The organism is Yoonia sp. (assembly GCF_014859355.1).
In the GTDB taxonomy this organism is placed as follows: Bacteria; Pseudomonadota; Alphaproteobacteria; order Rhodobacterales; family Rhodobacteraceae; genus Yoonia.
Genome location: NZ_JACUUJ010000003.1, coordinates 1 through 113,168, shown reverse-complemented (window position 1 = coordinate 113,168; position 113,168 = coordinate 1). Strand labels below are relative to the sequence as shown.

The window sequence follows — 113,168 nt, the reverse complement described above, 5'->3', positions numbered from 1 at the left end:
TTGACCGCGCGTGATGTGATGATCGCTGGCACCGCCTCTGGCCCCGAAATAGACGCGGAAACACCCGTGCAGGACATCATGCAGATGATAGAAACCAACGCGTTACAAGTGACCGAAAACGGCCAACCCATTGGCCAGATCACGCAAAGTTCGATCCTTGCGCGCCTCTCTCCGGCCTCTTCCGCGTAAGAATACCCCCCGGGGCTGCAACACAGGCGCAATCAGACCTTTGTTTCAGGCACGGCAGGGGTCACTGTGCGCCGCGCGACGGCCTCGCGCCATGTGATGAAACTGACCGCAGCCATAATGATAACGCCGCCAAGCACGACGAAAGCGTCCACAGCTTCGTTGAAAAATATCGCACCCAGCAAGACGGCCCAGACCAGCTGCAGAAACGTCACCGGTTGTGTGACCGTCAGCGGGGCTGCGGCAAAGGCCATTGTCATCGTATAGTGTCCGGCAGTGGCAAAAAAAGCGACAAGAAACAGCCAGCCCAACTGCACAAGGGTCGGCGTGACCCAAACCGCATAGGCAAAGGGCGCAAGCCCGATCGTCACTGTAATCGACAGCATACCCACAACCACAGCCGGTGACACCTCGCCCGAAAGCTGCTTGGCGATCAGGTAACCGGCTGCAAACAACGCAGCCGTGCCCAGCATGGCAAGATGCCCCGGTTCGATCACCTTGACACCGGGGCGCAGAATGATGGCCGCCCCCACCAGTGCCGCCAGCACCGCAATCAAACGACGCGGTGGCAGTTTTTCGCCCAGAAACAACGCCGCCCCGATCGAGACATAGACAGGTGACAGGTAATTCATCGCAGTCACCTCGGCCAAGGGGATGCGCGCCATGGCAAAGAACCACAGGATCACCGCCAGCGTGTGCACCACACCGCGCATCCCGAACAGCCGCAACTGGCGCGGCGTCAGCCGGGCAACAAGGATCGGGCGCAGCATCGGCACCAAGAAGACAAGCCCAAGCACATACCGCAGAAATGCCGCTTGGGCCGCTGGCACATTCTGGCCCAGATGCTTCACGATTGCTGTGACGGCCACAAACATCAGGCCCGTCACGACCATCCAGAAAACCCCGGCAACCGGGCGAGAGGCGGCAATAGTTTGCATCGCACATCGGTGGCACCATCCATTCAGCAAGGCAAGCGGCAGCACGCCGGAAATTTAGCTAAATTTCCGGCGCCGCGGGAAAATCTTCTAGAAGATTGTCGTCAGACCCCCTAACAGGGTGACATGAAAATTCTTTTTCTTGGTGATGTCATGGGCCGCGCTGGCCGAACCGCGATAGCGGAAGGGCTCGCGCAACTGCGCAAAGACTGGCGGCTGGATTTCGTCGTGGTCAACGGCGAAAACGCCACATCCGGCATGGGCTTGTCAGCGGATCACGCCAAACTGTTGCTGGAGGCGGGCGCCGATGTGGTCACGCTGGGTGACCATGCCTTTGATCAAAAGGACATGCTGGCATTCATAGAAAAGGAACCACGCATCATCCGGCCCATCAACTTTTCCAAGGCGGCCCCCGGTGCCGGCGCGCGGGTTTTCACCGCCCCCGGCGGGCGCAAGGTGCTGGTCGCGCAGGTGCTGGGGCAGGTGTTTATGAAACGGCCCTTTGATGATCCGTTTTCGGCACTGGATGCGACGCTGCGGCAATATCCGATGGGCGGGCAAGTGCAGGCCAGTCTGATCGATATCCACTGCGAGGCGACCTCCGAAAAAATGGCAACCGGCCATTTTTGTGACGGTCGCGCCAGCATCGTGGTGGGCACCCACACCCATGTGCCGACCGCCGATGCCATGATCCTGCCCGGCGGCACCGCCTATCTGTCTGACGCTGGTATGTGCGGCGATTATAATTCCGTCATCGGGATGGAAAAAACCGAACCGCTACGCCGCTTTATCACCGGCATGCCCAAGGCACGGTTTACCCCCGCGACGCAGCCCGCAACCCTGTCCGGCCTTTACGTGGAAACTGACGACAAGACAGGGCGGGCAACACGGGTTGAAATGGTGCGTCAGGGCGGGCGGCTTGCACAGGCCGGACCTGCCTGAGGCGGGTTGTGCTTGCCCCGGACAGGGCCTTCCGTAAGACTGTGAACTATGGATAGCCTGCCCCAGCTCAGCCAGACGCAATCTGCATTTCTGACGCTCGCCGTCATTATCGCGATGTTCGTGATGTTCATGCGCGAAACTTACCCGACAGAAGTCGTGGCCCTGATCGGGGTGTCGATCCTGCTGATCAGCGGTGTGCTGCCCTATCAGGATGCGGTCAGATCCCTGTCCAACCCCGCACCATGGACAATTGCGGCGATGTTCATCATTGTCGGCGCCCTGGTGCGCACCGGGGCATTGCATGCCATGACCCAACTGGCCGAACGGCAGGCCAAGGTCAGCCCGACGCGCGCGATTGGCGGTGGTCTGATTTTCGTGGCATTGGGCAGCGCAGTTATGAACAACACGCCGCTGGTCGTCGTGATGATCCCGGTCTTTGTGCAGCTTGCGCGCACATTGGGAACATCTGCCAGCAAGCTGCTGATTCCGCTTAGCTATGCGGCCATTGTCGGTGGCACGCTGACGCTGATTGGCACTTCGACCAACCTGCTGGTTGACGGGGTCGCGCGGGCGTCGGGGCTGGAACCCTTTGGCATTCTCGAAATCATGCCGTTGGGTCTGGTCGTGATGATCTGGACCTTTCTGTATCTTTACGTCATGGGGCCGCGCCTGCTGCCCGACCGCCCCAGCATCGCGACCATGCTGTCGGACCGGTCAAAAATGCGGTTTTTCACCGAGGCGGTAATCCCCCCCGACAGCAACCTGATCGGGCGCGACGTGACGGGGATCCAGTTGTTCAAGCGTGACGGTGTGCGGCTGATTGATGTCGTGCGCGGCGACAAATCACTGCGGCGCAATTTGGAAGGCGTCGAATTACAGATGGGTGACAGGGTCGTGCTACGCACCGAAATGTCCGAACTGTTGTCATTGCAGGCCACCAAGGATCTGCGCCGCGTCGATCAGGTTTCGACGGTGGAAACCACAACTGTCGAAGTGCTGATCACCCCCAATTGCAAGATGATTGGCCGGCGGCTGGGGGCACTGCGGCTGCGGCGGCACTATGCGGTTTATACGCTGGCCGTGCATCGGCGCGATATCAATATCGCCCAACAGATGGATGACATCGTTGTGCGCGTCGGTGACACATTGCTGTTGGAAGGCGCGCCCGAAGATATCCAGCGCCTGGCCGAAGATATGAACCTTGGCGATGTATCAAAACCGTCGCAGCGGGCCTACCGGCGCGGGCATGCCCCCATCGCCATCGTGACGCTTTTGGGTGTGGTCGTGTTGGCCGCGCTTGGGGTCGCACCCATCCTGCTGCTGGCCATGTTAGGTGTCACTGTCGTCTTGATGACAGGCTGCATTGATGCAGAAGAGGCATTTTCATTCATTGATGGCCGCCTTTTGGCGCTGATCTTTGCCATGCTTGGCGTCGGCTCGGCGCTGGAATCCTCTGGCGCGGTATCAGCGATCGCAAATGCTGTTTCGCCTTTCATGCTTGTGCTGCCGCCGTTCTTTGTGGTGCTGGCCGTCTATGGCCTGTCCAGCCTGCTGACCGAACTGGTATCAAACAACGCGGTTGCTGTCGTGATGACGCCCATCGTAATCGGGCTGGCCAGCGCATTGGGGGTGGATGCCCGCCCGCTGGTCGTGGCGGTCATGTTAGCAGCCAGTGCCAGTTTTGCCACACCCATCGGGTATCAGACAAACACGCTGGTTTACGGGCCGGGGGGGTATCGGTTTGCCGATTTCCTGAAATTCGGAATACCGCTGAACATCACCCTGGCCCCGATCGTTGCTTTTGTCATCCCTTATATCTGGCCGCTTTAGGGCGTGGGTTGCAGGCGCCCCTGCCCTTGCCGTATAGAGGCGCAGATTTCCACCACATCCGACGAGGTTTCCGATGGCCGGCCACTCAAAATGGGCAAATATCCAGCACCGCAAAGGGCGTCAGGATAAACTGCGATCCAAGCTGTTTTCCAAGCTGGCCAAGGAAATTACCGTAGCCGCCAAGATGGGCGACCCGGACCCCGACAAGAACCCGCGCCTGCGTCTTGCCGTTAAGGAAGCGAAATCAAGTTCCGTGCCCAAGGATGTGATCGACCGCGCGATCAAGAAATCCCAAGGTGGGGATGCGGAAAACTATGATGAAATCCGTTATGAAGGCTATGGCCCCGGCGGGGTTGCGGTGATTGTGGAAACGATGACCGACAACCGCAACCGCACCGCATCGACAGTGCGGTCAACCTTTTCCAAGAACGGTGGCAACCTGGGTGAAACCGGGTCTGTCGGTTTCATGTTCGACCGCAAGGGGCAGGTAGTTTACCCTGCATCCGTTGGTGACGCTGACACGGTGATGATGGCCGCAATCGAAGCTGGTGCTGAAGACGTGCAAAGCGACGATGAAAATCACGTGATCATCTGCGCCGACACCGATCTGAACGAAGTCGCTACCGCATTAGAGGCGACTTTGGGCGAATCGGAATCGACCAAGCTGATTTGGCAGCCCAACATCACGACAGAGCTTGATCTGGACGGGCTGACCAAGCTGATGAAGCTGCTTGATACGCTGGAAGAGGACGACGACGTGCAGCGCGTTACCGCCAATTTCGAGGCCTCGGACGAGGTGATGGAAGCCTTTTCCAACAGCTGACGCACGCTGCTGAGCGGCAAGACAAATTTCGCGAAATTTGTGGCACCCTGCGGGGATATTTGAACGACAAAGAAGCGTCAGGGCGTGATCACGCCCTGTTCCGTCACGATCAGATCAAGCGGTTGATCGGTTGGCTCCAGCGGCAAATCGCTGTCTTGCTGCGCGGCATAGGCAAAGCCGATGGCCAAGGTGGGCCGTCGGCTGCGCAGCAGTTCCAGCGTGCGATCATAAAACCCCCCGCCATAACCCAATCGCCCGCCGCGCCGGTCAAAGGCCACCAGCGGCACGATGACGATTTCGGGCTGCATCCAATCACCGCTTGCAGGGATCTGTGCGCCGAATGGCCCCGGCACCATGGTGCACCCCGGCTCCCACAGGCGAAACTGCAACGGCAGGCCCTTGCCCATGATCACCGGCACGCCGACAGGGCCATGTGCGGCGGCTTCCGCCATCGCTGCAGTCGGGTCAATTTCCGTGCGCATCGCCATATAGCCCGACAAAGGCACACCACGATACCCCGCCAGCACGGCACTCAGATACGCGGCGGTGCCCTGCCCGGTGGCATGTACCTGCGCGCGCCGTGCGAAAGCCGCAGTGCGGGCGGCAGATTTGTCGATCATATCAGCCATACCGCCGCTAACCCAAGGAAGGCAAAAAAGCCCACGACATCGGTCACCGTCGTCACAAAGGTGCCAGAGGCAAGCGCCGGATCAATGCCGATCTTGTCCAGCACAATCGGCACAACAGTGCCCGCCAGCCCCGCCACGACAAGGTTGAACACCATCGCCACGCCGATCACCGCCCCCAACATGGGCGAGCCGAACCAGGCCAATCCCACAAGCCCCATCACCAGCGCAAAGATCATCCCGTTGATCAAGCCAACCAGAATTTCGCGGCGGATCACGCGCCAGACGTTCGATGATGTGATATCGCGGGTTGCAATCGCGCGCACTGCCACTGTCAGGGATTGCGTGCCCGCATTGCCGCCCATCGACGCAACGATCGGCATCAAAACGGCAAGCGCAACCAATCCGGCAATCGTTTCCTCGAACAGTGAAATAACAAGCGATGCCAGAATTGCCGTCAGCAGGTTCACCCCAAGCCATGGCAACCGCCAGCGCGTGGTTTGCAGAACGGAATCCGACAGGCTGCCTTCGCCCACACCAGCAAGGCGCAGGATGTCTTCTTCTGCTTCTTCTTCCAGAAACGCCATGGCGTCGTCTATGGTGATCACGCCCACGATCCGGTCGTCATCGTCCACGACGGGGGCCGTGATCATGTGATAGTGGTTGATCGCATGCGCCACCTCTTCCACGTCCTGTTCCACGTGAAAGGTGCGAAAACTGTCTTCTGCCAGATCAATCAGCGGTGTGCTGCGCGGATTGCTGAGGATGCGGCCCAAAGTCACATAACCCACCGCCTTGAGCCGGGGATCGACAAGGATCACATGGTAGAACTGATCGGGCAACACCACGTCAGAGCGCATGTAATCAATGGCATCGCCGACGGTCCAATGTTCGGGCGCACGCACCAGTTCGGATTGCATGTGCCGCCCGGCCGATTCCTCTGGATAGGACAGCGCCTGTTCGATAACGACCCTGTCGCCGGCTTCCAGCGCGTCCAGAACGGCCTCTTGCTGCGCGTCGTCGAGGTATTCGACAAGATCGACCACATCATCGCTGTCCAGATCGCGCACGGCCTCGGCCAGTTCCGAGGGTGCAAGCTGCTTGATGACCTCTTCGCGGATTTGCTCGTTCAATTCCGACAGGATATCGCCGTCCATCCCGCCTTTCCACACGGTCAGCAAGGCGCGGCGGTCGCGGCTGTCGATCTGTTCCAGCAAATGCGCGATGTCGGCGGGGTGCAGCGGTTCCAGCAAGGCGTCAATCGTCGCTGGCGCATCGTCGGCCACGGCATCCATAACCTCGGCGATCAGGCGATCGGTGATGCCAAAGACTTCCTCTTCGTCGTTCTCGGTCGGATCGGCCATCGTGCACCCCTCTTTGCTTGTGGGAACATAAACAACTGGCCCAAGGTGACAACGCGATTCCTTGATTTACGGCGCGTTGGCGGGATCATAAGGTCGCGATATGACAAAACATCTTTTACTTGGCCAAACGATTGGCTTTACGGGCAATCCACTGCTGGGCGACTGGCCGGATGCTGTCCGGTATGAACAGCGCGGCGCCCTTTGCATCATCGACGGGCGTATTGCTGCGGTTGGTGCGGCCGATGCGTTGCGGGCCGCACACCAAGACGCCAACGTCACGGATTATGGCAACGGTCTGATCAGCGCGGGATTTGTCGATGCCCATATGCATTACCCCCAGACCGGTATCGTCGCCAGTTGGGGCAAGCAGTTGATTGACTGGCTGAACACCTATACCTTCCCCGAGGAATCCCGCTTTGGCGATCCGGCCTATGCCGCCGATGTGGCCGCGCGCACGCTGGATCTGGCGCTGGATCACGGCACCACGACACTGACCAGTTTCTGCACCATCCACCCTGCCAGTGTAGATGCGTTTTTCACCGCAGCCGCCGCGCGCAACATGGCCGTTGTTGCAGGCAAGACCTGCATGGACCGCAACGCCCCCGACACCCTGCGCGACACCGCGCAAACCGCCTATGACGACAGCAAGGCGCTGTTGGAAAAATGGCACGGCGTCGGGCGTGCGCAATACGCGATCACACCGCGGTTTTCGCCCACATCCACCCCCGACCAACTGGCCGCCCTTGGTGCGCTTTGGGCGGAACACCCCGATTGCCTGATGCAAACGCATCTGAGCGAACAACTGTCAGAAATCGCATGGGTGCGCGATCTGTTTCCCGCGGCCCGCGACTATCTGGACACCTATGAAACCTTTGGCCTGCTGGGTGCGCGCGGCCTTTATGGCCATGCGATCCACCTGGAACCCCGCGAGGTGGACAGGCTGGCCGAAATCGACGCCGCCGTGGTGCATTGCCCGACATCGAACACCTTTATCGGGTCGGGGCTGTTTGATCTGATGAGGCTGGCGCAGGCCAGTCTGCGCATCGGGCTGGCAACGGATACCGGCGGCGGATCATCGTTTTCGATGCTGCGCACGATGGCGGCGGCTTATGAAATCGGGCAGTTGCGCGGCATCGCATTGCATCCCGCACAACTGCTGTGGCTGGCGACCGAAGGATCGGCGCGGGCGTTGCATATGGGCGGGCAGATCGGCCATCTGGGGGTGGGGGCGATGGCGGATATCGTTGTGCTTGATCTGGCGTCAACGCCTGCCATTGCCCAGCGCAGCGCGCGGGCAGAGGACATCTGGGATGCGCTCTTTCCCACGATCATGATGGGCGACGACCGCGCGGTGCGCGATGTCTGGGTGGCGGGCAAGCGCCGCTAGCAACTGCGCGCCAGCACTAGCACCCAAGTGTCGCCAGACCGGCCCAAGCCATAATGGGCATAGGCGCTACCCAGCAGGTTGCGCCGGTGCCCGGCCGATTCGCGCCATGCGGCGAAAACGGCGGCTTCGGTCTTTTGGCCAAAGGCGATGTTTTCCGCCGCGGCGCAAGCCCGATAACCGCTGGCGGCGATGCGGTCGCTCATCCGCCCGCCATCCGGCGACTGGTGGGCGAAATAATCGCGCTGCACCATGTCATTGGCATGGGCCAGGGCTGCGCGTTGCAGGCGGCGGTCGGGGGTAACAGCGCCCTGCCCCTGACTGTTGCGGAATGTGTTCAGATCGGCGGCGAAACTAGCGCTGACAGGTTCATCCATCGAGCTGACCGCACCACAGGCCGCCATTGCAACCAAATACAATACCGCCATCATCCTGCGCATTTTCACACCTTTCCAAACAACTTTACGGACCTATTCCGCCAACCTTGCCGCCAGCGCATTCTGTCGCGCAATCGTTGCATCCAGATTAAGGGTCGTCATCTGGCCATCGGCCACCACCTGCCGCCCTTCGACAAACAAATCACGCACCTTGGCAGGCCCCGCCAGCACCAGTGCCGCCGCATCCCAAGACCCAGCGTTTTCCACCGCGCGCGCATCCCAGATCGCGATATCGGCGCGTTTGCCCACGGCAATCTGCCCGCAATCATCGCGGCCCAGCACCTGCGCCCCGCCACGCGTGGCAATTTCCAGTGCCTCGCGCGCCGACATGGCATCTGCCCCGTTCTGCACGCGTTGCAACAGCATAGCCTGCCGTGCCTCACCCATCAGATTGCCGATGTCATTACTGGCCGATCCGTCCACACCAAGGCCCACGCGCACGCCCGCATCACGCATCGCACGCACCGGCGCGATGCCTGATCCCAAACGACAGTTCGAACAGGGGCAATGGGCCACGCCGGTGCGACTGCGCGCGAACAGGCTGATTTCCTGCGCGTCCAGTTTGACGCAATGTGCATGCCAGACATCATCGCCGGTCCAGCCCAGATCTTCGGCATATTGCCCCGGACGACAGCCGAATTTTTCCAGGCTATAGGCGATATCTTCGTCGTTTTCCGCCAGATGGGTGTGCAGCATCACGCCCTTTTCGCGGGCCAGCAGGGCGGCATCGCGCATCAGGTCGCGGGTCACGGAAAATGGGCTGCACGGGGCGACACCGACGCGGACCATCGCGCCTGGGTTCGGGTCGTGAAAGGCATCAATGACGCGGATGCAGTCGTTCAGAATTGCCGCCTCATCCTCGACCAGCAGATCGGGGGGCAGGCCGCCTGCACTTTCGCCAATGCTCATCGCGCCACGGGTGGGGTGAAACCGCAGGCCGACCTCTGCCGCGGCGGCAATCGTGTCATCCAGCCGCGACCCGTTTGGAAAAAGATACAGGTGATCCGAAGTCAACGAACAGCCCGACAGCGCCAGTTCCGCCAGCCCGATCTGGGCCGAAACGAACATTTCCTCGGGGCCAAAGCGCGCCCAAATCGGATAGAGCGTTTGCAGCCAGCCAAACAACAACGCATCTTGCCCGCCAGGAACCGCACGCGTCAGGGTTTGGTAAAGATGGTGATGCGTGTTCACCAGACCGGGGGTGACAACAGCGCCGGTGGCATCGACAATGGCACAGCCGTCGGTCGGCAAATCGTGCCCGATGGCCGTAATCACCCCGCCGCTGATCCTTATGTCGGCCCCCGCCAGTTCGCTGCGGACGTCATCCATCGTCAGGATGGTCATGGCATTGCGAATCAGCGTGTCAGTCACGCAAGGCAGCCTGCAATACAGCCAGTGCGGCGGCATGCACGACAGGGTTTGCAGCCGCAATCACGCGCCCCCCATCATGGGCCGGGCCACCTGCCCAGTCGGTGACGATCCCGCCTGCCGCCTTGATCACGGCGATGGGGGCGTGAATGTCGTAGGGGTTCAACCCCGCCTCGATCACCAGATCGACCTGACCGGCGGCCAACAGCGCATAGGCATAGCAATCCATGCCATAACGCGTCAGCCGCGCCTGTGCCGATACCGCCCGAAATGCACGCATTTCATCTGGCGTGCCGACCTCTGGAAACGTCGTCATCAGGGTCGCCCTCTCGAGAGAACTGCCCTGCCGGCAGCGCAGCGCCTGCGGGCCGTGCGGGCCGCTCAGCGCCGCCTGCCCGAACCCACCAACAAAACGTTCGCCGATGTAGGGCTGGTCAATCAGCCCGAACAGCGGGCCGCTTTCATCGGAAACAGCCACCAAAACGCCCCATGTTGGTGTCCCGCTCATGTAACCGCGGGTGCCGTCGATCGGGTCCAGCACCCACGTCAGGCCGGTTGTGCCGCTGGTGGGACCGAATTCTTCGCCAAGGACAGCATCACAGGGGCGTTCACGGGCCAAAATAGCGCGCATAGCCTGTTCAGCGGCACGATCCGCCGCGGTGACCGGGTCAAAGGCCTCTGCCCCCTTGTCATCAGCGACCAGATCACTTGTGCGAAACAGCCGCAGCGTTTCGGACCGCGCGGTATCGGCCAACAAATGCGCCACCCTGACAAGATCGGCTTGTGTTGTCGTGTCCAGTTGCATCGCCCACTCCATCCGCATGGCCTATGGCGCTGCGGTAGCCTGCACGCGATGCCGTGGTCAAGGGGCCTTTCAGGCCGCCTCGCTTAATACACGGGCCAGATCAAACAGGCGACGGCGCTGATTTTCCGGAATCGCATAATAGGACCGCAGCAATTCCAATGCTTCCTTGTCCGTCAGGATATCCCCCGGTAAATCTGATTTGCCGGCATCAGCCGCAGGTTGTGCATCCAGCCCTTCAAAGAAAAAGGATACCGGAACGTGCAGGACGTTGGCAATGTCCCAAAGCCGTGAAGCGCTGACACGGTTCATTCCCGTTTCATATTTCTGTATTTGCTGAAACTTGATCCCGACCTGTTCAGCCAATTGCTGTTGCGTGGTGCCGTTCATCCAACGGCGATGGCGGATGCGTTTGCCGACATGAATGTCAACCGGATGTTTCATCTTTTCGATTCCTTCATTTCAAAGCCACCAGCACATCTGTTGCCAGACCCCGTTGCGAAGCCATACCGGCACCCCTGCCAACCAACAAATCGCGCAATGTCACGTGCATGACATCAATATCACAAAACACGCAACGGTTGCAGTGACCTGACCTGCCCTTAAAGACAGGTTCGCAAGGTCATCCCCCAAACAAAGCAAACTGGGGCTGTCAGATCCCGTTCAAACGGATGAAGTTACGGGGAAATCAATTACGGCATCAGGGATTCGATCATATGCGCGCCTTCCAAGTCAGATCATTCGACACCGACCCAACGATTGTGACGGTCAACCAGCCCGCACCCGAGGCTGGTGAAGTTTTGCTACAAATCGCGGCCTGCGGATTGAATTTCGCAGATCTTTTGATGGCCAAAGGCCAATATCAGGATACCCCCACCCCACCCTTTACCTTGGGGATGGAAGTCTGCGGCACCGTCATCGGCCATGGCCCCGGCGTGACCGCGCCTGCAATTGGCACGCGCGTTGCGGTGTTTGGCGGACAGGGCGGTATGGCTGAAATGGGTTGTTTTCCTGCCGCCCTGTGCCGCCCTGTGCCCGATGATATGACGTCGGAAACAGCCGCCGGTTTCATGGTGGCCTATGGCACGTCGCATCTGGCGCTGGACCGGCGGGCCCGCTTGCGACCGGGGGAAACATTGCTGGTGTTGGGGGCTGCAGGCGGTGTCGGGCTGACGGCGGTTGAAATCGGCAAGGCGATGGGGGCAACTGTGATCGCTGTGGCGCGCGGTGCGGATAAACTCGCCGTGGCCAAGGCCGCCGGTGCCGATCATCTGATCGACAGCACAAGCGCCGATATCAAGGCAGCCGTCAAGGCACTGGGTGGGGCCGATGTCGTTTACGACCCTGTGGGCGGCGATGCGTTCAAGTCGGCGCTGGGTGCGTGCAACCGTGAAGCCCGCATCTTGGTTATCGGGTTTGCCAGTGGCGATGTGCCGCAAATTCCGGCCAACATCATTCTGGTCAAGAATATCACCATCATCGGGTTTTACTGGGGCGGATATCTGGCGTTTCACCCCAAGGCGCTGACCGACAGTCTTACCACCTTGATGGACTGGCACAGCAAAGGACGGCTGAAGCCACATATCAGCGATATTTTCCCACTAAACGACGCGGCGCAGGCGCTGGAACTGATGCGCAGCCGTAAATCAACCGGCAAGGTCGTCGTCACGCCATAGCGGGCATGTTCATCGTATAAAACCCGTCCCTGATCAGCTTGGCCAGATCCGCCAATACCGGCCCATCCTTCAGGTCGGCGTGATACATGTTGATGTTCATCTTGCGAAAGGCGGGCAGATTGCCGCCATGGTCAATCTGTTCGAAATGGCGCGGTTCGGTGCCTTCCAGCATGGCATGCACAGCCAGATCGGCACTGACCGTTGCCTCGATCGTGCGGCTGGAATTGCTTTGCACCACCATTTCCCACGCGATACCCGCATCATCCAGCCGTCGTTGGACATATTGCCGAAAAAAACAGCGCTGTTCAAAGGCTAATCGCAGGGGGCGTTGTTTCCACGCCTGCCCGCCTGGCGCACCAACCCAGACAAGCGGAATTTGCGTCAGGGTTTCGCCGCCGCTGCCAACACTGTCTTCGGTGGTCAGCATCAGATCAACTTCGCCGCGGTTGAATTCATCCATCAGGTTACGGGTGAAAGAGGACAAAAGATGCACCCTCATTCGGGGATACCGCGCGGCAAACTGGCGCAGCACGGTCGGAATCACAGGGTAAACAATGTCATGCGGCACGCCCAATTTCAGTTCGCCTTCAAATTCGGTGGCGGTCAATCTGGCATGGATTTCATCGTTCAGCGCCAGTATCCGCCGAGCATAGCCGAGCAATTGCTCACCCTGCGGAGTCAGCGCAACGGTCCGCCCTGACCGGTCGAGCAAACCAGCATCCAACGAATCTTCCAGCCGTTTCAACTGCATCGACACAGCCGATTGCGTCAGGTTCAGCAGCCCTGCGGCCCGTGTTACCCCACCCGTATCCGCCACCGCCACAAAAGACCGCAGCGACGTCATGTCCAGATTTCGAGCCATATCACAATTCCTGATGCATTATTCAACAAGCATTCATTTCAGGAATGGTTCACGCCACGCTAAATATCAAGCGGCAGAATAATATCTGCTGAATTTATCACGAAAGAAGATATCATGACACAGGTCGTCCACCAGAACAGCATTTGCGCCCCGACACCCCGGCAAGGCAGCGGCATTCCCGCAAGACTTGGGGCAATGATCGCTGTCACCCGTCAACGCCGCGCCTTGCGCCATCTTGACGACCATTTGCTGGCAGATATTGGCATAAATCACCGCGAGGCAGCCGCAGAAGCCAAGCGCGCAGCATGGGATGTTCCTGTCTATTGGCGCAAATAAGCGCACCTTTGGTCAGAAAATAAACTTTCCTGCCAAAAACGATCAGAATTGACCCCTTCAAGGACCGGTTAGCCTTGAAAATGCAGGGGTATGTGCCAATATCAAACCCAAGTTAACTGCAGTGCTGCATCACTGTGTTCTTTCTGGAGGTATAGATGGCTCAATTCGAGACAATGAAGACAACTGCTGGCGTCCGTGCGTCAACGATCGACACGGGGCTCCGCGCCCACATGAACAAAGTCTATGGCACCATGTCGATTGGCATGTTGATCACAGGTCTTGCCGCTTGGGCGATTTCCGGTCTTGCGGTCACGGATCAGCCGACACAATACGCCATGGGCAACGGCGAATACCTGACCCAGCTTGGCTATCTGATCTATGCCACACCGCTGAAATGGGTGATGTTCCTGTTGCCGCTCGCCATGGTGTTTGGCTTTGGCGCCGCAGCGAACAGATTGTCGGCCTCGGGTCTGGGGACGTATTTCTTTGCATACGCGGCCGCGATGGGCGTCTCGCTCAGCTCGATCTTCCTGATTTATACAGGTTTCTCGATCGTTCAGATTTTCCTGATCACAGCGATCGCCTTTGCCAGCCTGTCGATGTGGGGTTACACGACGAAGAAAGACATTTCTGCTTGGGGATCGTTCCTGATCATGGGCGTTGTCGGTCTGATCGTTGCGATGATCGTCAATATCTTCATGCAATCCGAAGCGATCATGTTCGCAATCTCGGCCATTGGCGTGCTGATCTTCGCTGGTCTGACCGCCTATGACACACAAAAGATCAAGACCGATTACATCCAGCATGCGGCCACAGGTGACAGCGAATGGTTGGGCAAGGCAGCCGTGATGGGTGCGCTGACGCTTTACCTCGACTTTATCAACATGTTCATCTTCATGCTGCAACTGTTCGGCAACCGCGAATAACAGGCAAATCATCTGATGCATGGGGCCGGTGGAAACACCGGCCTTTTTTCGTTTCCGCAATGACTGGCTGAAAACAAAAAAGCCGCGCAAATTGCGCGGCCTGATTGCTGTTCGGAACGGCGATCAATTACTTGATCTTGCCTTCCTTGTATTCGACATGCTTGCGCACAACAGGGTCATATTTCTTGACCGCCATCTTTTCGGTCATCGTGCGCGCATTTTTCTTCGTCACGTAGAAATGCCCGGTCCCCGCAGTGGAGTTCAGGCGGATCTTGATGGTGGTAGGCTTCGCCATATCTCATCTCTCCTGGTTGCGGGCCGCATCGGGCGCTACGCATAAAACTGATTGAGCCTGCCTTTTACCCTTGCCAAGGCCCGAGTCAACCGCAAACCCACGTCACAAGCCCCTTAATCTGCGCGGATGGCCTATAAGCCGGATTCTGTCCCCCGCCGATACCGGCGGTTGGATGACCATTCATCTGGGGGGCCTGTTACCAGACCCCCTCTAGCTGCCAACCCGGACCGCTCGGGTTCAAGCCTCCCTGCGGGTGATATCCGTTGCCGGATCAACGCCGCACGCGGTCCCTATTTGGCATTGCTCCCGGTGGGGCTTGCCGTGCCGCCCTGGTTGCCCAGCGCGCGGTGGGCTCTTACCCCACCGTTTCACCTTTTCCTGACATGTCAGGTAGTCTGTTCTCTGTGGCGCTTTCCCTGGGGTTATCCCCGCCGGGCGTTACCCGGCACCGTGCTTTGTGGAGTCCGGACTTTCCTCGACATTGCTGCCGCAGCCATCCAGCCATCCGCGCACTGGTCAGTTAGGTGCAGGCGGCGTTCACGTCAACGGGGAAACGGCGGGCAAGGTTGTGGATCAGCCCGGCATCGGTCGTATCCAGCGGCCCGCTGGCCCAAGGGCGAAACCGCAGGCGAAAGACTTGCAACAGCACATCAGGGTTGTCGGTTGCTGTATAACCAAAGGCACGCATCAATGGCACAAATCCGGCAGTGTCGGCAGATCCGCATGGGTCAGGCCATACAGCCAGCCCTGCGTGCGCCAGCCTGCGCCAATCGAATCGCGCACCCGGATCGATCTTGCGGCCCGGTGCCATATCCGAATGGCCAATCACCCGTTCGGGCCGGATCCCCCAGCGCGCCCTGATCCCGCGCAGCAGATCGGTCAGCGCATCCATCTGCGCGGCGGCAAAGGGGCTGAACCCGTCATTGCACAGCTCGATTCCGATAGACCGGCTATTCACATCCGAGACCCGCCCCCAGCGCCCTGCGCCTGCGTGCCATGCGCGCAGCGCTTCTGGCACCAATGCCATCACTGCGCCATCGGCTGCGATCAGGTAATGGGCTGAAACCTCGTTTTCGGGATTGCACAATGTATCAAGCGCAGCCTTGGCCGACGGCATCGCGGTGTAATGGATTACGACAATGTCAGGGCGCGCGCCATCCCTGCGCGGCCCGCAGTTGGGCGACGGATGCGATCTCAGCGTCAGTTTCCAGCAGCCCTTTTGAAGGGCGCCGGATCCCAGCCGCAAGCAAAGCCGTCCCCGTCCGGATCCAGCCCAAGGCGGTCACGCTCAGGCCCGCCACGCGCCAGAAAATCGCGCTGTGCTTCATCCGCATTGGCGTAGGCCGCACAGTTACGGATAAAGCGCGCCTGCGTGGTCAACAGTGAACGGCTATACCATGCCTGCCCTTTCACGTTGGGCGCATTGATCGCGTATTCAACGATATTCGGCCCCGTGCTGCCAGGCCGTTCCGGCACAGCAGACGGTGCGATCTGTTCGCGCGCGGCGGCCTGGGCTGCGCGCCTTTGTGCATCGCTTTCGATGGTTTCGCGTTCCGCAACCGCATCAAAGCTCTGTTCGTCCGAAATCCGGGGATTATTTGTGATGATGGGCGGGGCATTTGTCGGTGACGCATCCACCCCACCGACACGCCCGGGATCTGCGGCGGTGTTCACGGCACTGGGCGTCGTCCCCGCCGCTTGCCCGATGCCAGCTGCGGCCAGCGCACTTGATGGAATGCCTTGGGGCGCTTGCGGGGACGGCATAACTGTGACCTGCGCAGGCGGCACAATACCGCTGCTGCGGCCAGACGACAGGGCTGCCTCGCGCTCTGCGCGTTCAAGTTCATACATGGCATAAGTGTCGAACCCGACGCCACGGTTGGGTTCACTTCCCGTGGCACAGGCTGCCAAACCGGTTATGGCCAACGCTATCATCAAACTCTTGGACATCTGGACCTATCTGCCACCTGCGTTACATTTTTTGGGGAAACTACCACCACTTTTGCGGTTTGGCTACAAAACCCGCCGCCTGCTCCAATGCATAGGCGGTGTTCAGCAATCCGGCCTCGTCCCAGGGCCGCCCGATCAGTTGCAGCCCCAATGGCAGCCCCAGTGCATCGATTCCGGTAGGCACAGCGATGCCGGGCAGACCGGCAAGGTTCACGGTCACGGTGAACACATCGTTCAGATACATCTTGATCGGATCCGCATCCGCCATTTCGCCAAGGCCAAAGGCCGCTGACGGTGTCGTAGGCGTCAGGATCGCCTCGACACCGGCGTCAAACACTTGGTCGAAATCCCGCTTGATCAGCGTGCGGACCTTGCGGGCACGGTTGTAGTAGGCGTCGTAAAAGCCTGCCGACAGCACATAGGTGCCGACCATCACGCGACGCTGCACCTCTGCGCCGAACCCCTCGGCGCGGGTTTTTTCATACATTTCTGTAATCCCGTCGCCCTGCGCCAGTTTGGCACGGTGGCCAAAACGCACACCGTCATAGCGGGCCAGGTTCGATGATGCCTCGGCGGGGGCAATCACATAATAAGCAGGCAGCGCGTATTTTGTGTGCGGCAGGCTGATGTCGCGGATCACCGCGCCTGCGTCTTTCAGCATCGCGGTGCCATCGGCCCACAGCTTTTCGATTTCCTCGGGCATCCCGTCCATGCGGTATTCGCGGGGAATCCCGATAACCTTACCCTTGATGTCGCCTGTCAGCGCGGCCTCGAAATCGGGCACGGGCAGATCGGCGCTGGTGCTGTCCTTTGGGTCGTGGCCACACATGGCCTGCAACATGATCGCCGCATCGCGCACGTCCTTGGTCATCGGCCCCGCCTGATCTAGCGAAGACGCGAACGCCACGATGCCCCAGCGTGACACGCGCCCATAGGTGGGTTTCAGCCCCGTGATGCCGGTAAAGGCCGCAGGCTGGCGGATCGACCCGCCGGTATCGGTGCCTGTCGCTGCAAGGCACAGGTCAGCCGCCACAGCCGCCGCCGACCCGCCCGATGATCCGCCCGGTGTCAGTTGCGTATCGCCTGCTTTCCACGGGTTGACCGCGTTGCCGTAGACAGATGTTTCATTGGACGACCCCATGGCGAATTCGTCCATGTTCAGCTTGCCCAGCATGACGGCACCCGCATCAAACAACTGTGTTGTGACGGTCGATTCGTATGCGGGTTTGAACCCTTGCAGGATGCGCGACGCCGCCTGTGACGGCACGCCCTTGGTGCAGAACAGATCCTTGATACCAATCGGAATACCGCACATGTCCGGCGCATCGCCCGCCTTGATCCGCGCATCAGCGGCGGCGGCCTGCGTGGCCGCGATATCAGGCGTGTGATGCACGAATGCGCCCAGTGCATTGGCGCCTTCGATCGCGGTCAGGCAGGCTTGCGTGATTTCGGCGCTGCTGGTGTCGCCCTTGCGCATTGCATCGCGGGCTTGGGCAATGGTGAGTTTGGTCAGATCGGTCATTATTCAACTACCTTCGGGACGGCAAAAAACCCTTCGCGGGCATCTGGCGCATTGGCAAGGATCGCCTTTTGCTGGTTCCCGTCGGTCACCACATCGTCGCGCCGTTTCAGACGTTGCGGGGTAACGGATGTCATCGGTTCCACCCCGTCCACGTCCACTTCGTTCAACTGTTCGATGAACCCAAGAATCGCGCTGAATTCACTGGCCAGTGCGGGCAGCGCATCTTCTTCAACCTTGATACGGGCCAGCTTGGCCACGCGGCGGGCGGTTTCGGTGTCTATCGACATTGGCAATACTCCGGTAAAGCGTTGCCCTTGCGTTTAGCGTCAGGCCGTGCGGCCCGCAAGCATATGGCGGCGGTAAACTTCGATCATCCAGCCCAGCATCACGCCATTCAGCAGGTGCCACATGAAATGCGTGCCAATGGGCAGCGCAGCGCACAGGCGCGCATCCAGCGACCGGAAGGTGATGGATACCGTCAGAATCGCAGCCCCGACCCAGAAACCGCGCGCCAATTCTGCGTGATGGCGCAGGAAAACAGCGTAAATCATCAGCAGAATAGGCACCGTCCAGTAAAAATTTGAAATCCGCACGAACGGAATCTGGTGCAGGACAGGCACAAGAAGGGCGGCATAGGGGATAAACAACAGTGTTGCCAAAACCGCCCAATTGGTCCGCAGCGGCACCGCGTCGCGGTTGATTGCAAAAAGATAGGTCAGGATAAACAGCCCGATCGGCACAACATCCGCCAGGGCTGCCCAAGCCGTGGCATGGGTGTGAAACAGGTAGCTGCCCACGCCAATCACAAACAGGATCACACAAAGCACCCGCGCCATGGGCAGGCCCGCGCTGCGCGGCCACATGATTGCCGCCGCGATGATGAACGAAAGGTTGGTGACCGCATTGACCGGTTCCGCCCAATAGGATGCGTCACCCCTTTCGCAATAGGCATTTATCTGTGCAAACCAATCCATCTTGCGCCTCATCCGTCAGCGGTTAGTCTGGGGCAGTAATCACGGAGGGCAAGATGAAAATCACATGGCTGGGACATTCGGGGTTTCGGATCGAAATTGCAGAACAGGTCTTGCTGGTCGATCCATGGCTGGCGGGCAATCCGGTTCTGCCCGATAATCAGCATGATACGGCCATCGCCGGGGCCACGCATATCCTGCTGACCCACGGCCATGGCGACCATGCCAGCAGCGCATTGAATATTGCCAAGACGGCAGGCATTCCCATTCTCTGCATTCATGAACTCGCCACGATGTGGGGCGGCAAGGACGGGGTTGAAACGCTTGGGTTCAACAAGGGCGGCACGCTGCACTTGGGCGATGTCGCTGTCACAATTGTGAACGCCTGCCATTCCTCCAGCGTGGATTTCAGCGGCGACCAGCCGCGCGCGTCAGGGTCAGAGGCAGGTTTCATGATCGCAGGCGAAGGGCATGTAATTTATGTCAGCGGCGACACAGACATCATGGCCGACATGGACTGGATGGGCGATTACCACAAACCCGACATCGGGATCCTGTCCTGTGGGGGGCGCTATACGATGGACATGGATCGCGCGGCTTATGCCACGAAGCGCTATTTCAACTTCAAGACGGTCATACCTTGCCATTACAAGACCTTTCCATTGCTTGCGCAATCCGCACAGCCGCTGGTGGATGCCTTGCCCGGGGTCGATGTGAAAACGCCCGAAGTGATGGAAACCGTGACGTTTTAAGCGACGCGGCCAGAGAAATTTCGCGAAATTTCTCAGCGCCGTTGCGCAAAGAAATCGCGCAACAACGCTTCGGCTGCGGGGGCGGCGATGCTGTCGTAAACCTCTGGCACGTGGTGGCATTGCGGGTGGCTGAACACCCGTGCGCCATGCGCCACGCCGCCTGATTTCGGGTCGGCCGCGCCGTAATACAGTCGCGCAATGCGCGCGTTGCTGATCGCGGCGGCGCACATCGGGCAGGGTTCCAGCGTCACGTAAAGATCACACCCCGTCAGACGTTCCTGCCCCAACGCCGCACAGGCCGCACGGATCGCCAGCATTTCAGCATGGGCAGTGGGGTCGTGCTGTTCGCGGGTGCGGTTGCCTGCTTGCGCAATCACGCCGTCTGATCCGACCACAACCGCGCCCACCGGCACCTCGCCCCGGGCTGCCGCTGCGCGGGCTTCGTCCAATGCGATATCCATGTAGCTGCGAAAAACCATTGTGTTGTGATGCCCCGACAACCATGCCACTGGCAAGGGCAGATCAAAGCGGGTATGGGGCGGATATGACCGATACATCCCCCACCGGCGACCGCATCGCCAAAGTCCTGTCCCGAGCCGGCATCGCCAGCCGCCGCGACGCTGAACGCATGATCACCGAAGGCCGCGTCAGCGTGAACGGCAAAACGATCCAAAGCCCAGCACTGAACGTCACCGCAGCCGACAAAATCGTCGTCGATGGCAAGCTGGTGGGCGAACCCGACCCGCCGCGCATCTGGCTGTATCACAAACCCGCAGGACTGGTGACGACGGAACGGGATGAAAAAGACCGCGAAACCGTGTTCGATGCCCTGCCCGACGACATGCCGCGCGTGATGTCGGTGGGGCGGCTTGACCTGAATTCCGAAGGTCTGCTGCTTCTGACCAATGACGGCGGCGTCAAGCGGCGGCTGGAATTGCCCAGCACAGGCTGGCTGCGCCGCTATCGCGTGCGCATCAACGGATCAGTCAGCGAGGCCAGACTGGACCAGCTGCGCGCCGGGATCGAAGTAGACGGCGTCCGCTATCAGCCCATGATCGTTACCTTTGACCGCCAGCAGGGTGCGAACGCGTGGCTGACGGTATCGTTGCGCGAAGGCAAGAACCGCGAAATCCGCCGCGCGATGGAGGCAATCGGCGTCACCGTAAACCGACTGATCCGCGTCAGTTATGGCCCGTTCCAGCTGGGCAATCTAGCCCCCGGCGCCGTCGAGGAACTGAAACAGCGCGTGGTGCGTGACCAGTTGGGCCTGTCGGACAAACCCACACCCACACGGGTGCGCAAGCCGGTCAAGCGGCCCGCCCCAAAAGGAGGCAATCGGACAGGTTAGCCCCGCGCCCGCAGCCGGGCTGCACAAACACTCGCAATTGCGTTGCGGATTCCCTATCTCTGACGCAAAGCCTGTCTGGAGCGCCCGAAAATGATGCGTTTTATCCTGTTAATTCTGCTTGTGGCCGCAGTTCTGATTGCATTCACCGCTGTGCTGGGGACAATGCAGGCGCTGGCGACAAAAGCGACCGGCAGACACGAGGATAAGATGCCTGTCACGTTTCGGAAAATTGCCTACATTTTGCTGGTCATTCTGATGATAGGTGTCAGTGCTGGCTGGCTGGGGGCTGGCTGATGGGGCAGCGCTTTGGTGGGAAATACAGCCCGGATGGTGGCGCGGCCAATGACGCCGCCCACCGGGCAGAGTCGCTGGATCGCCGGGCAATTCATGCTGCCGGGACGCGTGGTCGCTTGCTATACCTTCCGGGGATCGTTCTGGTTCTGGCATCGCTGAACGATGGGCCAACCGTCGTTGTGACTGCCTTGATTGGCGGCGGGCTTCTGACATTGGCGGCATGGCTGTTACAGGAAGGTCTGCGCGCCGAAGCCGCCTATAACGCGCGCCGCATTGCGCGGCGCCCCGCGGTTCCGCGCAAGATGCTGGCATCGGCGCTGACGGGTATCGGGGTGACGATTGCCGCATTGACCGGCGATAGCGGGCTGGCTGGCTCTGTGCTTTATGGTTTGGCGGCATTGGGCCTGCATGTGGCGGCTTTTGGCATTGATCCGCTGACCGACAAGCGAATGGAAGGCGTCGATACCTTCCAACAAGACAGGGTTGCGCGTGTCGTTGACGCAGCAGAGGCGCATCTGGACGCGATGCGCAAGCAAATCGCAAGCCTTGACGACCGCAAGCTGGATATCCGCGTCGCCGGGTTTCAAACCGTTGCCCGCCGGATGATCAGCACCGTCGAGCAAGACCCCCGCGACCTGACCGGCGCGCGCAAATATCTGGGCGTTTATCTAATGGGCGCGCGCGATGCGACGATCAAGTTTGTCGATCTGTATCGCCGCACCAAAGACCCCGAGGCCCGCACGAAATACGAAGCACTTCTGGACGACCTTGAGCAGAATTTTGCCGCCCGCACCGAAAAGATGCTGCTGGATGACCGATCTGATATGGATATTGAAATCAATGTATTGCGCGACCGCTTGCAGCGCGAAGGCGTTAGCCTGAAACCAAAGGGGAATTAACATGTCCGACACCATCCGCCAAAAAGCCGAGGCCGCCCTGGCCGAAGTTGAAAAAGTGACCGCGGTCGTGCTTCCTGAACCTGCCGGTGAGCTGGTGACATTGAACGCCGCAGATACATCCACCAGCAACGCCATCGCACAACGCATGGCTGAAATTGACGTGACCGATACGACTTCCATCGTGTCATTCGGATCATCCGCGCAGGCCGAATTGCAGCAGATCAGCCAATCCATGCTGGCAGGCGTGCGCAACAAGGATGTCGGCCCAGCCGGCGACAGTCTGCGCAAAATCGTCACCACGATCCGTGGCTTTTCGGTGTCGGAACTGGATGTACGCCGCGAACGGACATTCTGGGAAAAACTGCTGGGGCGCGCCGCCCCCATGGCGAAATTCGCCGCCCGCTTCGAAGAGGTGCAAGGCCAGATCGACCACATCACCGATGATCTGCTTCAGCATGAACATGTGCTGCTGAAAGATATCGTGAGCCTTGACATGCTCTATGACAAGACGCTGCAATTCTACGATGAACTGGCGCTTTACATCGCCGCAGGCGAGGCAAAGATCACCGAGATGGACACGACGACGATCCCCGCCAAAGAGGCCGCCGTGGAAAAAGCCGCTGAAGGCAACGCCGTGATGCAGGCACAGGAATTGCGCGATATGCGCAGCGTGCGCGACGATCTGGAACGCCGGGTGCATGACCTGAAACTGACCCGCCAGGTAACAATGCAATCGCTGCCCTCGATCCGGCTGGTGCAGGAAAACGACAAATCATTGGTGACGAAAATCAATTCGACCTTGGTGAACACCGTGCCGCTTTGGGAAACGCAACTGGCGCAAGCCGTGACCATCCAGCGCAGCGCCGAAGCGGCCGAGGCCGTGCGCAGCGCCAATGACCTGACCAACGACCTGCTGACCGCAAACGCCCAGAACCTGCGCGACGCCAACAAGGTCATCCGCACTGAAATGGAACGCGGCGTCTTTGACATCAACGCCGTGAAAGAGGCGAACGCAAACCTGATCGCCACCATCAACGAAAGCCTTGAGATCGCCGACGAAGGCAAGCGCAAGCGCGCCGAGGCCGAGGTGGAACTGCAAAAGATGGAAAGCGAACTGAAAAAGACGCTGGCCGCCGCCAAGGCGCGCGGCACCAGCAATGGCACCATGATTGGCAGCGCCGCTGGTGGCGAATAACGCACCAAAGGGGGCGGCATGATGCGGAATTTCTGGGTTTGTGCGGCAATCATTGCGCTGGCAGGCTGCACCGTTGCGACACAATCGACGCCACCAGCCACTGACCCGCAGGTCGCCGCACAGCAATCGACCGTTGACCTGCCCGCAACGGTGCCCCCCCCTAGCGCCAAAAGCCGCGAATTGGCGCTGTATTACCAGCGCGTCCAGAATGATCTGCTGACCCAAGGGTTGCTGCGTGGTGACGGCGGTGGACCGGATACGCCTTTTACTGATACGATGCTGGCACGCAATTTCGTGCGTATCGCTCTGTTTAACGAATACCGCGACGACAGCGACTTTCTGACACCGCGCGCCACCGTGTCAACATTGCGCCGCTGGGATCAACCTATTCGCATGACAGTGAAATTTGGTGATACCGTGCCGCTGGCCCAACGCGACAGGGATGCCGCGAGCGTCGGCAGTTACGCCGCCCGGCTTTCAAGGCTCAGCGGTGTTCCCATCAGCATCACTGACGACGATCCAAATTTCCACGTGTATTTTCTGGGCGAGGACGACCGCGCAGGCTTTTCGGACAAGCTGCGAAAGATCATACCAGGGATATCTGGTGCGACGCTGCGAACGGTCGCCAACCTGCCGCGTGAACAGTTTTGCTTTGTGATCGGCACCTTTGAACCCGGTCAATCCACCTATCGTCATGCTGTTGCCCTGATCAGGGCGGAACACCCAAACCTGATGCGGTCAGCCTGCATCCACGAAGAACTGGCCCAAGGCATGGGGCTGGCCAACGACAGCCCCAGCGCGCGGCCATCCATATTTAACGACAACGAAGAATTCGCGCTGCTGACCCGGCACGACGAATTCCTGATCCGCATCTTGTATGACCCGCGCTTGCAACCGGGGATGTCACCCGCCACCGCCGCCCCGATCGCACGCCAGATCGCACGCGAACTTATGGCGCAGGGGGCCAGCTGATGGCCCGCTGCCCCCTGATATACTGAACGGAGACCTTGATATGGGCATTTTTGATTTTCTCAGCGGTCAATTCATTGACGTCATTCACTGGACCGACAACACCCGCGACACCATGGTCTGGCGGTTCGAACGCGAAGGCCACGAGATTAAATACGGCGCGAAACTGACCGTACGCGAAGGGCAAGCGGCCGTTTTCGTGCATGAAGGCCAGTTGGCTGATGTGTTCACGCCGGGGCTGTATCTGCTTGAAACCAACAACATGCCGATCCTGACCAGCCTGCAGCACTGGGACCACGGTTTCAAAAGCCCTTTCAAATCCGAGATCTATTTCGTCAATACCACCCGGTTTTCCAATCTCAAATGGGGCACGAAAAACCCCATTATGCTGCGCGACCCTGAATTTGGCCCAACCCGGCTGCGCGCCTTTGGCACCTATACTGTCAGGGTCGCGGACCCCGCGCTGTTTTTGCGTGAAATCGTCGGCACCGATGGCGAATTCACCATGAATGAAATCAGCTATCAGATCCGGAATATCATCGTGCAGGAATTTTCCCGCGTTGTGGCCGCTTCGGGCATTCCCGCGCTGGACATGGCTGCAAACACCGCCGATCTGGGCAAGCTGGTGGCAACGGCCATCGACCCCACATTGCATGAATACGGGCTGGCGATTCCCGAACTTTATATTGAAAATATCAGCCTGCCCCCCGCAGTCGAGGCAGCGCTGGACAAACGCACATCCATGGGGCTGGCGGGCGATCTGGGCAAGTTCACCCAGTATTCCGCCGCCGAGGCGATGACAGCCGCAGCTGCCAACCCCGCCGGTGGCGGGATGGCCGCAGGGCTGGGTGCGGGTATGGGCATGGCGATGGCAAACCAAATGGCCAATCAAGGCCCATGGGGGCCAATGCCAGCTGCCGCAGCACCGCCCCCACCGCCGCCCCCACCTGTGGAACATGTCTGGCACATCGCCCAGGGCGGTCAGGTGTCGGGGCCGTTTTCCAAGGCGGCCATGGGGCGCAAAGTCACAGAGGGCACATTGACCCGCAGCAGCATGGTCTGGACCCAAGGGCAGGACGGCTGGATGCAGGCCGAAGACGTAACCGAACTGGCGCATCTGTTCACCGTGATGCCGCCCCCGCCCCCCGGCGCATGATGGGGCGCATCACACGGCGCAGCGTGACGATTTTGTTGCACTGGTCAACACTGATGCTGGTGCTGGCGATGATCAAGGGCGGCACAGACGCCCCTGCGCTGCGCTGGGTGTTTGTTGTTTCGGGTGCGCTGTGGGTCGGGCTGGCCATTACACGGGGTGTTCTTGCTAAACCGGGGCCAAAATTGCAGGGCAGCTTGCGCACCACTTTTGCCGCGCAACATCGGGGCATGTATGCGCTTGTCAGTGTCGCTGTAGGGCTGAATCTGACAGCATTGCTCGCGCTGACCCCGCTGGACTGGGCGTGGAACGCCTTGTTGGTGCTGCTGGTGGCGTCAACCTTTCACGGGTTGTTTCATTTCTGGCGCCATACCGCGCTGAACGATGGCGCGCTGCGCGTGATGAGCCCACGCTATATGCAAAAATTTCTGTGATGCCAGATCTTATCTGGATCATGGTGCTTGCCAGACTGCATTGCTATGGGTGACGCATGAACGCCGACGAAATATCAGCGCCCGAATCAACGATTGCCGAACATCACTTTCCCTGTGATGCCTGCGGGTCGGACCTGCGCTATGATCCGGGCACACAGCGGCTGATCTGCGATCATTGCGGCAACATCCAGACCATCGAAACCACCCAGCGCACCCATGGCGGCATCAAGGAACTGGATTTTCGCAGCGCCGTGGAAAACCGGTTGGCCGCAGCCGAGATCGAAGAAACCCGCACCGTTTCCTGCCCCAGTTGCGGCGCGACATTTGAATTTGATCCCGACACACACGCCGCAGAATGCCCGTTTTGCGCCACACCTGTCGTCACCGACACAGGCACACACCGCCATATCAAACCGCGCGGCCTGCTGCCCTTTGTGCTGGATGAAAACACCGCGCGGCATGCCATGACCGACTGGCTGGGCCGGTTGTGGTTTGCACCCGACGGTTTGCAGGATTACGCCCGCAAAGGGCGGCGGATGGCGGGGATCTATGTGCCCTACTGGACCTTCGACGCCGATACGCAAAGCCAGTATACCGGCCAGCGCGGCACGCATTACTACACCACGCAAACAGTCATCCGCGATGGCAAACGCCAACAGGTCCGCGTGCGCAAAACCCGCTGGCGGCCCGCATCAGGGCGGGTGGCGCGGTTTTTTGACGATGTGCTGGTGCTGGCGTCGCGGTCGCTGCCCAAACGCTATACCGACGGGCTGGAACCATGGGATTTATCCGCACTGGAACCTTACAACCCCGAATATCTGGCCGGTTTCCGCGCCGAAGGGTATCAGGTCGAACTGATCGAAGGCTTTCAAGAGGCCCGCGCCTATATGGACCGCATGATCCTGCGCGATTGCAAATATGATATCGGCGGCGATGAACAGCGCGTGCATGATGTGCAGACCACAATCAGCGATGTGACCTTCAAACATATCCTGCTGCCGGTCTGGCTGGCCGCTTATAAATACCGCGGGCAGACCTATCGTTTTGTGGTCAACGGGCGCACGGGCCGGGTGCAAGGCGAACGGCCATGGTCGGCATGGAAGATCGCATTTGCCGTCTTGATCGGGGCGATAATTGCGATTATCGCAGGTTTCGTTATCGCTAACAGTCAATAATTTTGGGGGAAAACCATGATCCTGTGCTGCGGAGAGGCCCTGATCGACATGCTGCCACGGCAGGCCACGACGGGTGAAGCTGCCTTTGCCCCCCATGCGGGCGGGTCGGTTTTCAACACGGCCATCGCCTTGGGGCGGCTGGGCGCGCCGGTGCAGTTCTTTTCCGGCCTGTCGTCGGATCTGTTCGGGGATATCCTGCTGCGCGAATTGGCCGCCTCGGGCGTTGACAGCACACCCGCCGCAGTCAGTGCCCGCCCCACGACGCTGGCCTTTGTGACCCTGACGGATGGCCATGCGTCCTATGCGTTTTACGACGAAAACACCGCCGGCCGGATGCTGAACGCGGATGATCTGCCACAACCGCAGGCCGATGCGCTGTTTTTCGGCGGGATCAGCCTGATGGTGGAACCCTGTGCCACCGCCTATGAAACACTGATGCTGCGCACGGCACCGCACCATGTCACAATGATCGACCCCAATATCCGACCTTCGTTCATCGCGGATGAAGCCGCCTATCGCGCCCGCCTTGCCCGCCTTTTCGCAGCGGCCGATATCATCAAGGCATCGGACGAGGATCTGGCGTGGATCACCGGCGGCGCAGATGCGCAGGCGCTGTTTGCAACAACATCGGCGCAGGTCATCCTGCTGACCCGTGGGGCCGACGGCGTGACGGTCCTGACACGTGACGGCACAGTCGATGTGCCCGCCCAAAAGGCTAATGTCGTCGATACGGTCGGCGCGGGCGACACATTCAGCGCGGGGTTTTTGGCGCATATGCACAAAACCGGCCACCTGACAAAAAACCGGATCAGTGACGCCAGCCTTGACGATCTGGCCGATGCGACGGCGTTCGGGGCAAAGGTGGCCGCGATCACTGTCAGCCGTGCGGGCGCAAACCCGCCTTGGGCCTCTGAAATATGAGGGCACTGATCCAACGCGTGACAGATGCATCTGTCACCGTAGACGGCGTTGTGATCGGCGAAATCGGCCCCGGCCTGTTGATCCTTGTCTGCGCGATGGCGGGCGACGATGCAACCAGATCCGCAGCCCTTGCCGCCAAGATCAGCAAGCTGCGCATTTTCAAGGATGACGCGGGCAAGATGAACCTGTCGCTGGCCGACACCGGCGGTGCCGCGCTGATCATCAGCCAGTTCACCCTGGCGGCTGATACATCGCGCGGCAACCGTCCGGGGTTTTCACAGGCCGCGAAACCCGATCAGGCGCGCGCGCTTTATGATCAATTCGTGCGCGACATGGGGGCACTCGGCATCGCAACCGCCACCGGATCTTTTGCCGCTGACATGGCCGTGCGCCTGACCAATGACGGGCCGGTCACGATCTGGCTGGATGTTTAGCCGCTTTTGTCCGGTTTTCAGATCAGGTTTTCTGCGGCCAACCAATCGGGGATCGCAGCAATTGTATCCAGAACCACATCTGCATGAGGGGCCAGTTCCGGTCGCCGCGCAGGGCCTGTCAGCACACCGATCGTCAGCATCCCCGCCGCACGACCCGCTACCAGATCATGCAAACTGTCACCCACCATGGCGCATTCGCCCGGTGCGATTCCTGTTTGCGCAACAAACCCAAGCAACTGTCCCGACTCCGGTTTCGCCCCATGCCCGCTGTCATAGCCCGCGATAAAATCGAAATCATCGATCACACCCGCCCGACGTAGATGTGCACGCGCCGGACCTTCGGCGTCATTGGTGGCAATCCCCAAACGCAGACCTAGGGCGCGCAAACCCTTAAAATAAGGGATCAACGGCACTGCCTCGACTTGCGCAAGCTGGGCGGCACCCGCGTTCATCCGTGCGATCAGGTCCGGCTTTGACATCTGCGGAATCACCGACAACAGGTGGTCGGCCACGGTATCGACGGTTCCCGCGATCACGACGCTTTCGGGCAAAAAACGTTCTGTCAGCGGATCGAACCCCAAAACCTCTGCCAAGGCGGCAAACAGGGCCGCATCATCACCCGCTTCGGCCTGCAACATCGCCTGCGCCCACGCGCCCCATGTCGCGTTGAAATCAAACAGCGTGCCGTCCTTGTCAAAGATAATGCCCTTGATCATGCCTGCCCTACCCATGTCTGCATTGACACCGGACCGCAGGGCGCGGACGGTGTCAACATCATGTTGAAGCTCCGTTCATATCGTTCAAGGCCCATGCATCTGGGGCCCTTCCCGCTTGAGGTGTTCACGCGCCAGGCCCACGCCGATGTCACCGGCCTGCCGCCCATGCAAGGGCTGTCCTTCCGCCGCCCCGATGACCCCCGCAGCATCGTCAACGCGATGCAGGAATATCAGGCCATGCTGGACGCCACCCGCGACGGGCTGGTCAAACGGGACATCGCCGAAATCCCCGCTGACCTGACCGAACGCGCCAACCACCTGAAAGCATTCGGGTATTATTGCGACGCCAGTATGGTCGGCACCTGTGTGATCCCCAACGCGGCGTGGCTGGATGCGCCGATCACCAACCCCGATGTGGGCCGTTTAGCCGACAAGCTGCGCAATTTGCAGCCCAAGACGCTGGCCGCAGGAATCGACGTAATCATGGCGGGCCTGCGCGAAAACATGGCCCGCCCCTCCTGCGATTGCCGCCATCACACCCATGCGCTGGTGTTTCTTTATGATCACCCGCGCGCGCCGCGCGACGATGAACCGGGGGGCGACTGGATACAGGACGCACTTGATCATCGCGCCTGCCTGCGGGGGGCGGAAACCGCCGTGACGCTGGCCAGCTATATCCGCACGCTGGGCTATGAGGCCCGCGCGCATTCCATGGCCGCCAGTGATGTGCATCTGGGTGCGCTGGCTTTGCAGGCAGGGCTGGTGACACTGGAAAACGGGGTGCTGCTGAACCCGTTTACAGGCGACCGTTTCGGTTTGGCCGCGATCACCACAACGCTGGAACTGACGCCAGATCAGCCGCTTGCACCGCACCAGAAACCGCCTGCCAGCTATCGCAGCGGGCTTGGCGCCCATGCCAAATCCGACCGCACCCGCGACCCCTTCGCAACCCGCGATTTCGCGGCCGGCCCGCACCCGTTTGAAACCCTCAAACGCGTGGATGAACCCACAACCTATATCGACCGTCCCAACGTGGCACGCGTACCGAAAAGGGCCAATATGTTTGCGCGCGGCCTGTTCGGGGATATGGGCAAGCAGGTGCAAGAGGCCACGAAAAACGGCAACTATGTGCGCAAATCCGCCGCCGCCTTTGCGTTTCGCCCTTCGCTGGGGGCCTTTGTGCTGTTGCAGGACGGGAGCGCCGCAACGCAAGAAAAAACTGATAAACCTGAAAATAACGCACAAAATATCAAAGCAGCACTTTATTTCCTTGGTGTCGATGCGGTGGGCCTGTCCACCTGCCCCGACTGGGCCTATTATAGCCACGACGCCGCGGGCGATCCGATCGCGCCCTACCACGCCAACGCGATTTCGATGATCATCGACCAAGGCCACGAAACAATGGAAGGCGCATCCGGCGACGACTGGATCGCCTGCGCCCAATCCATGCGCGCCTATCTGCGGTTTTCCCTGCTGGGCGGGGTCATCGCACAACACATCCGCAACCTTGGCTACACCGCCCGCGTCCATTCCGTGATGGATGACGAGGTGCTGCACCCGCCCTTGTTGCTGCTGTCCGGTCTGGGCGAGGTCAGCAGGATTGGCGAGGTGATCCTGAACCCGTTCCTTGGTCCGCGCCTGAAATCGGGCGTGGTGACAACCAACATGCCGATGACCCACGACAAACCGATTGATTTCGGCCTGCAAAAGTTTTGCGAAGCCTGCAATAAATGCGCCCGCGAATGCCCCAGCGGGGCGATTACCGCGGGGCCAAAGCTGATGTTCAACGGCTATGAGATCTGGAAATCAGACAGCCAGAAATGCACGACATATCGCGTCAGCCAGAAAAACGGTGCGATGTGTGGCCGCTGCATGAAAACCTGCCCGTGGAACCTCGAAGGGTTGTTCGCCGAAGCCCCGTTTCGCAAGCTGGCGATGACCGTGCCAGCGGCGGCCAAGGCACTGGCGAAACTGGATGACGTGCTTGGCAACGGCGCAATAAACCCTGTCAAGAAATGGTGGTGGGATCTGGAGATGGAGGACGACGGCGCCTATCGCCCTTCCCGGCATCCGGTAAACCAGCGCGACCTGCAAAAGGGGCTTGATCTGCGGTTCGAGGATCAGACGCTTGCCGTTTACCCTGCCCCGCTGGCGCCGCCGCCCTATCCTTGGCCCTTTCCGATGGACCGCGAGGCAGGGATCGCCGCCTATGGGGCGATGATCCCGGCAGCAGAACACCGCGCACGGCGGGCGGCGGGCCTGCCGCCGGAACATGTTTACAACCCCGTCAAGGGCGATGCGCCGGTGATGCAGGTGGTTATCCGCAAAGTTACACGAATGACCGACGCGATAACGCAATACGAATTTGCCATGCCCGATGGCAGCGACCTGCCCCCGGCGACGGCGGGCGCGCATATTGATGTGGTCGTGGCGCCCGAATTCTTTCGACAATATTCCCTGTCAGGCGATCCCGCCGACCGCAGCCGTTACCAGATCGCCGTGCTGCGCGAAGATAGCGGGCGCGGCGGATCGAACCTGATGCACAGGATATTCGCGCCGGGGCGGCGGGTGTTCATTTCCAAACCCCTTAACCACTTTCCACTGGTCGAGGATGCGCCGCGCACCCTGTTGATGGGCGGCGGCATTGGCATCACCCCTATGATCGCCATGGCCCACAGGCTGCACGCGATTGGCGCGGATTTCGCGCTGCACTACAGTTGCCACACAAGGGCTGAAGCGGGTTTTCTGGACGATCTGCAAACAGTTCCATGGGCCGGCAAAGTGCATCTGCATATCAGCGGCGAAGGCACCCGCGCAGACCTTTCGCAGGTCACAACCTATTCAAAAGGAGCGCATATTTATACCTGCGGGCCAGATCCCTATATGGCCGCTGTAATGGACGCCGCCACCGCCAACGGTTTTCCCGAAAACGCACGGCATCTGGAATATTTCGCCGTGCCGGAACAGCCCGATTATGAAAACCACCCCTTTACGCTGGCACTGAAAGACGGGCGCAAGATGCCCGTAGCGGCCGACCAAAGTGCCGCTTATGCGCTGATTGCGGCAGGGGTGCATGTGGATGTAAAATGCGCCGACGGGCTGTGTGGCGTGTGCAAATGCGGCGTGATCAGCGGCACCGTCGAACACAGAGATTTCGTGCTGTCCAAGGCCCAGCAAAGCCATGAAATGATCCTGTGCCAAAGCCGCGCCGCGGACCCTGGCGGGATCATCGCCATCGATCTTTAGGTCCAGTGCACGGCCTCGGCGCCCGGCAGGGCATAGCGGGCGCGCAAGGGCTGTTCATAGGCCAGACCTGCGCTGTCGCAAAACGCGATGACCCAAGCGTCATCCATGGTGATGAATTCCAGCACCGATGCCAGAAACGCGGGGTCACTGGCACCCGCGCGTAAATCATCCACAGACCCGCCCGTGGCCCCCAGAAAGACAGGGCATAAATCGTCGTTTCCAGCCAGCCAGCCCAGCGCCTGCAACGCGATCACTTGCGCCTGATCACCATTCATCGTGCATTCCTTCGTTTAACAGAAACCGATTTTTAACCATTCTGGGCGACAGTGGTTTCCAGAATGGGTGGTTCACCCGCTGAAGGAAATCCCAATGTCCGGCCGCATACTTATCATTGATACAGTCGCAACGAATCGCATCGTGTTAAAGGTGAAAATGCTTGCCGCGCAATTCGAGGTGGATGCTTGTGCCAACCAGACAGAGGCTGCAACGGTCATGGCAATGCACCGGCCTGATCTGATTCTCATAAACCTATCTGAACAGGTGGAAGACCGGCACGCATTTTGTCGCCAGATCAAAGCGAACCCAGACACGGCGCAAATCGCCATTATTGCTGTTGGCGTCATCGACACATCACGCGCACGACTGGCAGCGCTGGATGCAGGTGCCGATGATGTCATGCCCCGCCCCATGAATGAGACGCTTTTGATGGCGCGAATCCGCAGCCTCTTGCGCGTCCACAGCGCCAATCAGGAATTGCTTTTGCGTGACGGCACCAGCCGGGCGCTTGGCTTTAAAGAGGCCGCCAAACCGTTTGAAACTATGCCACATGTGGCGCTGTTATCTGTATCAGGCGTTATTGGCACAAACTTGGCACAGAGGCTGGGGCATGGCTTGCAGGCGAAAATGCGACAGTTTGCACCCTGCTGCGTCATGAAGCAGGCAACAGATACACCAGTGCCCGACCTGTTTGTTATTGATGCCAGCACTGTCACCAGCGGGCAGGATGGCCTGTTCGGGCTGGTATCCGACCTGCGCTCGCGCGCCGAATCGCGGCAATCAACCCAGTTGGTGATCGTGCCGCCAGACCGCCCAAATCTGGCCGCCATGTTTCTGGATCTGGGGGCCGATGACGTTGTCACACTGCAAGTCTCTGATGCCGAAATCACGCTGAGGGCCCGGGCATTACTGTGGCGCAAATCTCTGCATGACCGGCTGCGCGATGTGGTGCGGAACGGGCTGCACGCTGCAATCACCGATCCGTTGACTGGGCTATATAACCGTCGTTACGTCGAACCGCATTTGCTCCGCTTGGCGGAACAGTCACGCCAGTCCGGCGCGGACTTTGCGATCATGATGCTGGATATCGACCACTTCAAACAGATCAACGATAGCCATGGCCACGCATCCGGCGACAGGGTGCTGGTGCAACTTGCAGACAGATTGCGCGACAACCTGCGCGATATTGACCTTCTCGCCCGGATCGGAGGCGAGGAATTTTTGGTTGCGATGCCGCGCACGACGGTAGGGCAAGCGCACAGGGCGGCCAATCGTCTGCGGCGTTTGGTCAATTGCAGGCCATTTGATTTGGGGGGGCCACGGCCATCGCTGCACGTCACCGTGTCTGTCGGCGTGGCCATCAGCAGCCCCTGCCAACCCGAACCGAAGCATCTGACGATGATCTGCAATCAGGCTGATGCCGCACTTTATGCCGCGAAATCAGCAGGCCGTAACCAAGTGGCGATTGGCCGATCCGCGGCGTGATGCCGGGCATGTCCATGGCGCAAGATGCGCGGCACATGCCCGGCCAGCCCCATACGCTGTGTGCCGCTCTGTCTTGTCAGCAACCCGGCGGAATTTTTGCCACCCGGTGACGGTCTGTTGTGCTGATTTACTGCGCCCGTATATCTTGCCGCGTCAGCCGTCTTCGGCGGTATTCATTCAAGATTGGGTTTCTCTTTGCCGTGTTGACGTTTTCCCGCCCTTGCGACACGCGGACGCAATTGCGCGGGACCCCCTTTCAAAATTGGCTGAAATACCCCATGTGATTGCGGTAAGCGGAGTTTTCCTATGTCACATTCCTATACGATGATCGACGACCGGCCCACAAAACAGGCAATTTGGCGCGGTTTGCGTCGGCATTGTCCAAATTGCGGTGAAGGCCAAATGTTTGAGGGCTACCTGAAAGTGGCCAAGACCTGCCCTGTCTGTCAGGAAGAATTATATCATCACCGCGCCGATGACGGCCCTGCCTATCTGACCATTCTGGTGGTTGCACATGTCGTCGGCTTTGCCGTTCACATCATGTGGGTCCAATGGCGCCCCGACCCGTTGATCATGGCCACGATCCTGACAATACTGGCGGTTGGTCTGTCTCTCTTCCTGCTGCCACGTCTGAAAGGGATGGTTGTTGGTATCCAATGGTCACGGCGCATGCATGGCTTTGGCGGGGAAGCCCTGCCAGAGACATGAGCATCGACAAGACCCAGTTGCGCGATGCCGCCACGCTGATCTTGTTGCGCGATGCGCAAAATGATCCGGCGGTTCTGATGGGGCAGCGCGGGGCATGCGCTGCTTTTATGCCTGGGAAATTTGTTTTTCCCGGTGGCGCGGTAGACCAGAATGACACGTCCGTTCCCTTAACCCCGCTGAACGATCTTTGCCAAGCGCGGCTGACCGAAGAATCGCGATTACCTCCTCATGCGCTTGCCGCAGCCGCCATCCGCGAGCTTTGGGAAGAAACAGGGCAGATGCTGGGGCAACCGGGCGACTGGCCCGGCGCGCCGCAGGGCTGGCGCGGGTTTGCCCGCACAGGGTATCGGCCAAACGGCGCGGCGCTGACCTTTTTCTTTCGGGCTGTCACACCGGTTGGCCGCCCACGCCGATTTGACGCGCGGTTTTTTCTGGCCGATGCCGCAGATCTTGTCACCGACCCAGATGATTTTACCCGCGCAGAAGATGAGTTGGCCCACCTGCAATGGGTGCCACTGGCCAATGCCCGCGATTTTGACTTGCCCTTCATCACCCAAGTCGTGCTGGCTGAACTGGCCCAGCACATCAATCGCAGTGGCCCGCCCCCCAGCGTGCCGTTCTTTCGCAACGATGACGAAGCGCAACTGGTTGCGCGCTTGGGCGGGCAAAGCCCGATCTGACCCTAGCCCCGGGCGCCAACAGCTTTGCCTGCACCTTGGGGCCTGGGCAGAGCCGCATGCGCCGCAGCGACCCGCGCCAAGGTTTCGGCCAAAGCCAGCGTGGGGTCACAGGCGCGCCGGGTGTCCAGGCTGACGTGAATCAGCATATGTTCGCCCGTGGCCAACAACCTGTCACCCGCATACATCCGGTGGAACAGGTGCATTTTCTTGCCCGCCCCCGCCAAAATCTGCGTGTCGATGCGAATGACAGTGCCGGCATGGGCCTCGTCCAGATGACGGATATGGGTTTCAGCGGTGAAAAAACTGCGGCCCGCCGCGATATAGTCCGCGTCGCAACCGATCAAGAGCATCATCCGGTCGGTTGCTTCGCCAAAGGCGTCCAAATAACGCGCCTCGGTCATGTGGCCGTTGTAGTCGGTCCAGTCCAGCGGCACAGCGCGCGCCAACGTCGGGATCGGTTGGCGCAGATCATCGGGCAGCGCCACCGCCCCTTCGACACGCCGGTCATGCGCGTTCAACAGCGCGCCCGCCCCCCAGTCGCGCGCTTTCAGGCCGCGCAGGATCGTGACCAGATTATCATCGCGGATGCGTTCCAGTTCACGGATCGACAGCGCGCCTGACTGCGCATCGGATTGGTCCGCGATGCGGTCAATCAGTGTGCCGGTCAGCTCTGGCACATCGGTCAGCTTGGTCCAAGGCCATTTCAGACAGGGGCCGAATTGTTCAATGAAATGGCGCATCCCCGCCTCGCCCCCGGCGATCCGGTAGGTTTCAAACAGGCCCATCTGCGCCCAGCGCAGGCCAAAGCCATAGCGGATCGCATCATCGATTTCTGCTGTCGTGGCGATCCCGTCGTTAACCAGCCACAGCGCCTCGCGCCAAACGGCCTCTAGCAATCTGTCGGCGATATGGGCGTCGATTTCGGCGTGAATGCGCAGCGGGTGCATCCCGATGCCGGTCAGCACAGCCGCAGCTTTGTCTACGAAATCGGGGGCGTTGGCCGCACCTGGCACCAGTTCGACAAGCGGTAACAGATAAACAGGGTTGAACGGATGCGCGACGATGATCTGTGCAGGACGCGTGGCGCAGCCCTGCAATTGCGACGGCCTGAACCCGCTGGTGGATGACGCGATAACAGCATCCGGGGCGCAGAATTCCTGCACTATCTGAAAAACCTTACGCTTCAGCGCCAACCGTTCCGGCACGCTTTCCTGTATCCAGACAGCCCCGAATACGGCCTCCGAGATCGTATCGCAAAAACGCAACACGCCTTCGGGCGGCAGGGCCACGTCAGACAGGCCCGGCAAGGACCGGCGCGCATTGTCGATCACCGCGTGAACCTTGCGCGCGGCATCCGGGTCGGGGTCAAAGACCTGCACGTCCCAACCCATCAGCAAAAACCGCGCGGCCCAGCCCCCGCCGATGACACCACCGCCGATAACGGCAATTGTCTGCGCCATATCCGTCAACGCGGGTGGTCGAATTCATCCGCCGGCACAGGTTCGCGGCGCACGGTGGGATCGCAAGCAACCATAGAAGTGCTGGCATCACGCATGATGAACCCACCGCGCGCGCGGCACTGTTCAAAGCTCATGGTATTACCGATCACCAAATATTCCCGGAACCCGCTACTGGCTGAACTGCTGACCGGCGCAGTTTCACAAGCGGCAAGACCCAGGGCGCTTGCCAAAATCACATATTTCACTGTGGCACCTCTATTAATTGGTTGATGTCATAACCGTTGAAAACCAATACATCACGCGCCGCGTTCAGCCGGTCAGCACGAATATCAGGGGTGCGGTTCAAAATCCACCCCGCCCGCCCGTTGGGTACCCCAACGACGGCGGTCCGGTAATCTGGATCTGTCCACAGCACCCAGTAATCCGCCGCCCCGAACGGCACCGAGGGAAACCGCACCTTAAGCCGCCCCGGCCCCACGATTTCCGCCGTACCTGCAATGCGCGACCGTTCCGACCCGTCCGCATTGCGGCAGATATTCAGCACCGACAAAAGCCCGTCATCGCGCCGCCCGTATTCCGCCGTCACCCCAACACAGCCCTGTTCGAAAAAGACCGGAAAGCGCGCGACCTCATACCACAAGCCAAGATAGCGTTCGGGTTCGAACACCGCCTTTGACGCAATCGGGGCGCTGGTGTCACGATAGGCCGGCACAACGGCGTCAACCACCGCGCAACCGGACAGCAGCAGGGCAAGAAGAAGCGCCCTCATGCCGCCACCGGCGCGCGTTTGGTCAGGCCAAGGGTCTTGCGCACCTGATCAGGGCCAATCACCCGCGCGCCCATATTTTCGATGATCGTCACCGCGCGTTCGACCAGTTTTGCATTGGTGGCCAGCACGCCGCGGTCCAGCATCAGGTTATCCTCTAGTCCCACACGCACATTGCCACCCGCCAGCACCGATGCCGCGACATAGGGCATCTGCGACCGCCCCAGCCCAAAGGCCGAAAAGGTCCAACTGTCGGGCACGTTGTTCACCATCGCCATGAATGTGTTCAGGTCATCCGGCGCGCCCCACGGCACCCCCATGCAAAGCTGCACCATCGCATCGGGCGCCAGCACCCCATCGGCAACCAGTTGCTTGGCATACCACAGATGGCCGGTATCGAAGACCTCGATTTCGGGTTTCACACCCATCTGTGTGATCATGCCGCCCATCGCCGTCAGCATGCCGGGGGTGTTTGTCATGACATAATCGGCCTCGGCGAAATTCATCGTGCCACAATCGAGCGTGCATATCTCGGGCAGGCAGGCGGCGACATGGGCCAGACGCGCAGTTGCGCCGATCATGTCAGTGCCCGCGACAGGCGGCAGCGGCGCTTCCGCTCCGCCAAAGACGATATCCCCGCCCATGCCCGCAGTCAGGTTCAGCACCACGTCAACCTCTGCCGCGCGGATGCGGTCGGTGACTTCGCGGTAAAGCGCCAGATCACGCGACGCTGCGCCTGTTTCGGGGTCGCGGACATGGCAATGGACAATGGCCGCACCTGCGCGCGCGGCGTCAATCGCGCTTGCGGCGATTTGCGCAGGCGATCGCGGCACATGCGGGCTGCGATCCTGCGTTGCCCCCGATCCGGTAACAGCACAGGTGATAAAAACGTCACGGTTCATCGTCAGCGGCATGGTTGGTTTCCTAAGGTCACGCGAAAGGTTTCGCCAAGACACAGCATTTCGCAAGTTTCCCGATAACTCAACACCGCCGGGTTTCGCCCTTCGTCAATATGGCATCGGGTTAGCTTTGTGTGCCGCGTCGATGGCGGCCAGCAGGTCATCATCCAGCACCACGTCGCGCCCTGACAGGATTTGCGCCAGTTGATCCTTGGTTGTCGCCCCGAAAATGGCCGACACAGGGAATGGCCGTGTGCGTTGCCATGCCATCGCCATATGCACCGGGTCCAGCCCGTGTTTCGCGGCCAGATCAAGGTAAACCTGTGTCACCGGGAAAACCCTGTCGTTCAACCGCCCACCAAGATCGCCGTTGATCGACAACCGACTGCCCGCAGGAACCGCGCCGTTCTGGTATTTGCCCGTCAGCAACCCACAGGCAAGTGGCGAAAAGGATAAAAGCGTCACATCCTCGTTCACGGCCATTTCGGCCATGTCGGTGTCATACATCCGGCACAGCAGCGAATATTCGTTCTGCACCGACACCATGCGCGGCAGGCCCGCCGCCGTGGCCTGATCGATCCATTTGGTCATGCCCCACGCGCTTTCGTTCGACATGCCGATGGCGCGGATCTTGCCCGCCTTGACGCAATCATCCAGCGCGCCCAGCACATCCAGCATGTGATCCAGCGTGTCCTGACGGTTTTGTCCCGAAGGGTCATAGGTCCAGTTTTTGCGGAACATGTAAGACCCACGCAGGGGCCAGTGCATCTGGTAAAGGTCGATCACATCGGTTTGCAATCGCCGCAACGACTGATCCACCGCTTCGCGGATCACCGCGCCATCATAGCCGCGCCCTTCACGCACCCAGCCGGGGTTATCACCGGACACTTTGGTCGCGATCACCACCGCATCGCGCCGTCCCGTGCGCGCCAGCCAATTGCCAACGATCTGTTCCGAAAGCCCCACGGTTTCGGCGCGGATCGGGTTGACGGGATACATTTCCGCAGTGTCGATGAAATTGATTCCCGCATCCAGCGCCATGTCGATCTGGCTGTGCGCATCGCTTTCGGGGGTCTGGTTCCCAAAGGTCATCGTGCCAAGGCACCATTCGGAAACCATGATATCGCTACGGCCAAGGGGAAGGTGTTGCATCTGTCTGCCTTGTGAATTTTTGCGTCGCGCAGACCCTAACGCCGCAACGCATGGTGGCAAGCCCGGATCGAAGCAGGATTTGCGACAGTGGTTGTCGCTTATCTGCGCGCATCCGCCCACATGCCGCCGCAGTGTCGCGCCCATGCGGATGATGATTTCCTTTGCGGCGCTGTTTTTGTCGGTGGCCCTGTTACAGCTTTCCTCGGGCGGGGTTGGCCCGCTGGATGCGTTGACGGGGCTGAACGCGGGGTTTTCCACCGGGCAGGTCGGGTTTCTGGGCTCTGCGCATTTCTTTGGTTTTTTCATCGGCTGCTGGTGGGCGCCGCGCCTGATGGGCACGGTCGGGCACAGCCGGGCCTATGCGACATTCACCGCGATGGGGGCCATCGGGCTGGCAGCGCATGTCATCATCACCGACCCGCTGTTCTGGGCGCTGTTTCGGGTTGCATCGGGCATCTGTGTCGCGGGCTGTTATACAGTGATCGAAGCATGGTTGCAGGCCAAGGTCACGAATGAAACCCGCGGGCGGGCCATGGGCAGTTACCGGATCGCCGATATGGGTGCGTCATTCGTGGCGCAGTTCATGATCGGCGCGCTGGCGAATATGGAAACCTATATCGCCTATAATATCCTGACGATCCTGTGCTGTGCCTCGCTTCTTCCGCTGACCGTGACACGGGTGGCCCAGCCCGTCACACCCGCCGCAACGCGGCTGCGTCCGGCGCTGGCCTGGGCCTGTTCGCCTATGGCCGTGGCGGCCGTGCTGGTGGCGGCCTTGTCCAGCGCGTCGTTCCGTATGGTCGGCCCGGTCTATGGTCAGCAGGTCGGGTTGGCGGCGGATCAGATCGGGTATTTTCTGGCGGCCTTTGTCGCGGGCGGTGCCTTGGCACAATATCCGGTCGGGTGGTTGGCGGATAAATATGACCGGCGTTGGGTGATGATCTGGCTGTCAGTTGCCGCCGTTCTTGCCTGCGGTTTTACTGTCGCGACAGCTGCGAATGGCACGATCAGCGTGATGCTGGCGGCTGGCGTTTTCGGGCTGACGACCTTTCCGATCTATTCGGTCGCCACCGCACATGCGCATGATTTTGCGACATCCGAACAGCGGGTCGAATTATCTGCCGCGCTGATGTTTTTCTACGCTGTCGGGGCGATTGCTGCACCTTACATGGCGTCCCTGCTGATCGCAGGTTTTGGCCCTGCCGCGCTGTTCTGGCTGGTGGCGGCAGGGCATATCGTGCTGGTCGTTTTCGGGCTTTACCGGATGCGCGCCCGCCGGGTGCCCCGGCAACGCACACCCTATGTTTATGCGCCGCGCACCAGTTTCTTTATCGGGCGCTTGTTGCGGCGCGCGCGCAATGGCGATCAGTAGAACCTGTAAACCGCACCGACCCGGGTCGTTGTCGTATCTGCGACACCGTCATCCATGAAATCGCGGATGAATTCGCCCCGCAGCAAGATGCGGTCGGAAATGGCCCGCTGCACGCCCAGTGAAAGGCTTTGTCCATCCACATCACCAAGCGGCGTGTCATACTGCACAACACCGGCCCCCGCGATCGCCGCGTAATCGCCGAAATCATAAGACGCCATCGCACGCAGGCGGGTTGTGTCATAATCCGTATCGCCCGCCAGTGGCAGCCCGAAATCAAGCTCTGCCCCGTATTTGAATACAGGCCCGCCAAACATGACCCCGCCCAGCAGGGACGCTGCTGTCTGGCTGTCGCCTGAATGCGGTTTTGCATAGTCCAGCGTCAACCCGCCGTAAAATTCCTGTGCCGCGGCGGATGTGCCGATGGCAAGCGCGCCTGCCAGTATCAAAAGCTTTTTCATTTTCTGCTCTCCTTTGGTTTTTTGTTTGGGCCATATTACCACGCAAGAGCCCGTTGAACAGCACTGTGATGCAACATCTGGTATCTGGTGGCATCACTTGCTAGTCAGGCGCAAACCTCAAGGGGAAACTTTGCACATGGCCCGTCACCTGATTACCTCCGCCATTCCCTATATCAACGGGATCAAACACCTTGGCAATCTGGTGGGCAGCCAGCTGCCCGCCGATCTTTATGCCCGCTATCTGCGCCAGCGCGGGCACGAGGTGCTGTTTTTATGCGCCACAGATGAACACGGCACGCCCGCAGAGCTGGCGGCGGCCAAGGCAGGTAAACCCGTGGCCGAATATTGCGCGGAAATGCATGATGTGCAGGCGCGGATCGCCGATGGTTTCCGACTGTCGTTCGACCATTTCGGCCGGTCCTCCAGCCCGCAGAACCATAAGCTGACGCAAGCCTTTGCGGGCCGTCTGGCCGATCAGGGGCTGATCCGCGAAGTGACCGAAGAGCAGGTCTATTCCGTGGCCGATGGCCGGTTTCTGCCGGACCGCTATATCGAAGGCACCTGCCCGAACTGCGGCTTTGAATCCGCGCGCGGCGACCAGTGCGACAATTGCACAAAACAGCTGGACCCCACCGACCTTATCAACCCGCATTCCACGATTTCCGGATCAACCGAACTAGAGGTGCGCGAGACCAAGCACCTGTATCTGCGCCAATCGTTTCTGAAAGACAAGCTGGCCGCGTGGATCGACAGCAAGACAGACTGGCCGATCCTGACCACATCCATCGCCAAAAAATGGCTGAACGATGGTGACGGCTTGCAGGATCGTGGTATCACCCGTGATCTGGATTGGGGCATTCCTGTCAAAAAGGGCGATCAGGACTGGCCCGGCATGGAAGGCAAGGTGTTCTATGTCTGGTTCGACGCGCCCATCGAATACATTGCCTGCGCGCAGGAATGGCAGGATGCGGGCAAAGGCACCGATTGGGAACGCTGGTGGCGCACCGACAAAGGCGCCGATGACGTGCGCTATACCCAGTTTATGGGCAAGGATAACGTGCCGTTCCACACGCTGTCATTCCCGGCTACCATCATGGGCACCCAGGAACCGTGGAAGCTGGTCGATTACATCAAATCCTTCAACTACCTCAACTATGACGGCGGTCAGTTCAGCACCTCGCGCGGGCGCGGGGTGTTCATGGATCAGGCGCTGGAAATTCTGCCACCCGATTACTGGCGCTGGTGGTTGCTCAGCCATGCGCCCGAAACATCCGACGCGGAATTCACGTGGGAGACGTTCCAACAGGATGTGAACAAGGACCTGGCTGATGTGCTGGGCAATTTTGTCAGCCGGATCACAAAATTCTGCCGGTCGAAATTTGGCGAAACGGTGCCCGCTGGCGGCAGCTATGGCCCTGCCGAGGAACAGTTGATCAGTGATCTGACGACGCGCCTCAGCGCCTATGAACACCACCTGGACGCGATTGAGGTGCGCAAGGCGGCGGCGGAATTGCGCGCAATCTGGGTGCTGGGCAATGAATATCTTCAGGCTAATGCGCCTTGGACCACCTTCAAGACCGATTCCGAAACAGCCGCCATGCAGGTGCGCTTGGCGCTGAACCTGATCCGTATCTACGCGGTGATGTCGGCGCCCTTTATTCCCGATGCATCTGTAACGATGATTGCCGCGATGCAGACGGACGACGACAGTTGGCCCGGTGATGTCGCTGCGGCACTGACGGCCCTGCCTGCGGGGCATGCGTTTACGGTGCCCGAAAACCTGTTCCGCAAGATCACGGACGAAGAACGCACTGACTGGGCCGAACGCTTTGCCGGGGTGCGCGATTAGGGTCAGCTTTCATACCGGGTTGACCCACGCCTGTTTGCATCAATCGGCAGCTTGCGATGAAGGGGTTCATGCGCGCGCTGTGCGCAAGCCTGACGCGTGCAGATGTGGCAGTTGATCCCGATCTCGGCGATCTCGGCGTTCTCGGCCATGTGAAACCGCCGCGCATAGCCAACCCGTTGCAACTGTGCGCGTTCGCACCCCAACGCAACCACCAGTCGGCGGTCATGGTGGTATCGGCTGATGACGGGGCGGTCTGTGGTGCGGCTGATCGTGAAAAACTGTCCCGAATCGGGTAATTCCACCAATTGCGGCACGATCACACCTGGCGTTGCAAATGCCGTGTGTATGTTCCAGACCGGACAGGAACCGCCCTGTTCGGCCAATGTAAAGGGCGTTGCGTTGAACCGTTTGGTCACATTGCCCGCCCGGTCGATGCGCAGAAAAAAGAACGGCACCCCCTGCGCGCCCTTGCGCTGCAATGTGGTCAACCGTTGGCATACCATTTCGAAACTGGTGGTAAATGTCGCCGCCAGACGATCAAGGTCATAGTGTGTTTTCTCGGCCAGCGCCAGAAATGGCGCATAGGGCATCAAGAGCGCGGCGGCAAAATAATTGGCCAGTTCAACCCGGCACCGCGCATGGGCAATGTTGGACAGGCTGCCATCGGCCGCGATCAGGTCGTCAATCAGATACGTACAACTGACCAACCCCAGCACATGCGCCAATTGAAAGGTCCGGTTGATCGGGTCCAGCGCCTCGGACAGTTGCACACGCCTTTGATCGGCATCGAAAATCCGTAAAGTATCTGTCATTGCATCTATGCTGACCACCGCGACACTGATGTCGTGGTCACGCAAAAGCTGCGATTTCAGCGTTGCATAAAGATCATCCTGCCCGCCTTCCAACCGCGCACGCGCATCCTCGGCGGCCTTTTCCAGCGCGGCGAAGTGATTTTTGTTCTTGCGAAAGAAATCATGGATCACCGATTCAGGCGAGGCCGCAAGAACACCTGCCCCAGACTTGGGATCACCGGCATGATGCAGCGTATCCAGCAACGACCGGTGATTTTGATGCAATTGCAGGAATTGATCCACCAGTCGCGGCGCATGGTCCAATGCTGCGCGCAGTTCTTGCAGGTCCGGTGGCGCACCGGCAAAGATCGGGTCGCGCACCGTTGCGCGCAGTTCTGACAGCAGCAGCGTTTCGTTGTCATTGACCAGCTTGCGCCAATCCACGCCATATGCGTCCGTCAATTCCATCAGCACCTTGACCGAAAGGCTGCGCTGGTTGTTTTCCAGCAAATTTATATAGGACGCGCTGACCCCCAATTGCCGGGCCATTTCGGCCTGCGTCTGGTTGTAAGCGCGCCTGAGTTGCCGCAGCTGGGGGCCAATTAATGTCTTTTTCATGTTTACAACATTACATGAATATACTTTGTGTGCGCAATCTTTAACATGAATACTGCAATTTTGGTGAAATATTATTTCCTGTCGATAATGTCGCGGCACAGTGAACGCCCATCTGTTTCTAGAAGGACAAAGAAACAGGCGGAATTTTCCGTTTTCTGTCCAAGGGAGGACGTTACATGACTTATACACTTACGCGGCGCCTTGCGATTGTGGCGACGGCGAGTTTGGCCTTGTTGGCGGCACCAGCTGCCGCACAGGACTGGAAACCCATCAAGCCCGTCGAAATGGTCATCATGGCCGGACAGGGCGGCGGTGCAGACCGGCTTGCCCGCCTGTTTCAGTCAATTATTCAAAAAGAAAAACTTTCATCCATGCCGCTTCTGCCCGTGAACAAGGGCGGTGGTTCGGGCGCAGAGGCGCTACGCTATCTGCTGGACAAGGAAGGCGATAATCACACCATCATGGCCACGCTCAACAGCTATTACACGACGCCGTTGCGCACGGACATCGGCGTGAACATCGAGGAATTCACCCCGATTGCACGGATGGCGCTGGATACGTTTGTGCTGTGGGTCAATGCGGATAGCGACGTGCATACGTTGGATGATTACGTCGCCGCCGTAAAAGCATCGGGCGGCACATGGAAAATGGGCGGCACCGGCACCGGTCAGGAAGACAGCCTTGTGACAGCAATGCTGGAAAAAGAATTCGGGATCACCATGACCTATGTGCCCTATGGCGGCGGCGGTGACGTGGCTAAAAATCTGGTCGGCAAACATGTGGATTCGACCGTCAACAACCCATCCGAAGCCATGGGCTTTTACAACGCAGGGCGCCTGCGTCCCATCGCGGCCCTGACACCTGACCGGATTGCAGCCTTTCCAGATACACCAACCATGGGCGAACTGGGGCATGATCTGGTCTATTGGATGCAGCGGTCATTTGTTGCACCAAAAGGCATGGATCCGGCAGCCGTCGCCTATTACACCAGCATGTTCGAAAAACTAAGCCAGACCGAAGAATGGCAAAGCTACATGTCCGAACAGGCGCTTTTGAATGAATTCCTGACCGGTGATGCGTTGCAGGCCTATTTCATTGAAGAACGTGGCAAACACGCAGATTTGCTGAACGCCATCGGCGAAGGTTCCTGAACAAATACAAACAAATGGCACAGGCGGGCGGCCCCTTTTTAGGGTCGCCCGTCTGCGACGGGCAATAATTCACGGGGGCTGCATCCATGTTGATGGCGGATAGGTTGATTGCAGTGGGCATCATGGCCCTATCTGCATATTTCATGTGGCATGCAACGGTTTTGCCGATAGGCTGGAACGGTATGACAGGCGGCCCCGGCGGAGGTGCTTTTCCATTTTGGTTATCGGCGGTCATGCTGGTCACGGCGGGCGCCATTCTGATCCGGTCCTTGCGAGGCAAAACCGCCTATTCAGGGAATTTTTTCGACCTTGACACGTTGCGATCCGTAATCAGCGTGTTCATCGCGTTGGTCATCACCATTGCGCTGATCGGCTGGGCCGGTGCCTATGTCGCCCTGCCATTGTTCATCCTTTGGTATTTGAAGATTTTTGGCAAACACGGTTGGGTGCTGACAGCATCGCTGACGTTTGGCACACCGGTGTTCTTGTTCTTCTTTTTCGAAGTAACACTTAAAATCCTGCTGCCAAAGGGCCTGACAGAGCCTGTTTTCACCCCTCTTTACGCAATCTTCTTCTGAGGCGCACAAAACATGGATCTGCTCGCTCATCTGGCCGAAGGTTTCGCCACATCCCTGTCTCCGGTGAACCTGATGATCGTGATCATCGGCGTCACCGCTGGGCTTTTCATCGGGGCGATGCCGGGGCTGGGGTCGGTCAATGGCGTGGCGATTGTGCTGCCGCTGACCTTCATCGTGCCGCCCTCATCGGCGATTATCCTGCTGGCGGCCATTTATTATGGCGCCATGTATGGCGGCGCGATCAGTTCGATTCTACTTGGGATACCGGGTGCATCGACGGCGGTTGCCACCACCTTTGACGGGCGGCCCATGGCCCAACAGGGCAAGGCCGGGTTGGCGCTGATCGCCGCTGCGGTCGCATCCTTTGTGGGTGGCACGATTTCCGTGGTGCTATTCACGCTTTTTGCCGCGCCGTTGGCCGATCTGGCGCTGGCCTTTGGCCCGGCAGAAGAATTTGCACTGGTTTTGCTGGCGTTCACCACTTTCGTGGGCTTAGGCGGCGACGACGTGCTGAAAACGATCATCATGATCTGCCTTGGTCTGGTGCTGTCCACTGTCGGGCTTGACCTGATTTCAGGCCAACCGCGGTTGATCTTTTTCGACCAGCCAGGGTTTTATTCGGGCATGAGCTTTCTTGTGCTGGCCATCGGCGTTTACGGCGTGGGCGAGATTTTGCACACGATTGAAACCTCGAAAACCGCACCACAGGTGACGCCGGCCCGGCTGACATTTGGGTCGCTTTGGCTGGGTATCAAGGAAATGAACAAGCTATGGCGCACCATGAGCTTTGGGTCGTTCATCGGGTTTTTTGTGGGTATGCTGCCTGCCGCCGGGGCCACGCCCGCCGCGCTGATGGCCTATGGCCTGGCCAAGCTGATGTCCAAGAACCCAGACAGTTTCGGCAAGGGCAACATCGAAGGGGTTGCCGCCCCCGAAACCGCCAACAACGCCGCATCAACCGGATCGCTGTTGCCGATGCTGACGCTGGGCATCCCCGGTTCACCCACCACGGCGCTGCTGCTGGGCGGCATGGTCATGTGGGGGCTGGTGCCCGGCCCAATGTTGTTTATCGAACAACCCGATTTTGTCTGGGGGCTGATTTCGTCGCTTTACACCGCCAACCTGTTTGCGGTGCTGGTGAATATCGCGCTGATCCCGGTTTTTGTCTGGGCGCTACGGATGCCGTTTACCGTGCTTTGCGCGATGGTGCTGGTTTTGTGTATCGTTGGCGGCTATGCGCCCAGCCAGAAAATGCACGATGTCTGGCTGATCGCGGGCTTTGGCGCCGGGGGCTATCTGTTGCGCAAGGCAGATTATCCTTTGGCCCCGTTGGTGCTGGCTATTGTGCTTGGCCCCCTGATGGAGAAAAGTTTCCGCCAGACTTTGATTGCAGAACAGGGGAACATGATGGCATTTATCGAACGTCCGTTGTCAGCCACCTTCATTGCGATCAGTGCAGTTTTCTTTCTGTTGCCGCTTCTGAAACACTTTCGCCGCATGACGCGCCGCAACGGCGCGTCTGAACGGCCTGCCGAATAACACCAAGAACGAAGGACACCCCCCATGCACACAACGATGAGCGCCCTTTTGTCGGGCCACAACGGCGCCGCACCTGCCATCGGCGCACCAGACCGCCCATGGCTGACATATGACGGGCTGCGTGGCTTGACCGATGAGGTGCGCACGGCGCTGAACGCCATGGGCATCGGGCGCGGAGATCGCGTGGCGATTGTGCTGCCCAACGGGCCGGAAATGGCAACGGCCTTTGTCACCGTCGCGCAAGTGGCAATAACCGCACCGCTGAACCCCGCCTACCGCGAAGAAGAATATGATTTCTACCTGTCCGACCTGAAAGCCAAGGCGCTGGTTGTAATGGCAGGTGACGACGGCCCCTCTGTTGCCGCCGCAACCAAGGCGGGCATGGCCATCATTCGCCTGTCGGTGCCCGAAGGGGCAGCAGCCGGGGCGTTCACGCTGTCGTCTGACGCCACAGGCAGTGGCGATGCCACGCCCCCTGCCGCCGATGATGTCGCGCTGATCCTGCACACATCGGGCACCACATCGCGCCCCAAGATCGTGCCGCTGCTGCAATCGAATATCGCGGCCTCTGCCGAACACATCAAGGTTTCGCTGGACCTTACCGCGGCCGACCGTTGTCTGAACGTCATGCCGCTGTTCCATATTCACGGGCTGATTGCCGCTGTAACGGCTTCGCTGGCCGCAGGGGGGTCAATTTTCTGCACAGGCGGTTTCAACGCGATGAACTTCTTTGCCATGATGAAAGAAAGCCAACCCACATGGTACACCGCCGTGCCGACGATGCATCAGGCGATCCTGTCGCGCGCGGGCCGCAATGCCGATGTCATCGCCGAAACCCCGCTGCGGTTCCTACGGTCGTCGTCCGCCTCCTTGCCTGCGCAGGTCATGGTCGCGCTGAACGAAACCTTTGGCGCCCCTGTGGTCGAAGCTTACGGCATGACCGAGGCCGCGCACCAGATGGCCTGCAACCCGTTGACCTCTGGTCGCCAGAAACCCGGTGCGGTGGGTATGCCGGCAGGGCCAGAAATGCGCATCGCGCATGAAACCGAAAACCGCCTGATCGACGGCACCGGCGAGGTCGTGATTTCCGGCCCCAACGTGACACCGGGGTATGAAGGCAACGCAGACGCGAACGCAAAAAGCTTTTTCGAATCCGAAGGTGCGCGCTGGTTCCGCACCGGTGATCAGGGCGCGTTTGACGACGAAGGTTATCTGCACCTGACGGGCCGCTTGAAGGAAATCATCAACCGCGGCGGCGAAAAGATCAGCCCGCTAGAGGTGGACGGCGTGCTGCTGGATCACCCCGATGTTGCGCAGGTCGTCACCTTTGCACTGCCCCATCCCAAACTGGGCGAAGAGGTCGCCGCCGCTATCGTGCTGAAAGACGGGGCAACCGCGACGGAAAAGGACATTCGCGCCTTTGCCGCCGATCACATGGCCGATTTCAAGGTGCCGCGCAAGGTGATCATCATGGATGAAATTCCCAAGGGCGCCACCGGTAAGATGCAACGCATTGGTCTGGCTGAAAAGCTGGGTCTGGTGGAAAAGGCCTGACGCTCATGAAAATCTGTATTTTTGGGGCTGGCGCCATCGGCGGCTATATGGGCGTGAAGCTGGCGCAGGCGGGGGCTGATGTCAGCCTGGTGGCGCGCGGGCCGCATCTGGCCGCGATGCAGGACAAGGGCCTGACCCTGATCGAAGAAAGCGGTGAACCGGTCACGGTGCCCGTTACGGCCAGCGATAATCCCGCCGATCTGGGGCCGCAGGACTACGTGATTGTCACGCTCAAGGCGCATTCGGTGCCGCCAGTGGTGGACAAGATGCAACCGCTGATCGGGGACCATACAACCATCGTCAGCGGCGTGAACGGCGTGCCGTGGTGGTATTTCCACAAGATCGGCACCGATCTGGAAGGCACGCGGCTGGAATCCGTGGACCCCGGCAATGCGCAATGGGATGGTTTTGGCCCCGACCGGGTGCTGGGCTGCGTGGTGTATCCCGCAGCCGAGGTCATCGAACCCGGCGTGATCAAACATATCGAAGGCAACCGCTTTTCGCTGGGCGAACCCGATGGCAGCAAATCGGAACGGGCCGTGGCCCTATCGCGGGCGTTATCAGCGGCGGGGCTCAAGGCGCCTGTGCGCCCGCGCCTGCGCGATGAAATCTGGGTGAAACTGTGGGGGAACCTGTCGTTCAACCCGATTTCCGCGCTGACGCACGCAACGCTGGATGTGCTTTGCACCGACCCCGGCACACGCGCCGTGGCGCGGGGAATGATGATCGAAGCGCAGGAAATCGCGGAAAAACTGGGCGTGAAATTCCCCATCGACGTGGACCGCCGGATTGATGGCGGGGCCGCCGTGGGTGCGCACCGCACATCCATGTTGCAGGATCTTGACGCAGGCCGCCCGATGGAGATCGACGCACTGGTGGGGTCGGTGCAGGAACTGGGCCGCGTGACGGGCACCCCGACCCCCACCATCGACACGGTGCTGGCGCTGATCAAACTGCGGGGCCGCACCGCAGGGCTTTACACCGGCTGAAGGGGCATATCATGGCCATCAAGAACATCCTTGTCGCCTATAACGGCCTGCCCGGATCAGATGCGGCACTGCATGGTGCGGTTGCGATGCAACGGCATTATGGCACACATCTGACCGGCCTGTTCGCGCATGGCGGTTCAAAGTTATCATCCCAATTCAAACCTTGGATGCCGCAAAAGGTGCAGGATGCGATCATGCAGGTCGCAGACGAGGCACATACAGAGCTGCGGGGGAAATTTGATCAGATTTGCGCCGCAGTTCCCGATCAAAAACGGCACTGGGTTGACAGTGGCGGCCCCGTGCAGCCAACAATCACCGCTTATGCCCGGCTTTACGATATTACGATCCTTGGCATGCATGAGACCGCAACAGCCTATGGCCAGTCGCATATCGAGATTTACCCCGATCGCATCACCTATGATAGCGGGCGCCCGGTCATCATCTTTCCTTCCTCCTATAGAAAGCCGCATTTTGGCAAGAAAACCGTGGTCGCCTGGGATGGCGGGCGGGCCGCGTCGCGCGCGTTGGCCGATGCCACCCGATTTCTGGAAAAGGATGATCCGGTTGAAATCGTGTCGGTCGGGCGGTCGCCATTTTCAGGGTCATTGCCGGGCATTGACGCAGGTCAGATCCTGCAACGCCATGACCTGAACGTCACGCTGACCGAACTGCCGCGCGACAGGCGGTCTATTGCGGATACGCTGGTGGATCATTGCCAGCAAACCAACGCCGATCTGCTGGTCATGGGTGCCTATGAACATTCACCCCTGCGCGAAGGCCTGTTCGGCGGGGTCACGCGCGACATCGGAATGCGCGCGAATATCCCCGTATTGATGAGCCACTAAGACGGCGCAAACTGCGCCCGCAGCTGCGCCTTTTGCACCTTGCCCATCGTGTTGCGCGGCAAGGCAGGCAAAAAATAAACGTGGCGCGGCAATTTGAACCGCGCCAGATCATCGGCAACCCCTGCCCTGATCGCATCAGCATCCAGATCGGCACCGGGGGCCAGCACAACGGCAACGGCCACCACCTCGCCCAGATCTGGATCGGGCAGGCCAAAGGCCGCGCTTTCCGCCACGCCAGCCAGCGCATCGATCAGGGTTTCCACCTCTTTGGGGTAAATGTTATATCCGCCTGAAATGATCAGATCTTTGGACCGGCCCACGATCGTCAGATAACCGTCACGATCCAACTGCCCCAGATCGCCGGTCTTGAACCAACCATCGGGGCGCATATCTTCGGCTGTTTTGTCAGGCATCTGCCAATAGCCCGCAAACAGGTTCGGCCCGCGCACTTCGACCCCGCCGACAGCACCTAGCGGCACCGGCGCAGCCGCGTCATCCACCACGCGCAGATCCACACCCGGCAGCGGCAGCCCCACGGTGCCGGGTTTGCGCAGGCCGGCATAAGGGTTTGACGTGCTCATCGAGGTTTCGGTCATGCCATAGCGTTCCAGCACCCAATGCCCGGTGCGGTCGTGCCAAAGGTGGTGGGTTTCGGTCAACATCGGGGCGGACCCGGAAATGAACAGGCGCATATGGCGCGCGGCATCGCGGTTCAGGCCGGGCAGGTCCAGCAGGCGGGTGTAGAATGTCGGCACCCCCATCAGCGCCGTCGCATGGGCGAAATCATCCAGCACCGCGCCCGCATCGAATGCGCGGTGCAGCAACAGCGCCCCACCCGCCATCAGCGTGACATTGATCGCCACGAACAGCCCGTGTGTATGAAACAGCGGCAGTGCATGGATCAGCACATCATCCGCCGTGAATCGCCACAGATCGCGCAAGCTGGCCGCATTCGATGCAAGGTTATCATGGGTCAGCATCGCGCCTTTGGACCGGCCCGTGGTGCCCGATGTATAAAGGATCGCCGCCAGATCATCCGCCGCGCGCGGCACTGCCTGTGCGATGGGGGTGGCCTGTTGCAACGCATCGGCCAATGTGCCCCCGCCATCCGCATCCAGCGTCAGGACCGTGTCCACACCGGCCTTGGCCGCAACCGGACCAAGCGCCGCCAGATTGGCCGGACAGCAAACAAAGACACGCGGGCGCGCGTCGGTCAGGAAATAATCGATCTCGGTCGCGGTATAGCCGGTGTTCAGCGGCAAATGCACCGCACCGCACAGAACCGTGCCCAGATATAGCGGGATCGCCGCAACAGATTTCGGCACCTGCACCGCCACCCGATCACCGGGGGCCACGCCAAGGGACACTAGAACACCTGCCACCTGTTCCGCCTGCTGCCAGACTTGGGCATAGGTTGTCATCATTCCGGTCACTCGGTCGGTGACAAAAGGCGCGTTTTCAGTGCCCAGCGACCCTACACGCAGGGCATAGGCCAGCGGGTTTACATCATACATGATCGGTCCCTTTTCGATATATTTGCCGTGATAAATCACCGGAACCGCCGCCGCAATCGGCCAGCCAGCGGCGAACGTTTTATCTGTATCGCGCACCGACAACAAAAAACCCCGCCGCAGTTGCCTGCAACGGGGTCATTCATTTCAGTTGAGAAACCGAATTATCCGTCACGCTTCAGTGCTGCACCCAGGATATCGCCCAAGGATGCACCGGAATCAGAAGAACCGAACTGTTCGACCGCTTCTTTTTCTTCCGCGATTTCACGTGCCTTGATCGACAGACCCAGCTTGCGGGTCTTGCTGTCGATGTTGGTGACGCGCACGTCGACCTTATCGCCAACGCCAAAACGCTCTGGGCGCTGTTCGGCACGGTCACGCGACAGGTCGGAACGACGAATGAAGGATTTCATGCCTTCATACTCGACCTCGATGCCGCCGTCTTCGATCTTGGTCACTTCAACAGTGATGATCGAACCGCGCTTCACGCCGCCAACAGCTTCTGCGAATGGGTCGCCGTCCAGCGCCTTGATCGACAGGCTGATGCGTTCTTTTTCAACGTCAACTTCGGCAACCTTGGCTTTCACGATGTCGCCCTTGCGGAAATCACCGATGACGTCTTCGCCACGGCCTTCCCATGTCAGGTCTGACAGGTGAACCATGCCGTCAATGTCGCCTTCAAGGCCGATGAACAGACCGAATTCGGTGATGTTCTTGACTTCGCCTTCAACCTCGGTGCCCTCAGGGTGGGTTTCTGCAAACACTTCCCATGGGTTGCGCTGGGTCTGTTTCAGGCCAAGGGAAACGCGACGCTTGGCTGAATCAATTTCCAGAACCATGACTTCGACTTCCTGGCTGGTCGAGACGATCTTGCCGGGGTGAACGTTTTTCTTGGTCCAGGACATCTCGGACACGTGAACCAGACCTTCGACACCGGCCTCCAGCTCTACAAACGCGCCGTAATCGGTGATGTTGGTCACGCGACCCTGATGCACGGAACCCAGCGCGAACTTCTGCTCGACCGCATCCCATGGATCGTCTTGCAGCTGCTTCATGCCCAAGGAAATACGGTGGGTTTCCTTGTTGATCTTGATAACCTGCACCTTGATCGTTTCACCAATCGACAGGATCTCGGACGGGTGGTTGACCCGGCGCCATGCCATGTCGGTGACGTGCAGCAGGCCGTCAACGCCGCCCAGATCAACGAAGGCACCGTATTCGGTGATATTCTTGACCACGCCGTCAACTTCCTGACCTTCGGTCAGATTGCCAATGACTTCGGCACGCTGTTCGGCACGTGATTCTTCAAGGATCGCACGACGCGACACAACGATATTGCCCCGGCGACGGTCCATTTTCAAAATCTGGAACGGCTGCTTAAGACCCATCAACGGGCCAGCATCGCGCACGGGGCGCACATCAACCTGTGATCCGGGCAGGAAGGCGACAGCGCCGCCAAGGTCCACAGTGAACCCGCCTTTGACGCGGCCAAAGATCGCGCCATCGACACGTTCTTCGTCAGCATAGGCTTTTTCCAGACGATCCCAGGCTTCTTCGCGACGGGCCATTTCACGGGAAATGACGGCTTCGCCACGGGCGTTTTCGACCTGACGCAGGAACACTTCAACGGTGTCACCCACTTTGATTTCAGGCTCTTCGCCGGGATTTGCGAATTCTTTCAGATCAACGCGGCCTTCCATCTTGTAGCCCACGTCGATAATGGCTTGGCCCGCTTCGATCGCGATAACCTTGCCTTTGACAACAGACCCTTCGGCCGGTGTGTCCATTTCGAAGCTTTCGTTCAAGAGTGCTTCAAACTCTTCCATTGTGTTTGCCATGTGGCGTCGTTTTCCTAACGTTTGGTTTTATACGGGCCGTGCGGTTGTCTCCGCCGGTCTTTGGGATTTCATTTGGTTTGGGCGCCAAGGCGGGCCATAAAACAACAGGGCCGGTTGACACCGACCCCGCCCAAGTCTCAAGCCCGCGCCTGTCCCGGCGCTTCGACAGGGGGCGTATACGCCGGATGAGGCTTGTTTGCAAGGGGGTTGCCCCGCCCCGCGCCTGCTGTGGGCGGTCAGGATCGGAACGGTGCTATTTGCGGGCCGGCGTTTTACGTGGTCCATAAGGGCCAGATCAGCGCAACAGATTGACCTGCCGATCCGCAACGCCACAGGCCGGCTATCGCTTTCGTCGGTGTGCCGCTTCAACCACCGCCACGGCGCGTGCGATGGCGGCATCAACCGACAGATCAGATGTGTCGATCTGCACCGCATCTGCGGCAGCGACCAACGGGGCAGTGGCGCGGTCACTGTCACGGGTGTCGCGCGCCATGACATCGGCCAGAACGGTTTCAAATGTCGCCTCGATCCCCTTCTCGGCGAGTTCCTTATGACGGCGCGCGGCGCGGCATTCAGGGCTGGCGGTGATGAACAATTTGGCATCGGCGTCAGGGCAGATCACCGTGCCAATATCACGCCCATCCAACACGGCACCACCGGCGCGGCGGGCAAAGCCACGCTGGAAATCCACCAAAGCGCTGCGCACATCAGAAATGACGGCCACCTCGCTTGCGGCTTGCGCGACAGCGGGTGTGCGCAGATTATCGTTTTCCAGATCGACAGGGTCCAGCGCACGGGCCACCGCGACCGGATCCCCCCCCGCCAGCACCCTGGCCCCTACCGCACGGTAAAGCAGCCCGGTATCCAGATGCGCCAGCCCGAAATGTTCTGCCACAGCGCGCGAAATGGTCCCCTTGCCCGCCGCCGCAGGGCCGTCGATAGCGACGATAAAGCTCATGTTTCTTCTCGCTCGATCTGCGCGCCAAGCCCCGCCATCAGCGGTTCAAACACCGGGAAAGACGTGGCAATCGGCCCGCCGTCATCCACGCGCATCGGTTTTTGCGCGGCCATGCCCATGACCAAAAAGGCCATCGCGATCCGGTGATCCAACTGGCTGGCGACCGTCACACCCCCCGGTACATTGCCATGGCCAAGCCCCGTCACGCGCCACCAGTCCGGGCCTTCGTCCACGGTGACACCGGCGGCGCGCAGGCCCTTGGCCATCGCATCAATCCTGTCGCTTTCCTTGACGCGCAGTTCCTTGACGCCCTGCATGTCGGTCACGCCAGTCGCAAAGGCCGCCACAACCGACAGCACCGGATATTCATCAATCATGCTGGCCGCACGCGCAGGCGGCACGGCGATGCCGTTCAGATCAGGCGAATAACGCGCACGCAGATCCGCCACAGGCTCGCCACCTTCCTCGCGCAGGTTTTCATAGGTCAGATCGGCCCCCATTTCCTGCAGGGTGGTGAACAGGCCTGCACGGGTCGGGTTCAACCCGATATTGGGCACCAGCACGTCCGATCCGGGCACGATCAGCGCTGCACAAACCGGAAACGCCGCCGATGAAGGATCACGTGGCACGATGATTGTCTGCGGTTGCAGATCGGGCTGGCCGGTCAGGGTGATGACCCGGCCTTCGTCCGTTTCTTCCACCGTCAGGGTTGCGCCAAAACCCTGCAACATCCGTTCGGTGTGATCGCGGGTTGCTTCTTTTTCAATCACGACAGTCTGGCCCGGCGCATTCAACCCCGCCAACAACACCGCCGATTTCACCTGCGCCGAGGGCACTGGCACGGTATAGCGCACGGGCACCGGATCAGCAGCGCCGACAATCGTCATGGGCAAACGCCCACCGGCACGCCCCACCGCCTGCGCACCAAACAGCGTCAGCGGATCAGTCACGCGCCCCATCGGGCGGCCATTCAATGACGCATCACCGGTAAAAGTCGCCGTGATCGGCGATGTGGCCATCGCCCCCATGATCAGGCGCACACCAGTGCCGGAATTGCCACAGTCAATAACCTGATCGGGTTCGGCAAACCCGCCCACACCCACACCCTGCACCGACCATTCGGCGCCGCCATGATCCGTGACAGTCGCGCCAAAGGCCCGCATCGCGCGGGCGGTGTCCAGCACGTCTTCGCCCTCCAACAAGCCGGTGATGCGTGTTTCACCCACACACAGCGCCCCAAGGATCAGGGACCGATGCGAAATCGACTTGTCCCCCGGCACATTGGCCGTGCCGATCAAGGGGCCACAGGGGCGCGATGTCATCGGAATGGGGGTGCCGTGGCCAGCCATGATCATGTCCTTGTTTTATCTCAGCCGCGTGATAGCGCAGCGCTGCGTCATGGTCCATCACGCCCCGCTTCTGCCGCGGATAAATATCCCCGCCGGGGCTTCGACGCTTATCGCTTGCGAAAAGTCAGATAATGGGGCGTGCGACCTTCGCGCAGGGCCTTTTGTTCATAACGGGTCGACAGCCAGTCATCCCATGGATTGCGCCAATCATCCGGCCCCTCTGCCAGCCAGTCAAAACCGTGACGCGGCACTTCTTCCAATGTTTGCCGCACGTAATCGGGAATATCCGTCGCAACCCGCAGGATCGCACCGGGTTTCATCACGCGGTGCAGCGGCACCAGATGTTCGGGGGTTACGAACCGGCGGCGGTGGTGGCGTTTCTTGGGCCACGGGTCGGGATAGTTCAGAAAGACGCGCGACAGCGTCGCATCCGGCAGCACATCGAACAGATCGCGCACATCACCCGGATGCACCGCAAGGTTTTGAACCTTTGCCTTGCGGATCTTACCCAAGAGCATGGCAACACCGTTGATGAAAGGTTCGCAGCCGATCAGGCCAATGTCTGGATAACGCTGCGCCATATGCACCAGATGTTCGCCGCCGCCAAAGCCGATTTCAAGCCAGATATCCCTGTCCCCGAACAGACCCGCCAGATCCAGCGGCGTGCGGTCGGGGTTGTCTTCCCAACTGACAGGGCCGGGCGACAACGGGGCCAGATCGTTTTCCAGATAGTCATGCTGGCTGGCACGAATCGTTTTACCGCGAAAGCGGCCATAGAAATTGCGCCACGGCGCGCCCGAGGGGTGTTTGGTCTTTGTCATGGCGCGGGATGTAGCAAGGGCTGTGTGCGGGTGCAATCGTGTGTAGGGTGGGTCGAAACCCACCCTGGTTTTCAAACACCGCGCGCCAATGCCGCAGCCAGATCTGTATTTTCCCAGCTGAACCCACCATCTGCGTCAGGTTCGCGGCCAAAATGGCCATAGGCCGCCGTGCGTTCAAAGATCGGCTGGTTCAGTTTCAAATGCTTGCGAATGCCGCGCGGCGTCAGGTCCATTGCATGCGCAATGGCACGTTCGATCGCTGCCGGATCAACCTCGCCGGTGCCATGCGTGTCTGCGTAAATCGACAGCGGGCGCGCCACCCCGATGGCATAGCTTAGCTGGATCGTGCAACGTTCCGCCATGCCCGCCGCCACGACATTTTTGGCCAGATAGCGCGCGGCGTAGGCGGCAGAGCGGTCCACCTTGGTCGGATCTTTGCCGGAAAATGCACCGCCACCGTGCGGGGCAGCACCGCCATAGGTATCCACAATGATCTTGCGCCCGGTCAGGCCCGCATCGCCATCAGGGCCGCCAATCACGAATGTGCCGGTCGGGTTGACCCACCATTCGGTTTTCGGCGTGATGAACCCGTCTGGCAGAACCTCGCGGATGTAGGGTTCGACGATCGCACGGATATCGGCACTGGTCTGGCTTTCGTCGCAGTGCTGCGTGGACAGCACGATCGACGTCACCTCGACCGGCTTGCCGCCCGCGTAACGCAACGAAATCTGGCTTTTGGCATCCGGGCGCAGGGTCGGCTGTTCGCCAGATTTGCGCACCTCGGCCAGACGGCGCAGGATCGCATGGGCATATTGGATCGGCGCGGGCATCAATGCGGCGGTTTCAGTGGTGGCATAGCCGAACATGATCCCCTGATCGCCGGCGCCCTCTTCCTTACCTTCACCGCCGTTCACGCCTTGGGCGATATGGGCGGATTGTTCGTGCAACAGGTTGGTGATTTCCAATGTGCGCCAATGGAATTCATCCTGTTCATACCCGATTTCGCGCACGCAGCGCCGCACGATATGGGCAAGGTTATCTTTTAGCTCTGTCAGTTTTTCCTGGTCAGATAGCCCGACTTCCCCGCCGATGACGACGCGGTTTGTTGTGGCAAAGGTTTCACAAGCGACGCGCGCTTCCGGTTCCTCGGCAAGGAAAGTATCCAGAACCGCATCTGAAATGCGGTCGCACACTTTATCCGGGTGTCCCTCGGATACCGATTCCGAGGTGAAAGTGTAGTCTTGTCTTGCCATGGGGAAGTGCTCCGATAAAAAAAACTGCCACGTCAGGAAGCCGTTGTGACAGAACCAAATTCGCGTTTATGCCTTGGACCGAATGGCGTCAATTGCCAAACCGACGACCGCCGGCATAGAACCCAAAGGTTAACAAAATCAATACGCCTACAAATGGCCATTCCCCCCGTCGGGCATAGGGTGTCGCGGGCAGGGCGAGCGGCAAGGGCACATCAATCGCCCCTGCGACGCCCAAGGATACCTGGTCCACAATGCGCCCTTTGGCATCAATCATCGCGCTGATCCCGGTATTGGCCGCGCGCACCATCGGCAGACCTTGTTCGATAGCCCGCAAACGGGCCTGCGCCAGATGCTGATGCGGGCCTGCCGCCTGTCCAAACCACGCATCATTGGTGATCAGCACCATCAATCGCGGGCGCGTCGGCCCGGTGACGATTTCTTCGGCAAAAATACCTTCGTAGCAGATCAGCGGCACAGCAAGCCCAATGCCGGGTATCATCAACGGATCGCCCTGTGTGCCGGGGGTAAACCCTGTGCCGACCAACCCGGCAAGGCCGGGTAATCCCAGTTTTTCGATCTGGCGCGCACCCGGAATATATTCTCCGAACGGGACCAGATGGCGTTTGTCATATATGTCGCGAATCACACCACCCGGCCCCATGACGACCATACTGTTATAAAATGCCCCTGCCGCATCCAGACGCTGGATACCAAAGACCAGCGGCGCGCCACGGGCGGCACCCTCCAGCAGGCTCAGGTCGGATTGGACGTAGTTGAGCAACGACGGCACGGCTGTTTCGGGCCAGACCACCAGATCAGGGACAGCCCCCTGCCCGGTCAGATCAAGCAGACGATTCAGAAACACATCGCGATAGGCCGGATCCCATTTGAGGTGCTGCGGCGCATTCGGTTGCACGATGCGCACAAGGGGGCCATCTGACCGTAGCTCTGGTGTAGGTCCGCTACCCAAAACCCCAGCAACACCACCCAAAACGACAATCACAATCGGCCCTGGCACCAACCTGCGGTGCCACAGCGTTGTCAGCGCCCAAGCCGCCAGAATGGTGATCAAACTCAGCAGATGCGGCCCGCCAAAAGCCGCCAGTTGCGCCAGCGGGGTCGGCACCCAGATGTGCCCCAACAACGCCCATGGAAACCCCGTCAGGATCAGCGCGCGCGTCAGTTCGGCCCAGACCAGCATCAGCCCAAAGAACATCGCCCCGCCCGGCGCGACCCGCCGCGCCAGCCAACCCGCCAGCGCCCAGAACAGCGCCGCGCCCCCCGCCATCAAGACCAGCGCAAAAGGGGCCATCCAGCCATGCCGGGCAATATCAACAAGAAAGGGTTCCACGATCCAATGCAGGGTAAAACCGAAATATCCCAGCCCAAAGCACCAGACATCAAGCGTTGCCCGCCGCGCAGTCGGCGCGACGGTATGCACCTGCAAAAGTATGGCCAGGGCAATGATGGTCGCGGGCCACAGATCAAAGGGGGCCTGCCCCAGCCCGCCCACAACGCCCAGCAAACTCAGCAGCGCAAACCGCTGCCACACCGGCAATGCCGCGAGGCGCGCAAAGATGTCAGGCATGCGCAGCGCTTGGCAGACAGACACGCAACCGCTTGATCCGGCGCGGGTCGGCATCGACCACCTCGAACTCAACGCCGATCGGATGCACGATCACCTCGCCCCTTGCGGGCAGATGCCCGGCCAGCATTGTAACCAGCCCCCCCAAGGTTTCGATCTCTTCTTCGTCGATTTCTTCATGGGCAGTCAGGTCAAGCCCGATTTCCGCCTGAAAATCCTCAAGATCGGTGCGGGCCTGCACCATATAGATACCGGGCTGTTCCAGCACCCAGCTTTGGGCTTCTTCGATGTCGTGTTCGTCTTCGATATCGCCAACAACCTGTTCGATCAGATCTTCGATTGTGACCAGACCATCGGTGCCGCCATATTCATCAATGACCAGGGCCATGTGGATGCGTTCTGCCTGCATTTTCTGCAACAAAACCCCCAATGGCATCGACGGCGGCACGAAAAGCAACGGGCGCAACATGTCGCGCAGGTCAAAATCCGGGCTGTCGCCGTTGAACCCGTGGCGCAGCGCGAAATCCTTAAGATTCGCAATCCCGATCGGCGTATCAAGCGTGCCATCGTAAACCGGCAGACGGGTCAGGCCGCTGTCGCGGAACACCTTGACCAGTTCATCCTTGGCAACCGTGACAGGCACCGCCACGATGTCGGCCTTTGGTACCGATACATCCTCGACCCGCTTGCGGCGCAGGTTCAAAAGACCAAGCATGGCATTTGCCGGTCTTGCCGTTTCGCGGGGTGTTTCCTCTGCCGCGTCAGTCGCGGTGTTTGGCTGAAACACATTGCGGATCCGGGCGAAAAACCCGTCTTCCTGTGTGCCTATTTCATCGTCTTGCGCGCTTTGCGCAGCCATAGACGGACCGCCGTCAGTATCGCCCATTTCATCCTTACCAAAATTGGGCCCCGTGGCCCGCTCAAATCCTATATGGGTCAGCAAGACCCAGTTTGCCAAGTATCTCTGTTTCCAGCCCTTCCATAAGGGTGGCATCGCGGTCACGCTCGTGATCGAAACCCAACAAATGAAGCGTGCCATGAACAAGTAAATGGATCGTGTGATCAGCCATGGATTTGCCTGCTTCCGCCGCTTCGCGCGCGCAGGTTTCAAAGGCGATGGCGATATCGCCCAGTTCACTTTCCGGCCCCGGCACAGGGGGCAAAGGCATTTCGCCGTCCGCCACGGCTCCGCGCTCTTGCGATGGCCAACTCAGCACGTTTGTCGGCTGCGGCTTGCCGCGAAAATCAGCATTCAGCAAAGCGATACGCGTATCACCACAGGCTAACACACTGATTTCAAAAACAGACGATTCCATCCCAAGACGTTCCAGCACCGCATCTGTCGCGGTCTGTGCAAGGCTTTCGATATCACCCCAACGGGGATCTTCGATCAGGCAATCAACAGTCACCGGGGCTCATCCGCCTCGTAGGCTTCGATGATGGCAGCCACCAGCGGGTGCCGCACCACATCCTTGGAGGTGAAATAGTTAAAGCTGATCTTTGGAATGTTTTTCAGCAACCGTTCCGCATCCCACAGGCCGGAATTTACCCCGCGCGGCAAATCAATCTGGGTGCGGTCGCCGGTGATGACCATGCGCGACCCTTCGCCCAGACGGGTCAGGAACATCTTCATCTGCATCGTGGTCGCGTTCTGCGCCTCGTCCAGCACGACAAAAGCGTTGGACAGCGTGCGCCCACGCATAAAGGCCAAAGGCGCGATTTCGATGACTTTTTCTTCCATCATCTTGGCCGCTTGTTTGCCGGGCAGAAAATCGTTCAGCGCATCATAGAGCGGCTGCATGTAGGGATCGACTTTTTCCTTCATGTCGCCGGGCAGATAGCCCAGTTTTTCGCCTGCCTCGACCGCAGGGCGCGACAGGATAATCTTGTCCACATGACCCGAAATCAGCATGTTTACGCCCACGGCGACCGCCAGATAGGTCTTGCCCGTGCCTGCCGGGCCGATCCCAAAGGCCAGTTCATGATCGAACAGCGCATTGACATAAGCCTTTTGCGCATCGGTGCGCGGTTCGACCAGTTTCTTGCGGGTCTTGATTTCAACACGCGCGGTGTCACCCTTGAACAGTTCGATCTGGTCAGCGGGGCTGGCATCTGCCGCGTGGCCCATCCGCAGTTCACGGTCGATATCACCGGGATCAAGCGACCGCCCCGCCTCGAGCCGGCTATAAAGCGCGCGCAACACGTCCAGTGTATCGTGGCGCGGCCCGTCTTCGCCGATAATAGCCAATTGGTTGCCACGGCGTAAAATTTGCACGCCAAGGCTGTTTTCAATCGTAGTCAGATTACGGTCATATTCGCCGCACAGGTCGATCAGCAAGAAATTATCGGGAAATTCCAACAGGGATTCTGTTACATCCTTGGCGGATGGGGTCAGGGCACCGGTGGCCACATGGCTCTCCTTTGAGTCGCAGATGTCTTAAGGTGGCAAGTCACGGCAAGCGGCGCAAGGACTGCGGAGCAAATGTCACGTATTTGACATCACAAAGCCCGCGATGCGGCACGAAGTGTCACATAAGGTCGATTTGCACCCACCCTACCCGATCAGTTCGCCCTTCAGCGAATTGGGGCTGTCTTGCAGAATTTTCACGCGCCGCACCTGCCCCAGCACCTCTGGCGGGGCATCGGCATAGACAGCATGCAGATATTCGGATTTGCCGATCATCTGGCCCGCCTCGCGGCCCGCCTTTTCAAACAAGACCTTGACTTCGCGCCCCACCATACTGGCCTGCGTTGCATGTTGCTGTTCGCGCAAAAGCGTCTGCAAGCGTTGCAAGCGGTCGTTCATCACATCCTCGGGCAGTTGCGGCTTTTCTGCTGCCGGGGTGCCGGGGCGGGTGGAATATTTGAACGAATAGGCCTGCCCGTAATGCACATCGCGGACCAGTTGCAGCGTGTCTTCGAAATCCTGTTCGGTCTCGCCGGGGAAACCCACGATGAAATCCCCCGACAGCAAAAGATCGGGGCGCGCGGCACGAATTCGTTCGATCAGGCGCAGATAACCTGCGGCCGTGTGTTTGCGGTTCATCGCCTTCAGAATCCGGTCAGACCCCGACTGCACCGGCAAATGCAGATATGGCATCAGTTTTTCGCAGGTGCCATGGGCGTCGATCAACGCCTGATCCATGTCATTGGGATGGCTGGTGGTGAAACGGATGCGGGCCAGCCCGTCGATCTTGTCCAGTTCCCAGATCAGGCCCGCAAGCCCCTGTTCATGCCCGTGATAAGCGTTCACGTTCTGGCCCAGCAGGGTAATTTCGCGCACCCCTGCATCGACCAATTCATGCGCCTCGCGGATGATCCGGTCAGCGGGGCGCGATACCTCTGCCCCGCGGGTATACGGCACCACGCAGAAGGCGCAGAACTTGTCACAACCTTCCTGCACGGTCAGAAACGCTGTTGGCCCGCGCTTGGCCTTTGACCGCGTTTTCAGCGTGTCGAATTTGTCATCCTCGGGGAAATCGGTGTCCAGCGCCTTGGCCCCCGTCTGCACCACATCATCCATCGCGGGCAGGCGGTGATAGCTTTGCGGGCCGACGACCAGATCAACCAGTGGCTGGCGGCGCATGATTTCCGCCCCTTCGGCCTGTGCAACACAGCCTGCCACGCCAATTTTCAGGTCGGGGTTGTCCGCCTTCAGCCCTTTGAACCGGCCCAGTTCTGAATAAACCTTTTCCGCCGCCTTTTCGCGGATGTGGCAGGTATTCAGCAGGATCATATCGGCGTCATCGGGCGTATCGGTCTGGACATAGCCCTTGCCGCCCAGCGCCTCGGCCATGCGTTCGCTGTCATAGACGTTCATCTGGCAGCCGTAGGTCTTGATATAAAGCTTTTTGGGCGCGGACATGGGCGGACTCTTTGCGGATGTGACGGATCGCGCCTTTCTAACGGGATGCGCGCGGGCTTGCAATGCGGGGCAATTTGGCCGATTTTGCAGCGCATCTTCAGGCCCATGGACACCGATGCATTACCCAGACCTGCCCGCCCTGTTCGCTGATCGCCGCCAACACCTTGCCAAGGGGCCAATCGCGCTGATCCTGATCGAGGACGCGATCGAGGTCGCAAGCACCATTGCGCATCACAAGACCCTCGGCTTCGCACAGATCATCGCATTTTGTCCCGCCGACATGACCCTGCCCGCGCTTGACGATACCGTGCATCGCGTCGATTATGACGTCATCGGTGCGGACGCACCCGAACGGATCGTGAATGCCGTCATCAAGGCCGCGCCGGGCGCGTGGATATATTTCAGCTTTAACGCGGAATACCTGTATTTTCCGTTTTGCGAAGACCGCAGTATCGCCGATCTGACAAATTTCGCCATGGAAGAGCGGCGCAACAGTATTTTATGCTATGTAATTGATCTATATGCATCTAATCTGAACGAGGCGCCCAATGGCGTTGCGCGCGATGCTGCATGGCTTGATCAGGCAGGCTATTATGCATTGGCACGTCATGATGCGACAGGCGCCCGACCAGAGCGTCAGGTCGATGTTTATGGCGGCCTTCGCTGGCGGTTCGAAGAACATGTGCCTTGGGATCGGCGCAGGATCGACCGACCGGCTTTGTTTCGCGCATATCCGGGCCTGGAAATGGGGACGGACCGTTTATTCAACGATCCTGAATACAATACCTACGCCTGCCCATGGCACCATAGCCCCACCGCAGCGGTCTGTTCGTTCCGCACGGCAAAGGCATTGCGGCACAACCCCGGCAGTCGGGATGCAATCGATAGCTTTGTCTGGCCGGGCAGCGCCCCCTTTACATGGCATTCATCCCAACTGCTGGATCTGGGGATGATGGAACCGGGGCAGTGGTTTTGATGCCGCAGGATCAGGTCCGGCGCAACCGGATCACCACATCAACCGATGTGATTTCAGCGCCATCAGGCACATGAGGCAAGCGGCGAATTTCCAGTTCCTCGGCGGGCGCATCGGTCAGGCGGGCGGTATCTTCCCAATAAAAATGCGGGTGATCTGTGATATTGGTATCAAAATAGCTTTTTGAGCCATCAACAGTGATTTCCCGCATCAACCCGGCATCACAAAAAGCGCGCAGCGTGTTATAGACCGTCGCCAGCGACACTTTTTCACCCGCGTTGGACGCAGCGTCGAACAGGCTTTCGGCGGTGACATGGCGGTTTTGCCCGTCGCCCACAAGAAGGCTGGCAAGCGTCAGGCGCTGCCGGGTCGGGCGAAGCCCGGCACCGGCCAGCCAGCTTGCACTCCGTTCTGTTGCATGTTCGGTCATCGGATCTCTTTTACTCAATCCAAGACTTAATATGGCAGGAAACGCCCGGGATCAAATGAAAACATGGAAAACCAGCATAGACTTGCCCTTGCAAAGCCCGTGGTGCTAGACGTCATATAAAGCATCAGGCAAGAAATGAGACCCCTTTATGGCGCAATTACCTACCAGTTTTGATAAAGACGCCTTGCTGAAATGCGCCCAAGGAGAGCTGTTTGGCCCCGGAAATGCGCAACTGCCCGCGCCGCCCATGCTGATGATGGACCGAATTACCGATATTTCGGGCGATGGTGGCGCGCATGGAAAAGGGCATGTTGTCGCAGAATTTGATATCACCCCCGATCTGTGGTTTTTCGATTGCCATTTCCCCGGCAACCCGATCATGCCCGGTTGTCTGGGCCTGGATGGGTTGTGGCAGTTGACCGGCTTCAACCTTGGCTGGCGCGGCTGGAAGGGGCGCGGGTATGCCTTGGGCGTGGGCGAGGTCAAGCTGACCGGCATGGTGCGGCCTGATCGTAAAATGCTGACCTATCGGGTCGATTTCACCAAGGCAGTGCAAACGCGCCGCTTGACCATGGGCGTCGCCAACGGGATTGTAGAGGCCGACGGCGATGTGATTTACCAAGTGACCGACATGAAGGTTGCGTTGTCGGAAAGCTGAACCAAACCTACAAGGAGAGCGCCAATGCGCCGTGTCGTCGTTACCGGTCTTGGGATCGTCTCGCCCATTGGCAACAATGCAGACGAGGTGACAGAGGCCCTGAAAGCCGGGAAATCCGGCATTGTTGCCAGCCCTGAAATGGCCGAACACGGCTTTCGCAGCCAGATTGCGGGCACGTTGAAAATCGACGTGGCCGATCACGTGGACAAACGCACGCTGCGCTTTATGGGGCCCGGCGCGGCCTATGCCCATATCGCGATGGGGCAGGCGATTGCCGATGCCGGGCTGGACGAAAGCGTGGTGTCACACCCGCGCACGGGGTTGGTCGCTGGCTCTGGCGGGCCGTCAACATCGGCCATGTTCGCCGCGCATAATGTGGTCAAGGATACCGGCGCGACCAAGCGGATCGGGCCGTTTGCGGTGCCGAAATGCATGTCGTCCACCGTGTCGGCCAACTTGTCCACGGCCTACAAGATCAAGGGCATCAACTATTCCATCACATCTGCCTGTTCAACCAGCCTGCATTGCATCGGCAATGCCGCCGAACAGATCATGATGGGCAAGCAAGACGTGATGTTCGCCGGCGGTGGCGAAGAACTGGACTGGACCCTGTCGTGCCTGTTCGATGCGATGGGTGCGATGTCCAGCAAATACAACGACACGCCGGAAAAAGCATCACGCGCCTTTGATTCGGGGCGTGATGGGTTTGTCATCGCGGGCGGCGGCGGGATCATCGTGCTGGAAAGCCTTGAACATGCGCAGGCGCGAGGCGCGAAAATCTATGCCGAGGTGACAGGCTATGCCGCCACATCCGACGGGCACGATATGGTCGCCCCTTCCGGCGAAGGCGGCGAACGCGCGATGCGGCTGGCGCTGGCAACCCTGCCCGCGGGTCGCAAGGTCAGCTATATCAACGCGCACGGCACATCGACGCCCGTGGGTGACGTGGGTGAAGTGCAGGCCGTGCGCCGCGTCTTTGGCCAAGGCAGCACGCCGCCGATCAGTTCCACCAAATCCATGACCGGCCACAGCCAAGGCGCTACCGGCGCGCAAGAGGCGATTTATTGCCTGTTGATGTTGCGTGACGATTTCATCGCGCCATCCATCAATGTCGAAACGCTCGACCCGGCGCTGGATCCGTCCGAGATTGCGACAGTGCGCGTGGACAATGCCGGGCTTGATACGGTGATGACAAACTCTTTCGGTTTTGGCGGGACCAATGGGTCCATGCTGCTTTCTCGGTTTCAAGGTTCATGAAATGACACTTTCAATGCAAGGCAAACGCGGTCTGGTCATGGGCGTGGCGAACGAACGGTCCATCGCTTGGGGCATCGCCAAGGCCATGGCCGACGCGGGCGCAGAGCTGGCCTTTACCTATCAGGGCGAGGCTTTCGGCAAGCGGCTTGAACCGCTGGCACAATCTGTCGGGTCCGACATTATGGTTGATGTCGATGTGACAGACGATACCAGCATGGATGCGGCCTTTGCCTTGCTTAGGGAACGCTGGGGCAGTCTTGATTTCGTGGTTCACGCCATTGCATTTTCTGACAAAAACGAACTGACGGGGCGGTTTATCAAGACCAGCCGGGCCAATTTTCAGAACTCGCTGACGATTTCGTGCTATTCCTTCATCGACGTGGCGCGGCGCGCGTCTGAAATGATGCCAGATGGTGGAACGCTGCTGACGTTGACCTATCAGGGGTCAAACCGCGTCACGCCGTTTTACAATGTCATGGGTGTGGCCAAGGCCGCGTTGGAAAGTGCCACGCGCTATCTGGCCAATGATTTAGGGCCACAGGGGATTCGCGTGAATGCCATCAGCCCCGGACCGATGAAAACATTGGCCGGTGCGGCCATCGGTGGCGCGCGCAAGACCTATAAACACACCGACACAAACGCGCCACTGGGGTCGAATGCCACGTTAGAGGCGGTGGGCGGCACGGCGGTTTACCTTGCTTCGGATGCGGGGGCCTGCACCACGGGCGAAATTATTCGCGTTGATGGCGGTTTTCACATTCTGGGCATGCCGCAACCGGAACATCTGGGGTAAAGACACGAGGCTTGGCAGGTGCGTGCAAGCACGCACCCGACCAATCTTATGCCGCCTTGATATCCACAATTTCGATGTCGAACACCAGATCCTTGCCCGCCAGCGGGTGATTGGCATCAAGCGTGACCACTTCATCCGTCACTTCAGCCACGACGACCTGCACCACCTGCCCTTGGGGCGTCTGCATTTGCAGCTGCGTGCCGGGGTCCAGCGGGATATGATCGGGGATTTCCGCGCGCGGCACGGCCTGGCACGCATCGGGGTTGGTTTCACCATAAGCCAGCGCACAGGGCACTTCGACGGTTTTGGTATCGCCCACGGCCATGCCGGGGATCGCGGCGTCAAGACCGGGAATGATCTGGCCGGAACCGACAACGAATTCCAGCGGGTCGCGCCCGTCAGAACTGTCGAATGTCTCGCCGGTTTTCAGGGTGCCGGTGTAGTTGATGCGAACTGTGTCGCCTGATTTTGCCTCGCTCATTGGTCTGGCCTTTCGTTTGCTTCAATTGAATGGCGCAAGCTAGGGAAGGTGAAACCGGTTTGCAAACAGGTTTCCCCTTTTCGCCGCAAGCTGGGCGTGACAAGCTGCCCCCAAAATCAAAAAAAGGCCAGATCATGCCAATCACCACCTGCGTTTTCGATGCCTATGGCACCCTGTTCGATGTGGGTGCAGCCGCCGCCCAGGCAGCAAAGGAACCAGAGCATCCTGCGCTCGCCACTGTCTGGCCCGCGATTGCGCGCGACTGGCGGCTGAAACAGCTGCAATACACGTGGCTGCGCGCCGTGGCCGGGCGGCATTGTGATTTCTGGCAGGTCACGCAAGACGGGTTGGATTGGGCATTGGAGGCGAACAAAGTCACCGCCCCCGCGACCCGCACCCGCCTTTTGGAACTTTACTGGGAACTTGCCGCCTACCCCGAGGTGCCGGCGATGCTGGCCGCGCTGAAAGACCGGGGGTTGCACACGGCGATCTTGTCCAACGGCAGCCCCGCGATGCTGGATGCGGCTGTGCAATCGGCAGGCATTGGCGATTTGCTGGATAAGGTCTTGTCGGTTGAAGATGTGGGCGTTTTCAAGCCCCACACCCGTGTCTATGATCTGGTCGGCCAGCATTTCGGCTGCGCCAGGAACGAGGTGCTGTTCGTATCGTCCAACGGCTGGGATGCAGCGGGGGCTGCCGGTTACGGGTTTCACACCGTCTGGGTGAACCGCGCGGGCGAACCTTTGGACAGGCTTTATGCCGCGCCGCAACACGTCTTGCCCGACCTGACCAAAATACCGGAGCTTGCCTGATGCCCACCTACCAAAGCCATGACGGCCTTGCACTGCATTACACCGACCAAGGCACCGGCCTGCCAGTCATCGCGCTGGCCGGGTTGACGCGCAACGGCGCGGATTTTGACCATGTGGCACCGCATTTGCCGGTGCGCCTGATCCGGCCCGATTATCGCGGGCGCGGGCAATCCGACTGGGCCGATCCCGCGACCTATACCGTCCCACAAGAGGCGGCGGATGTGCTGGCGCTGATGGATCATCTGGGACTGACGCGCGCCGCGATCCTTGGCACATCACGCGGCGGGCTGATTGCGATGATGCTGGCCGCAACGGCCAAGGACAGGCTGCTGGGCGTCGCGCTGAACGACATCGGGCCGGAAATTTCGCAACAGGGGCTGGACATCATCATGGATTATGTCGGGCGCAATCCGGCCCAGAAAACCTATGCTGACGCGGCTGCGTTTCGCGACACCTATTGGACAAGGTTCGATGATGTCCCAATGGACCGCTGGCTGGCCGAGGTGCGTGCGCATTACGCACAAACCCCCGATGGCCTGCGCATCCGCTATGATCCGCAACTGCGCGATGCGATGCTGGCCAATCAGGATAAACCCGCGCCAGACCTGTGGCCACTTTTCGATGCGCTCGACGGGCTGCCGGTGGCGCTGATACGCGGGGCGAATTCCGACCTGCTGACAACGCAAACCGCCGATGAAATGGCCCGCCGCCGCCCCGATATGATCCGGGTGGATGTGCCCGGGCGCGGGCATGTCCCGTTTCTGGATGAACCACAGGCACTGGCCGCGCTGCACGCATGGCTGGAGAAGATGCAATGAACATCGACATGATCCGTGCCGCAGCGCAGCGGTTGGCAGGCCACGCGCGGCACACCCCGATCCTGACCTCGCCGTTTCTGGACGACATCGCGGGCCGGCGCGTTTTCGTCAAAGCCGAATGCCTGCAACACACCGGGTCGTTCAAGTTTCGCGGCGGCTGGTCTGCTGTGTCGGGCCTGTCTGATGCCGCGCGCAAGGCGGGCGTGATTGCTTTTTCCAGCGGCAACCATGCGCAGGGGGTTGCATTGGCCGCACGCACCCACGGCGCGCCTGCGGTCATCATCATGCCCGCCGATGCGCCCGCTGTGAAAATCGCCAATACCCGCGCCTTGGGGGCCGAGGTTGTGCTTTATGATCGCGCCACCGAGGACCGCGACGCGATTGGCGCCCGCCTGTCACAAGCACGCGGGCTGACCTTGATCAAACCCTTTGACGAACCGCAGGTGATCGCAGGCCAAGGCACCTGCGGGCTGGAGATTGCCCAAGACATGACTGCACTTGGCGTCACGGATGCGGAAGTGACCGTATGCTGCGGGGGTGGCGGGCTGACATCGGGCATCGCGTTGGCGCTGGCCGCGGATGCGCCGGGGATGCGCGTGCGTCCGGCTGAACCCGAAGGGTTCGACGATGTGACGCGATCGCTGGCCGCGGGCCGAATCCTGCGCAACGACCGGCTATCAGGGTCGCTGTGCGATGCGATCATCACACCACAACCCGGTGATCTGACCTTTCCAATCATGCAGGCCCATTGCGGCCCCGGCGTGGTCGTCACAGAAAACGAGGCCCTGCGCGCGGTCGGGCTGGCCTTTGACCGTCTGAAAATCGTGCTGGAACCGGGCGGTGCTGTGGCGCTGGCGGCGGCCCTGTTTCATGCAGATGCCTTCAGCGGCGATGCAGTTGTGGCGGTTGCCACGGGCGGGAATGTGGACCCTGACGTTTTCAAGCAAGCATTGGACACTTTGCCATGACCCGATTCACCATTGCCAGTTTCAACATGAAAAACCTGATCGAGGCCGATCAGGAATATTACCGGTTCGAGGCATACACCCCCGAAGAATACGCATGGAAACGCGCGTGGCTGGCAGACCAGTTACTGACGATGAACGCCGACATCGTGGGTTTTCAGGAAATTTTCTCTGAGGCGGCGCTGCGCGACGTGGTGATCGAAACCGACGAAATGGGGATGGCTGCAAATGCTGCGAATATCCCGCACCGATCCAAAGAATATGCCCGCAGGGCGATTTTCCGCAAACTGGCCTATGAACCTTATACCGAGGCCGCGTTGGCCTTTGCGCCCAACAGCTTTGACGGGGAACCGGGGCAGCGGCGGCCCGGTGTCGCGATCCTGTCGCGCTATGGTTTCAAGGGAACGCCCGAGGTTATTCAGGATCTGGCCAAACCGCTGATCATTCCGTTTAGCGATATTGATGGCAGCGACGGAGGGCATTACCGCGTCAAACGGCTGAGCCGGCCCATTCTGAAAGCGCGCGTGCCTGTCGGTGATGCCGTCGTGACGGTATTCAACTGCCACCTGAAATCGAAACTGGGGGAACTGCCCAAGCCCGAAGGCGCCGCCTATCCGCCGGCTGCCGATCTGGTGAACTATGACGCAGAAACGCGCGCGCTGGGGGCGCTGCGCGCCGGTCTTCGCCGGATGGCCGAAGCCTGGGTGCTGCGCCGCGCCATCCTGCAAGAACTGGCGTCAGGGCATCCGGTGATGGTGCTGGGCGATTTCAACGACAGCGAAAACGCCGTTTCAACCGAAATCATTACCGGCGAAGCCCCGTTCAAGAATTACGCATGGATGCGCCGGCATGACGCCGAAACCCACCGCGACCGTTATTCCGATCAGGAAGACGCGACCATTCAGGAAAAAATCGGCGCGGTCAGGCTCTATTCCGCAGAAAAGCTGTTTGTGCGCAAATCCTTGCGCGATGCGGTTTATACATCGACCTTTGGCGGCGTGTTCGAAAGCATCGACCAGATCCTGATGTCGCGGCATTTTCATCCCGATTTCGTCGGCAAGATCGGCGAGATGGAATATTTCAATGTTTTCAACGATCACCTGACCGATGCCTCTCACCCCGAAGCGCCCTATAACAAGCTGGCGTCAGATCACGGGCAGATCATGGCGCATATGGTGCTGGGAGACCCCAATGCCTGAAGGAGCAACACAGATGAAAATCAACCGCGATGGTGTGGCGTTGCACGCGCGTGTCGATGGGGTGGACGACCCCGCCGCGCCAACCATCATGTTCGCCAATTCGCTGGGGACCACCCTGCATTTGTGGGATGGGGTTGTGCCCTTGTTGCCCGCTGGCCTGCGCATCGTGCGCTATGACATGCGCGGGCACGGGCAATCGGATGTGCCGGATGCGCCCTATACGATGGGCCAGCTGATCAGCGACGCCGCGGCGATCTGCGATGCGCTGGATGTGCGCGATGCGTTGTTTGTGGGCCTGTCGGTGGGCGGGATGGTGGCGCAGGGGCTGGCGATCAAACGGCCCGACATCATCCGTGCGTTGGTGCTGTCAAACACCGCCGCCAAGATCGGCAGCCCGCAGATGTGGCAGGACCGGATCGACACTGTGAACTCCAAAGGGCTGGCCGCGATGGCCGATGGCGTCATGCAACGCTGGTTCGGCCGCGATTTCTATGGGACGCCAGCGATGGCGCCTTGGCAGGATATGTTGGTTGCCACCCCCGCGCAGGGCTATGCGGGCACCTGTGCGGCGATTGCTGGAACCGATTTCTATACCCCCACCAGCGGGTTGCGCCTGCCGACGCTGGGCATAGCCGGGGCAGATGATGGCGCCACCCCGCCTGATCTGGTGCGCGAAACCGTCGATCTGATCCCCGGGTCACAGTTTCGGCTGATCCCGCGCGTAGGCCACCTGCCCTGTGCGGAAGACCCCGCAGGTTATGCCACGATCCTGAACCAGTTTCTGAAAGATACCGGCCATGTCTGATTTCCTGCTTATCCACGGATCATGCCACGGGGCGTGGTGCTGGGATGACGTGATCCCACATCTGCAGGCAGCGGGTCACACGGCCCGCGCGATTGATCTGCCGTCGCATGGCGCAGACACGACCCCGCCCGGTGACGTGACGCTGGACCTTTACGCCCGCGCCATTGTCGATGCGATTGACACGCCAGTGGTGTTGGTTGGTCATTCCATGGCCGGTTATCCGATTACGGCGGCGGCCAACCTTGCGCACGAAAAGATCAGCAAACTGATCTATCTGTGCGCCTATGTGCCGATGGCGGGCAAATCGCTGGCCGATATGCGCCGGATGGCCCCCAGACAGCCCCTGCTGGATGCGATTGTGGTCGATGCGGACCGTGTGACATTCACGGTCGATCCGTCACGGGCAGCGGAAAAGTTTTATCACGATGTGCCCCGCGACCGCGCGGATTGGGCGGTCGCACAGCTGTGCCCCCAGCCGATCCTGCCGCAGGAAACGCCGCTGACACCCGCCCATGACCTGCCGCGCCACTACATCCGCTGTCTGGATGACAGGACCATTCCACCGGAATTTCAGGTGACAATGACCGCCGACTGGCCCGCCGCAACCGTGACCGAAATGCCCACGTCGCATTCGCCGTTTCTGGCCGACCCTGCCGGGCTGGCCGCGCATCTGATCCGTATTGCAGGGTGATCATCTCGGGGTTTGCAAAGTGAACCGAACGGTTTAACGCTGCACCGCATGAAAAGCCGCCTGCCCGTTCTGTTCATCCTGATCACCGTTGTGATTGATGCCATGGGCATTGGTCTGATCATGCCCGTGATGCCCGCCCTGATCCAAGAGGTCGAAGGCGCGGGGCTGGCCCGTGCCGCCGTTTGGGGCGGGATACTGGCCACGATCTTTGCGGCAATGCAGTTTTTGTGCGGCCCGACCCTTGGCAGCCTGTCAGACAGATACGGCCGCCGCCCGGTGCTGATCGTGTCGCTGGTGATCATGGCGCTGGATTACGTGCTGATGGCGCTGGCCCACACGATCTGGCTGCTGATCATCGGGCGTATCATCGGCGGGATCACGGCGGCGACGCAATCCACATCCGCCGCCTATATGGCCGATATTTCCAAACCCGCAGAAAAAGCCGCGAATTTCGGCCTGATCGGTGCGGCCTTTGGCGTGGGCTTTGTGCTGGGGCCGCTGATCGGCGGGGCGTTGGCAGAATCTGGCACGCGGGCGCCGTTCTGGGCGGCGGCGGCGCTGGCGGCGGCCAATGCGGTGTTCGGCTATTACATCCTGCCCGAAACCGTGACCGACCGCATCCGCCGCCCGTTTCAATGGCGCCGCGCCAACCCGCTGGGGGCATTCGCCAATATCGGCGCGCTGCCGGGGCTGAAACGCCTGATGCTGATCACATTTGTCTATACCGTTGCATTCTTTGTCTATCCCGGCGTCTGGGCCTATTTCGGGGCCGAACGCTTTGGCTGGGGGCCGGGGATGATCGGGCTGTCGCTGGGCCTGTTCGGCATTGGTATCGCGATTGTGCAGGGGCTGTTGATCCGGCCCATTCTGAACAGGATCGGGGAACGTCGTGCGGTGGTGCTGGGGCTGGGCATTGATGTTGTGGCCTTTGTGCTGCTGGCCTTTGTCACCAATGGCTGGGTCGCGCTGGCGCTGACGCCGCTGACCGCCCTTGGGTCCATCGCCGGGCCTGCCTTGCAAGGGATCATGTCGCGCACCGCTGCGGACGACCAACAGGGCGAATTGCAAGGCACCGTCACATCCATCAACGCGGTGGCAACCATTGTGGCCCCACTGATCGTGACCCAGACGTTCTGGTATTTCACCGCGCCCGGCACGGTGTTCTACATGCCCGGCGCGCCGTTTCTTTTGTCGGCGATCCTGACCGTCTGCTGCATCTTGGTCTTTGTGCAGACCCCACGGCGCACAAAATCGCGCGTTGCGTGACGAAAACGCCCTTGCGCATCGCCGGCCAATTTCACACGGTGGCGCAAAGCAACACCAGACCAAAGGCCCGCCCATGCCACAAATCAAAGCCGCCGTTTGCCACGCCTTCGGGCAGCCCTTGCAGATTGAAACCATCACCCTTGCCGCCCCCCGGATGGGCGAGGTCGAGGTAAGCTTGCGCGCCTGCGCGATCTGTCATTCGGATATATCCTATATCGACGGCGGCTGGGGCGGCACGCTGCCAGCCGTTTATGGCCACGAGGCCGCAGGCCATGTCAGCGCCGTGGGCGAAGGCGTGCGCGGTGTGGCGGTTGGTGATTCTGTCGTTGTCACCCTGATCCGCGCTTGCGGCACTTGCCCGTCTTGTGCGAGTGGCAAACCCGTTGCTTGCGAAACCGATATGGCCAGCGGGCCGCTGCGCACCGCAAATGGCGGTGCATTGCATCAGGCGATGAACACCGGCGGCTTTGCCGAACGGGTCGTCGTCGACCAAAGCCAGGTCGTCAAACTGCCCGAAGGCATCGGGATGGAGGCCGCATCGCTGCTGGCCTGCGGCGTGATCACCGGCGTTGGCGCAGTGGTGAATGCCGCTGGCTTGCGGGCGGGGCAGGATGTGGTTGTGATTGGTGCGGGTGGCGTTGGCCTGAACGCCATTCAGGGCGCGCGGATCGCGGGTGCGCGCCGGATCGTGGCCGTGGACATGTCGCAGGAAAAGCTGGCCATTGCGCGCGAATTCGGGGCAACCGACGGGGTGCTGGCAACCGCCGAAAAACCTTGGCGCGCCGCCAAACAGGCCATGGGGCGCGGGGCGGATGCGGTCTTTGTCACCGTTGGCGCGATCCCTGCCTATGATCAGGCACCGCAATATCTGGCCAACGGTGGCCGGGTGATCATGGTCGGCATGCCCCATTCCGGTGCGATGTCCACCTATGAACCTGTGATGCTGGCCGCGACGGGGCAAGGCATGGTCGGGTCCAAGATGGGCGATGTCGTGATCGCACGCGATATTCCGTGGATGGTTGATCTGTATAAACAAGGGCGGCTGAAACTGGACGAGCTGATCTCGGGCCGCTGGACGCTGGAACAGATCAACGAAGCAATCGCCGATACAAAGACCGGCAGCGCAAAACGCAATGTCATCGTGTTTGATTAGAACCGCGCCGTAGGGTGCACCCTACCGATCAGCCCGCGACATCCCCCGGAAAGGCAGACAATGAAGCTCGCTGAACTAGATATCATCGTCACCGCCCCGCCTGCCCCCGGCTGGGGTGGGCGCTATTGGATCATTTCCAAGGTCACGACCGACACAGGCGTGGTGGGTTACGGCGAATGCTATGCCACATCCGTCGGGCCAGCGGCGATGAAAGCCGTGATCACGGATGTGTTCGAACGGCACATGGCGGGTGAAAACCCCGAAAACATCGAACTGATGTTCCGCCGCGTCTATTCATCGGGGTTCACTCAGCGTCCCGATTTGACCGTGATGGGCGCATGGTCGGGTCTTGAAATCGCCTGTTGGGATATTCTGGGCAAGGACCGCGACCGCCCCGTGCATGCCCTGATCGGCGGGCGGATGAACGACCGCATCCGCGCCTATACCTATCTTTATCCCCGCCCCAGCCATCCGCTGCCCGCCTTCTGGTCCAGCCCCGACATGGCCGCCGAGGTGGCGGTGGATATGGTGGAAAAAGGATATACGGCTGTCAAATTCGACCCCGCCGGACCCTACACGATACGCGGTGGGCATATGCCGTCACGGCCTGATATCGCGCTGTCGGTCGCGTTTTGTGCGGCGATCCGCGATGCGATCGGCGACCGGGCCGATCTGCTGTTTGGCACGCACGGGCAATTCAGCACGGGGGGTGCGATCCGGCTGGGGCGCGCCATCGCGCCCTATGATCCGCTGTGGTATGAGGAACCTATCCCGCCGGATAACTTTACCGAAATGGCCAAGGTCGCCCACGCTGTGGGCATCCCCGTGGCAACGGGCGAACGGATAACAACCAAGGCGGAATTTGCACCCATCCTGCAATCAGGTGCCGCGACGATCCTGCAACCGGCACTGGGCCGATCAGGCGGTATCTGGGAAACCAAGAAGATCGCCGCCATTGCCGAAATATATAACGCCCAGATCGCCCCGCATCTTTACGCCGGCCCGATCGAATGGGCGGCGAATATCCAGCTTGCCGCGTCAATCCCCAACATCCTGATGGCCGAAACAATTGAGACCCCGTATCATTTTGCACTGATCAAAAACAGCATCACCGTTGAAAACGGCTATGTGTCCGTGCCGCAAGGCCCCGGTTTGGGGATCGACGTTGACGAAGATCTGGCCCGCGCGCACCCATACACAGACGACGGGCTTCACCTGCAAATGCAGGAAGACCCGATCGGCTATCACGGTGTGAATACATTTGCGGGCGGCGCCCCGGTCAAAACCTGAGCCCCGCACCCCGCGCGATAAACTGCGGCAATTTCGACAGGTTCTTGGTCACCAGCGTGCCGACACCGCCAACTCCATGGGTGCGGATCGCGCGGTAATCCTCGCGGCTTTTGTGCAGCATCTGGGCCAGCGACCGGTTGCTGGCGCCCCCCAGCCGCATCCGCACCATCACATGCGGGATATAGGCCAGCCGCACTTGCCCTTTGGTCAGCCAGCGCAGCATCCCGTCATAATCGCCCGCAATCCGATAGCTGGTATCATAAAGCCCCCAGCGCTCAAACACCTTGCGGCGCAAGTAAAGCGTGGGGTGCGGCGGCATCCAGCCACGGCGCAGCCGCTGCGGCGTGTAAACCCCCGCCGACCAATGGCGGATCACGCGGGTATCGTCATCGCGCGCGACATATTGCAGATCACCGTAAACCCCGTCGATGGCTGGATCCGCCAGTGCGGCAGCGACACGGGCCAGCACGGCGTTATCCGCCAGAAAGTCATCAGCATGCAGCAGGCCGATGACATCGCCCGAAGCCCGCGCAATGCCCGCGTTGATCGCATCATAGATCCCTGCATCGGGGGCCGACACCAGCGCCATGCCGTGGTGTCCGTTTGCTGCCAGCCAAGCCAGCGTGCCATCGGTAGACCCGCCATCCTGCACCACATGTTCGACATGCGCATGGGTCTGGCGGCGCAGGCTGTCCACCGCGCGGGGCAGCGTATCGCCACCATTGTAAACAGCCGTGACCACGGAAATTTTCATCGCTTTTCCTTTCCGATGATAATCTGCATCGGGTTGCCAACGCCGGTACTGCGCGGCGGCAGATCACGCATCGCCACCGCTCGCGCACCCAGGATCGCCCCCGCGCCGATCCGCACGCCCGGCCCGACAAAGGCATCGGCACAAACCCAGGCATCCGGCCCGATGGTGATGGGCGGTTTGCACAAGGTCCGCGCCGGATCACGGATGTCATGGGTGCCCGCGCACAAGTGCACGTATTGCGACACCGTGGCCCTGTCGCAGATCGTGATCGCCCCCAACGCATAAAGGATCGCGCTGTCCCCGACCGTCACCTGATCACCGATTGACAGGTTCCACGGCATCAGGATGCGCACCGTCGGATGCAGATGCGCCCCACGCCCCACCTGCGCCCCGAACCGGCGCAACAGCCACGCGCGCCAGCCCCACATCGGGCGCGGGCTGAACCGGAACAGCGGCAGGCACAACGCCCAAAGCACGCGCGCGACCTGCGTGCGGCGGCTGTATTTGCGGGCGGCGCGGTTGGCGCTGACATCCAGCTGCATCGTCATGCGGGCACCATCGCCGCGCGTCCCTGCGCCAGCCTGTGATAAAGCGCCGCAAAGGCATCGGTCATCGCATCAGGGGAAAAATCACGCGCCATCCATGCCCGCCCTGCCGCACCCATCGCGGTCAGATCGTCTTGCAACATTACCGTGATCGCTTGCGCCAGTGACACGCGGTCCAGATCGACACAGCGCCCGCAACCCATGCTGTCAAGCGCCGCCCACGGGGTTGCGGTGGTCGTCACGACGGGCACGCCATGGGCCAGCGCCTCGGCCACGACAATCCCGAAATTTTCCGAATAGCTGGGAAAAACGCAAAGGTCCGCGCGCGCAAAAGCTGCTGTTTTCGCAAAACCATCGACATGGCCGTGCAGACGGATGCGACCGGCGGATGCGACAGCGTGGGCCTGCAAACCGGCCAGATAGGCCGCATCGCCGGTGCCGTAAACATCAAGGCACACACGGTCGGGCAGGGCCGCCATCGCGTCGAACAAACGCTCTAACCCCTTTTTGGGGTGCAGCCGCCCGATATACATCAGCCGCGCAGCCCCCGTTTTGACCTGTGGCATAAGCGCCGGGATCGTCACACAGTTGGGAATGCAGGCGGTTTGAATGCCGGTCAGGCGGGCCACGCTGTCACGCGCCTCGGACGGGGCTGTGACATGCAAAACAGTTGCATCGGGTCGGATTATTTGCGCCAGCGTTTCGAACCTGCGTTTCATGGCTTTGCGCGGGGCCGCATCCCATGTCTGGGTGGCCTGCAACGCCCCGCGCGGCGACCACACCAAAGGCCGCCCGATGATCCGCGCCAGCGCCAGCACAGGCAAGGTCGGGAAACTGTAGGTTGCCGTCAGATGCACCACATCGGCCCATGCGATGGCCTGCGGCAATCGCGCGAACAGCCCCGGCGCGATACTGCCCCCCGCGACACGGCGCGCAAAATGCACCGGATAGGGCAAAGGCACTGGGGTCACGCGGCCCGGCCCTGTCGGGCTGGCGGCATCTGTTGTCAGCACGCGCAACGCCATATCGGGGCGTGCGGCGATCCCGTCGCAAATCGTCTTGGTTGAAAATATCGGCCCACCCCAAGCAGTCGCAGGGTAAAAACTGGGGCTGACATGCAGGATGTTCATGCGGCCTCCTGCCGGTTGGTCTGGCCGATGACCCGCGCAGGGTTGCCCGCAACGATAGCCCCCGCGGGCACATCGCGCGTGACGATGGCACCGGCGGCGATCACAGCACCCTGCCCGATCCGGCGGCACTGCGGCAGAATTACCGCGCGCATCCCGATCCAGACATCGGGGCCGATCACCTTAGGAATTGGCAGGGGCGCGCTGCGCGGGTCCAACCCGTGATCATGGGTATAGATCACGACGTCTTCGGAAATCAGCGCCCTGTCACCGATCTGCAAACCGCCCGTGATATCCAGATGCACATCACGGTTGATCTGCACCCCGTCACCAATCAACAGACGGCCCCCCGGCAGTTCCGACAGGGCCGTGCAACCGCGCCAGAAATAGCCGTTTGCGCCGATCTGCACCGCGTTGGGGGCGGCAAAATGCACACCGGCCTGAAACCGGCACCCTGGCCCGACACGCGCCAGCACGGCGCGGTGCAGCACCGTTGCGGCCCACAGGCCAACCCTGCGCCAGACAGCGCCCCCGATCCGCACCGCACCGTCGATTGATTTAAGCAGCATCGGCCGCCCCCCTGTGATAAAGCCGCGCCTTCACCGCATAACGCGGCACAAAAATCGCGATCATCGCGGCAATCATGACAAACTGCGCAACCGCCAGAACAATGAAGGCACTGAATGATGATTGCAGCGTCGCCTGCACAAAGGGGTAAAACAGCAGCGGATATAACAGAAACGCGCCATGGCGCAGCGTGGCGCGCGCCGCCAGCACCGCGGCCTCGCCCTTGCGGTAAAGCCAGCCCAGCACAAGGCCTACGCCAACCCCGCCCCATCCGAAATTGATGAACGCCTCGCCCGGGCCGGTGACATTATAGCCGCCCCCGGTGTAAACCCCCATCAGGTCACGCTTGAAAAACACGCCCAGATCAACGGCGGGTTTATCGACCCAGATGGCGCGCGGCACCCAGCCGAAAAGCCACCAGAAATAGCTTTGCCCCAGCATCATCTGGTCCGGTTCCATCCGGTCGGTGATCATGATGGCCGCGTTCAGATCCAGAAAATAGGTCGAACCAACCAACTGTGACGCCAACAGGCCAAAACCGCCCCCCTGCCCCAGCCGCAGTTCGGTCATATAGACCGACAGGGCGACAATCACTGCCCCTACGCCCACCAGCCAGACCGCTGCGCGCCCGCTGATCCGCCCGCCCAGCATGAGAGAAGTGGCCAGCGCATAGATCAGCATTTCCACCAGTTCAAACCGGTCGCCCGAGATCAGCGCGATCCCCAACAGCAGCACCGCCAGCGCCGCCGCTTGCACCAGCGCCAGCCGCGCCCGCGCCGCGACGCCATGCGCAAGCAGCAGAACAAAGGCGCATTTGGGCACAATAAACAGGGTTTTCAGCCCGGCCAGCGTGCTGCCCACGCCATTCGCACCCACGTTGATCTGCTTCGCGCTGTTGACGCCCGCCAGCAAATCAAGATCGAGTGTCGCGCCGCGTGCCCGCAGGATCATCAGCGCCGTGGCCGCTGCAACCCCGAACGCCAGCCCGAACAGCCACCCGCGCCGCGCGATACCCGTGGCAATTATCCGCGCGGCTTGTATATTGTCGGGCTGGCGCACCGGCGCACAAGCCAGCCGATACCCCAGACAAATCGCCAGAATAAACAGCGCCAGATACAGCGCGCCCAGCAAATCACCCCAGGGGTTATCGACAAAGCGACGGTAAAACGCGAACTGCGGCGCCATGGCATAGACCACGGCCTTTGTTGTGAAACCGAACAGGCAAAACCAGCCCAGCAGATGCATCGGGGACACCAGCCGGACCAGCCCGTATCGCTGCCCCAGGGCAAAGGGCACAGCCGCACAGACAAGGCCCAGCGCGATGATCAGGGCATTTTCCATCGTTGCCCCCTTGGACCCGCACACACTGCGAAGGCAGACGTGTCAATTTGTAGCCGCAGCCACAACAGCCACCACAGCAAAGCGCCGCCCGCGATGATGCCCGCCAGATAGGCCAGCGCGTTGCCCGTGGTTGTCGCAGCCCCCCCCGCACCAAAAGCGATGGCCAGATACACGCCAAGGCTCGCGAGTCGTGCAAGAACCGCGCTTTTTTCCAACCCACAGAGCGTTGCCACCGTGAAACCGGATGCCAGCCCCACCTGCACAAGTGCCCCGCTCAGCAGGATCACCGCCAACGGGCGCGCATCCGCCAGACCGGGCCACAGCGGCATGGCCAACAGGGCCACCGCAAAAAACGCGCCCCCCGGCAACAATGCAATGCGACTTCCCACAGCACTTGCCCTGCGCAATGCCACGTGGTCGCCGGCGCCGAAGGCCGCAGCGATCGGCGGGGCACTGACCCACGTCGCCACGCTGACCGGTAGGGCCACCAGATTGGCAATCCGGCGCACCAGCGCATAGATCCCGATCTGGTCGGCCGACAGCACGCCACCAGCAAGCACGATGTCGATTTGGGCCGTGGCCATCCCCAGCACCGCATTGGCCCACAGCCCGCCGCGCACAGCGCCCCGGTCGCCGCTGGCACGCAAACGGGTGCGCAGGCCCGGGTGTAAAAGGCACACCAGCAGCACAAGCAAGCCCACCCCGCCCATGGCGCAGGCCGCCACAATCAAGATGCCAACGGCCTTGCCCGTCAAACAAGCCGCCGCCCCAAGCGCCAGTTGCGGAACGCCGTCACGCAGTGCCATGGACATTTGCACACTGCCCAGCGCGCGCAAAACGCTGGCAAGGCACTGCAACGCATTGAAAGCCAGTCCCGTCAACAGGATTGCCCCCCATGCGGGCCCTGGCAGGATCATATGCAACACCCCCCCCGCCAGCGCCGCCAGTGCCACCGGATACAGGCACATCAGCCGGATCAGGCCGCTGGCCCGAAGGCCCGTGCCATCGGTCATGACCCGCAAGATAAGAACCGGCGCACCCACAGACATGACCGTGCCCGCAACAAGTGCCATCCCCCAAAGCACCATCAGATTGCCAAATTCGGCCAATCCCAGCCACCAGACCAACCCCACCATGATGCCAAAGTTCCCGCCCACGATTCCAAGACGCCACACGAAGGCCGACCACGCGAACCCTTTGACCAGCCCTGACACGTGCCATCTGCGCATAAAGCTCACTTCAACCTCCGGGCAGGATTAACCAAATTAAATCTTGGTTCATTGGTCCTTCATGAAAATTAATTTCAGGTTAACTTTCCTATGGTTGAGTGCTTGCTAAACGGCGAAGGCAGGCAAAATGTTTCACCAAGTCAAGAATGGGCATCCGGCATTTCAGCAGTTTGGGGTGGCCGATATCCAGCCAATAGCCCCATTGGACATAAGCGGGCTTTTGCGTCGCATATGGCTGGGCAAATATGTCATCATGATCTGCACGCTTTTGGCGGTTCTGGCGGCGGGCTTTTATGCATTCAGGGTGGCGCAGCCTCGTTATGCCGCGACGACAACGCTGGAAATCAACAGATCGAGCGTTCCCTACACAGAGATCGGGCAAATATTTTCAGACCAGGGGACAGACCCTGCCCACATCAACACGCAAGTCGCTATTCTGCAGTCGAAGCATCTGCTGACGCAGGTCGTGGCCGCACGCGACTTGATGGCGGATCCTGAATTCAACCGCTACCTGACACCAATTCCACCGCTGTCGCTGATCGGGGTGCGCAATCTGTTGCGCAATTTTTTGACCGGGCAATCTGACGTGACCCCCGACAGCCATGCGGTGCAGGAAAAAACCGTGCAGAATCTGCGCGCAGCCGTCACCGCCACAGCGCTGCGCGACACCTATGTTTTCCAGATCACTGCGATCACCAGCACGCCAGAAAAATCCGCGCAGATCGCCAATACGTTGGCTGATGTTTATCTGGCTGATCAGGTCGCCGGAAAACGCGCTGAAACCGAAATGACACTGCGGTGGCTGTCCGACAAAGTGTCAGAACTGCGCGGGCAGCTCGAAATGCGCGAAGCCGCGATAAATGATTTGCGCACGCAAACCCATGTCAAGGACCAAACCACTTTCGATGCGCTGGACCGCCAGGCGACTGACGCCGCGCGGCGCCTAGCGGCTGCTCAGGCAGAACTGGACAGGGCACAAACAGCCCTTGACCGCACAACACGGGCGAAACCGATCGCAGCGCAGACTGGCACGATATACTATGACAGTTTGTCAGCCGACGTTGCGCGCTACACCCGTCAGGTGGCCGCGCTGTCACAGTTTCAAACCAATCTGCAACGGCAACTGGCGGAAAGCTCTGCCGGGATGATCCAGTTGGACCAGTTGCGCCGCGAGGTCGACGCAACCCGCGTCACCTATGAAACCTTTCTCGCGCGGCTCCAGCAGGCCAGCACCCGGCGCGGGTTGCAAACAGCGGGCAGCCGCGTTCTGGCCACGGCCAGCCCCGGCACCTATGTGGCACCGCGCAAGGTGTTGATACTGGCTGCGGCGGGATTGCTGGGGGCGCTGGGGGGGGGCGGCCTTGTGGTTTTGGCGGGGGCTTTGCGCAGCGGTTTTGGCACCGCCGCAGCCCTGCACCATGCCACAGGTCTGCCCGTGATGGCCCAAACCCCGCGGATCGCAGGCCGGACCAGCAAGCAGGTGCTGGACTGGCTACAACAAAATCCCAACAGCGCGGCGGCAGATGCATCCCGCAGCCTGCGCACAGCGCTTTTTCTGGCGGATCACGGCAAGGTGCCACAGGTCATCATGTTCACGTCAACCCTGCATGGCGAAGGCAAGACGACAAATGCCATCGCTCTTGCCAATACACTGGCAAAGCTTGATAAATCGGTTCTGTTGATCGAGGCGGACATGCGTCACAGCAGCTTTTACCAGTATTTTCAACAGGTACCACAGATGGGGCTGGCCGCCGTCTTGCAAGGTGACACCCCTGTCGCAGAAGCGATTTTTCCCGATACACACAACGGGTTTGATATGCTGGCAGCCCGTCCAACGGCGCAAAACCCTGCAGATCTTTTGGCCAAACCCGCCTTTGCTGCGCTGTTGACGGGCCTGCGCCAGACATATGATCATATCATTCTGGATGCACCGCCCGTCCTGCCCTTTGCCGATGTCGCGCTTTTGGTGCAACAAACCGATGCCGTGATTTATACTGTCCAGTGGAACAAGACACCGGCGCATCTGGTGCTGATGGGGTGTGATGCTCTGCGCGCGGCGCGGGCACCGATGACGGGGCTCATTCTGGCACAGGTGGCAGGGCAGGCGTAGCACCATGCATGTGGCGTCTCATCCGTTGGAACGCAGGGCCTGCTTATTTATCGGGCCGGATCACCTCGATTTCCAGGTGACCGACCTTGGGCGACACCCATTGCTGCGACCAAAATAGCCTGCCTTTTGCGTCAATGTGATACAGGTTGCGAAAGGGATCAGGGCCTCGGCAATCTTCGCGCAAAACCGTGATCGCGGGGTTCTGCGGCTTTGACCGGTCAGGCGCAAGCACGCAGCGATATGGCTGAACCGATGTGCGCAAATCCCCCATGATATGGCTGAGCGTGCGTTTGTATTCCCCCGGCCCTCCCGCAATGGCAGCCGCAATCCCATCAAGATCAGAGGCTGCCAGATCAAACCCCAGACCATGGGTGGCCACGACAAGCCCGTCGCGCGTGGCAATCTGCGCGCCATCGCGCGTTTGCCAGATGCGCACCGGCCCGTTTTGCCGAACAGGGATCAGCGTGGCAGCCGTCTTTATCTGTGGCGCACTGACAAACAGCATCGGCACTTGCAACCTGGCAATTTGGTCTGTCGTCAATTGGGCACGCAATGCTGCCGGTGGGATCGGGGCGGTGCAGGCCGCAAAAAGCAGACAGAATAAAAGCCACCTCATCGCCAGAACATCCCCCAACTGTCGTTGATTGCACGGGCGCGCAACGGCGCTGTCAGCGGGTATAGCCGTCCATCAACCTGCACCCGCGCGCCGCCGTCCCGGGTGACCGGGCGCAATGTTGTGGCCAGCGCATCCCGCCGTGGCCGGCCGCTGACCCAAGAAAGCGGCACCGTCAGCACGATCCCCTTGTCGAATGATCCTTCACCAAAGGTTTCAAAAGGCACATCCGTCAGCGTGGCAAAGGCCCCCAAGGACCAACCGTTGCGAAACTGGCGCGCCAGTGTCAACGTGCCCCCCCAGTCGCCGGCAAGGTAACGCCCCGCATCAAGCTGGGCCGAATAGCCCCCCTTGCCCTGCCAATAAATCGAGGCGTGGCCGCTGGTCATCGCATCATCACGAAAGCCCAATCCACCGTCATAGTCGCGCTGGCGCAGGGCGTTCAATTCGATCCCAAATGCCAGATCGCGACCGCCAGGATACCACAGAACCTCGCTCGACATGCCGCCATACATCGTCTCAAAAAGGCCGATCGAGACCCGCGTGGCAACATCGCGAAGCGGTTGCGCATACCAATGCAGCGCCAGTTGCGCGATGTCGCCGTTACCTTCACGCTCGTAAAGCGCGAAATCGCTGCGCACGTGGGGCAAGGCAGAATCAGACTTTCGCACGGTCTGGTCAAGGTTGCCTGCCAGCCGCTGCTGCACCGTTGCGCGGCCAATGACACCAGCGGCCAGTTGCCATTGGGCATCCAGTGCAATGCCGACATCAGCGCGCAGCGGGTCATCCGGGTCAAACAGATTGGGCGTGATATAGGGCCGCAGGCTCCAGTCGAAAACCGGATAGCGGTTATCAAAACCGGCAGCGGCGGTGGCAAATTCAGCCTGCTGCCCGATCTGTGCCGTTCCGTTTGGCGCAAACTCCAGCGTGGCCAGATCACTGCGTTGCAAAACGACAGCCGGCCCCCGAAGCCCGGGCGCATCAAGCGTGATGGCAAAGGCATCTATGCCTTTCGGCGCGATCTGTGCCAGAACCCGCGCCGCCCGCCCGATGGCCTGCGCACTGTCGGGAAAGCGGGTGTTTTGAACGGCAATATCCATCCGCCCATCCACCACCTGCGCCCCCGTCAGCACCAGACCTTCGGCCGCCAAAGCGCGGGCAAGCGGTGTGCCCGCGCGCACCGTGGCCGGCCCCCGCGCGTATCCACTGCCGTGGGGCGGGCGTGTGGGGTTCAGCGCAAAGGTCAGCTGTGCCCCGAATTCAGCACCATAAAGATACTGCGCCGCCACCTGCACCCCCGGCCGGAGGGTATAATTCAACCCGAAATTAAACGGCGTGCGCCTGACAAATGCGGCCGGATCTTCGTAGGGATAGCGATCAGAGGAATATTCCAGCGTTACCCCCAGCTTGGGTGTCGGTTGCCACTGAACCCCGCCAAAAAAGGCGACATCACCGCGAAAAAACGCATTACGTGTGATGGTGCCACCCTGTGCAAATACGCGATCAGGCCGGTCGGCAAACGCAGGCCCCAACGGGTTGGCAAAGCCACCCACCCCCGCATACCGCCCCCATCCAACCCCCAGCGTCACCGCCAGATCGGGGCGCAAAGCTTTTGTGGCAACCAGATATTCCCCGCCATAGATTCCGGTGCCAATGAAATCGGCCACACCAACCGCCACCGCCGGCCGGCGCCGCGTTTCATCCAGAATCCGGTAGTGAAGCGCAAGGCTGCGATCCAGAATACGATCATAGATCACGCCGTGTTGCCCCATGATCTTGCGCAGCGCGGCATAGCGAAAACTGGCCGAAAGCCGCGGGCTGGCTTGAAAAGTCAAGGTGTTACGGGTTTGCCGGGCAAAGCTGGACAGGGTGAACGCCAGTTCTGCATCAGGGGCAGAACTGGCGACAGGCATGTCGATCAAACCCGATGCCCCGAACGTGTTATAGCGCAAAGCCACCCCTTGCGCGGCTAAACCACATGGTAAAATGCATGCGACCAGCCAAATCAACACCCTTGCCGTCATTCACGCCCCATCTGCTGCCTGATCCCGTTTTGGGCCCCCAGCACCAACGGGTGCCGGGACAGAATGGCAGGCAGTCAAATGGTTCCGAAAACATGCCGGCTGAAAAAACCCAACACATCACCCGCACCAAATGTCAGCCCCCCCGGCGCGCCACCTGTAACATAGGCTTTGGCCTTCCAATCGAGGCTGCCACCTTCTGTCGTGGCCTCCAGATTAGGGCGTAAAAAGGTGTCGATTCGATTAACTAAATTATCGGTTATCGGCAAAGCACCCGCGCTTAGACCATAGCGCAGAACAATGTCGTCCAAACTGGCGGACATCCCGACACTGCGGGCTGCGGGGTGCATGATATTGGGCGGGGTCTGCCCTGCAAAATCTGCCAAGATCACCGCAGGTGCATCACCGACTGCCACAGTATCAAACACCGTCGTGCCGCTTTTGCCATCCCAACGCACCATCGGGACCATCCCGATATAGAGCCAATCTACACTGGCGACCGGCCCTGTTGCCGTGACTGTCACATCATGTGCAACGGTGCCGGGGGTTATCTGCCGGATCAGGGTGCAATCCGCCAGCGGCCCGCTGCTGGTTTGCCAAATGGTCGTTTCCGTGATCGTCACATGCGCCCCGACACGCAACCCGTTGCCGGTCGTCCTGGCCAGAAAGGGCGCGCCATCCAGCATGACGCTGCGATTTTGCAGCGCCTCGTTGCCATGGGTCTGGCCCCCAATTTCAGTGGTCACACCATCCACAGCGCAGCGGATCGCATATTCACGTTCTGACGGATAGTCGATGCACACAAAACGGGGGTAGGTGCTGCGCGTATCGGCCCGCCAGTCAAGCGCCCCGTCCGACCCGACCCCGGCAGTATGCGCGGGTGGATGAGCGCCGCTAATCCCCGTGGCACGGGCCGCGTAATAAACCCCGCCATACTGCACCTCGTCCCCGATCGTGTAGGTATGACCAGCTTGCCAAACAGGCGGCAGAATGCGCGGGTCTGACAAGCTGCCACTGATCGCCACCGCTTCGATCATCAGTGTGCTGCCACCAGGGTGGGCGGCGCCGCCATGCTGCAACGTCACAGTGTGTTGGCCGGTCAGACCGCTGGCCACCTTGACAGAACGACGGCGGTGCAGGTCAATCGCGCTATGGGTCGAAAACGCCTTGAAACCCAAGCCAGCGGGATCGTCGATTTCATTCACCAGGGTCTGCGTGCCGTCAATCGCGACCCGGCAATAGGCACCCGCCACGCGCCCGGTGTAATGCACCCACAGATCATAGGGTGCGTCGCGTCCCACCAAAACACTGGCCTGCGCTTGGGCCGATGTGGTGCTGACCGCCCGATTGCCTGTGTAACTGCCCGCAAGACCAGAACCAGAAGATTGCATTTGCACCCAACTGCCCGTCAACGTCAGATCACCTGCCGGATATATGTTGCGCAACGTGGCGATCAGCGTTTCACGCCATGACAGACGCGTGCCGGATACGGTATTGTCAAGCCGCAGGCAGGCTGCAACATGCGGCGCGATTTCTGTCCAGACCGACAGCCCGCCCCCCGGTGCCGCGCCAATGGCGACTGCCTGCCCGCCGCTGCGGGAAAAATATTCTGCCAGCGGCGCGGGGTTTCCACGCTGTAGCTGGCTCGGAGTCAATTCCAGCCCGATCATCCTAGAACCACGCAACAAGCTGGGCAGTGGTGCCAGTTGCCATGACCCGCAAGGGCCGGATACTCAGGATTGCACCTGCAGCCAGATCATAATTGATGATCGTGCCGTGTTTGTCCTGTAACGCCGCAGTGCCACCTATACTGACAAAAAGTGCGCGCGGACGCACCGGCAAGTCAGTCACGTCCGAAGGCACAACCGCATAATGCGACACGGCGGGCGACGTCAGGTTGACGTAATCGGATTCAAACGGGTCAGACATTGTGTTCACCTCACTTTGGTTAAAGTGCAGGGATACACCAATTATCCTTTCCAACCGCTTGGGCCAGCGTTCGGTGGCCCCTAACTTCCCCGATGGGTGGCGATCACAACCAGCGTGCGCCACGCGATCCACAGATCAAACGCCAGTGTCGCATGGGCGATGTAATAAAGATCTGCCGCCACTTTGCGATGCACCCCGTCCAGCCCATCGACATAGCCAACCTCTGTCTGGGCAAACCCGCTGATGCCCGGCAAAACGTCATGGCGCGCGCAATAGCCAGGCACCGTGCGCAGGTAAACGCAGGCATGCTCGAAATGATCCGGCCTTGGCCCAATCAGGCTCATCTGGCCGCGCAGCACGTTGATGATTTGCGGCAATTCATCAATACGCATCTTGCGCATGATCCGGCCCAGGACGGTGATCCGGTCTGTTTCAAGCGCATCGAACGCCCCACGGGCATGACCATTGGGCGCCGTCATCGTGCGGAATTTGAAGGCTGCAAAAGGAACGCATCGAAACCCCATCCGTTCCTGCACAAAAAACAATGGTCCACGGTTAAATAACGGGTTCAATAAGCAAAGAAGCAGCGCAGAAACCCCCAAAGGCAGCAAAAGCATAATCGCCCCCGCCACGTCAAACAGCCGCTTTGAAAGCGCCAGCCGAGGCTTTTGGACCCGCGGAAGCGAAGGGTGGGCACGATCCGCTTTGGACAACTCAACGACGTCATTCTGGAAGTCAAACATAGCCAGGACCCTTGTGATGGCGAAAAACCGCGCGCGTTTTGCCGCAGCTTGCATCACTGAATCTGTTAGATCAGGGTTAATGAGCTATTAATGATGGAGGCGTGAAAAGCATAATTAACATTTATTTTCAGTGTATTAAGAAGATTTTTGTTAACACTTTCGCCTACGGGCCTCATTTTTCAGGGAAATGACAAATTTAGACGTTTTCGGCGCAAATCTTAAGGTCAACCGATTCTTAAATGCGCTGTCGTCATTTCACCGCGTGGAATCACACCTGATGTGTGGTGGGATATGCTGGGGAAAGATATGGCACCATTATGCTGGGGCGCGCAGCCGTGGTTGCGCAGGGGCGTTGTTGGCTTGATCCTCTGGATGATGGCAGGACTGGCCCAGGGGCAGACCATGCCCTTTGTGGTTGCCAATGACCGCGGAGGATTGATCGGGGCGCGCGTGATCGAAGTTGCGCAACTGAATGCACAGCACCGCCGGGTCGAACTGCGCGGGCGGTTTTGTTACTCGTCCTGCACCTTGTATCTGGGTGTCGAAAACCTGTGCATCAGCCCTGATACGATCTTTGGTTTTCATGGCCCCAGCCGCCATGGGGCCGCATTGGATCGTGCGCAATTCGAACATTGGTCACAAACAATGGCGCAGCATTACGCGGCACCGCTGCGCGACTGGTTCCTGCGCGACGCACGCTACCAGATCAAAGGCATCCATCGGATCAGCGGCGCAAAGTTGATCGCCTTGGGCTATCCGGCCTGTTGACCGGCATTATTGTGTGTCCGGCGTGGCATTACCGCCTGACACCGCCGCAGCCACCGCCACCGCCGCCCCTGCGGTCAAGGCCGGGCCAAGCGCACCCAGCAATGGCACAAAGGCGGTTGCATCCGTATTGCACACGGCTTGGACCGTGCCATCAGCAGCCAGCGATGCAGAGGCGACCCCAAAGGGCGCGCAAATGCCGTTTTCTTCTGCCACGGCCACAGGGTCCGGCACAGTTTGTGCCAACACGGCATTGGTCAGAGCACCCAACAAAAATAGACAGCCCAACAAAAATGATCGCATGACCACACCTTCCCTTATCCGAGGGCCGCCCAAAACAGAGGCCCTGAAAGATAAAAGACGCGATCACAGTTAAGAAATTATTGCCGCGACAGATATTTCTGCACCGAACAGAAGTCGTCAAATAGCGTCATGCCCGTTTGGCAAGGCGGATCAGGAACAGCACAATCACCGCGCCCAAAGTGGCATGAACGATAGACGCCAGAATCCCGCCGCCAAATCCCAATCCGATCACCGGAAAAATCAGGCCAGCCACAAAGGCGCCCACGATTCCCAGCACGATGTTTCCCAAAAGACCAAAGCCAAAGCCCTTCATGATCTGCCCTGCCAGCCAGCCGGCAATCGCACCGATAATCAAGATGACCAAAAGACTTTCGATACCCATTTTAATATCCTTTCAAGGATCTTTGTCGCCCAACATGATAGCCTGAAACACCGCGTCATCTTTTACCGGAACAACAAGCAAAGACAGCACAGCGCGTTCTACGCACCCTCTAATCCTTTCAGGATCGGACAATCGGGGCGGTTGTCACCGGCGCAGTCGCGCACCAGTTCCGACAGTGTATCACGCATCGCTGTCAGTCCGGTGATTTTTTCTTCGATCTCGGATAAATGTTCATTGGCAATCGCACGCACATCAGCGCTGGCGCGGCTGCGATCCTCCCATAGGGCCAGCAGGTTGCGGCAATCCTCGATCGAAAAACCCAGCGCCCGCGCCCGCGCCAGAAACGCCAGTTTATGCGCGTCTGTCCGGGCAAACACGCGGTAACCGTTCGCCTCGCGTTTCGGCGTAATCAGACCGATATCTTCGTAATAACGGATCGTCTTGGCGGGCAGCCCTGTCTGCGCGGCAACTTCCCCGATGTTCATGATAATGTTCCTTTCACCCAACGCAGGCGCAGCGCGTTCGAAACCACCAGCACACTGGACAACGCCATCGCGCCTGCCGCCAGCGCAGGTGACAACAGAACACCCCAGACCGGGAAAAGCACCCCCGCCGCCACCGGCACCAGCAACACGTTATACCCGAAAGCCCAAACAAGATTTTCACGGATATTCCGCATGGTCGCGCGGCTGACCGTGATGCCGTTCAGCACACCCACAGGATCGCCCGACATCAGCACCACATCGGCGCTTTCGACCGCAACATCGGTGCCGGTGCCAATCGCAACCCCCACATCAGCCGCCGCCAGCGCAGGCGCATCATTGATCCCGTCACCGACAAAGGCGACCCTGGAGCCATCCGCCTGCAAGGCCCGGATCGCATCGACCTTGCCCTTGGGCAGAACATCGGCAATTACATCCGACACGCCCAGTTCCGCACCAATAGCCGCCCCTGTGCGCGCGGCGTCGCCGGTAATCATCACCACCCGCAATCCACGCGCCGTCAGCGCGGCAACCGTCGCCTTGGCGGTGGGGCGGGCCTGATCGGCCACGGCGATAACACCGGCCGGTTTGCCATCGATCGCGACCATGATGGCGGTCTTGCCCGCTTGCGCCAAGGTCGCGGCCTGATCAACCAGCGGTGCGGGATCAACCCCTTCCTTTTCCAGCAAACGCGCCGCGCCCACCAGCACGCGGCGACCATCCACATCGCCCGTCAGGCCGTGCCCTGTGACAGCGGCAAAGCCGGATACCTGCGGCAGGGGTCGTTCTGCAGCCGACACGATCGCATGCGCCAGCGGGTGTTCCGACAACGATTCGACCGCGGCGACATTGCGCAGCAGCGCATCGCGGCCGCCATCCAGCGCGATGACATCGGTCAGCACCGGCCTGCCCCGCGTCAGTGTGCCGGTCTTGTCAAAGGCCACCACATCAACGCCCTGCAACGCCTGCAACGCATCCCCCTGCCGGAACAGCACCCCCAGATCGGCGGCACGCCCGGTGCCAACCATGATGGATGTGGGCGTCGCCAGCCCCATCGCACAGGGGCAGGCGATGATCAGCACAGACACGCCAGCGACCAGCGCATAAGACAGCACCGGCGATGGGCCGAACACCAGCCAGACCAGCACCGTCAGCGTGGCAATCACCATAACGGCAGGCACGAACCACGCAGTGATCCGGTTCACCAGTTCCTGCACCGGCAGGCGTGCGCCTTGGGCGTCTTCGACCATGGCGATGATCCGCGCCAGCATGGTGTCGGCCCCCACCGCCGTGGCGCGCATCTGCAACGCGCCATTGCCGTTGACCGTGCCGCCGGTCAGCGTATCACCCTTGGTCTTTTCCACCGGCACGGGTTCGCCGGTGATCATGCTTTCATCAACGAACGATGTGCCGTCCCGGATCACCCCGTCGGTAGCAACGCGTTCACCCGGGCGCACCAGCAGGATATCGCCGCGCTTGACCTCGGATATCGGGGTTTCCACTTGCGTCCCATCGCGCAAGACGGTCGCCGTGGCGGGGCGCAGCCCGATCAGCCGCTTGATCGCCGCCCCCGTCTGGCCCTTGGCTCGCGCCTCGAGCCAGCGACCCAGCAGGATAAGCGTCACAATCACCGCTGCCGCCTCGAAATACACAACACGGGTGCCTTCGGGCAACAGCGCCGGTGCGAACAGTGCGACGGTCGAAAACGTCCAGGCGGCCCCTGTGCCCAGCAGCACAAGTGAATTCATATCAGGCGCCATACGCAACAGCGCCGGGCCACCCTTGGTAAAAAATCCACGGCCCGGCACCGCCAGCACGATAGTGGTCAGAACGAACTGGATCATCCAGCTGGTGGTCATGCCGATTGTGTTAGCAATGAAATGATGCGCAGCGGGGAAGACATGCCCGCCCATTTCCAAAACAAAGACCGGCAGGGTCAGCACTGCGGCCAACAGGAAATGCCTGAAATATGTCTGCGCCTCTGCGGCGCGGCGGTCGTCGGTCCGGTCTTCGGCATCGATCGGCGTGGCATCATAGCCGACGGCAGACGTCGCCTTTTGCAAAACATCCACATCCGTCAGCGTCGTGACCGTTGCTGTGCCTTCGGCAAGGTTCACCGTCGCAGACAGCACCCCCGGAACGTCCCGCAGCGCGGATTCGACCCTGCCCACACAAGAGGCGCAGGTCATCCCGTCAATCGCCAAACGCAGCTTGCGCGGCAACGCAGGGTATCCCGCCGCCTTTAGTGCGCCGGCAACCGCCTGTGCCGCCTTGGCGTTATCCACCTGCACTCGGGCCGACGCATCGGCCAGATTGACCTGCGCATTTTCCACGCCCGACACCGATCTGATCGCCTTTTCAGCCCGGCTGACGCAGCCCGCGCAGGACATGCCATCGATACCAAACCTGATTTCTGCCGTAGACATAACAAAACCTTCCCATGCTTTGGCACCTCACATAAGGGTTCCAGTCATGGGAAGGTCAAGTTATGTTTTCAGTTTTTCCGCAAATCAGCCCTTGCCTTTCCAAGGCACAAGAATCCGTTCTGCCCAGCGCATCAGCATGTCGATGGAAAAGCCGATGATCCCGATCAGAATGATCCCCATCAGCACGATGTCCGTGCTTTGGAATTTCGACGCAACCATGATCATCATACCGGCCCCTTTTTCCGCCGCGACCAGTTCGGCGGCCACTACGGTGCCCCAGCACACACCCATGGCGACACGCGCACCGGTGAAGATTTCGGGCAGGGAATTGGGCATGATCACATGGCGCATGATCTGCCATTTCGACGCCCCAAGGCTATAGGCCGCATGCACCTTGGATATGCGCACACCCGACACGCCCGACCGCGCGGCAATCGCCATGATCCACAACGCAGCAAGGAACAACAGAATGATCTTGCCGGTTTCACCGATCCCCGCCCAGATGATCACCAGCGGGATCAGCGCCAGCGGCGGCACGGGGCGCATGAATTCGACAATCGGGTCGAACCAGCCGCGAAACCAGTTCGACAGGCCCATAGCATAGCCCAGCGGGATCCCCACCAGCGCGCCCAGCGCAAAGCCAACGATCACCCGAAACAGCGAATAGCCCAGATGTTCGGCCAGCGTCGAATTGCGATACCCCGTCGTCGCGATTTCGCCCAGCCGGGTCCAGACGGCCTCGGGGGCGGGCAGCCAGATCGGTTCCATCTGCATGCCTGTGTCGGGAATGATGTTCAGCGTGCCCTTGTCAGACATGGCGACGCGCCCGAATTCAATCGCTACACTTTGGCCCGGTGCGATGGGCTGGCTGTTGATGGCGGTGATGAAGGTATCATCATCACGGCCCATTTCATCATTTTGGTCCACCCGCAAAAGCTGGCTGCGGTATACCGCAATGGCGGTGGAATCGTTTTTGGCAATCCCCGGACCCGGTTCAACCTCTGGCGCATCGGCCGGCTGGCCTGTGGGATGCACGACAACGCTGACGGTCGCGTCATCTGACTGCCCGTCCGGCGTGGTGATTGTATATGTAAAAGAACCTTCACCAATAAATGGCCCCGGTGCGTGCAGGAAGCCGGGCAGCAGTTTTGATCCGGTAAACGCCGCCCAAAGCAGAAAGATCAGCACGACCGAAACGACCGATGCCACCGTGTTCGAACTGACCGCGCTTTCATCCCCGAACGTTACGGTTTTCAATGAACTATAGTCATGTTTCGGCGTGAGCAGCCGCTTGATCCCGCTCCAGATCACCATCGTCAGCAGGATCAGCAGCACATAACCAATGATATAGGGGGCCGCTGACACCAGCGTCATCAATACCGCCCAAAGTTCGCCCCAAAGATCGCCCAGCAGTCCCATTACGCGTCCTCTGTCCGGCCCATGATTTCCTCTTCCATGTCCCAGATCATGCTTAATATCTCCTCGCGGGTGGTGCCAAAATCAGGGTGTTTCTTGACCTCGCGCAGGTCTTGCCCCACGCCCATTTCTGCGAATGGCAGGCGATATTCCTTGTGGATGCGACCGGGGCGCGGGGCCATGACGATCAGGCGTTCGCCCAGCAACAACGCCTCTTCCACGGAATGGGTGATCAGGATGATCGTCTTGCCGGTTTCCTTCCACAGTTTCAGGACCAGTCCCTGCATCTTTTCGCGCGTCAGCGCATCCAGCGCACCCAGCGGTTCATCCATCAGGATCACATCGGGTTCATTGGCCAGACAACGCGCCAGTGCCACGCGCTGCTGCATGCCGCCCGACAATTCATAAACCGCCTTTTCCTTGAAATCCTGCAAACCGACGACATCCAGCAGATGATCGACAATCCTGGCCTTTTCAGCCTTGGGCATGCCTTTCATCGACGGGCCAAAGCCCACATTCTCGCGCACGCTCATCCACTCGAACAGCGCGCCTTGCTGGAATACCATGCCGCGTTCCGGGCCGGGGCCATAGACGGGTTTGCCGTTCAGAACGATGCGCCCTGCGGTGGGGGCCAGAAACCCCGCCACGATATTCAGCAACGTCGTCTTGCCACAGCCCGACGGCCCCAGCACAGACAGCAATTCCCCCGCTTTCAGGTCAAGCGACACATCCTGCAAGGCCTGCACCGATGACCCGTTGGGCAAATCGAACCGCATGGAGAGTTTGTCTATTTGAAGTCCTGACATGTTCTGCCCCCAATCATTTTCACAGCGGCGAGGCCAACGCCGCGCCGATCTGAAAATGATTGGGCCGGTGCGCGCGCGCACCAGCCCATCATGGGGCTTACATATCGGCGGCTGCTTGCAACGGCCCCGTGTTCACGGCACCTTCATAGCTGCCAAGCACGCTCGGGATCGACCCCGAGTCAACAAAGACCTGTGCCACACCCTGCATGAATGTCGCCGCATTGCCGCCCAGCCAGCCTTGGCTCAGCTGTTCTTCGATGCTGGGGAAGGTGAAGGTAGCCATGAAGTCACGCACGGCCTGTTCGTCCATGCCGCTGTCCTGCGCGATCACGGGGATCATTTCTTCGACCATCGAACCATCGTTCCAACCGGCGTTCGCTTTGGCTGTGACAGCCAGAAACTTGGCCACCAGATCAGGGTTTTCGGCCACAAAAGACGCCGGTGCCGATGTTACGTCGAACACCAGAATGCCCAGTTCCGTTTTTTCAGCGCCGGTCAGCAGGACGTTGCCATATTCCATCGCCGTGCGCAGAGACCCCCCGAAACCGCACATCATATCAACAGACCCTTGCGCCAATGCTGCGGCCCCTTCGGGCGGCGCCATGTCAACGACTTCTATGCTGGCAATGTCGACGCCAAAGTGTTCCATCTGCTTGAGGAAACCATAGTGCGCGGCGGTGCCAAGCGGCACAGCGGCCTTTTTGCCGGCCAGTTCATCTGCTGAATCCTTGTCGACCTCAAGGATGCTGGCCACAACGCAGTTGTCATTTTCGGCATAGCTGACGGCAACATCAAGCACCTGCAAATCCTGTCCCGCGCTTGCCGCGATCACGAAAGGCGGCACACCCTGGCTGACCGCGATCTGCACATCGCCCGAGGCCATCGCCGCCGACATCGCGGTGCCGGTGTCAAAGCTGACCCAGTTGACGGTGACGCCCAGTTCTTCGTCATAGGTGCCGTTTTCCTTGGCATATTGGAACGGCATCGGCCATTCGAGGAAATAAGCCACCGTGATTTCACCATGCCCACCGGCAAAGGTCTGGGTCGCGCCGGTCATCAGCGCAACGCCAGCAACGGCGCTCAGCAGTGTTTTTTTCATATGCATTCAATTAACTCCCGTTTTATGCCCCTTTTCGGGGCGAAATTGCGAACGGTGTTTGCACCGCTTCGATTTTTTCAGCTGACCATGATTTCCGGCAGGATGATACCTCAATCAAGTGCAACGCGATACAGGTGGTGAACGTTTCACCGTTGCTTTCTTGCAGGGCACCCGCCACCGCAAGAACAGCTGATTCAAAGCGAAATGAATTACCGCCGTTGCGTCAATGATAACGGTTATAGCGCCAACCGCTGAATTTTGCGGCACCCGGCACAAAAATTTATATTTTTTTGATATTTATTAATGCTTTAGTAGCCTTAAAGTAGCGTTGATTCCTTGCCCTTTCTCAAAAACTGGCACTATTCATGCGACAACACTGGCCCTATTCGACGGGCATATCCTGTAGGCACTGTGTTGAATAACTTGGCAGGTTGCGAACTGGATTCGCCCTGACACTTTTCCTTGGCACGATGGAGTAGCGGACATGGACCTGCATTCTTATACCAACGATCCCGATCAGGTTGTCGAGGCGGACCGCGCCCATGTGTGGCATCACCTGTCGCAGCACAAACCTTATGAAACCATTGACCCGCGCATCATCGTCGAAGGGCGCGGCCTGCGGGTCTGGGACATCAAGGGCAAGGAACATATCGACGGCGTGTCCGGCGGTGTCTGGACGGTGAACGTCGGCTATGGCCGCGAACGGATCAGCAAAGCCGTCGCTGACCAGCTGACCAAGATGTGTTTCTTTGGCGGCATGGCGGGCACGATCCCCGGTGCGCAGTTTTCCGAAATGCTGACCGACAAGATGCCGGGGCTTGACCGGGTCTATTACGCCAACTCGGGGTCAGAGGCGAACGAGAAGGGCTTTAAAATGGTCCGCCAGATCAGCCACAAGCATCATGGCGGCAAGAAAAGCAAGATCCTGTTCCGCGAACGCGATTATCATGGCACCACCATTTCTGCCTTGTCCGCCAGCGGTCAGGAAGAACGCGCCGCGCAATACGGCCCCTTTACGCCCGGTTTCGTGCAGGTGCCGCATTGCCTTGAATACCGCTCGCAAGATGGCACCGTGGGCGAAGAATATGCCGCCAAGGCCGCACAGGCGATCGAGGATGTGATCCTGCGCGAAGGCCCCGACACCATCGGGTCGCTGTGTCTGGAACCGATCACCGCCGGTGGTGGCATCATCGTGCCGCCCAAAGGGTATTGGGACCGCGTTCAAGAGCTTTGCCGCAAATACGAGATTTTGCTGCATATAGACGAGGTTGTTTGCGGTCTTGGCCGCACCGGCACATGGTTTGGGTATCAGCAATTCGGCGTGCAGCCCGACATCGTGACAATGGCCAAGGGCGTGGCGTCCGGCTATGCCGCGATTTCGTGCTGTGTGACCACTAATGCCGTGTTCGAAATGTTCAAGGACGACTCCGATCACCTGAGCTATTTCCGCGATATTTCCACCTTTGGCGGCTGCACCGCCGGGCCGGCGGCCGCCATCGAAAACATGCGCATTCTGGAAGAGGAAAACCTGCTGGCCAATTCCACCAACATGGGTGTGCATCTGAAGGACAATCTGCACGACCTGATGGACAAACACCGCTGGATAGGCGACGTGCGCGGCATGGGCCTGTTCGCCGGCGCCGAACTGGTGCTTGACCGCGAGACAAAGGAACCGGTGCCGGAAAAACAGGTGGCCGCGATCGTGGCGGACTGCATGGCGCAGGGTGTGATCATCGGCGCAACGAACCGGTCGCTGCCCGGCTATAACAACACACTGCTGTTCGCGCCGCCCCTGATCGCAACCAAGGATGATCTGAACCAGATCACCGATGCTGTGGATCAGGCGATCACCCGCGTTTTGGGATAAAAGACAAGGACCGGGCTGTTTGGTCCGGTCGGCCAAGCTGCACATCGTTCCTGTTGGATCATCGGCCAAATCCGGGTTAATCAAAACCCAGATGCGATGCGCCTGCGCACACCGCAAAACCCGAAAGAACGATCATGATAAGATCATTTGCGGCCAATGCCGGACGATTGCAACCGTTTGAGGATGGCACTGGCGCCGTGGCGCAGGCCGTCTGGGTTGACCTGATGACCCCGACCCCCGCAGAAGAAGCGGAACTGGAACGGACACTGGCCGTCAACATCCCCACCAAGGAAGAGATGGAAGAGATCGAAATCTCTTCGCGGCTTTTTACCGAAGACGGGTCGGCCTATATGACGGCGATCTTGCCAGCCAATGCCGACGGTGACGATTTCGAAATGTATCCCGTCACATTCGTGCTGACCCCGACGCATCTGATCACCGTGCGCTACCACGAACCGCGCGCATTTCGCACCTTTCCGATCCGCGCGCAAAAAATTGCGATGGGCTGCGAAACCGCCGAAGGCGTGCTGATTGCCTTGCTGGAAGCCGTGGTAGACCGCCTTGCCGACATCCTCGAACGGGCCGGACGCGACATAGATGCCATTTCCCGCAGTATCTTTCGCAAGAACAGCGGCAAATCCGCGAAAAGCGCCGACCTTCAGAACACGATCGAGGCGATAGGCCGCAAGGGTGATCTGACCTCGAATATCCGTGACAGCCTTGTCACGATGGAGCGTCTGGCGGGGTTTCTGACGCAGGTGACACAGCAAAGGAAACGCGCCAAGGATACGCCCGAACGGATCAAGACCCTGTCGCGCGACGTCCGTTCGCTAGAGGATCATGCTGGGTTTCTATCGCAAAAGATCACCTTTTTGCTGGATGCCACGCTGGGCATGATCAACATAGAACAGAACGCGATCATCAAGATCTTCTCGGTTGCGGCGGTCGTATTTTTGCCACCGACGCTGATTGCATCCATCTATGGAATGAACTTTGCGCATATGCCGGAATTGCAGTGGCCTTTGGGGTATCCCTTTGCACTGGGCATCATGCTGCTGTCGGCCATCCTGCCCTATCTGTTTTTCAAGTATCGCGGCTGGCTTTAGGCACTGGCCGGTCAATCAGCCGCTTGCAACGCGGGGTGTAAAGCTGCTCTTATAAGGCCAGTGCAGCCCAAATATCAGGCCAGTTATGTCAATTTCTGTCGAAACCTTCTTTCTTGATCCCGCAGGCGAAGGCACGCTGCAATCGCGTATCCAGCAAATGGTGGCGCAAGGCATTCTGGCGGGTCGGTTCCGGCCCGGTGAACGGCTGCCATCCTCGCGGAAGATGGCGCAGCACCTTAGCGTCAGCCGGATCACCGTAACGCTGGCCTATACCGAACTGGTGGCCGATGATTACCTGACGGCGCGGGGGCGGTCAGGGTATTTCGTATCCGAAAACGCGCCCGAACCCCCTGCCTTTCCGGCAAGACGGTCTGACCATGGCACGGTGGACTGGACCCGCGCCATCGCACAGCGTTTCACCCCCGGCCTCAGTCTTGACAAACCCGCCGACTGGGCAAGCTATCGCTATCCTTTTATCTATGGGCAGGCCGACAAAACATTGTTTGACAGTGCCAATTGGCGGCTTTGCGCCTTGCAAGCCTTGGGTATGCGGGATTTTACCGCGCTGACGTCGGATTATTTCGACGGGGATGACCCGATGCTGGTTGATTTCATCGCCCGCCAAGCCCTGCCGCGCAGGGGTATTTTGGCCAGCGCAGATGAAATCCTTGTCACCATGGGTGCGCAAAATGCGCTTTGGCTGTCTGCGCAAGTCCTGCTGAACAGCCGCCGCCACGCGACGATCGAAGACCCCTGCTATCCCGCCCTGCGCACCATCCTGACGCAATCGCGCTGCCATTTCACTGCTGTTGCCGTAGATGCCGACGGCCTGCCGCCCGACCAGTTGCCCGATGATACTGATGTGGTTTTTTGCACACCCAGCCATCAATGCCCCACAACGACGACGATGCCCATGAGCCGCCGCAAGGCCCTGCTGGCCAAAGCCCAGGAAAAGGATTTTGTCATCGTCGAAGATGATTACGAATTCGAGATGTCTTTCCTGAAGTCGCCCACACCATCGCTCAAGTCTCTGGATCGGAACGGGCGGGTCGTCTATGTGGGATCATTTTCCAAATCATTGTTTCCGGGGCTGCGGCTGGGGTATCTTGTCGGCCCTGCACCCTTCATCCGCGAAGCCCGCGCGCTGCGCGCCACGGTGCTGCGGCACCCGCCCGGGCATATCCAGCGAACGGCAAGTTATTACCTGTCGATGGGCCATTATGATGCGCTGGTCCGCCGGACAAGTAAGGCCTATCACGAACGGCGCCAGATCATGCTGGCAGCTTTGGCCAAACACCGGCTAACCCTTGCTGGACAAGGGACATATGGCGGGTCATCGGTTTGGTTGCGCGCCCCTGACGGGATCGACACAACCGTGCTGGCCGGCCAGTTGCGCAAGGACGGCGTGCTGATCGAACCCGGGGTGCCGTTCTTTTCAGGGCCAACGCCGCCAACCGAATATTTTCGCCTTGCCTATTCATCGCTGCCGCCAGAACGGATTGGCCCCGGCGTTGCGCTGATCGCCGCAGGGTTGACCAATTACCACAGCAATCTGGCGCTAATGCAGAGGGGCAACTGGCCCTAACCGAAAGCCCTTACAAAATCTAGGGTCACAGCGTGAGGACAGGGCCTTTGGCCGTGCAGCGAATTGATCCAACAGGGGACCCCAATCATGAAAATGACCACCGAAGAAGCTTTTGTCAAAACGCTCCAAGTGCATGGAATCAAACATGCATTCGGGATCATCGGGTCTGCCATGATGCCGATTTCCGACATCTTTCCAACTGCTGGTATCACCTTCTGGGACTGCGCCCACGAAGGCAGCGCCGGCATGATGGCCGATGGTTACACCCGCGCCACCGGCGAAATGGCGATGATGATCGCCCAGAACGGCCCCGGCATCACCAACTTTGTGACTGCTGTCAAAACCGCCTATTGGAACCATACGCCGTTACTTCTGGTCACACCGCAGGCCGCCAACAAGACCATTGGCCAGGGTGGTTTTCAGGAAGTCGAACAGATGAAACTGTTCGAAGACATGGTTGCCTATCAGGAAGAGGTCCGCGACCCGTCCCGCATGGCCGAGGTGCTGACCCGTGTCATCGCCAAGGCAAAACGCCTGTCAGGCCCCGCCCAGATCAACGTTCCCCGCGATTTCTGGACGCAGGTCATCGACATCGAAATCCCCGAGCCCATCGAATTCGAGGTCAGCCCCGGCGGCGAGGCATCCATCGCCAAGGCTGCTGAACTGCTGTCAGAGGCAAAATTCCCCGTCATCCTGAACGGTGCTGGCGTTGTTCTGGCCGAAGGCGGAATTGCTGCATCAAAAGCACTGGCCGAACGGCTGGATGCGCCGGTTTGCGTGGGCTACCAGCACAACGATGCCTTTCCAGGCAGCCACCCGCTGTTTGCCGGACCGCTGGGTTACAACGGGTCCAAGGCCGGGATGGAGCTGATCAGCAAGGCCGATGTCGTGCTGGCGCTTGGCACCCGTCTGAACCCGTTTTCAACCTTGCCGGGCTATGGCATCGACTATTGGCCCACCAATGCAAAGGTGATTCAGGTCGATATCAACCCCGACCGAATTGGCCTGACCAAGAAAGTGACCGTCGGCATTGTCGGTGACGCGGCCAAGGTGGCCAAAGGGATCACCGCACAACTGGCCGACACAGCAGGCGATACCGGCCGCGATGACCGCAAGGCGCTGATTGCACAAACAAAATCGGCATGGGCGCAGGAACTGTCTTCGCTGGATCACGAACAGGATGATCCCGGCACCACATGGAACGAACGCGCGCGTGCGGCCCGCCCCGACTGGCTGTCACCCCGGCAGGCATGGCGCGCGATCCAGGCGGCCATGCCCGAAAACGCGATCATTTCCTCTGACATCGGCAACAATTGCGCCATCGGGAACGCCTATCCGTCTTTTCCGACGGGGCGCAAATATCTGGCCCCCGGCCTGTTCGGCCCCTGCGGTTACGGCCTGCCATCCATCGTCGGTGCCAAGATCGGCCAGCCTGACGTGCCGGTGATCGGCTTTGCCGGTGACGGCGCATTCGGCATCGCGGTGAATGAACTGACGGCGATTGGCCGCGAAGAATGGCCTGCGATCACCCAGATCGTGTTTCGCAACTACCAGTGGGGCGCGGAAAAGCGGAATTCGACCCTATGGTTCGATGACAACTTTGTCGGCACAGAACTGGATATGAAAGTATCCTATGCGGGCATCGCCAATGCCTGTGGGCTGATCGGCGTGCAGGCGCGCACGATGGAAGAACTGACCGCGCTGCTGAATCAGGCGATCAAGGACCAGATGGAAAACAACAAGACCACCCTGATCGAAGTGATCCTGAATCAGGAACTGGGCGAACCCTTCCGCCGCGACGCGATGAAGAAACCCGTGCGCGTGGCCGGTGTTTCGGCCTCTGACATGGCGGCAGAATAGGTTTGCCATTCGATCTTGGCGCCGGCACAGCGGCGGCCCTTGCAATCGCGTTGCTGGGGGCCGCCTTTGTGCGGGGCTATTCGGGTTTCGGGTTTTCTGCAATTTTCATCGCCTTTGCGGCCTTGCTGACGAACCCGTTGCCACTGATACCGGTGATCTTTGCATGCGAAATCATGATGACAGCGTTTCAGGCCCGCGGCATCCGCGCCCATGTGGACTGGCCGCGCGCGCTGGCCTTACTGGCAGGGGCGGCGGTGGCGTTGCCGGTGTCGTTGACGGTGATGATGTCGATCGGGGTAGACAATGCGCGTCTGGCGATTTCGGCCATGGTGGGGATCATGGCGCTGGTGCTGTTGTCAGGCTGGACGCTGAAACAGCGCATCGCAACACGCGGCAATCTTGCGGTTGGCGTGGTGGCAGGGCTGGCCAATGGCGCGGGCGTTGGCGGGTTGCCGGTTGCAGTATCCATGGCGGCACAACCCATTCCAACAAACGTGTTCCGCGCCACGATGATCGTGTTTCTGACCGGCATCGACATCATGAGCTTTCCAATCCTGTGGCGCGGCGGTTTGGTGACCGGCGACACGTTCATCGGGTTGCTGTTGGCCTTTCCGATTCTCTGGGTCGGGGTCATGTTGGGCGGGCGACAGTTTTTGTCTGCCTCCCCTTCGACATTCCGGCAATTTGCTGTGATGCTGCTTCTGACACTGTCCATCATCGGGCTGTTGCGCACATTTGTAGGGTTTTGATATGACATCACCTTTTCTGTCTACCCGTCACGCCGAAATTCCACAGGACCTGCTGGCGCGCGCCCAGCGCTTTGCCCCGCCACGCGTTGCGATTGCCCGCGCGGGTGCGGCACTGCCGATGCAAGCCGCACAAGAGGCGACGCAGGCAGGGATCATGCAACCGATTTTCGTGGGCGAGGCCGACCAGATCCAGGCCGAGGCCGCAAATCTGGGCTGGGACATCGCCGCCTATCCCATCCACCAAACCAGCGGCGAACAAGAGGCCGGCCAAACCGCCGCCGCGCTTTGTGGCGCGGGCGCGGCAGATGTGCTGATGAAGGGCCATTTGCACACTGACGTTTTCATGCGCGCCGCCGTCAGCCGCGCTGCGGGTCTGCGCACCGGCCAACGCTTTGTGCATATTTTTCATATCACGCATCCCGACGGTGGCCGCCCCATTCTGATTTCCGATGCGGCGGTGAATGTGTCCCCCGATATCGCGACACGGAAGGCCGCCATCGTTTCGGTCAAGACACTGTTGAACCAACTGGGCAACGACCACCCCAAAATCGCCATTCTTTCCGCCACAGAAAGCGCGCTGCCCGCTGTGCCAAGTTCCATGGAAGGGGCCGCGCTGGCAGCTTGGGCGCAGGCTGAACTGACAGATGTGCATGTATCGGGGCCGCTGGCCTTTGATCTGATCATGTCGCCGAATGCCGCGGCCACCAAGAACCTGACAGATGATCCCGTGGCAGGCCATGCCGATGCAATCATCGTGCCGGACATCGTATCGGGCAACGCCCTGTTCAAGGCGTTTGTTTACCTCAAGGGCGGCTGTGCGGCCGGGATTGTGACCGGCGGCAAGGTGCCGATCCTGCTGACATCGCGCGCGGACCCGCCTGCGGCGCGCATTGCATCGGCGGCGTTGGCTGCCATCAGTTGCGGGCTGCCGAAATGAAGGTGGGTTGCCCATGATCCTTGTTTTGAACGCCGGTTCGTCGTCGATCAAGGTCGCGGTGTTCGACCGTAACCTGTCGTCGGTGATCCGTGGCGCAGTGACACGAATCGGCAGCGATGGCGAAATGAAACTGGGCGACACCTGCCGCCAGATCACGGCATTGGATCACGCAGATGCCCTTGCGCAGATGTTCGCCGCGCTGGCAGATGCGGGGTATCCTTTGTCATCCTTTACCGCCGCCGCCCACAGGATCGTGCATGGCGGCGCCATTCTGACCAAGCCTGCCCGCGTCACACCACAGGTCATTGCCGCGATTGAAAGCGTGGTGCCCTTGGCCCCGCTGCACAACCCCAATAACCTTGTGGGCATCACCGCGCTACTGGCCGCCGCGCCCGCGCTGCCGCAATATTGCAGCATCGGCACCGCCTTTCACGCCACCAACCCGGCCATTGCCGTGCGCTATGCGATTCCACAGGCAGAACATGACGCAGGCATCCGGCGCTATGGGTTTCACGGCATATCTTACGCCAGTCTGGTCGCGTCCTTTGGTGATGCACTGCCGGCCCGCCTGCTGGCGCTGCATCTGGGCAACGGCGCCAGCCTTTGCGCCATTCACCATGGCAAATCCATCGCCACGTCGATGGGGTATTCGCCGCTGTCGGGGCTGACGATGGGCACCCGTGCTGGCGATATCGACGGGGCCGCCGTGCTGCACATCGCCCGCGAACTGGGGGTCGCTGAAACCGACGAGATGCTGAACAACGAAAGCGGACTCAAGGCGCTGGCAGGTGACAGCGACATGCAGAACCTGCTGGCGCGCGACGATCCCGAGGCACAATTCGCAATCGCGCATTTCTGCTATTGGGCGGCACGGCATGCTGGGTCTGCGATTGTTGCCATGGGCGGGGTTGATGCCGTCGCCTTTACTGGCGGCATCGGTGAAAATGCCGCGCCGATACGCGATGCCATCATGGGGCATCTGGCCTTTCTTGGTGAAATTCCCGTACATGTCGTTCCCACCACCGAAGAAAAACAAATCGCCCGCGATGCGCTGGCTCTGATCGCGGCGGGCCAGTAAATGCACCCTGTCCGTGCCCATATCCGCAAGAAAAGTCTTGAAAGGTCGCCATATGTCTCTTGATCAGCCACAACTCGACACATCGCCTTTTGTGTCCGACGAGGTCCGCAAAACGACCTGTTACATGTGCGCCTGCCGCTGCGGGATCAATGTGCATATGAAGGGCGGAAAAGTTGCCTATATCGAAGGCAACAAGGATCACCCGGTCAATCAGGGTGTACTGTGCGCCAAAGGGTCGGCGGGCATCATGCAGCACAACGCGCCGTCGCGGCTGCGCGCGCCATTGCGGCGCGTCGGCCCGCGCGGGTCGGGAGAATTTAAAGAAATCAGCTGGGAAGAGGCGCTGACGCTGGCGACAGACTGGTTGAAACCGATTCGCGAAAAGCACCCTGAAAAGCTGGCGTTTTTCACTGGGCGTGACCAGTCACAATCCTTTACCAGCTTTTGGGCGCAGGGGTTTGGCACGCCGAACTATGCAGCACACGGCGGGTTCTGTTCGGTCAACATGGCCGCTGCGGGCATCTACACCATGGGCGGGGCATTCTGGGAATTCGGCCAGCCCGACTGGGACCATACCAAACTGTTCATGCTGTTTGGCGTGGCCGAAGACCACGACAGCAACCCCATCAAGATCGGCATCGGCAAGATCAAGGCACGCGGCGCGCGGATGATCGGGGTAAACCCGATCCGCACCGGCTATAACGCCGTGGCAGACGATTGGGTGGGGATCACACCGGGCACCGACGGGCTGTTCATCCTTGCGATGGTGCATTGCCTGATGAAGGCAGGAAAGGTCGATCTGGACTATCTGGCGCGGTTCACCAATGCCGCCGTGCTGGTGAACCAAGATGCAAGCTCTGATCAATTCGGGCTGTTCCTGCGCGATGCAGACGGCCAGCCGCAAGTCATTGACCGGCGCACCGGCAAACTGGCGCCATGGAACGGCCAAGGTGTCGAACCCGATCTGGCGGCCACCCATATGGTCAAGGGCATCACGCACCGGCCCGTGTTTCACCTGATGGCAGATCGTTACCTTTCCGATACATACGCCCCCGAGGCGGTCGCCGAACGCTGTGGTATCCCCGCGAAACGCATTCGCGCCATCGCCGCCGATCTGGCGCGTGTGGCCTTTGACGAAGCCATTGAACTGGACCGCGCATGGACCGATTTCCGCGGTATCAGACATGATAAAATGGTCGGTCGCCCCGTGTCTTTCCACGCCATGCGCGGGATTTCGGCGCATTCCAACGGGTTCCAGACGTGCCGCGCGCTGCACACGCTGCAAATCATCCTTGGCGCTGTCGAAACCCCGGGCGGCATGCGGTTCAAACCGCCCTACCCAAAACCGGCCACTGCCCACCCCAAACCGCATGGCAAGGTCACACCGGGGGCGGCGCTTGATGGCCCGCATCTGGGCTATCCCCACGGGCCAGAGGATTTGTTGCTGGATCCCGACGGCAACCCCACCCGGATCGACAAGGCCTTTAGCTGGGAAAACCCCATGTCGGCGCACGGGCTGATGCATATGGTGATTTCCAATGCCCACGCGGGCGTGCCTTACAAGATCGACACGCTGTTCATGTATATGGCGAACATGTCGTGGAATTCGTCGATGAACGTGGGCGGCGTCCACAAGATGCTGACCGATACCGATGAAAACGGCGATTATGTCATCCCCCGCATCATCTATTCCGATGCCTATTCATCCGAAATGGTCGCCTATGCCGATCTGATCCTGCCCGACACGACCTATCTGGAACGGCACGATTGTATTTCGCTGCTTGACCGTCCGATCTGCGAGGCGGACGGCGTGGCCGACGCGATCCGCTGGCCGGTGGTGGAACCCGACCGCGACGTGCGCGGGTTTCAGTCGGTGCTGTGCGAACTGGGCGCGCGGCTGGGCCTGCCCGGTTTCGTGAACGCGGATGGCAGCCAGAAATATCGCGACTATGCCGATTACATCACCAACCACATCCGCCGTCCCGGCGTTGGCCCACTGGCGGGTTTCCGCAACGCCGACGGGTCAGGCAAGGGCCGTGGCGATGTGAACCCCGACCAATTGCAAAACTATATCGACAACGGCGGTTTCTGGATCGAACACGTGCCGGAAAACGCAGCCTATTACAAACCATTCAGCAACGAATATCAGGCTTGGGCGGTCAAAATGGGGTTCTACGATGTAGAACAGCCCTATATCTTCCAGCTTTATGTCGAACCGTTACGCAAGTTTCAGGCCGCCGCTGAAGGCATCGGCACGCGCCAGCCCCCCGACCACCTGCGCGGGCAGATCAAAAAAACGATGGATCCGCTTCCCATCTGGTATCCGCCATTCGAAGACGGGCACGTAGACCCAGAGGAATACCCGATCCACGCCCTGACACAGCGGCCCATGGCAATGTATCATTCATGGGGCACGCAAAATGCATGGCTGCGGCAGATCCACGGGCATAACCCGCTCTATTTGCCTACAAAGATATGGGCGGCGAACGGCTTTAAGGATGGTGACTGGGCGCGCGTGACATCCGCACATGGGTCGATCACCGTGCCGGTCGCGCATCAGGCGTCACTGAACGAAAGCACCGTCTGGACATGGAACGCCATCGGCAAACGCAAGGGCGCGTGGGCACTGGATGAAAAGGCGCCAGAGGCAACCAAGGGATTCCTGCTGAACCACCTGATCCACGAATTGCTGCCGCCCAGGGGCGACGGGCTGCGCTGGGCCAATTCGGATCCCGTAACAGGGCAAGCCGCGTGGTTCGACCTGCGCGTGAAAATCGAAAAATCCGCCACCCCGAACGAGGCGCAGCCCGTGATGCCTGCGATCAAATCGCCCGTGGCCAAAGGCCCCGACAGCATGACATGGAAGGTGGGCAAATGACCAACCAACAGGTTCTTATGCTGATTGCGGGTTTTGTTTTTCTCACATTCGGCAGTTTCATCTGGTTTATCGCGACATGGGATGCGGACGCGGAACAGTCAATCAGCCAACGCGCACCAATGACGATTGAAAAGGCACTTGCATGACCCAATTACCACCACCTTCCGCCAAGAAACTGGGGCTGGTCATCGACCTTGATACCTGTGTCGGCTGCCACGCCTGCGTGGTGTCCTGCAAAGGCTGGAACACCGAAAACTATGGCGTGCCGCTGTCGGATCAAAACCCCTATGGTGCTGACCCGTCAGGCACATTCCTGAACCGCGTCCACAGCTATGAGGTGCAGCCGGAACAGGGTGCCGCCCAGCTGATCCACTTCCCCAAATCCTGCCTGCATTGCGAAGACGCGCCCTGCGTTACCGTCTGCCCCACTGGCGCCAGCTATAAACGGGTCGAGGACGGGATCGTGCTGGTCAACGAAAGCGACTGCATCGGTTGCGGGCTTTGCGCATGGGCCTGCCCCTATGGCGCGCGCGAACTGGACGCAGCCGCAGGCGTGATGAAGAAATGCACGCTGTGCGTGGACCGCATCTATAACGAAAACCTGCCCGAAGAAGACCGCCAGCCCGCTTGCGTGCGCACCTGCCCTGCCGGTGCGCGGCATTTCGGTGATCTGGGGGATGAAAACAGCGCTGTGTCCAAACTGGTGGCAGACCGCGGCGGGTTTGACCTGATGCCGGAACAAGGCACCAAGCCGGTCAATAAATACCTGCCGCCCCGGCCCAAGGATGTGGAGCCCGAATACGACATTCTTGCGCCCTACCTTGAACCCATCGCACAGGATGGCAAAGGTTTTGCGGCCTGGCTGGACAAAACCCTTTCGGCCCTGCCCGGAGGCACAAAATAATGCATCCTGCAACACACGAACACCAAGGACTGATCTGATGCATCCGGCACCTTCTGTCATCATCTTTACGACCTTCTCGGGCCTAGGTTTTGGCCTGCTGTTCTGGCTTGGCATGGGCGCGATCGTGCCAACGGGGCTGTCGGCCTTTATCTGGTTTGCCATCGCTTATATCGCAGCTGTCGGTGGCTTGCTGGCCTCGACGTTTCACCTTGGGCATCCCGAACGCGCGCACAAGGCGTTCAGCCAATGGAAAACCAGCTGGCTCAGCCGCGAAGCGGTTGCCGCCGTTGTGACCCTGATCACCATGGCGGTTTACGGCGCCGGGCTGGTTTTTGCGCAAACACAGATTGTGGTTTTGGGCTGGATCGGCGCGGTGGGGGCGCTGGCGACGGTTTTCACAACCTCGATGATCTATGCACAGTTGAAAACCGTGCCACGCTGGAAACACTGGACCACGCCCGCGCTGTTCATGTCACTGTCGCTGGGCGGTGGGGCTTTGCTGGCGGGGCAAGTCGCCATCGCACTGCCCCTACTGGCCATTGTCGGCATCCTGCAAATCTATGCATGGGTTTCTGGTGACACGCGGCTGGCACGCTCCGGCACGGATATGGCCAGCGCCACGGGGCTGGGCCATATCGGCAAGGTCCGCGCCTTTGAACCGCCACACACCGGCACCAATTACCTGATGCGCGAATTCATCCATGTGGTCGGGCGCAAGCACGCACAGCAATTGCGGATCATCGCGCTGGGGCTGGCCTTTGTCCTGCCGATCATCCTGCTGGTCTTACCGTTCAATCACATCTTTGCGGGTCTGGCCGTGCTCAGCCACATCGC

The 113,168-nt window shown here is 60.0% G+C and carries 112 protein-coding genes, 1 other RNA gene and 1 riboswitch (1 of these 114 running past the window's edge); of the genes, 57 read left to right on the top strand and 56 right to left on the bottom strand.

Translation table 11 applies throughout. The annotated features are described in order from the left end of the window. Positions 1–189, top strand: partial view of a choline ABC transporter ATP-binding protein gene (choV, locus tag IBX59_RS02665; RefSeq protein WP_296372116.1) — the end only. The gene continues 828 nt to the left of window position 1, outside the view; 189 of the gene's 1,017 nt are visible here — the last part of the coding sequence; its start codon lies beyond the left edge, outside the window; the stop codon is at positions 187–189. 32 nt (positions 190–221) lie between these two features. On the opposite strand, the gene IBX59_RS02660 is transcribed toward choV, so the two are convergent. After that, positions 222–1,124, bottom strand: coding sequence for a DMT family transporter (locus IBX59_RS02660; RefSeq protein WP_296372114.1), 903 nt, complete (start codon positions 1,122–1,124; stop codon positions 222–224). Between the two features lie 123 nt (positions 1,125–1,247). Between IBX59_RS02660 and IBX59_RS02655 the strand changes: the two genes are divergently transcribed. The 3 genes from IBX59_RS02655 to IBX59_RS02645 all read left to right on the top strand — a co-directional run bounded on the left by IBX59_RS02655 (position 1,248) and on the right by IBX59_RS02645 (position 4,716). Continuing rightward, positions 1,248–2,063: a TIGR00282 family metallophosphoesterase gene (locus IBX59_RS02655; RefSeq protein WP_296372112.1), complete on the top strand. Its 816-nt coding sequence runs from the start codon at positions 1,248–1,250 to the stop codon at positions 2,061–2,063. A gap of 48 nt (positions 2,064–2,111) precedes the next feature. Continuing rightward, the gene (locus tag IBX59_RS02650; RefSeq protein ID WP_296372110.1) at positions 2,112–3,893 is read left to right on the top strand and encodes an SLC13 family permease; all 1,782 of its coding nucleotides are present in this window, start codon (positions 2,112–2,114) and stop codon (positions 3,891–3,893) included. Between the two features lie 73 nt (positions 3,894–3,966). After that, positions 3,967–4,716, top strand: coding sequence for a YebC/PmpR family DNA-binding transcriptional regulator (locus IBX59_RS02645; protein WP_296372108.1), 750 nt, complete (start codon positions 3,967–3,969; stop codon positions 4,714–4,716). A 77-nt stretch (positions 4,717–4,793) separates the two neighbouring features. Here IBX59_RS02645 and IBX59_RS02640 read toward each other — a convergent pair whose 3' ends face one another. Continuing rightward, the gene (locus IBX59_RS02640; RefSeq protein WP_296372106.1) at positions 4,794–5,345 is read right to left on the bottom strand and encodes a 5-formyltetrahydrofolate cyclo-ligase; all 552 of its coding nucleotides are present in this window, start codon (positions 5,343–5,345) and stop codon (positions 4,794–4,796) included. Further along, complete coding sequence (gene mgtE, locus IBX59_RS02635; RefSeq protein WP_296372104.1) at positions 5,333–6,706, bottom strand: magnesium transporter; 1,374 nt, start codon at positions 6,704–6,706, stop codon at positions 5,333–5,335. The genes IBX59_RS02640 and mgtE overlap by 13 nt, the downstream gene beginning before the upstream one ends. A gap of 100 nt (positions 6,707–6,806) precedes the next feature. On the opposite strand from mgtE, the gene guaD reads away from it, so the two are divergent. Further along, a complete protein-coding gene (guaD, locus tag IBX59_RS02630; protein WP_296372102.1) occupies positions 6,807–8,093 on the top strand; it encodes a guanine deaminase in 1,287 nt (428 codons plus the stop codon). On the opposite strand, the gene IBX59_RS02625 is transcribed toward guaD, so the two are convergent. The 4 genes from IBX59_RS02625 to IBX59_RS02610 all read right to left on the bottom strand — a co-directional run bounded on the left by IBX59_RS02625 (position 8,090) and on the right by IBX59_RS02610 (position 11,141). Then, entirely contained in the window at positions 8,090–8,530 is a 441-nt protein-coding gene (locus IBX59_RS02625) for a CAP domain-containing protein (RefSeq protein WP_296372100.1), read from the bottom strand. The genes guaD and IBX59_RS02625 overlap by 4 nt on opposite strands. A 30-nt stretch (positions 8,531–8,560) precedes the next feature. Next, the gene (locus IBX59_RS02620; RefSeq protein WP_296372098.1) at positions 8,561–9,898 is read right to left on the bottom strand and encodes an 8-oxoguanine deaminase; all 1,338 of its coding nucleotides are present in this window, start codon (positions 9,896–9,898) and stop codon (positions 8,561–8,563) included. Next, positions 9,891–10,700: an inositol monophosphatase family protein gene (locus IBX59_RS02615; RefSeq protein WP_296372095.1), complete on the bottom strand. Its 810-nt coding sequence runs from the start codon at positions 10,698–10,700 to the stop codon at positions 9,891–9,893. The genes IBX59_RS02620 and IBX59_RS02615 overlap by 8 nt, the downstream gene beginning before the upstream one ends. A 69-nt stretch (positions 10,701–10,769) precedes the next feature. Next, complete coding sequence (locus IBX59_RS02610) at positions 10,770–11,141, bottom strand: helix-turn-helix transcriptional regulator (protein WP_296372094.1); 372 nt, start codon at positions 11,139–11,141, stop codon at positions 10,770–10,772. A gap of 272 nt (positions 11,142–11,413) precedes the next feature. Between IBX59_RS02610 and IBX59_RS02605 the strand changes: the two genes are divergently transcribed. Next, positions 11,414–12,373: an NADPH:quinone oxidoreductase family protein gene (locus IBX59_RS02605; RefSeq protein ID WP_296372091.1), complete on the top strand. Its 960-nt coding sequence runs from the start codon at positions 11,414–11,416 to the stop codon at positions 12,371–12,373. Here IBX59_RS02605 and IBX59_RS02600 read toward each other — a convergent pair. Continuing rightward, positions 12,363–13,235 (bottom strand): LysR family transcriptional regulator, encoded by an 873-nt coding sequence (locus IBX59_RS02600; RefSeq protein WP_296372089.1) that lies wholly within the window; start codon positions 13,233–13,235, stop codon positions 12,363–12,365. The two genes, IBX59_RS02605 and IBX59_RS02600, sit on opposite strands and share 11 nt — an antisense overlap. Positions 13,236–13,349: 114 nt before the next feature. Between IBX59_RS02600 and IBX59_RS02595 the strand changes: the two genes are divergently transcribed. Both IBX59_RS02595 and IBX59_RS02590 read left to right on the top strand, forming a co-directional pair. Beyond that, positions 13,350–13,571, top strand: a complete 222-nt coding sequence (locus IBX59_RS02595; RefSeq protein WP_296372087.1) for a DUF1127 domain-containing protein — start codon at positions 13,350–13,352, stop codon at positions 13,569–13,571. Between the two features lie 155 nt (positions 13,572–13,726). After that, complete coding sequence (locus IBX59_RS02590; protein ID WP_296372085.1) at positions 13,727–14,497, top strand: Bax inhibitor-1/YccA family protein; 771 nt, start codon at positions 13,727–13,729, stop codon at positions 14,495–14,497. Between the two features lie 127 nt (positions 14,498–14,624). Here the strand turns inward: IBX59_RS02590 and rpmG are convergent, their stop codons facing one another. The 7 genes from rpmG to IBX59_RS02555 form a co-directional block, all read right to left on the bottom strand. Next, on the bottom strand, positions 14,625–14,792 hold the full coding sequence (gene rpmG / locus IBX59_RS02585) for a 50S ribosomal protein L33 (protein WP_047995749.1): 168 nt from the start codon (positions 14,790–14,792) through the stop codon (positions 14,625–14,627). 118 nt (positions 14,793–14,910) lie between these two features. Next, positions 14,911–15,301, bottom strand: an RNA gene (gene rnpB, locus IBX59_RS02580) — RNase P RNA component class A. Positions 15,302–15,312: 11 nt separating this feature from the next. Further along, positions 15,313–16,032: an N-acetylmuramoyl-L-alanine amidase gene (locus tag IBX59_RS02575; protein ID WP_367119352.1), complete on the bottom strand. Its 720-nt coding sequence runs from the start codon at positions 16,030–16,032 to the stop codon at positions 15,313–15,315. After that, a complete protein-coding gene (locus IBX59_RS02570; protein ID WP_296372082.1) occupies positions 15,993–16,727 on the bottom strand; it encodes a hypothetical protein in 735 nt (244 codons plus the stop codon). The genes IBX59_RS02575 and IBX59_RS02570 overlap by 40 nt, the downstream gene beginning before the upstream one ends. Before the next feature lie 55 nt (positions 16,728–16,782). After that, positions 16,783–18,264, bottom strand: a complete 1,482-nt coding sequence (gatA, locus tag IBX59_RS02565) for an Asp-tRNA(Asn)/Glu-tRNA(Gln) amidotransferase subunit GatA (protein WP_296372080.1) — start codon at positions 18,262–18,264, stop codon at positions 16,783–16,785. Further along, the gene (gene gatC / locus IBX59_RS02560) at positions 18,264–18,551 is read right to left on the bottom strand and encodes an Asp-tRNA(Asn)/Glu-tRNA(Gln) amidotransferase subunit GatC (protein ID WP_296372078.1); all 288 of its coding nucleotides are present in this window, start codon (positions 18,549–18,551) and stop codon (positions 18,264–18,266) included. The genes gatA and gatC overlap by 1 nt, the downstream gene beginning before the upstream one ends. A 39-nt stretch (positions 18,552–18,590) precedes the next feature. Further along, positions 18,591–19,238, bottom strand: coding sequence for a ceramidase domain-containing protein (locus IBX59_RS02555; protein ID WP_296372076.1), 648 nt, complete (start codon positions 19,236–19,238; stop codon positions 18,591–18,593). Positions 19,239–19,291: 53 nt separating this feature from the next. On the opposite strand from IBX59_RS02555, the gene IBX59_RS02550 reads away from it, so the two are divergent. Beyond that, entirely contained in the window at positions 19,292–19,987 is a 696-nt protein-coding gene (locus IBX59_RS02550) for a metal-dependent hydrolase (RefSeq protein WP_296372075.1), read from the top strand. Between the two features lie 32 nt (positions 19,988–20,019). Here IBX59_RS02550 and IBX59_RS02545 read toward each other — a convergent pair whose 3' ends face one another. Continuing rightward, positions 20,020–20,466, bottom strand: a complete 447-nt coding sequence (locus IBX59_RS02545; RefSeq protein ID WP_296372136.1) for a nucleoside deaminase — start codon at positions 20,464–20,466, stop codon at positions 20,020–20,022. A gap of 65 nt (positions 20,467–20,531) precedes the next feature. Here IBX59_RS02545 and IBX59_RS02540 point away from each other — a divergent pair, with 65 nt between their 5' ends. The 10 genes from IBX59_RS02540 to dtd all read left to right on the top strand — a co-directional run bounded on the left by IBX59_RS02540 (position 20,532) and on the right by dtd (position 28,809). Further along, the gene (locus tag IBX59_RS02540) at positions 20,532–21,335 is read left to right on the top strand and encodes a pseudouridine synthase (protein ID WP_296372073.1); all 804 of its coding nucleotides are present in this window, start codon (positions 20,532–20,534) and stop codon (positions 21,333–21,335) included. Between the two features lie 90 nt (positions 21,336–21,425). After that, on the top strand, positions 21,426–21,629 hold the full coding sequence (locus tag IBX59_RS02535) for a hypothetical protein (RefSeq protein WP_296372071.1): 204 nt from the start codon (positions 21,426–21,428) through the stop codon (positions 21,627–21,629). Beyond that, complete coding sequence (locus IBX59_RS02530; protein ID WP_296372068.1) at positions 21,629–22,528, top strand: 5-bromo-4-chloroindolyl phosphate hydrolysis family protein; 900 nt, start codon at positions 21,629–21,631, stop codon at positions 22,526–22,528. The genes IBX59_RS02535 and IBX59_RS02530 overlap by 1 nt, the downstream gene beginning before the upstream one ends. Position 22,529: 1 nt before the next feature. Next, on the top strand, positions 22,530–23,723 hold the full coding sequence (locus IBX59_RS02525) for a toxic anion resistance protein (protein WP_296372067.1): 1,194 nt from the start codon (positions 22,530–22,532) through the stop codon (positions 23,721–23,723). Positions 23,724–23,741: 18 nt separating this feature from the next. Continuing rightward, positions 23,742–24,695 carry a DUF2927 domain-containing protein gene (locus IBX59_RS02520; protein WP_296372065.1) on the top strand — a complete coding sequence of 318 codons (954 nt, stop codon included), beginning with the start codon at positions 23,742–23,744 and terminating at the stop codon, positions 24,693–24,695. A 40-nt stretch (positions 24,696–24,735) separates the two neighbouring features. Next, the gene (locus IBX59_RS02515) at positions 24,736–25,848 is read left to right on the top strand and encodes an SPFH domain-containing protein (RefSeq protein WP_296372063.1); all 1,113 of its coding nucleotides are present in this window, start codon (positions 24,736–24,738) and stop codon (positions 25,846–25,848) included. Then, on the top strand, positions 25,848–26,279 hold the full coding sequence (locus IBX59_RS02510) for a hypothetical protein (protein ID WP_296372061.1): 432 nt from the start codon (positions 25,848–25,850) through the stop codon (positions 26,277–26,279). Before IBX59_RS02515 ends, IBX59_RS02510 begins: the two co-directional genes overlap by 1 nt. A gap of 56 nt (positions 26,280–26,335) precedes the next feature. Then, positions 26,336–27,454 carry a primosomal protein N' (replication factor Y) - superfamily II helicase gene (locus tag IBX59_RS02505; RefSeq protein WP_296372059.1) on the top strand — a complete coding sequence of 373 codons (1,119 nt, stop codon included), beginning with the start codon at positions 26,336–26,338 and terminating at the stop codon, positions 27,452–27,454. A gap of 15 nt (positions 27,455–27,469) precedes the next feature. After that, the gene (locus IBX59_RS02500; RefSeq protein WP_296372057.1) at positions 27,470–28,375 is read left to right on the top strand and encodes a carbohydrate kinase; all 906 of its coding nucleotides are present in this window, start codon (positions 27,470–27,472) and stop codon (positions 28,373–28,375) included. Next, entirely contained in the window at positions 28,372–28,809 is a 438-nt protein-coding gene (dtd, locus tag IBX59_RS02495; protein ID WP_296372055.1) for a D-aminoacyl-tRNA deacylase, read from the top strand. The genes IBX59_RS02500 and dtd overlap by 4 nt, the downstream gene beginning before the upstream one ends. Positions 28,810–28,826: 17 nt before the next feature. Here the strand turns inward: dtd and IBX59_RS02490 are convergent, their stop codons facing one another. Continuing rightward, positions 28,827–29,525, bottom strand: coding sequence for an HAD family hydrolase (locus IBX59_RS02490; protein WP_296372053.1), 699 nt, complete (start codon positions 29,523–29,525; stop codon positions 28,827–28,829). Between the two features lie 60 nt (positions 29,526–29,585). On the opposite strand from IBX59_RS02490, the gene IBX59_RS02485 reads away from it, so the two are divergent. Beyond that, positions 29,586–32,771: a reductive dehalogenase gene (locus IBX59_RS02485; RefSeq protein WP_296372051.1), complete on the top strand. Its 3,186-nt coding sequence runs from the start codon at positions 29,586–29,588 to the stop codon at positions 32,769–32,771. Here IBX59_RS02485 and IBX59_RS02480 read toward each other — a convergent pair. Beyond that, a complete protein-coding gene (locus IBX59_RS02480; protein WP_296372049.1) occupies positions 32,768–33,046 on the bottom strand; it encodes a DUF3572 domain-containing protein in 279 nt (92 codons plus the stop codon). The two genes, IBX59_RS02485 and IBX59_RS02480, sit on opposite strands and share 4 nt — an antisense overlap. A 94-nt stretch (positions 33,047–33,140) precedes the next feature. On the opposite strand from IBX59_RS02480, the gene IBX59_RS02475 reads away from it, so the two are divergent. The 3 genes from IBX59_RS02475 (at position 33,141) to IBX59_RS02465 (ending at position 35,920) form a co-directional block, all read left to right on the top strand. After that, positions 33,141–34,532: a diguanylate cyclase gene (locus tag IBX59_RS02475; protein WP_296372046.1), complete on the top strand. Its 1,392-nt coding sequence runs from the start codon at positions 33,141–33,143 to the stop codon at positions 34,530–34,532. A gap of 402 nt (positions 34,533–34,934) precedes the next feature. Next, the gene (locus IBX59_RS02470) at positions 34,935–35,240 is read left to right on the top strand and encodes a DUF983 domain-containing protein (protein WP_367119351.1); all 306 of its coding nucleotides are present in this window, start codon (positions 34,935–34,937) and stop codon (positions 35,238–35,240) included. Beyond that, positions 35,237–35,920 carry an NUDIX domain-containing protein gene (locus tag IBX59_RS02465; protein WP_296372043.1) on the top strand — a complete coding sequence of 228 codons (684 nt, stop codon included), beginning with the start codon at positions 35,237–35,239 and terminating at the stop codon, positions 35,918–35,920. The genes IBX59_RS02470 and IBX59_RS02465 overlap by 4 nt, the downstream gene beginning before the upstream one ends. A gap of 2 nt (positions 35,921–35,922) precedes the next feature. On the opposite strand, the gene IBX59_RS02460 is transcribed toward IBX59_RS02465, so the two are convergent. From IBX59_RS02460 to IBX59_RS02440, 5 genes are all read right to left on the bottom strand, one after another. Then, on the bottom strand, positions 35,923–37,380 hold the full coding sequence (locus IBX59_RS02460) for a carnitine 3-dehydrogenase (protein WP_296372041.1): 1,458 nt from the start codon (positions 37,378–37,380) through the stop codon (positions 35,923–35,925). Between the two features lie 5 nt (positions 37,381–37,385). Further along, positions 37,386–37,529, bottom strand: a complete 144-nt coding sequence (locus IBX59_RS02455) for a hypothetical protein (protein ID WP_296372039.1) — start codon at positions 37,527–37,529, stop codon at positions 37,386–37,388. Between the two features lie 92 nt (positions 37,530–37,621). Then, entirely contained in the window at positions 37,622–38,149 is a 528-nt protein-coding gene (locus IBX59_RS02450; RefSeq protein ID WP_296372037.1) for a lipocalin family protein, read from the bottom strand. Further along, positions 38,146–39,060 (bottom strand): 3-keto-5-aminohexanoate cleavage protein, encoded by a 915-nt coding sequence (locus IBX59_RS02445; RefSeq protein WP_296372035.1) that lies wholly within the window; start codon positions 39,058–39,060, stop codon positions 38,146–38,148. The genes IBX59_RS02450 and IBX59_RS02445 overlap by 4 nt, the downstream gene beginning before the upstream one ends. 93 nt (positions 39,061–39,153) lie before the next feature. Next, the gene (locus IBX59_RS02440) at positions 39,154–40,197 is read right to left on the bottom strand and encodes an aldo/keto reductase (RefSeq protein WP_296372033.1); all 1,044 of its coding nucleotides are present in this window, start codon (positions 40,195–40,197) and stop codon (positions 39,154–39,156) included. A 142-nt stretch (positions 40,198–40,339) separates the two neighbouring features. Here IBX59_RS02440 and IBX59_RS02435 point away from each other — a divergent pair, with 142 nt between their 5' ends. Next, positions 40,340–41,569, top strand: a complete 1,230-nt coding sequence (locus IBX59_RS02435) for an MFS transporter (RefSeq protein ID WP_296372031.1) — start codon at positions 40,340–40,342, stop codon at positions 41,567–41,569. On the opposite strand, the gene IBX59_RS02430 is transcribed toward IBX59_RS02435, so the two are convergent. Next, positions 41,563–42,027, bottom strand: a complete 465-nt coding sequence (locus IBX59_RS02430) for a hypothetical protein (protein ID WP_296372029.1) — start codon at positions 42,025–42,027, stop codon at positions 41,563–41,565. The two genes, IBX59_RS02435 and IBX59_RS02430, sit on opposite strands and share 7 nt — an antisense overlap. 136 nt (positions 42,028–42,163) lie before the next feature. Here IBX59_RS02430 and metG point away from each other — a divergent pair, with 136 nt between their 5' ends. Then, positions 42,164–43,876: a methionine--tRNA ligase gene (gene metG, locus IBX59_RS02425; RefSeq protein WP_296372026.1), complete on the top strand. Its 1,713-nt coding sequence runs from the start codon at positions 42,164–42,166 to the stop codon at positions 43,874–43,876. A 2-nt stretch (positions 43,877–43,878) separates the two neighbouring features. Here the strand turns inward: metG and IBX59_RS02420 are convergent, their stop codons facing one another. After that, positions 43,879–45,285, bottom strand: a complete 1,407-nt coding sequence (locus tag IBX59_RS02420) for a short-chain fatty acyl-CoA regulator family protein (RefSeq protein WP_296372025.1) — start codon at positions 45,283–45,285, stop codon at positions 43,879–43,881. Between the two features lie 176 nt (positions 45,286–45,461). Between IBX59_RS02420 and IBX59_RS02415 the strand changes: the two genes are divergently transcribed. From IBX59_RS02415 to IBX59_RS02390, 6 genes are all read left to right on the top strand, one after another. Further along, positions 45,462–46,436 carry a tripartite tricarboxylate transporter substrate binding protein gene (locus IBX59_RS02415; protein ID WP_296372023.1) on the top strand — a complete coding sequence of 325 codons (975 nt, stop codon included), beginning with the start codon at positions 45,462–45,464 and terminating at the stop codon, positions 46,434–46,436. Positions 46,437–46,522: 86 nt separating this feature from the next. Continuing rightward, a complete protein-coding gene (locus IBX59_RS02410) occupies positions 46,523–47,014 on the top strand; it encodes a tripartite tricarboxylate transporter TctB family protein (RefSeq protein WP_296372021.1) in 492 nt (163 codons plus the stop codon). Positions 47,015–47,026: 12 nt separating this feature from the next. Then, positions 47,027–48,553: a tripartite tricarboxylate transporter permease gene (locus IBX59_RS02405; RefSeq protein ID WP_296372019.1), complete on the top strand. Its 1,527-nt coding sequence runs from the start codon at positions 47,027–47,029 to the stop codon at positions 48,551–48,553. Between the two features lie 24 nt (positions 48,554–48,577). Continuing rightward, on the top strand, positions 48,578–50,107 hold the full coding sequence (locus tag IBX59_RS02400; RefSeq protein WP_296372017.1) for an acyl--CoA ligase: 1,530 nt from the start codon (positions 48,578–48,580) through the stop codon (positions 50,105–50,107). Between the two features lie 5 nt (positions 50,108–50,112). Next, positions 50,113–51,096, top strand: a complete 984-nt coding sequence (locus IBX59_RS02395; RefSeq protein ID WP_296372016.1) for a 2-dehydropantoate 2-reductase — start codon at positions 50,113–50,115, stop codon at positions 51,094–51,096. 11 nt (positions 51,097–51,107) lie between these two features. Beyond that, positions 51,108–51,941 carry a universal stress protein gene (locus tag IBX59_RS02390; RefSeq protein ID WP_296372014.1) on the top strand — a complete coding sequence of 278 codons (834 nt, stop codon included), beginning with the start codon at positions 51,108–51,110 and terminating at the stop codon, positions 51,939–51,941. Here the strand turns inward: IBX59_RS02390 and IBX59_RS02385 are convergent. The 11 genes from IBX59_RS02385 to miaB form a co-directional block, all read right to left on the bottom strand. Then, positions 51,938–53,455 (bottom strand): AMP-binding protein, encoded by a 1,518-nt coding sequence (locus IBX59_RS02385; protein ID WP_296372134.1) that lies wholly within the window; start codon positions 53,453–53,455, stop codon positions 51,938–51,940. The genes IBX59_RS02390 and IBX59_RS02385 overlap by 4 nt on opposite strands. 161 nt (positions 53,456–53,616) lie before the next feature. Then, positions 53,617–55,290 carry a 30S ribosomal protein S1 gene (rpsA, locus tag IBX59_RS02380; protein WP_296372012.1) on the bottom strand — a complete coding sequence of 558 codons (1,674 nt, stop codon included), beginning with the start codon at positions 55,288–55,290 and terminating at the stop codon, positions 53,617–53,619. 340 nt (positions 55,291–55,630) lie between these two features. Next, on the bottom strand, positions 55,631–56,248 hold the full coding sequence (locus IBX59_RS02375) for a d(CMP) kinase (protein ID WP_296372010.1): 618 nt from the start codon (positions 56,246–56,248) through the stop codon (positions 55,631–55,633). Further along, a complete protein-coding gene (gene aroA / locus IBX59_RS02370; protein ID WP_296372008.1) occupies positions 56,245–57,597 on the bottom strand; it encodes a 3-phosphoshikimate 1-carboxyvinyltransferase in 1,353 nt (450 codons plus the stop codon). The genes IBX59_RS02375 and aroA overlap by 4 nt, the downstream gene beginning before the upstream one ends. Before the next feature lie 107 nt (positions 57,598–57,704). Further along, positions 57,705–58,418 carry a tRNA (guanosine(46)-N7)-methyltransferase TrmB gene (gene trmB / locus IBX59_RS02365; protein ID WP_296372006.1) on the bottom strand — a complete coding sequence of 238 codons (714 nt, stop codon included), beginning with the start codon at positions 58,416–58,418 and terminating at the stop codon, positions 57,705–57,707. A gap of 71 nt (positions 58,419–58,489) precedes the next feature. Further along, the gene (gene metK / locus IBX59_RS02360; RefSeq protein ID WP_296372005.1) at positions 58,490–59,671 is read right to left on the bottom strand and encodes a methionine adenosyltransferase; all 1,182 of its coding nucleotides are present in this window, start codon (positions 59,669–59,671) and stop codon (positions 58,490–58,492) included. Positions 59,672–59,678: 7 nt separating this feature from the next. Then, positions 59,679–59,726, bottom strand: a riboswitch (SAM-SAH riboswitch). A 33-nt stretch (positions 59,727–59,759) separates the two neighbouring features. Next, the gene (gene lnt, locus IBX59_RS02355; RefSeq protein ID WP_296372003.1) at positions 59,760–61,259 is read right to left on the bottom strand and encodes an apolipoprotein N-acyltransferase; all 1,500 of its coding nucleotides are present in this window, start codon (positions 61,257–61,259) and stop codon (positions 59,760–59,762) included. Continuing rightward, positions 61,252–62,142 carry a hemolysin family protein gene (locus tag IBX59_RS02350; protein ID WP_296372002.1) on the bottom strand — a complete coding sequence of 297 codons (891 nt, stop codon included), beginning with the start codon at positions 62,140–62,142 and terminating at the stop codon, positions 61,252–61,254. The genes lnt and IBX59_RS02350 overlap by 8 nt, the downstream gene beginning before the upstream one ends. A 34-nt stretch (positions 62,143–62,176) precedes the next feature. After that, complete coding sequence (gene ybeY, locus IBX59_RS02345; RefSeq protein WP_296372000.1) at positions 62,177–62,665, bottom strand: rRNA maturation RNase YbeY; 489 nt, start codon at positions 62,663–62,665, stop codon at positions 62,177–62,179. After that, a complete protein-coding gene (locus tag IBX59_RS02340; protein WP_296371998.1) occupies positions 62,662–63,666 on the bottom strand; it encodes a PhoH family protein in 1,005 nt (334 codons plus the stop codon). The genes ybeY and IBX59_RS02340 overlap by 4 nt, the downstream gene beginning before the upstream one ends. A gap of 144 nt (positions 63,667–63,810) precedes the next feature. Then, complete coding sequence (miaB, locus tag IBX59_RS02335) at positions 63,811–65,121, bottom strand: tRNA (N6-isopentenyl adenosine(37)-C2)-methylthiotransferase MiaB (protein ID WP_296371996.1); 1,311 nt, start codon at positions 65,119–65,121, stop codon at positions 63,811–63,813. Between the two features lie 115 nt (positions 65,122–65,236). On the opposite strand from miaB, the gene IBX59_RS02330 reads away from it, so the two are divergent. Then, positions 65,237–66,097: a hypothetical protein gene (locus IBX59_RS02330; protein ID WP_296371994.1), complete on the top strand. Its 861-nt coding sequence runs from the start codon at positions 65,237–65,239 to the stop codon at positions 66,095–66,097. A gap of 10 nt (positions 66,098–66,107) precedes the next feature. Here the strand turns inward: IBX59_RS02330 and irrA are convergent, their stop codons facing one another. Then, positions 66,108–66,524 carry an iron response transcriptional regulator IrrA gene (gene irrA / locus IBX59_RS02325; protein WP_296371992.1) on the bottom strand — a complete coding sequence of 139 codons (417 nt, stop codon included), beginning with the start codon at positions 66,522–66,524 and terminating at the stop codon, positions 66,108–66,110. A 148-nt stretch (positions 66,525–66,672) separates the two neighbouring features. Between irrA and fabA the strand changes: the two genes are divergently transcribed. From fabA to IBX59_RS02310, 3 genes are read left to right on the top strand one after another with little or no spacing between them, the layout of a single operon-like run. Then, positions 66,673–67,182, top strand: a complete 510-nt coding sequence (fabA, locus tag IBX59_RS02320) for a bifunctional 3-hydroxydecanoyl-ACP dehydratase/trans-2-decenoyl-ACP isomerase (protein ID WP_296371991.1) — start codon at positions 66,673–66,675, stop codon at positions 67,180–67,182. A 24-nt stretch (positions 67,183–67,206) separates the two neighbouring features. Beyond that, the gene (gene fabB / locus IBX59_RS02315; protein ID WP_296371989.1) at positions 67,207–68,439 is read left to right on the top strand and encodes a beta-ketoacyl-ACP synthase I; all 1,233 of its coding nucleotides are present in this window, start codon (positions 67,207–67,209) and stop codon (positions 68,437–68,439) included. A 1-nt stretch (position 68,440) separates the two neighbouring features. Beyond that, entirely contained in the window at positions 68,441–69,232 is a 792-nt protein-coding gene (locus tag IBX59_RS02310; RefSeq protein ID WP_296371987.1) for an enoyl-ACP reductase, read from the top strand. 46 nt (positions 69,233–69,278) lie between these two features. Here the strand turns inward: IBX59_RS02310 and IBX59_RS02305 are convergent, their stop codons facing one another. Continuing rightward, complete coding sequence (locus tag IBX59_RS02305) at positions 69,279–69,713, bottom strand: peptidylprolyl isomerase (RefSeq protein WP_296371986.1); 435 nt, start codon at positions 69,711–69,713, stop codon at positions 69,279–69,281. Between the two features lie 134 nt (positions 69,714–69,847). On the opposite strand from IBX59_RS02305, the gene IBX59_RS02300 reads away from it, so the two are divergent. From IBX59_RS02300 to IBX59_RS02260, 9 genes are all read left to right on the top strand, one after another. Beyond that, entirely contained in the window at positions 69,848–70,525 is a 678-nt protein-coding gene (locus tag IBX59_RS02300; RefSeq protein ID WP_296371984.1) for a haloacid dehalogenase type II, read from the top strand. Continuing rightward, positions 70,525–71,343: an alpha/beta hydrolase gene (locus tag IBX59_RS02295; protein ID WP_296371982.1), complete on the top strand. Its 819-nt coding sequence runs from the start codon at positions 70,525–70,527 to the stop codon at positions 71,341–71,343. Before IBX59_RS02300 ends, IBX59_RS02295 begins: the two co-directional genes overlap by 1 nt. Continuing rightward, positions 71,340–72,311: a threonine/serine dehydratase gene (locus IBX59_RS02290; protein ID WP_296371980.1), complete on the top strand. Its 972-nt coding sequence runs from the start codon at positions 71,340–71,342 to the stop codon at positions 72,309–72,311. Before IBX59_RS02295 ends, IBX59_RS02290 begins: the two co-directional genes overlap by 4 nt. Continuing rightward, positions 72,308–73,507: an endonuclease/exonuclease/phosphatase family protein gene (locus tag IBX59_RS02285; protein ID WP_296371978.1), complete on the top strand. Its 1,200-nt coding sequence runs from the start codon at positions 72,308–72,310 to the stop codon at positions 73,505–73,507. Before IBX59_RS02290 ends, IBX59_RS02285 begins: the two co-directional genes overlap by 4 nt. 13 nt (positions 73,508–73,520) lie before the next feature. Next, positions 73,521–74,312 (top strand): 3-oxoadipate enol-lactonase, encoded by a 792-nt coding sequence (gene pcaD, locus IBX59_RS02280; protein ID WP_296371977.1) that lies wholly within the window; start codon positions 73,521–73,523, stop codon positions 74,310–74,312. Further along, on the top strand, positions 74,305–75,003 hold the full coding sequence (locus tag IBX59_RS02275; protein ID WP_296371974.1) for an alpha/beta fold hydrolase: 699 nt from the start codon (positions 74,305–74,307) through the stop codon (positions 75,001–75,003). Before pcaD ends, IBX59_RS02275 begins: the two co-directional genes overlap by 8 nt. A gap of 48 nt (positions 75,004–75,051) precedes the next feature. Beyond that, on the top strand, positions 75,052–76,269 hold the full coding sequence (locus IBX59_RS02270; RefSeq protein WP_296371972.1) for a TCR/Tet family MFS transporter: 1,218 nt from the start codon (positions 75,052–75,054) through the stop codon (positions 76,267–76,269). Positions 76,270–76,342: 73 nt separating this feature from the next. Next, a complete protein-coding gene (locus IBX59_RS02265) occupies positions 76,343–77,422 on the top strand; it encodes a Zn-dependent alcohol dehydrogenase (protein ID WP_296371970.1) in 1,080 nt (359 codons plus the stop codon). 60 nt (positions 77,423–77,482) lie between these two features. Beyond that, positions 77,483–78,712, top strand: coding sequence for a mandelate racemase/muconate lactonizing enzyme family protein (locus tag IBX59_RS02260; RefSeq protein WP_296371968.1), 1,230 nt, complete (start codon positions 77,483–77,485; stop codon positions 78,710–78,712). Here IBX59_RS02260 and IBX59_RS02255 read toward each other — a convergent pair. From IBX59_RS02255 to IBX59_RS02230, 6 genes are read right to left on the bottom strand one after another with little or no spacing between them, the layout of a single operon-like run. Then, entirely contained in the window at positions 78,702–79,466 is a 765-nt protein-coding gene (locus tag IBX59_RS02255; protein ID WP_296371966.1) for a glycosyltransferase family 2 protein, read from the bottom strand. The genes IBX59_RS02260 and IBX59_RS02255 overlap by 11 nt on opposite strands. Next, complete coding sequence (locus IBX59_RS02250; RefSeq protein WP_296371962.1) at positions 79,463–80,014, bottom strand: acetyltransferase; 552 nt, start codon at positions 80,012–80,014, stop codon at positions 79,463–79,465. The genes IBX59_RS02255 and IBX59_RS02250 overlap by 4 nt, the downstream gene beginning before the upstream one ends. Further along, positions 80,011–81,141: a glycosyltransferase gene (locus tag IBX59_RS02245; protein ID WP_296371960.1), complete on the bottom strand. Its 1,131-nt coding sequence runs from the start codon at positions 81,139–81,141 to the stop codon at positions 80,011–80,013. Before IBX59_RS02245 ends, IBX59_RS02250 begins: the two co-directional genes overlap by 4 nt. Continuing rightward, positions 81,138–81,707 carry an acyltransferase gene (locus IBX59_RS02240; RefSeq protein ID WP_296371958.1) on the bottom strand — a complete coding sequence of 190 codons (570 nt, stop codon included), beginning with the start codon at positions 81,705–81,707 and terminating at the stop codon, positions 81,138–81,140. The genes IBX59_RS02245 and IBX59_RS02240 overlap by 4 nt, the downstream gene beginning before the upstream one ends. Then, positions 81,697–83,046 carry an oligosaccharide repeat unit polymerase gene (locus IBX59_RS02235; protein ID WP_296371956.1) on the bottom strand — a complete coding sequence of 450 codons (1,350 nt, stop codon included), beginning with the start codon at positions 83,044–83,046 and terminating at the stop codon, positions 81,697–81,699. The genes IBX59_RS02240 and IBX59_RS02235 overlap by 11 nt, the downstream gene beginning before the upstream one ends. Next, complete coding sequence (locus tag IBX59_RS02230) at positions 83,031–84,275, bottom strand: hypothetical protein (RefSeq protein WP_296371954.1); 1,245 nt, start codon at positions 84,273–84,275, stop codon at positions 83,031–83,033. Before IBX59_RS02230 ends, IBX59_RS02235 begins: the two co-directional genes overlap by 16 nt. A 127-nt stretch (positions 84,276–84,402) precedes the next feature. On the opposite strand from IBX59_RS02230, the gene IBX59_RS02225 reads away from it, so the two are divergent. After that, positions 84,403–86,385: a polysaccharide biosynthesis tyrosine autokinase gene (locus IBX59_RS02225; RefSeq protein WP_296371952.1), complete on the top strand. Its 1,983-nt coding sequence runs from the start codon at positions 84,403–84,405 to the stop codon at positions 86,383–86,385. A 43-nt stretch (positions 86,386–86,428) separates the two neighbouring features. On the opposite strand, the gene IBX59_RS02220 is transcribed toward IBX59_RS02225, so the two are convergent. The 5 genes from IBX59_RS02220 to IBX59_RS02200 form a co-directional block, all read right to left on the bottom strand. Next, positions 86,429–86,926: a YjbF family lipoprotein gene (locus IBX59_RS02220; protein WP_296371950.1), complete on the bottom strand. Its 498-nt coding sequence runs from the start codon at positions 86,924–86,926 to the stop codon at positions 86,429–86,431. A gap of 71 nt (positions 86,927–86,997) precedes the next feature. Next, complete coding sequence (locus tag IBX59_RS02215; RefSeq protein WP_296371948.1) at positions 86,998–88,950, bottom strand: YjbH domain-containing protein; 1,953 nt, start codon at positions 88,948–88,950, stop codon at positions 86,998–87,000. Positions 88,951–89,096: 146 nt separating this feature from the next. Continuing rightward, complete coding sequence (locus IBX59_RS02210; protein ID WP_296371946.1) at positions 89,097–90,689, bottom strand: hypothetical protein; 1,593 nt, start codon at positions 90,687–90,689, stop codon at positions 89,097–89,099. Position 90,690: 1 nt separating this feature from the next. Beyond that, positions 90,691–90,948 carry a hypothetical protein gene (locus tag IBX59_RS02205; RefSeq protein ID WP_296371945.1) on the bottom strand — a complete coding sequence of 86 codons (258 nt, stop codon included), beginning with the start codon at positions 90,946–90,948 and terminating at the stop codon, positions 90,691–90,693. A gap of 80 nt (positions 90,949–91,028) precedes the next feature. Then, entirely contained in the window at positions 91,029–91,691 is a 663-nt protein-coding gene (locus IBX59_RS02200) for a sugar transferase (protein ID WP_296371943.1), read from the bottom strand. Between the two features lie 306 nt (positions 91,692–91,997). Here IBX59_RS02200 and IBX59_RS02195 point away from each other — a divergent pair, with 306 nt between their 5' ends. Beyond that, entirely contained in the window at positions 91,998–92,459 is a 462-nt protein-coding gene (locus tag IBX59_RS02195) for a hypothetical protein (RefSeq protein WP_296371941.1), read from the top strand. Positions 92,460–92,465: 6 nt separating this feature from the next. Here IBX59_RS02195 and IBX59_RS02190 read toward each other — a convergent pair whose 3' ends face one another. The 7 genes from IBX59_RS02190 to IBX59_RS02160 all read right to left on the bottom strand — a co-directional run bounded on the left by IBX59_RS02190 (position 92,466) and on the right by IBX59_RS02160 (position 99,370). Then, a complete protein-coding gene (locus IBX59_RS02190) occupies positions 92,466–92,759 on the bottom strand; it encodes a hypothetical protein (RefSeq protein ID WP_296371939.1) in 294 nt (97 codons plus the stop codon). A gap of 127 nt (positions 92,760–92,886) precedes the next feature. Continuing rightward, positions 92,887–93,141, bottom strand: a complete 255-nt coding sequence (locus IBX59_RS02185; RefSeq protein WP_296371937.1) for a GlsB/YeaQ/YmgE family stress response membrane protein — start codon at positions 93,139–93,141, stop codon at positions 92,887–92,889. Between the two features lie 98 nt (positions 93,142–93,239). Continuing rightward, positions 93,240–93,626, bottom strand: a complete 387-nt coding sequence (cueR, locus tag IBX59_RS02180) for a Cu(I)-responsive transcriptional regulator (protein ID WP_296371935.1) — start codon at positions 93,624–93,626, stop codon at positions 93,240–93,242. Then, positions 93,623–96,049, bottom strand: a complete 2,427-nt coding sequence (locus tag IBX59_RS02175) for a heavy metal translocating P-type ATPase (protein ID WP_296371933.1) — start codon at positions 96,047–96,049, stop codon at positions 93,623–93,625. Before IBX59_RS02175 ends, cueR begins: the two co-directional genes overlap by 4 nt. An 84-nt stretch (positions 96,050–96,133) precedes the next feature. Next, complete coding sequence (locus IBX59_RS02170; RefSeq protein ID WP_296371931.1) at positions 96,134–97,468, bottom strand: ABC transporter permease subunit; 1,335 nt, start codon at positions 97,466–97,468, stop codon at positions 96,134–96,136. Continuing rightward, positions 97,468–98,271: a taurine ABC transporter ATP-binding protein gene (locus IBX59_RS02165; protein ID WP_296371929.1), complete on the bottom strand. Its 804-nt coding sequence runs from the start codon at positions 98,269–98,271 to the stop codon at positions 97,468–97,470. The genes IBX59_RS02170 and IBX59_RS02165 overlap by 1 nt, the downstream gene beginning before the upstream one ends. Before the next feature lie 97 nt (positions 98,272–98,368). Next, complete coding sequence (locus IBX59_RS02160) at positions 98,369–99,370, bottom strand: ABC transporter substrate-binding protein (protein ID WP_296371926.1); 1,002 nt, start codon at positions 99,368–99,370, stop codon at positions 98,369–98,371. Positions 99,371–99,854: 484 nt separating this feature from the next. Here IBX59_RS02160 and IBX59_RS02155 point away from each other — a divergent pair, with 484 nt between their 5' ends. The 11 genes from IBX59_RS02155 to IBX59_RS02105 all read left to right on the top strand — a co-directional run. After that, positions 99,855–101,237, top strand: a complete 1,383-nt coding sequence (locus IBX59_RS02155; protein WP_296371924.1) for an aminotransferase class III-fold pyridoxal phosphate-dependent enzyme — start codon at positions 99,855–99,857, stop codon at positions 101,235–101,237. Positions 101,238–101,371: 134 nt separating this feature from the next. Beyond that, positions 101,372–102,343 carry a magnesium/cobalt transporter CorA gene (gene corA, locus IBX59_RS02150; RefSeq protein ID WP_296371922.1) on the top strand — a complete coding sequence of 324 codons (972 nt, stop codon included), beginning with the start codon at positions 101,372–101,374 and terminating at the stop codon, positions 102,341–102,343. Between the two features lie 85 nt (positions 102,344–102,428). Continuing rightward, complete coding sequence (locus IBX59_RS02145; protein ID WP_296371921.1) at positions 102,429–103,928, top strand: PLP-dependent aminotransferase family protein; 1,500 nt, start codon at positions 102,429–102,431, stop codon at positions 103,926–103,928. 87 nt (positions 103,929–104,015) lie between these two features. Continuing rightward, the gene (xsc, locus tag IBX59_RS02140; RefSeq protein ID WP_296371919.1) at positions 104,016–105,788 is read left to right on the top strand and encodes a sulfoacetaldehyde acetyltransferase; all 1,773 of its coding nucleotides are present in this window, start codon (positions 104,016–104,018) and stop codon (positions 105,786–105,788) included. Then, positions 105,785–106,537, top strand: a complete 753-nt coding sequence (locus IBX59_RS02135) for a TSUP family transporter (protein WP_296372133.1) — start codon at positions 105,785–105,787, stop codon at positions 106,535–106,537. Before xsc ends, IBX59_RS02135 begins: the two co-directional genes overlap by 4 nt. A 1-nt stretch (position 106,538) precedes the next feature. Further along, positions 106,539–107,474: a phosphate acyltransferase gene (locus IBX59_RS02130; protein WP_296371918.1), complete on the top strand. Its 936-nt coding sequence runs from the start codon at positions 106,539–106,541 to the stop codon at positions 107,472–107,474. 13 nt (positions 107,475–107,487) lie between these two features. Further along, the gene (locus IBX59_RS02125; protein WP_296371916.1) at positions 107,488–108,552 is read left to right on the top strand and encodes an acetate kinase; all 1,065 of its coding nucleotides are present in this window, start codon (positions 107,488–107,490) and stop codon (positions 108,550–108,552) included. 52 nt (positions 108,553–108,604) lie between these two features. Further along, entirely contained in the window at positions 108,605–111,430 is a 2,826-nt protein-coding gene (locus IBX59_RS02120) for a molybdopterin oxidoreductase family protein (protein ID WP_296371914.1), read from the top strand. After that, on the top strand, positions 111,427–111,576 hold the full coding sequence (locus IBX59_RS02115) for a hypothetical protein (protein WP_296371912.1): 150 nt from the start codon (positions 111,427–111,429) through the stop codon (positions 111,574–111,576). Before IBX59_RS02120 ends, IBX59_RS02115 begins: the two co-directional genes overlap by 4 nt. Further along, on the top strand, positions 111,573–112,334 hold the full coding sequence (locus tag IBX59_RS02110; protein ID WP_296371910.1) for a 4Fe-4S dicluster domain-containing protein: 762 nt from the start codon (positions 111,573–111,575) through the stop codon (positions 112,332–112,334). The genes IBX59_RS02115 and IBX59_RS02110 overlap by 4 nt, the downstream gene beginning before the upstream one ends. Before the next feature lie 37 nt (positions 112,335–112,371). Continuing rightward, positions 112,372–113,168: DmsC/YnfH family molybdoenzyme membrane anchor subunit (locus IBX59_RS02105; RefSeq protein ID WP_296371908.1), on the top strand; the 797-nt coding region annotated here is incomplete at its 3' end.

What these genes read in the sequence shown, in the direction of transcription:
- IBX59_RS02525 (WP_296372067.1), top strand. Translation starts at nt 22,530, where the DNA reads ATGTCCGACACCATCCGCCAAAAAGCCGAGGCCGCCCTGGCCGAAGTT.
- IBX59_RS02570 (WP_296372082.1), bottom strand. Translation starts at nt 16,727, where the DNA reads ATGATAGCGTTGGCCATAACCGGTTTGGCAGCCTGTGCCACGGGAAGT.
- IBX59_RS02130 (WP_296371918.1), top strand. Translation starts at nt 106,539, where the DNA reads ATGACATCACCTTTTCTGTCTACCCGTCACGCCGAAATTCCACAGGAC.
- IBX59_RS02515 (WP_296372063.1), top strand. Translation starts at nt 24,736, where the DNA reads ATGGGCATTTTTGATTTTCTCAGCGGTCAATTCATTGACGTCATTCAC.
- IBX59_RS02490 (WP_296372053.1), bottom strand. Translation starts at nt 29,525, where the DNA reads ATGATCAAGGGCATTATCTTTGACAAGGACGGCACGCTGTTTGATTTC.
- IBX59_RS02480 (WP_296372049.1), bottom strand. Translation starts at nt 33,046, where the DNA reads ATGAATGGTGATCAGGCGCAAGTGATCGCGTTGCAGGCGCTGGGCTGG.
- IBX59_RS02195 (WP_296371941.1), top strand. Translation starts at nt 91,998, where the DNA reads ATGGCACCATTATGCTGGGGCGCGCAGCCGTGGTTGCGCAGGGGCGTT.
- IBX59_RS02485 (WP_296372051.1), top strand. Translation starts at nt 29,586, where the DNA reads ATGTTGAAGCTCCGTTCATATCGTTCAAGGCCCATGCATCTGGGGCCC.
- IBX59_RS02210 (WP_296371946.1), bottom strand. Translation starts at nt 90,689, where the DNA reads ATGATCGGGCTGGAATTGACTCCGAGCCAGCTACAGCGTGGAAACCCC.
- mgtE (WP_296372104.1), bottom strand. Translation starts at nt 6,706, where the DNA reads ATGGCCGATCCGACCGAGAACGACGAAGAGGAAGTCTTTGGCATCACC.
- IBX59_RS02555 (WP_296372076.1), bottom strand. Translation starts at nt 19,238, where the DNA reads ATGGATTGGTTTGCACAGATAAATGCCTATTGCGAAAGGGGTGACGCA.
- IBX59_RS02275 (WP_296371974.1), top strand. Translation starts at nt 74,305, where the DNA reads ATGTCTGATTTCCTGCTTATCCACGGATCATGCCACGGGGCGTGGTGC.
- fabB (WP_296371989.1), top strand. Translation starts at nt 67,207, where the DNA reads ATGCGCCGTGTCGTCGTTACCGGTCTTGGGATCGTCTCGCCCATTGGC.
- IBX59_RS02655 (WP_296372112.1), top strand. Translation starts at nt 1,248, where the DNA reads ATGAAAATTCTTTTTCTTGGTGATGTCATGGGCCGCGCTGGCCGAACC.
- cueR (WP_296371935.1), bottom strand. Translation starts at nt 93,626, where the DNA reads ATGAACATCGGGGAAGTTGCCGCGCAGACAGGGCTGCCCGCCAAGACG.
- IBX59_RS02550 (WP_296372075.1), top strand. Translation starts at nt 19,292, where the DNA reads ATGAAAATCACATGGCTGGGACATTCGGGGTTTCGGATCGAAATTGCA.
- IBX59_RS02625 (WP_296372100.1), bottom strand. Translation starts at nt 8,530, where the DNA reads ATGCGCAGGATGATGGCGGTATTGTATTTGGTTGCAATGGCGGCCTGT.
- trmB (WP_296372006.1), bottom strand. Translation starts at nt 58,418, where the DNA reads ATGACAAAGACCAAACACCCCTCGGGCGCGCCGTGGCGCAATTTCTAT.
- IBX59_RS02650 (WP_296372110.1), top strand. Translation starts at nt 2,112, where the DNA reads ATGGATAGCCTGCCCCAGCTCAGCCAGACGCAATCTGCATTTCTGACG.
- IBX59_RS02235 (WP_296371956.1), bottom strand. Translation starts at nt 83,046, where the DNA reads ATGGAAAATGCCCTGATCATCGCGCTGGGCCTTGTCTGTGCGGCTGTG.
- IBX59_RS02545 (WP_296372136.1), bottom strand. Translation starts at nt 20,466, where the DNA reads ATGGTTTTTCGCAGCTACATGGATATCGCATTGGACGAAGCCCGCGCA.
- IBX59_RS02285 (WP_296371978.1), top strand. Translation starts at nt 72,308, where the DNA reads ATGACCCGATTCACCATTGCCAGTTTCAACATGAAAAACCTGATCGAG.
- IBX59_RS02175 (WP_296371933.1), bottom strand. Translation starts at nt 96,049, where the DNA reads ATGTCTACGGCAGAAATCAGGTTTGGTATCGATGGCATGTCCTGCGCG.
- xsc (WP_296371919.1), top strand. Translation starts at nt 104,016, where the DNA reads ATGAAAATGACCACCGAAGAAGCTTTTGTCAAAACGCTCCAAGTGCAT.
- dtd (WP_296372055.1), top strand. Translation starts at nt 28,372, where the DNA reads ATGAGGGCACTGATCCAACGCGTGACAGATGCATCTGTCACCGTAGAC.
- IBX59_RS02120 (WP_296371914.1), top strand. Translation starts at nt 108,605, where the DNA reads ATGTCTCTTGATCAGCCACAACTCGACACATCGCCTTTTGTGTCCGAC.
- lnt (WP_296372003.1), bottom strand. Translation starts at nt 61,259, where the DNA reads ATGCCTGACATCTTTGCGCGCCTCGCGGCATTGCCGGTGTGGCAGCGG.
- IBX59_RS02330 (WP_296371994.1), top strand. Translation starts at nt 65,237, where the DNA reads ATGCATTACCCAGACCTGCCCGCCCTGTTCGCTGATCGCCGCCAACAC.
- IBX59_RS02270 (WP_296371972.1), top strand. Translation starts at nt 75,052, where the DNA reads ATGAAAAGCCGCCTGCCCGTTCTGTTCATCCTGATCACCGTTGTGATT.
- IBX59_RS02170 (WP_296371931.1), bottom strand. Translation starts at nt 97,468, where the DNA reads ATGGGACTGCTGGGCGATCTTTGGGGCGAACTTTGGGCGGTATTGATG.
- rpsA (WP_296372012.1), bottom strand. Translation starts at nt 55,290, where the DNA reads ATGGCAAACACAATGGAAGAGTTTGAAGCACTCTTGAACGAAAGCTTC.
- IBX59_RS02410 (WP_296372021.1), top strand. Translation starts at nt 46,523, where the DNA reads ATGTTGATGGCGGATAGGTTGATTGCAGTGGGCATCATGGCCCTATCT.
- IBX59_RS02290 (WP_296371980.1), top strand. Translation starts at nt 71,340, where the DNA reads ATGAACATCGACATGATCCGTGCCGCAGCGCAGCGGTTGGCAGGCCAC.
- IBX59_RS02115 (WP_296371912.1), top strand. Translation starts at nt 111,427, where the DNA reads ATGACCAACCAACAGGTTCTTATGCTGATTGCGGGTTTTGTTTTTCTC.
- IBX59_RS02155 (WP_296371924.1), top strand. Translation starts at nt 99,855, where the DNA reads ATGGACCTGCATTCTTATACCAACGATCCCGATCAGGTTGTCGAGGCG.
- IBX59_RS02385 (WP_296372134.1), bottom strand. Translation starts at nt 53,455, where the DNA reads ATGTATGATGTAAACCCGCTGGCCTATGCCCTGCGTGTAGGGTCGCTG.
- IBX59_RS02530 (WP_296372068.1), top strand. Translation starts at nt 21,629, where the DNA reads ATGGGGCAGCGCTTTGGTGGGAAATACAGCCCGGATGGTGGCGCGGCC.
- IBX59_RS02310 (WP_296371987.1), top strand. Translation starts at nt 68,441, where the DNA reads ATGACACTTTCAATGCAAGGCAAACGCGGTCTGGTCATGGGCGTGGCG.
- rpmG (WP_047995749.1), bottom strand. Translation starts at nt 14,792, where the DNA reads ATGGCGAAGCCTACCACCATCAAGATCCGCCTGAACTCCACTGCGGGG.
- IBX59_RS02185 (WP_296371937.1), bottom strand. Translation starts at nt 93,141, where the DNA reads ATGGGTATCGAAAGTCTTTTGGTCATCTTGATTATCGGTGCGATTGCC.
- IBX59_RS02510 (WP_296372061.1), top strand. Translation starts at nt 25,848, where the DNA reads ATGGGGCGCATCACACGGCGCAGCGTGACGATTTTGTTGCACTGGTCA.
- IBX59_RS02255 (WP_296371966.1), bottom strand. Translation starts at nt 79,466, where the DNA reads ATGAAAATTTCCGTGGTCACGGCTGTTTACAATGGTGGCGATACGCTG.
- IBX59_RS02440 (WP_296372033.1), bottom strand. Translation starts at nt 40,197, where the DNA reads ATGCAACACCTTCCCCTTGGCCGTAGCGATATCATGGTTTCCGAATGG.
- IBX59_RS02165 (WP_296371929.1), bottom strand. Translation starts at nt 98,271, where the DNA reads ATGTCAGGACTTCAAATAGACAAACTCTCCATGCGGTTCGATTTGCCC.
- IBX59_RS02435 (WP_296372031.1), top strand. Translation starts at nt 40,340, where the DNA reads ATGCGGATGATGATTTCCTTTGCGGCGCTGTTTTTGTCGGTGGCCCTG.
- gatA (WP_296372080.1), bottom strand. Translation starts at nt 18,264, where the DNA reads ATGACCGATCTGACCAAACTCACCATTGCCCAAGCCCGCGATGCAATG.
- IBX59_RS02200 (WP_296371943.1), bottom strand. Translation starts at nt 91,691, where the DNA reads ATGTTTGACTTCCAGAATGACGTCGTTGAGTTGTCCAAAGCGGATCGT.
- IBX59_RS02125 (WP_296371916.1), top strand. Translation starts at nt 107,488, where the DNA reads ATGATCCTTGTTTTGAACGCCGGTTCGTCGTCGATCAAGGTCGCGGTG.
- IBX59_RS02295 (WP_296371982.1), top strand. Translation starts at nt 70,525, where the DNA reads ATGCCCACCTACCAAAGCCATGACGGCCTTGCACTGCATTACACCGAC.
- metK (WP_296372005.1), bottom strand. Translation starts at nt 59,671, where the DNA reads ATGGCAAGACAAGACTACACTTTCACCTCGGAATCGGTATCCGAGGGA.
- IBX59_RS02420 (WP_296372025.1), bottom strand. Translation starts at nt 45,285, where the DNA reads ATGAAAAAGACATTAATTGGCCCCCAGCTGCGGCAACTCAGGCGCGCT.
- IBX59_RS02190 (WP_296371939.1), bottom strand. Translation starts at nt 92,759, where the DNA reads ATGCGATCATTTTTGTTGGGCTGTCTATTTTTGTTGGGTGCTCTGACC.
- corA (WP_296371922.1), top strand. Translation starts at nt 101,372, where the DNA reads ATGATAAGATCATTTGCGGCCAATGCCGGACGATTGCAACCGTTTGAG.
- IBX59_RS02640 (WP_296372106.1), bottom strand. Translation starts at nt 5,345, where the DNA reads ATGGCTGATATGATCGACAAATCTGCCGCCCGCACTGCGGCTTTCGCA.
- aroA (WP_296372008.1), bottom strand. Translation starts at nt 57,597, where the DNA reads ATGGCTGGCCACGGCACCCCCATTCCGATGACATCGCGCCCCTGTGGC.
- IBX59_RS02160 (WP_296371926.1), bottom strand. Translation starts at nt 99,370, where the DNA reads ATGAAAAAAACACTGCTGAGCGCCGTTGCTGGCGTTGCGCTGATGACC.
- IBX59_RS02615 (WP_296372095.1), bottom strand. Translation starts at nt 10,700, where the DNA reads ATGCAACTGGACACGACAACACAAGCCGATCTTGTCAGGGTGGCGCAT.
- IBX59_RS02605 (WP_296372091.1), top strand. Translation starts at nt 11,414, where the DNA reads ATGCGCGCCTTCCAAGTCAGATCATTCGACACCGACCCAACGATTGTG.
- IBX59_RS02305 (WP_296371986.1), bottom strand. Translation starts at nt 69,713, where the DNA reads ATGAGCGAGGCAAAATCAGGCGACACAGTTCGCATCAACTACACCGGC.
- IBX59_RS02540 (WP_296372073.1), top strand. Translation starts at nt 20,532, where the DNA reads ATGACCGATACATCCCCCACCGGCGACCGCATCGCCAAAGTCCTGTCC.
- IBX59_RS02405 (WP_296372019.1), top strand. Translation starts at nt 47,027, where the DNA reads ATGGATCTGCTCGCTCATCTGGCCGAAGGTTTCGCCACATCCCTGTCT.
- miaB (WP_296371996.1), bottom strand. Translation starts at nt 65,121, where the DNA reads ATGTCCGCGCCCAAAAAGCTTTATATCAAGACCTACGGCTGCCAGATG.
- IBX59_RS02645 (WP_296372108.1), top strand. Translation starts at nt 3,967, where the DNA reads ATGGCCGGCCACTCAAAATGGGCAAATATCCAGCACCGCAAAGGGCGT.
- IBX59_RS02500 (WP_296372057.1), top strand. Translation starts at nt 27,470, where the DNA reads ATGATCCTGTGCTGCGGAGAGGCCCTGATCGACATGCTGCCACGGCAG.
- IBX59_RS02260 (WP_296371968.1), top strand. Translation starts at nt 77,483, where the DNA reads ATGAAGCTCGCTGAACTAGATATCATCGTCACCGCCCCGCCTGCCCCC.
- IBX59_RS02445 (WP_296372035.1), bottom strand. Translation starts at nt 39,060, where the DNA reads ATGCCGCTGACGATGAACCGTGACGTTTTTATCACCTGTGCTGTTACC.
- irrA (WP_296371992.1), bottom strand. Translation starts at nt 66,524, where the DNA reads ATGACCGAACATGCAACAGAACGGAGTGCAAGCTGGCTGGCCGGTGCC.
- IBX59_RS02390 (WP_296372014.1), top strand. Translation starts at nt 51,108, where the DNA reads ATGGCCATCAAGAACATCCTTGTCGCCTATAACGGCCTGCCCGGATCA.
- IBX59_RS02250 (WP_296371962.1), bottom strand. Translation starts at nt 80,014, where the DNA reads ATGACGATGCAGCTGGATGTCAGCGCCAACCGCGCCGCCCGCAAATAC.
- guaD (WP_296372102.1), top strand. Translation starts at nt 6,807, where the DNA reads ATGACAAAACATCTTTTACTTGGCCAAACGATTGGCTTTACGGGCAAT.
- IBX59_RS02470 (WP_367119351.1), top strand. Translation starts at nt 34,935, where the DNA reads ATGTTTGAGGGCTACCTGAAAGTGGCCAAGACCTGCCCTGTCTGTCAG.
- IBX59_RS02245 (WP_296371960.1), bottom strand. Translation starts at nt 81,141, where the DNA reads ATGAACATCCTGCATGTCAGCCCCAGTTTTTACCCTGCGACTGCTTGG.
- IBX59_RS02265 (WP_296371970.1), top strand. Translation starts at nt 76,343, where the DNA reads ATGCCACAAATCAAAGCCGCCGTTTGCCACGCCTTCGGGCAGCCCTTG.
- IBX59_RS02610 (WP_296372094.1), bottom strand. Translation starts at nt 11,141, where the DNA reads ATGAAACATCCGGTTGACATTCATGTCGGCAAACGCATCCGCCATCGC.
- metG (WP_296372026.1), top strand. Translation starts at nt 42,164, where the DNA reads ATGGCCCGTCACCTGATTACCTCCGCCATTCCCTATATCAACGGGATC.
- IBX59_RS02595 (WP_296372087.1), top strand. Translation starts at nt 13,350, where the DNA reads ATGACACAGGTCGTCCACCAGAACAGCATTTGCGCCCCGACACCCCGG.
- IBX59_RS02110 (WP_296371910.1), top strand. Translation starts at nt 111,573, where the DNA reads ATGACCCAATTACCACCACCTTCCGCCAAGAAACTGGGGCTGGTCATC.
- IBX59_RS02230 (WP_296371954.1), bottom strand. Translation starts at nt 84,275, where the DNA reads ATGCGCAGATGGCACGTGTCAGGGCTGGTCAAAGGGTTCGCGTGGTCG.
- IBX59_RS02145 (WP_296371921.1), top strand. Translation starts at nt 102,429, where the DNA reads ATGTCAATTTCTGTCGAAACCTTCTTTCTTGATCCCGCAGGCGAAGGC.
- IBX59_RS02450 (WP_296372037.1), bottom strand. Translation starts at nt 38,149, where the DNA reads ATGAGGGCGCTTCTTCTTGCCCTGCTGCTGTCCGGTTGCGCGGTGGTT.
- IBX59_RS02475 (WP_296372046.1), top strand. Translation starts at nt 33,141, where the DNA reads ATGTCCGGCCGCATACTTATCATTGATACAGTCGCAACGAATCGCATC.
- IBX59_RS02400 (WP_296372017.1), top strand. Translation starts at nt 48,578, where the DNA reads ATGCACACAACGATGAGCGCCCTTTTGTCGGGCCACAACGGCGCCGCA.
- IBX59_RS02505 (WP_296372059.1), top strand. Translation starts at nt 26,336, where the DNA reads ATGAACGCCGACGAAATATCAGCGCCCGAATCAACGATTGCCGAACAT.
- IBX59_RS02300 (WP_296371984.1), top strand. Translation starts at nt 69,848, where the DNA reads ATGCCAATCACCACCTGCGTTTTCGATGCCTATGGCACCCTGTTCGAT.
- IBX59_RS02590 (WP_296372085.1), top strand. Translation starts at nt 13,727, where the DNA reads ATGGCTCAATTCGAGACAATGAAGACAACTGCTGGCGTCCGTGCGTCA.
- IBX59_RS02375 (WP_296372010.1), bottom strand. Translation starts at nt 56,248, where the DNA reads ATGAGCTTTATCGTCGCTATCGACGGCCCTGCGGCGGCGGGCAAGGGG.
- IBX59_RS02205 (WP_296371945.1), bottom strand. Translation starts at nt 90,948, where the DNA reads ATGTCTGACCCGTTTGAATCCGATTACGTCAACCTGACGTCGCCCGCC.
- IBX59_RS02535 (WP_296372071.1), top strand. Translation starts at nt 21,426, where the DNA reads ATGATGCGTTTTATCCTGTTAATTCTGCTTGTGGCCGCAGTTCTGATT.
- IBX59_RS02395 (WP_296372016.1), top strand. Translation starts at nt 50,113, where the DNA reads ATGAAAATCTGTATTTTTGGGGCTGGCGCCATCGGCGGCTATATGGGC.
- fabA (WP_296371991.1), top strand. Translation starts at nt 66,673, where the DNA reads ATGGCGCAATTACCTACCAGTTTTGATAAAGACGCCTTGCTGAAATGC.
- IBX59_RS02430 (WP_296372029.1), bottom strand. Translation starts at nt 42,027, where the DNA reads ATGAAAAAGCTTTTGATACTGGCAGGCGCGCTTGCCATCGGCACATCC.
- IBX59_RS02660 (WP_296372114.1), bottom strand. Translation starts at nt 1,124, where the DNA reads ATGCAAACTATTGCCGCCTCTCGCCCGGTTGCCGGGGTTTTCTGGATG.
- IBX59_RS02460 (WP_296372041.1), bottom strand. Translation starts at nt 37,380, where the DNA reads ATGGCGCAGACAATTGCCGTTATCGGCGGTGGTGTCATCGGCGGGGGC.
- IBX59_RS02520 (WP_296372065.1), top strand. Translation starts at nt 23,742, where the DNA reads ATGATGCGGAATTTCTGGGTTTGTGCGGCAATCATTGCGCTGGCAGGC.
- IBX59_RS02240 (WP_296371958.1), bottom strand. Translation starts at nt 81,707, where the DNA reads ATGCTGCTTAAATCAATCGACGGTGCGGTGCGGATCGGGGGCGCTGTC.
- IBX59_RS02225 (WP_296371952.1), top strand. Translation starts at nt 84,403, where the DNA reads ATGTTTCACCAAGTCAAGAATGGGCATCCGGCATTTCAGCAGTTTGGG.
- IBX59_RS02350 (WP_296372002.1), bottom strand. Translation starts at nt 62,142, where the DNA reads ATGGGCGATACTGACGGCGGTCCGTCTATGGCTGCGCAAAGCGCGCAA.
- gatC (WP_296372078.1), bottom strand. Translation starts at nt 18,551, where the DNA reads ATGTCGATAGACACCGAAACCGCCCGCCGCGTGGCCAAGCTGGCCCGT.
- IBX59_RS02415 (WP_296372023.1), top strand. Translation starts at nt 45,462, where the DNA reads ATGACTTATACACTTACGCGGCGCCTTGCGATTGTGGCGACGGCGAGT.
- IBX59_RS02465 (WP_296372043.1), top strand. Translation starts at nt 35,237, where the DNA reads ATGAGCATCGACAAGACCCAGTTGCGCGATGCCGCCACGCTGATCTTG.
- pcaD (WP_296371977.1), top strand. Translation starts at nt 73,521, where the DNA reads ATGAAAATCAACCGCGATGGTGTGGCGTTGCACGCGCGTGTCGATGGG.
- IBX59_RS02600 (WP_296372089.1), bottom strand. Translation starts at nt 13,235, where the DNA reads ATGGCTCGAAATCTGGACATGACGTCGCTGCGGTCTTTTGTGGCGGTG.